This window comes from Streptomyces flaveus (assembly GCF_014647675.1).
Lineage (GTDB): Bacteria > Actinomycetota > Actinomycetes > Streptomycetales > Streptomycetaceae > Streptomyces > Streptomyces flaveus.
Map to the genome: position 1 here is coordinate 1 of NZ_BMPQ01000022.1, position 113,031 is coordinate 113,031.

Annotated in this window: 96 protein-coding genes, 1 tRNA gene and 9 pseudogenes (1 of these 106 only partly in view); 53 read left to right on the forward strand and 53 right to left on the reverse strand. The window is 70.7% G+C overall.

All coding sequences use genetic code 11. From position 1 onward, the window contains the following. The 4 genes and pseudogenes from IEZ21_RS32410 to IEZ21_RS32425 form a co-directional block, all read left to right on the forward strand. Positions 1-263, forward strand: a pseudogene (locus IEZ21_RS32410) (sodium-independent anion transporter); the annotation flags it as partial. Beyond that, positions 260-667, forward strand: coding sequence for a pyridoxamine 5'-phosphate oxidase family protein (locus tag IEZ21_RS32415; protein ID WP_189325393.1), 408 nt, complete (start codon positions 260-262; stop codon positions 665-667). The pseudogene IEZ21_RS32410 and the gene IEZ21_RS32415, both read left to right, overlap by 4 nt. Next, positions 667-1,098, forward strand: a complete 432-nt coding sequence (locus IEZ21_RS32420) for an ATP-binding protein (RefSeq protein ID WP_189325394.1) — start codon at positions 667-669, stop codon at positions 1,096-1,098. The genes IEZ21_RS32415 and IEZ21_RS32420 overlap by 1 nt, the downstream gene beginning before the upstream one ends. Positions 1,099-1,133: 35 nt before the next feature. Next, the gene (locus IEZ21_RS32425) at positions 1,134-1,550 is read left to right on the forward strand and encodes an anti-sigma factor antagonist (protein WP_189325395.1); all 417 of its coding nucleotides are present in this window, start codon (positions 1,134-1,136) and stop codon (positions 1,548-1,550) included. Positions 1,551-1,561: 11 nt separating this feature from the next. On the opposite strand, the gene IEZ21_RS32430 is transcribed toward IEZ21_RS32425, so the two are convergent. Then, positions 1,562-1,714 carry a hypothetical protein gene (locus IEZ21_RS32430; protein ID WP_189325522.1) on the reverse strand — a complete coding sequence of 51 codons (153 nt, stop codon included), beginning with the start codon at positions 1,712-1,714 and terminating at the stop codon, positions 1,562-1,564. A gap of 254 nt (positions 1,715-1,968) precedes the next feature. On the opposite strand from IEZ21_RS32430, the gene IEZ21_RS32435 reads away from it, so the two are divergent. The 7 genes from IEZ21_RS32435 to IEZ21_RS32465 all read left to right on the forward strand — a co-directional run bounded on the left by IEZ21_RS32435 (position 1,969) and on the right by IEZ21_RS32465 (position 9,836). Continuing rightward, the gene (locus IEZ21_RS32435) at positions 1,969-2,319 is read left to right on the forward strand and encodes an ArsR/SmtB family transcription factor (protein WP_189325396.1); all 351 of its coding nucleotides are present in this window, start codon (positions 1,969-1,971) and stop codon (positions 2,317-2,319) included. A gap of 150 nt (positions 2,320-2,469) precedes the next feature. Beyond that, entirely contained in the window at positions 2,470-2,952 is a 483-nt protein-coding gene (locus IEZ21_RS32440; RefSeq protein WP_165337606.1) for an NADH-quinone oxidoreductase subunit B family protein, read from the forward strand. Further along, entirely contained in the window at positions 2,949-4,994 is a 2,046-nt protein-coding gene (locus IEZ21_RS32445; protein ID WP_189325397.1) for a proton-conducting transporter transmembrane domain-containing protein, read from the forward strand. The genes IEZ21_RS32440 and IEZ21_RS32445 overlap by 4 nt, the downstream gene beginning before the upstream one ends. Next, the gene (locus IEZ21_RS32450) at positions 4,991-5,956 is read left to right on the forward strand and encodes a respiratory chain complex I subunit 1 family protein (protein WP_189325398.1); all 966 of its coding nucleotides are present in this window, start codon (positions 4,991-4,993) and stop codon (positions 5,954-5,956) included. The genes IEZ21_RS32445 and IEZ21_RS32450 overlap by 4 nt, the downstream gene beginning before the upstream one ends. Continuing rightward, positions 5,956-6,651 (forward strand): hypothetical protein, encoded by a 696-nt coding sequence (locus tag IEZ21_RS32455; RefSeq protein ID WP_189325399.1) that lies wholly within the window; start codon positions 5,956-5,958, stop codon positions 6,649-6,651. Before IEZ21_RS32450 ends, IEZ21_RS32455 begins: the two co-directional genes overlap by 1 nt. 26 nt (positions 6,652-6,677) lie before the next feature. Next, the gene (locus IEZ21_RS32460) at positions 6,678-8,354 is read left to right on the forward strand and encodes a proton-conducting transporter transmembrane domain-containing protein (RefSeq protein WP_246568353.1); all 1,677 of its coding nucleotides are present in this window, start codon (positions 6,678-6,680) and stop codon (positions 8,352-8,354) included. 3 nt (positions 8,355-8,357) lie between these two features. Continuing rightward, complete coding sequence (locus IEZ21_RS32465) at positions 8,358-9,836, forward strand: hydrogenase large subunit (protein ID WP_189325400.1); 1,479 nt, start codon at positions 8,358-8,360, stop codon at positions 9,834-9,836. Positions 9,837-9,925: 89 nt separating this feature from the next. Here IEZ21_RS32465 and IEZ21_RS32470 read toward each other — a convergent pair whose 3' ends face one another. From IEZ21_RS32470 to IEZ21_RS32505, 9 genes and pseudogenes are all read right to left on the reverse strand, one after another. After that, on the reverse strand, positions 9,926-11,344 hold the full coding sequence (locus IEZ21_RS32470) for an NAD(P)(+) transhydrogenase (Re/Si-specific) subunit beta (protein WP_189325401.1): 1,419 nt from the start codon (positions 11,342-11,344) through the stop codon (positions 9,926-9,928). Positions 11,345-11,349: 5 nt separating this feature from the next. Beyond that, positions 11,350-11,682: an NAD(P) transhydrogenase subunit alpha part 2 gene (locus IEZ21_RS32475; protein ID WP_189325402.1), complete on the reverse strand. Its 333-nt coding sequence runs from the start codon at positions 11,680-11,682 to the stop codon at positions 11,350-11,352. Continuing rightward, complete coding sequence (locus IEZ21_RS32480; RefSeq protein WP_189325403.1) at positions 11,679-12,794, reverse strand: NAD(P) transhydrogenase subunit alpha; 1,116 nt, start codon at positions 12,792-12,794, stop codon at positions 11,679-11,681. Before IEZ21_RS32480 ends, IEZ21_RS32475 begins: the two co-directional genes overlap by 4 nt. A 49-nt stretch (positions 12,795-12,843) precedes the next feature. Further along, a complete protein-coding gene (locus IEZ21_RS32485; protein ID WP_213089385.1) occupies positions 12,844-13,857 on the reverse strand; it encodes a zinc-dependent alcohol dehydrogenase in 1,014 nt (337 codons plus the stop codon). 66 nt (positions 13,858-13,923) lie between these two features. Continuing rightward, positions 13,924-14,253: pseudogene (locus tag IEZ21_RS48500) on the reverse strand (DUF779 domain-containing protein); the annotation flags it as partial. A 50-nt stretch (positions 14,254-14,303) separates the two neighbouring features. Continuing rightward, a complete protein-coding gene (locus IEZ21_RS32490) occupies positions 14,304-15,824 on the reverse strand; it encodes an aldehyde dehydrogenase family protein (RefSeq protein WP_189325405.1) in 1,521 nt (506 codons plus the stop codon). 41 nt (positions 15,825-15,865) lie between these two features. Continuing rightward, positions 15,866-17,224, reverse strand: coding sequence for a sigma-54-dependent transcriptional regulator family protein (locus IEZ21_RS32495; RefSeq protein WP_189325406.1), 1,359 nt, complete (start codon positions 17,222-17,224; stop codon positions 15,866-15,868). A 232-nt stretch (positions 17,225-17,456) separates the two neighbouring features. Then, positions 17,457-18,485, reverse strand: coding sequence for a type I glyceraldehyde-3-phosphate dehydrogenase (gene gap / locus IEZ21_RS32500; protein ID WP_189325407.1), 1,029 nt, complete (start codon positions 18,483-18,485; stop codon positions 17,457-17,459). 133 nt (positions 18,486-18,618) lie between these two features. Then, complete coding sequence (locus tag IEZ21_RS32505; protein ID WP_189325408.1) at positions 18,619-19,311, reverse strand: response regulator; 693 nt, start codon at positions 19,309-19,311, stop codon at positions 18,619-18,621. A 306-nt stretch (positions 19,312-19,617) separates the two neighbouring features. On the opposite strand from IEZ21_RS32505, the gene IEZ21_RS32510 reads away from it, so the two are divergent. The 5 genes from IEZ21_RS32510 to adhE all read left to right on the forward strand — a co-directional run bounded on the left by IEZ21_RS32510 (position 19,618) and on the right by adhE (position 28,069). Beyond that, the gene (locus IEZ21_RS32510; protein WP_189325409.1) at positions 19,618-20,490 is read left to right on the forward strand and encodes a universal stress protein; all 873 of its coding nucleotides are present in this window, start codon (positions 19,618-19,620) and stop codon (positions 20,488-20,490) included. 235 nt (positions 20,491-20,725) lie between these two features. Next, the gene (gene ppdK, locus IEZ21_RS32515; RefSeq protein ID WP_189325410.1) at positions 20,726-23,410 is read left to right on the forward strand and encodes a pyruvate, phosphate dikinase; all 2,685 of its coding nucleotides are present in this window, start codon (positions 20,726-20,728) and stop codon (positions 23,408-23,410) included. Positions 23,411-23,625: 215 nt separating this feature from the next. Continuing rightward, entirely contained in the window at positions 23,626-24,054 is a 429-nt protein-coding gene (locus IEZ21_RS32520) for a hypothetical protein (protein WP_189325411.1), read from the forward strand. A 391-nt stretch (positions 24,055-24,445) separates the two neighbouring features. Further along, the gene (locus IEZ21_RS32525) at positions 24,446-25,171 is read left to right on the forward strand and encodes a CBS domain-containing protein (protein WP_189325412.1); all 726 of its coding nucleotides are present in this window, start codon (positions 24,446-24,448) and stop codon (positions 25,169-25,171) included. Between the two features lie 222 nt (positions 25,172-25,393). After that, on the forward strand, positions 25,394-28,069 hold the full coding sequence (gene adhE / locus IEZ21_RS32530; RefSeq protein ID WP_246568355.1) for a bifunctional acetaldehyde-CoA/alcohol dehydrogenase: 2,676 nt from the start codon (positions 25,394-25,396) through the stop codon (positions 28,067-28,069). A gap of 80 nt (positions 28,070-28,149) precedes the next feature. Here the strand turns inward: adhE and IEZ21_RS32535 are convergent. The 5 genes and pseudogenes from IEZ21_RS32535 to IEZ21_RS32555 form a co-directional block, all read right to left on the reverse strand. Next, positions 28,150-28,338, reverse strand: a pseudogene (locus tag IEZ21_RS32535) (alcohol dehydrogenase); the annotation flags it as partial. 85 nt (positions 28,339-28,423) lie between these two features. After that, entirely contained in the window at positions 28,424-30,022 is a 1,599-nt protein-coding gene (locus IEZ21_RS32540) for an FAD-dependent monooxygenase (RefSeq protein WP_189325413.1), read from the reverse strand. After that, a complete protein-coding gene (locus tag IEZ21_RS32545; protein WP_246568359.1) occupies positions 29,995-30,516 on the reverse strand; it encodes a hypothetical protein in 522 nt (173 codons plus the stop codon). The genes IEZ21_RS32540 and IEZ21_RS32545 overlap by 28 nt, the downstream gene beginning before the upstream one ends. A 226-nt stretch (positions 30,517-30,742) precedes the next feature. Continuing rightward, positions 30,743-32,275: a bifunctional aminoglycoside phosphotransferase/ATP-binding protein gene (locus IEZ21_RS32550; protein ID WP_373302340.1), complete on the reverse strand. Its 1,533-nt coding sequence runs from the start codon at positions 32,273-32,275 to the stop codon at positions 30,743-30,745. Positions 32,276-32,297: 22 nt separating this feature from the next. Beyond that, positions 32,298-33,174 (reverse strand): annotated as a pseudogene (locus IEZ21_RS32555) (universal stress protein). A 259-nt stretch (positions 33,175-33,433) separates the two neighbouring features. Between IEZ21_RS32555 and IEZ21_RS32560 the strand changes: the two are divergent. The 5 genes and pseudogenes from IEZ21_RS32560 (at position 33,434) to IEZ21_RS47930 (ending at position 37,037) form a co-directional block, all read left to right on the forward strand. Next, positions 33,434-34,251 (forward strand): annotated as a pseudogene (locus IEZ21_RS32560) (universal stress protein). 139 nt (positions 34,252-34,390) lie between these two features. Then, positions 34,391-35,008, forward strand: a complete 618-nt coding sequence (locus tag IEZ21_RS32565; RefSeq protein WP_189325416.1) for an Rv1733c family protein — start codon at positions 34,391-34,393, stop codon at positions 35,006-35,008. A gap of 39 nt (positions 35,009-35,047) precedes the next feature. Further along, entirely contained in the window at positions 35,048-36,439 is a 1,392-nt protein-coding gene (locus tag IEZ21_RS32570; protein ID WP_189325417.1) for a nicotinate phosphoribosyltransferase, read from the forward strand. Between the two features lie 11 nt (positions 36,440-36,450). Continuing rightward, the gene (locus IEZ21_RS32575) at positions 36,451-36,756 is read left to right on the forward strand and encodes a DUF1876 domain-containing protein (RefSeq protein ID WP_189325418.1); all 306 of its coding nucleotides are present in this window, start codon (positions 36,451-36,453) and stop codon (positions 36,754-36,756) included. 164 nt (positions 36,757-36,920) lie between these two features. After that, entirely contained in the window at positions 36,921-37,037 is a 117-nt protein-coding gene (locus IEZ21_RS47930) for an Hsp20/alpha crystallin family protein (protein ID WP_246568380.1), read from the forward strand. 50 nt (positions 37,038-37,087) lie between these two features. On the opposite strand, the gene IEZ21_RS32585 is transcribed toward IEZ21_RS47930, so the two are convergent. Further along, positions 37,088-37,762, reverse strand: a complete 675-nt coding sequence (locus IEZ21_RS32585; RefSeq protein ID WP_189325419.1) for a CBS domain-containing protein — start codon at positions 37,760-37,762, stop codon at positions 37,088-37,090. Between the two features lie 163 nt (positions 37,763-37,925). Here IEZ21_RS32585 and IEZ21_RS32590 point away from each other — a divergent pair, with 163 nt between their 5' ends. Continuing rightward, positions 37,926-38,855 carry a pyridoxamine 5'-phosphate oxidase family protein gene (locus tag IEZ21_RS32590; protein WP_189325420.1) on the forward strand — a complete coding sequence of 310 codons (930 nt, stop codon included), beginning with the start codon at positions 37,926-37,928 and terminating at the stop codon, positions 38,853-38,855. Between the two features lie 54 nt (positions 38,856-38,909). Here the strand turns inward: IEZ21_RS32590 and IEZ21_RS32595 are convergent, their stop codons facing one another. Then, positions 38,910-39,587, reverse strand: coding sequence for a CBS domain-containing protein (locus IEZ21_RS32595; RefSeq protein WP_189325421.1), 678 nt, complete (start codon positions 39,585-39,587; stop codon positions 38,910-38,912). Between the two features lie 24 nt (positions 39,588-39,611). Beyond that, a complete protein-coding gene (locus tag IEZ21_RS32600; RefSeq protein WP_165344188.1) occupies positions 39,612-40,013 on the reverse strand; it encodes a Crp/Fnr family transcriptional regulator in 402 nt (133 codons plus the stop codon). Positions 40,014-40,362: 349 nt separating this feature from the next. Here IEZ21_RS32600 and IEZ21_RS32605 point away from each other — a divergent pair. The 9 genes and pseudogenes from IEZ21_RS32605 to IEZ21_RS32635 all read left to right on the forward strand — a co-directional run. Further along, positions 40,363-40,626: pseudogene (locus IEZ21_RS32605) on the forward strand (universal stress protein); the annotation flags it as partial. A gap of 136 nt (positions 40,627-40,762) precedes the next feature. After that, on the forward strand, positions 40,763-41,641 hold the full coding sequence (locus IEZ21_RS32610) for a potassium channel family protein (RefSeq protein ID WP_189325422.1): 879 nt from the start codon (positions 40,763-40,765) through the stop codon (positions 41,639-41,641). Positions 41,642-41,760: 119 nt separating this feature from the next. Further along, positions 41,761-41,967, forward strand: a pseudogene (locus IEZ21_RS49230) (cation-transporting P-type ATPase); the annotation flags it as partial. A 57-nt stretch (positions 41,968-42,024) separates the two neighbouring features. Further along, positions 42,025-43,943: pseudogene (locus tag IEZ21_RS49235) on the forward strand (cation-translocating P-type ATPase). Continuing rightward, the gene (locus tag IEZ21_RS47945; protein ID WP_246568363.1) at positions 43,828-44,397 is read left to right on the forward strand and encodes a cation transporting ATPase C-terminal domain-containing protein; all 570 of its coding nucleotides are present in this window, start codon (positions 43,828-43,830) and stop codon (positions 44,395-44,397) included. Before IEZ21_RS49235 ends, IEZ21_RS47945 begins: the two are co-directional and overlap by 116 nt. A gap of 129 nt (positions 44,398-44,526) precedes the next feature. Beyond that, entirely contained in the window at positions 44,527-44,946 is a 420-nt protein-coding gene (locus IEZ21_RS32620; protein WP_189325423.1) for a CBS domain-containing protein, read from the forward strand. A gap of 123 nt (positions 44,947-45,069) precedes the next feature. Continuing rightward, positions 45,070-45,819: a glucose 1-dehydrogenase gene (locus IEZ21_RS32625; RefSeq protein WP_189325516.1), complete on the forward strand. Its 750-nt coding sequence runs from the start codon at positions 45,070-45,072 to the stop codon at positions 45,817-45,819. 28 nt (positions 45,820-45,847) lie between these two features. After that, a complete protein-coding gene (locus IEZ21_RS32630; RefSeq protein WP_189325424.1) occupies positions 45,848-46,513 on the forward strand; it encodes a hypothetical protein in 666 nt (221 codons plus the stop codon). 23 nt (positions 46,514-46,536) lie between these two features. Further along, entirely contained in the window at positions 46,537-47,211 is a 675-nt protein-coding gene (locus IEZ21_RS32635; protein WP_189325425.1) for a hypothetical protein, read from the forward strand. Between the two features lie 95 nt (positions 47,212-47,306). Here the strand turns inward: IEZ21_RS32635 and IEZ21_RS32640 are convergent, their stop codons facing one another. Beyond that, the gene (locus IEZ21_RS32640) at positions 47,307-48,734 is read right to left on the reverse strand and encodes a wax ester/triacylglycerol synthase family O-acyltransferase (protein ID WP_189325426.1); all 1,428 of its coding nucleotides are present in this window, start codon (positions 48,732-48,734) and stop codon (positions 47,307-47,309) included. A gap of 333 nt (positions 48,735-49,067) precedes the next feature. Between IEZ21_RS32640 and IEZ21_RS32645 the strand changes: the two genes are divergently transcribed. Beyond that, positions 49,068-49,349: a hypothetical protein gene (locus IEZ21_RS32645; RefSeq protein ID WP_246568365.1), complete on the forward strand. Its 282-nt coding sequence runs from the start codon at positions 49,068-49,070 to the stop codon at positions 49,347-49,349. A gap of 584 nt (positions 49,350-49,933) precedes the next feature. On the opposite strand, the gene IEZ21_RS32650 is transcribed toward IEZ21_RS32645, so the two are convergent. The 3 genes from IEZ21_RS32650 to IEZ21_RS32660 all read right to left on the reverse strand — a co-directional run bounded on the left by IEZ21_RS32650 (position 49,934) and on the right by IEZ21_RS32660 (position 54,046). Further along, complete coding sequence (locus IEZ21_RS32650; protein WP_189325427.1) at positions 49,934-50,560, reverse strand: DoxX family membrane protein; 627 nt, start codon at positions 50,558-50,560, stop codon at positions 49,934-49,936. Between the two features lie 144 nt (positions 50,561-50,704). Beyond that, positions 50,705-53,089, reverse strand: coding sequence for a phosphoketolase family protein (locus IEZ21_RS32655; RefSeq protein WP_189325428.1), 2,385 nt, complete (start codon positions 53,087-53,089; stop codon positions 50,705-50,707). A gap of 126 nt (positions 53,090-53,215) precedes the next feature. Then, a complete protein-coding gene (locus IEZ21_RS32660) occupies positions 53,216-54,046 on the reverse strand; it encodes a universal stress protein (RefSeq protein ID WP_189325429.1) in 831 nt (276 codons plus the stop codon). Between the two features lie 493 nt (positions 54,047-54,539). On the opposite strand from IEZ21_RS32660, the gene IEZ21_RS32665 reads away from it, so the two are divergent. From IEZ21_RS32665 to cydD, 3 genes are all read left to right on the forward strand, one after another. Then, complete coding sequence (locus IEZ21_RS32665; RefSeq protein WP_189325430.1) at positions 54,540-56,081, forward strand: cytochrome ubiquinol oxidase subunit I; 1,542 nt, start codon at positions 54,540-54,542, stop codon at positions 56,079-56,081. Positions 56,082-56,153: 72 nt separating this feature from the next. Next, positions 56,154-57,152 carry a cytochrome d ubiquinol oxidase subunit II gene (gene cydB / locus IEZ21_RS32670; protein ID WP_189325431.1) on the forward strand — a complete coding sequence of 333 codons (999 nt, stop codon included), beginning with the start codon at positions 56,154-56,156 and terminating at the stop codon, positions 57,150-57,152. Between the two features lie 55 nt (positions 57,153-57,207). Then, positions 57,208-60,702, forward strand: a complete 3,495-nt coding sequence (gene cydD, locus IEZ21_RS32675) for a thiol reductant ABC exporter subunit CydD (RefSeq protein ID WP_189325432.1) — start codon at positions 57,208-57,210, stop codon at positions 60,700-60,702. A gap of 162 nt (positions 60,703-60,864) precedes the next feature. Here cydD and IEZ21_RS32680 read toward each other — a convergent pair whose 3' ends face one another. Together IEZ21_RS32680 and IEZ21_RS32685 are read right to left on the reverse strand one after the other, a co-directional pair. After that, positions 60,865-61,788, reverse strand: coding sequence for a carbamate kinase (locus tag IEZ21_RS32680; protein WP_189325433.1), 924 nt, complete (start codon positions 61,786-61,788; stop codon positions 60,865-60,867). Between the two features lie 117 nt (positions 61,789-61,905). After that, positions 61,906-62,814, reverse strand: a complete 909-nt coding sequence (locus tag IEZ21_RS32685) for a universal stress protein (protein ID WP_189325434.1) — start codon at positions 62,812-62,814, stop codon at positions 61,906-61,908. A gap of 367 nt (positions 62,815-63,181) precedes the next feature. Between IEZ21_RS32685 and IEZ21_RS32690 the strand changes: the two genes are divergently transcribed. After that, entirely contained in the window at positions 63,182-64,174 is a 993-nt protein-coding gene (locus IEZ21_RS32690) for an Acg family FMN-binding oxidoreductase (RefSeq protein ID WP_189325435.1), read from the forward strand. A 283-nt stretch (positions 64,175-64,457) separates the two neighbouring features. Here the strand turns inward: IEZ21_RS32690 and IEZ21_RS32695 are convergent, their stop codons facing one another. From IEZ21_RS32695 to IEZ21_RS32705, 3 genes are all read right to left on the reverse strand, one after another. Next, positions 64,458-65,363, reverse strand: a complete 906-nt coding sequence (locus tag IEZ21_RS32695; RefSeq protein ID WP_189325436.1) for a universal stress protein — start codon at positions 65,361-65,363, stop codon at positions 64,458-64,460. Between the two features lie 277 nt (positions 65,364-65,640). Further along, complete coding sequence (locus tag IEZ21_RS32700) at positions 65,641-66,639, reverse strand: Acg family FMN-binding oxidoreductase (protein WP_189325437.1); 999 nt, start codon at positions 66,637-66,639, stop codon at positions 65,641-65,643. Positions 66,640-67,227: 588 nt separating this feature from the next. Next, positions 67,228-68,253, reverse strand: a complete 1,026-nt coding sequence (locus tag IEZ21_RS32705; protein WP_189325438.1) for a 2-hydroxyacid dehydrogenase — start codon at positions 68,251-68,253, stop codon at positions 67,228-67,230. 196 nt (positions 68,254-68,449) lie between these two features. Between IEZ21_RS32705 and IEZ21_RS32710 the strand changes: the two genes are divergently transcribed. Then, positions 68,450-70,021, forward strand: a complete 1,572-nt coding sequence (locus tag IEZ21_RS32710) for an oleate hydratase (protein WP_189325439.1) — start codon at positions 68,450-68,452, stop codon at positions 70,019-70,021. Positions 70,022-70,228: 207 nt separating this feature from the next. Continuing rightward, the gene (locus tag IEZ21_RS32715; RefSeq protein ID WP_189325440.1) at positions 70,229-70,426 is read left to right on the forward strand and encodes a hypothetical protein; all 198 of its coding nucleotides are present in this window, start codon (positions 70,229-70,231) and stop codon (positions 70,424-70,426) included. A gap of 112 nt (positions 70,427-70,538) precedes the next feature. Here IEZ21_RS32715 and IEZ21_RS32720 read toward each other — a convergent pair. The 4 genes and pseudogenes from IEZ21_RS32720 to IEZ21_RS32735 form a co-directional block, all read right to left on the reverse strand. Continuing rightward, positions 70,539-71,831, reverse strand: a pseudogene (locus IEZ21_RS32720) (IS3 family transposase). A 47-nt stretch (positions 71,832-71,878) separates the two neighbouring features. After that, positions 71,879-72,316, reverse strand: coding sequence for a hypothetical protein (locus IEZ21_RS32725; RefSeq protein ID WP_213089383.1), 438 nt, complete (start codon positions 72,314-72,316; stop codon positions 71,879-71,881). Then, a complete protein-coding gene (locus tag IEZ21_RS32730; protein ID WP_189325441.1) occupies positions 72,309-73,268 on the reverse strand; it encodes a tyrosine-type recombinase/integrase in 960 nt (319 codons plus the stop codon). Before IEZ21_RS32730 ends, IEZ21_RS32725 begins: the two co-directional genes overlap by 8 nt. A gap of 117 nt (positions 73,269-73,385) precedes the next feature. Beyond that, positions 73,386-73,459: transfer RNA gene (locus tag IEZ21_RS32735), tRNA-Pro, on the reverse strand. A gap of 99 nt (positions 73,460-73,558) precedes the next feature. Between IEZ21_RS32735 and IEZ21_RS32740 the strand changes: the two genes are divergently transcribed. Next, positions 73,559-74,071 carry a DUF309 domain-containing protein gene (locus IEZ21_RS32740; protein ID WP_189325442.1) on the forward strand — a complete coding sequence of 171 codons (513 nt, stop codon included), beginning with the start codon at positions 73,559-73,561 and terminating at the stop codon, positions 74,069-74,071. Positions 74,072-74,151: 80 nt separating this feature from the next. Then, positions 74,152-74,922: a precorrin-6A synthase (deacetylating) gene (gene cobF / locus IEZ21_RS32745; protein WP_189325443.1), complete on the forward strand. Its 771-nt coding sequence runs from the start codon at positions 74,152-74,154 to the stop codon at positions 74,920-74,922. Between the two features lie 190 nt (positions 74,923-75,112). On the opposite strand, the gene IEZ21_RS32750 is transcribed toward cobF, so the two are convergent. Together IEZ21_RS32750 and IEZ21_RS32755 are read right to left on the reverse strand one after the other, a co-directional pair. Further along, a complete protein-coding gene (locus tag IEZ21_RS32750; RefSeq protein ID WP_189325444.1) occupies positions 75,113-75,889 on the reverse strand; it encodes a cobalt-precorrin-6A reductase in 777 nt (258 codons plus the stop codon). A gap of 84 nt (positions 75,890-75,973) precedes the next feature. Then, entirely contained in the window at positions 75,974-76,747 is a 774-nt protein-coding gene (locus IEZ21_RS32755; protein WP_033318364.1) for a sulfite exporter TauE/SafE family protein, read from the reverse strand. Positions 76,748-76,925: 178 nt separating this feature from the next. Between IEZ21_RS32755 and IEZ21_RS32760 the strand changes: the two genes are divergently transcribed. The 7 genes from IEZ21_RS32760 (at position 76,926) to IEZ21_RS32790 (ending at position 82,015) form a co-directional block, all read left to right on the forward strand. Beyond that, positions 76,926-77,735, forward strand: coding sequence for an alpha/beta hydrolase (locus IEZ21_RS32760; protein WP_189325445.1), 810 nt, complete (start codon positions 76,926-76,928; stop codon positions 77,733-77,735). 130 nt (positions 77,736-77,865) lie between these two features. After that, positions 77,866-78,177 carry a WhiB family transcriptional regulator gene (locus tag IEZ21_RS32765; protein WP_189325446.1) on the forward strand — a complete coding sequence of 104 codons (312 nt, stop codon included), beginning with the start codon at positions 77,866-77,868 and terminating at the stop codon, positions 78,175-78,177. Further along, the gene (locus IEZ21_RS32770; protein WP_189325447.1) at positions 78,174-78,653 is read left to right on the forward strand and encodes a Dps family protein; all 480 of its coding nucleotides are present in this window, start codon (positions 78,174-78,176) and stop codon (positions 78,651-78,653) included. Before IEZ21_RS32765 ends, IEZ21_RS32770 begins: the two co-directional genes overlap by 4 nt. A gap of 48 nt (positions 78,654-78,701) precedes the next feature. Then, positions 78,702-79,049 carry a DUF3140 domain-containing protein gene (locus IEZ21_RS32775; protein WP_189325448.1) on the forward strand — a complete coding sequence of 116 codons (348 nt, stop codon included), beginning with the start codon at positions 78,702-78,704 and terminating at the stop codon, positions 79,047-79,049. 2 nt (positions 79,050-79,051) lie between these two features. Next, positions 79,052-79,741 carry an HhH-GDP family DNA glycosylase gene (locus IEZ21_RS32780; protein WP_189325449.1) on the forward strand — a complete coding sequence of 230 codons (690 nt, stop codon included), beginning with the start codon at positions 79,052-79,054 and terminating at the stop codon, positions 79,739-79,741. Positions 79,742-79,875: 134 nt separating this feature from the next. Beyond that, entirely contained in the window at positions 79,876-81,066 is a 1,191-nt protein-coding gene (locus IEZ21_RS32785; protein WP_189325450.1) for an NAD(P)/FAD-dependent oxidoreductase, read from the forward strand. A 10-nt stretch (positions 81,067-81,076) separates the two neighbouring features. Further along, positions 81,077-82,015 carry a sigma-70 family RNA polymerase sigma factor gene (locus tag IEZ21_RS32790; protein ID WP_189325451.1) on the forward strand — a complete coding sequence of 313 codons (939 nt, stop codon included), beginning with the start codon at positions 81,077-81,079 and terminating at the stop codon, positions 82,013-82,015. Between the two features lie 76 nt (positions 82,016-82,091). On the opposite strand, the gene IEZ21_RS32795 is transcribed toward IEZ21_RS32790, so the two are convergent. The 8 genes from IEZ21_RS32795 to IEZ21_RS32830 all read right to left on the reverse strand — a co-directional run bounded on the left by IEZ21_RS32795 (position 82,092) and on the right by IEZ21_RS32830 (position 91,307). Beyond that, positions 82,092-82,775 carry an SDR family oxidoreductase gene (locus tag IEZ21_RS32795; RefSeq protein WP_189325452.1) on the reverse strand — a complete coding sequence of 228 codons (684 nt, stop codon included), beginning with the start codon at positions 82,773-82,775 and terminating at the stop codon, positions 82,092-82,094. Next, on the reverse strand, positions 82,772-83,668 hold the full coding sequence (locus tag IEZ21_RS32800) for a cupin domain-containing protein (protein ID WP_189325453.1): 897 nt from the start codon (positions 83,666-83,668) through the stop codon (positions 82,772-82,774). Before IEZ21_RS32800 ends, IEZ21_RS32795 begins: the two co-directional genes overlap by 4 nt. 37 nt (positions 83,669-83,705) lie before the next feature. After that, on the reverse strand, positions 83,706-85,070 hold the full coding sequence (locus IEZ21_RS32805; RefSeq protein WP_189325454.1) for an amidohydrolase family protein: 1,365 nt from the start codon (positions 85,068-85,070) through the stop codon (positions 83,706-83,708). Positions 85,071-85,092: 22 nt separating this feature from the next. Further along, positions 85,093-86,073: an alpha-ketoacid dehydrogenase subunit beta gene (locus IEZ21_RS32810; protein WP_189325455.1), complete on the reverse strand. Its 981-nt coding sequence runs from the start codon at positions 86,071-86,073 to the stop codon at positions 85,093-85,095. Further along, positions 86,061-87,056 carry a thiamine pyrophosphate-dependent dehydrogenase E1 component subunit alpha gene (locus IEZ21_RS32815; RefSeq protein ID WP_189325456.1) on the reverse strand — a complete coding sequence of 332 codons (996 nt, stop codon included), beginning with the start codon at positions 87,054-87,056 and terminating at the stop codon, positions 86,061-86,063. Before IEZ21_RS32815 ends, IEZ21_RS32810 begins: the two co-directional genes overlap by 13 nt. Continuing rightward, on the reverse strand, positions 87,053-88,390 hold the full coding sequence (locus tag IEZ21_RS32820) for a M24 family metallopeptidase (RefSeq protein WP_189325457.1): 1,338 nt from the start codon (positions 88,388-88,390) through the stop codon (positions 87,053-87,055). Before IEZ21_RS32820 ends, IEZ21_RS32815 begins: the two co-directional genes overlap by 4 nt. Before the next feature lie 54 nt (positions 88,391-88,444). Continuing rightward, positions 88,445-89,113, reverse strand: a complete 669-nt coding sequence (locus IEZ21_RS32825) for a helix-turn-helix domain-containing protein (protein ID WP_189325458.1) — start codon at positions 89,111-89,113, stop codon at positions 88,445-88,447. 112 nt (positions 89,114-89,225) lie between these two features. Then, complete coding sequence (locus IEZ21_RS32830; protein ID WP_189325459.1) at positions 89,226-91,307, reverse strand: pectinesterase family protein; 2,082 nt, start codon at positions 91,305-91,307, stop codon at positions 89,226-89,228. A gap of 194 nt (positions 91,308-91,501) precedes the next feature. Between IEZ21_RS32830 and IEZ21_RS32835 the strand changes: the two genes are divergently transcribed. Next, positions 91,502-92,209, forward strand: a complete 708-nt coding sequence (locus IEZ21_RS32835) for an AAA family ATPase (RefSeq protein ID WP_189325460.1) — start codon at positions 91,502-91,504, stop codon at positions 92,207-92,209. Here IEZ21_RS32835 and IEZ21_RS32840 read toward each other — a convergent pair. Further along, on the reverse strand, positions 92,189-92,965 hold the full coding sequence (locus IEZ21_RS32840; protein ID WP_189325461.1) for an alpha/beta fold hydrolase: 777 nt from the start codon (positions 92,963-92,965) through the stop codon (positions 92,189-92,191). The genes IEZ21_RS32835 and IEZ21_RS32840 overlap by 21 nt on opposite strands. A 190-nt stretch (positions 92,966-93,155) precedes the next feature. On the opposite strand from IEZ21_RS32840, the gene IEZ21_RS32845 reads away from it, so the two are divergent. Genes IEZ21_RS32845 through IEZ21_RS32855 form a run of 3 tightly spaced genes read left to right on the forward strand, consistent with a single transcriptional unit; the run spans position 93,156 to position 95,437 of the window. After that, entirely contained in the window at positions 93,156-93,884 is a 729-nt protein-coding gene (locus IEZ21_RS32845) for a helix-turn-helix transcriptional regulator (RefSeq protein ID WP_189325462.1), read from the forward strand. Next, the gene (locus IEZ21_RS32850) at positions 93,881-94,855 is read left to right on the forward strand and encodes a threo-3-hydroxy-L-aspartate ammonia-lyase (protein WP_189325463.1); all 975 of its coding nucleotides are present in this window, start codon (positions 93,881-93,883) and stop codon (positions 94,853-94,855) included. Before IEZ21_RS32845 ends, IEZ21_RS32850 begins: the two co-directional genes overlap by 4 nt. 54 nt (positions 94,856-94,909) lie before the next feature. Further along, positions 94,910-95,437 carry an NUDIX hydrolase family protein gene (locus IEZ21_RS32855; protein ID WP_189325517.1) on the forward strand — a complete coding sequence of 176 codons (528 nt, stop codon included), beginning with the start codon at positions 94,910-94,912 and terminating at the stop codon, positions 95,435-95,437. 52 nt (positions 95,438-95,489) lie between these two features. Here IEZ21_RS32855 and IEZ21_RS32860 read toward each other — a convergent pair whose 3' ends face one another. Beyond that, the gene (locus IEZ21_RS32860) at positions 95,490-96,239 is read right to left on the reverse strand and encodes an ABC transporter ATP-binding protein (protein ID WP_189325464.1); all 750 of its coding nucleotides are present in this window, start codon (positions 96,237-96,239) and stop codon (positions 95,490-95,492) included. 49 nt (positions 96,240-96,288) lie between these two features. Continuing rightward, entirely contained in the window at positions 96,289-97,533 is a 1,245-nt protein-coding gene (locus IEZ21_RS32865) for an ABC transporter substrate-binding protein (RefSeq protein WP_189325465.1), read from the reverse strand. A 174-nt stretch (positions 97,534-97,707) separates the two neighbouring features. On the opposite strand from IEZ21_RS32865, the gene IEZ21_RS32870 reads away from it, so the two are divergent. Next, entirely contained in the window at positions 97,708-100,476 is a 2,769-nt protein-coding gene (locus tag IEZ21_RS32870; protein ID WP_189325466.1) for an ABC transporter permease subunit, read from the forward strand. Between the two features lie 115 nt (positions 100,477-100,591). Here the strand turns inward: IEZ21_RS32870 and paaZ are convergent, their stop codons facing one another. Continuing rightward, a complete protein-coding gene (paaZ, locus tag IEZ21_RS32875; protein WP_189325467.1) occupies positions 100,592-102,184 on the reverse strand; it encodes a phenylacetic acid degradation bifunctional protein PaaZ in 1,593 nt (530 codons plus the stop codon). Between the two features lie 312 nt (positions 102,185-102,496). Between paaZ and IEZ21_RS32880 the strand changes: the two genes are divergently transcribed. Then, the gene (locus IEZ21_RS32880; RefSeq protein ID WP_246568367.1) at positions 102,497-103,330 is read left to right on the forward strand and encodes a PaaX family transcriptional regulator; all 834 of its coding nucleotides are present in this window, start codon (positions 102,497-102,499) and stop codon (positions 103,328-103,330) included. 59 nt (positions 103,331-103,389) lie between these two features. On the opposite strand, the gene IEZ21_RS32885 is transcribed toward IEZ21_RS32880, so the two are convergent. The 8 genes from IEZ21_RS32885 to IEZ21_RS32920 form a co-directional block, all read right to left on the reverse strand. After that, positions 103,390-104,247, reverse strand: a complete 858-nt coding sequence (locus tag IEZ21_RS32885) for an amidohydrolase family protein (RefSeq protein ID WP_189325469.1) — start codon at positions 104,245-104,247, stop codon at positions 103,390-103,392. A 21-nt stretch (positions 104,248-104,268) separates the two neighbouring features. Continuing rightward, positions 104,269-104,610 (reverse strand): ferredoxin, encoded by a 342-nt coding sequence (gene fdxA / locus IEZ21_RS32890; RefSeq protein WP_189325470.1) that lies wholly within the window; start codon positions 104,608-104,610, stop codon positions 104,269-104,271. A 24-nt stretch (positions 104,611-104,634) separates the two neighbouring features. After that, positions 104,635-105,651, reverse strand: coding sequence for an NAD(P)/FAD-dependent oxidoreductase (locus tag IEZ21_RS32895; protein ID WP_189325471.1), 1,017 nt, complete (start codon positions 105,649-105,651; stop codon positions 104,635-104,637). Positions 105,652-105,708: 57 nt separating this feature from the next. Next, positions 105,709-107,307 (reverse strand): benzoate-CoA ligase family protein, encoded by a 1,599-nt coding sequence (locus IEZ21_RS32900; protein WP_189325472.1) that lies wholly within the window; start codon positions 107,305-107,307, stop codon positions 105,709-105,711. Between the two features lie 10 nt (positions 107,308-107,317). Further along, the gene (gene boxB / locus IEZ21_RS32905) at positions 107,318-108,739 is read right to left on the reverse strand and encodes a benzoyl-CoA 2,3-epoxidase subunit BoxB (protein ID WP_189325473.1); all 1,422 of its coding nucleotides are present in this window, start codon (positions 108,737-108,739) and stop codon (positions 107,318-107,320) included. Positions 108,740-108,743: 4 nt separating this feature from the next. Then, positions 108,744-110,474, reverse strand: a complete 1,731-nt coding sequence (boxC, locus tag IEZ21_RS32910) for a 2,3-epoxybenzoyl-CoA dihydrolase (protein WP_189325474.1) — start codon at positions 110,472-110,474, stop codon at positions 108,744-108,746. A 224-nt stretch (positions 110,475-110,698) separates the two neighbouring features. Beyond that, positions 110,699-112,162 carry a benzaldehyde dehydrogenase gene (locus IEZ21_RS32915; protein WP_189325475.1) on the reverse strand — a complete coding sequence of 488 codons (1,464 nt, stop codon included), beginning with the start codon at positions 112,160-112,162 and terminating at the stop codon, positions 110,699-110,701. A gap of 37 nt (positions 112,163-112,199) precedes the next feature. Further along, a protein-coding gene (locus IEZ21_RS32920) for a GMC family oxidoreductase (protein ID WP_189325476.1) crosses the window boundary here: on the reverse strand, positions 112,200-113,031 show its 3' portion. Its footprint extends 689 nt past the window's final position; the window shows 832 of its 1,521 coding nt (coding positions 690-1,521); its start codon lies beyond the right edge, outside the window; it ends in the stop codon at positions 112,200-112,202.

Consider the following 113,031-nt stretch of genomic DNA (forward strand, 5'->3'; position numbering starts at 1 on the left):
CCCTCGTCCTGAAGGACACGATTCAAAGGCTCAACCGGCGCGGCATCGTCGTCATGGCCTCGGGGATCCGTCCGGGCCAGCGTCAAGTCCTGGAATCCATGGGCGTGTTGGAGCTGCTGCGGCTGAAGGAAAGCGAGTACTACAGCACGCCGGAGGCGATCCGGGGAGCGCGCACCCACCTGGAGTGCACCGGTGTCCTGCCGCTTCTCCCCGCCCAGAAATCCCGGACCATCAGTGAGGAAGCAGAGGAAACCGTCGGATGAGCACTCCGCCCGCATCGCTGCGCATGGTCGAGGTATCCGGTGCCGAGGCCCTGTGGCTGCTGGAGGGCAGTTCGCTGGGGCGGCTGGTGTACACACAGCGGGACCTGACCGTCGTACGGCCCGGTCGGCACACGTGGGAGTTCGGGCGGCTGGTGGTGCGCACACCCGCGCCGGCCGCCGCGGTCCCGGCGACAGTGACGTATCACGTGGACGAGATCCGAGTGGTGGGTGGCACCGGCTGGACGGTCACCGTCTCCGGCCCGGTCGATGTGATCACCGATCCCGACGAGGCCGCCCACTACCAACGCACTCTCGCCGGCTGGACACACGGCCCGCATGACACGCTGCTGCGCCTGCACCCCAAGACGGTGAGCGGATTCCGCCTCGCCCGCGCGGAGGCGTGATGAGTACCCGGCTCGAAGCCCTGCCTCACCGGCATGTGCTCACGCTGCCCGCGATGCCGTCCGCGGTCCGCACGGCCCGGGAGACCGCCGAGCGGGCCCTGGACGAGTGGGGCATAAGCCTGCGCCACCCGACGGTCGGCCCGGCTCTGCTGATACTCAGCGAGCTGGTCACCAACAGCGTCCGGCACGCCGCGGCGCTCTCCCCGCAGGTGACCGTCATCTACGCGGCGGGCGCGGACTGTCTGGCCTTCGCCGTGCACGACCGCCACCCCCACCAGCCCTCGCTGAACGCGTCGGTCACCGACACCGGCACGGGGGCGGGCGGTCTGGCCACCGTCATGGAGCTCACCCTCGGCCTGGGCGGCACCGCGGTCGTCCGGGCCGACGTCGACGGCAAGGGCAAGAGCATCTGGATCACCCTTCCACTCTGACCAAACAGGCCGACTGCGCAAGGAAGTTGACGACCATGACCATCGAGTGGCGCTACACCGTCGAACAGGACCTCGGCATCCTGTCTGTCTCCGGATACCTGGGACCGGACGCCGTTCGCCGCTTCGCCGGCGCCGTCGGCTGGGTCGTGGGACGCGGGACCGGCCCGGTCATCGTCGACCTGACCGAACTGCGCGGCTGGTCGGCCGAGGGACAGCTGGCGATCACCGACGCCGCACGCCGCCTCGCCGCAGCCGACCGCAGCCTGGAACTGGCCGCGATCCCCGCCGACGGCTCCCACGTCCCCGACGGAGACTGCTCGCCCATCCCCGTGCATGCCGACCTGGTCGGCGCGCTCGCCTCACACAGCACACGGCACGGCGAGGCGCCGGAGGGACGCCACGAGTGGAGGACGACAGAGTGGCCGAGGACTGGAGACGACGCCGGCGAGTGAGCCCGGCTGGTTCAGCCAGGGGCGAAGGCGCCGTCGTCGTCCCGTACGGGGACGACGGTGCAGGTGTCCTCGCCCTCCGCGGCGATGGCCACGTCCTCGGCGAAGCCCGTCGCGGACAGCTCCCGGCCGGAGACACCCGCGCCACGCAGCGGAATAACTCTCACGCAAGCCTTCCTCACATCACGTATGGAGTTGCTAAACTTAGCAATTGTCGAGGTCGTCACTGCTGATTCCGGGCGGTTCGGTTCTCGTGCGCGGATTCGGCGCGGCCGCCGCCGCAGGCGAGGATGGGCCGCATGTGTGTGACGAGCGAAGCGAGATGGGGGTCCCCCCGCCCGAAGGGTGGGGGAGGGTGGATGCGATGCGCCGAGGACCGGCCAATACGGCCGTACTGTTCCGCCGGGGAGGGGACGGCACGATGAGCACGCCGCTGTACCAACTGAAGGCCGAGTTCTTCAAGACGATCGGCCATCCCGCGCGCATCCGGGTCCTGGAGCTGCTGAGCGAGCGCGAGCATGCGGTGGCGGAGATGCTGCCCGAGGTGGGGATCGAGCCGGCCCACCTGTCGCAGCAGCTCGCGGTGCTGCGCCGGGCGAACCTGGTGGTGACCCGCAAGGAGGGCTCGACCGTGTACTACTCGCTGACCAGCCCGCACATCGCCGAGCTGCTCAGGGTCGCCCGCACCATCCTGTCCGGCGTGCTCGCCGGCCAGGCCGAACTGCTCGCCGACCTTCAGGCCGCCCAGACGCAGGCGAAACCGCCGTCGTAACGCCGGCCCTCAATCGGTGGCCGTCTCCCGGGAGTTGACAGCGCTCCGTGGTGCGGGAGGCGGCCGCCTTCACCCCCGAGTGCCGTAACTCCGGTCGCAGGTGCCTGTTGGACACCTGTAGACAAGTCCTCACCGTGTCAGGGAGGGTTCATGGGCCTGTTGCGCAAGATCCGGGACACCGGTCAGGTGGCCGAGCCCGCTCCACCGCGCCCGGAGGGTGGCGTCCCCCCGCAGGCGCGGGAGTTCGGCGGCTCGGTGCAGGTGCGGTGCGTGGACGCCGGGTCCTGCAACGGTTGCGAGATCGAGATCGCCGCGGCCTTCAATCCGGTGTACGACGCCGAGCGGTACGGCGCCCGGCTGGTGGCCTCGCCCCGGCACGCGGACGTGGCCCTGGTGACGGGGCCGGTGACGCGGAACATGGCCGAGCCGTTGCGCCGCACGGTCGCCGCGATGCCCGAGCCGCGGCTGGTCGTCGCGGTCGGGGACTGTGCGATCAACTGCGGGGAGTTCGCGGGCGGGTACGGCGTCGAGGGCGCCGTCTCCGATGTCGTACCGGTGGATCTGGCGGTACCCGGCTGCCCGCCGCGGCCGGACGAGATCGTGGCGGCACTGCGGAGGGTGACCGGACGGTGAGCCTGATTCCGGCCGCCCTCGCGACGGCCACCGTGTTGGGCGTGGCGGGCGCGCCGGCCGGACTGGTCCTGCCGCCGCGGGTGCGCGGCTGGGTGGTGGGTGTGTTGACGGCGGGCGTGGGGGTGGCCGGTGGTACGGCGGGTGTGGCTGCACTGGGCGGAAGCCGCTGGTCGGCCGAGGTACCCGGGCTGCTGCCGCTGGCCGGGACGCATCTGGCGGTGGACGCGCTGTCGGGCTTGTTCATGGCGGTGGCCGGGGCCGTGGTGGCGGCGGTCGCGGTCTACGGCATCGGCTATGTGACCGGGCACGGATCGCATGGGTCGTACGGCCTCGGCTCGCGGGGCGCCCAAGCGGTGCTGCCGCTGTTCGCGCTGAGCCTGCTGCTGGTGCCGGCGGCGGCCTCGGTGTCGACGTTCCTGCTGCTGTGGGAGCTGATGGCGCTCACCTCGCTGCTGCTTGTCCTGGCCGAGCACCGGGCCCGGCCCGCCGTGCTGCAGGCGGGCGTCTGGTACGCGGTGATGACCCACCTGGGGCTCGTCCTGCTGCTCGCGGGCCTGTCCGTGTACGCCGCACAGGCCGGGGGCGAGACCTTCGCCGCCCTGCGTGCCGGTACGGCGGGGATCTCGCCGACCTTGCGCGGGCTCGTCTTCGTGCTGACGGCGGTGGCGTTCACCTCCAAGGCGGGACTCGTGCCGCTGCACGCCTGGCTGCCGCGGGCGCATCCCGAAGCACCCAGCGCCGTCTCGGCGTTGATGAGCGCGGCCATGGTCAACCTCGGCGTCTACGGCCTCGTCCGCGTCGGATTCGACCTGCTCGGCGGGGGACCCGCCTGGTGGTGGCTGCTCGTGATGGCCATGGGCGGGCTGTCGGCGGTCTACGGGATCCTGCAGGCCGCGATGGCCTCGGATCTCAAGCGGCTGCTGGCGTACTCGACGTCCGAGAACATGGGGCTGGTCGTGCTCGGTGTGGGTGCGGCCGGGTTGTTCGCCCACGCCGGGAACGACGCGCCGGCGGGGCTGGCGCTGGCGGCCGCGCTGCTGCACGTGGTCAACCACTCGGCTTTCAAGGCCCTGCTGTTCGGCGCGGCGGGTTCGGTGCTGCGGGCCACAGGAGAACGGAACCTGGATCTGCTGGGCGGGCTGCGGGCCCGGATGCCGGTCACGGCGGGGCTGTTCGCGGTCGGCGCGCTGGGCGCGGTGGCGCTGCCGCCGGGCAACGGGTTCATCAGCGAGTGGCTGCTCCTGCAGTCGATGATCCACGGTCTGGAAGTGCCCGGGGTGACCACGGCGATCGTGCTGCCGCTCGCGGTGGCGGTGATCGCCCTGTCGGCGGGTCTTGCGGCGGCGGTGTTCGTCAAGGCGCTCGGCGTGGGCTTCTTCGCCCGCCCGCGCGGCGAACCGGCCACCGCGGCCAAGGAGTCGCCGCCGCTCATGCTGGCCGGGATGGGGCTGCTCGCGGCGCTGTGCGCGGCGCTCGCCCTGGTGCCGGGGCTGCTGGGCGGCGGCCTGGACCGCGCGGTGGAGGCGGCCGGACTCACCGGGACGCGGCCGGTCGCGGGCGGCGGGCTGCGGGTGCGCCTGGAAGAGGTGTCCGCCACGCTGTCCCCGCTGTGGGTGATCGCGGCGCTGGTGGTCGCACTGGGCTCGGTCATGGCGACGGTGAATTGGGCGACGCGGCGCCGGCAGCGGCGTACGCAGGCGAGGCTGTGGGACTGCGGTGGCGGGGCGCCGACGCCGCGTATGGCCTATACGGCCACCTCGTTCGCCGAGCCGTTGCAGCGGGTCTTCGACGACGTGCTGGCGCCGGAGCAGGACGTGGACGTCACGCCGGTGCGCGAGTCGGCGTATCTCGTGGAGCGGGTGGAGTTCCGCAACCGGGTGCCCGACCGGATCGAGCACCGCCTTTACCAACCGGTCCTCGACCTGCTGGCCGCCGCCGGGCAGTCGGCGCGCAGGCTGGCGGGCGGCAGCGTGCACACGTATCTCGGCTACGGCTTCGTCGGGCTGATCACGCTGCTTGTCGTGCTGGTGGTGGGCTGGTGAACACGGTCGGATACGCGGCGATCGTCCTCCAGGTGGGCGCGGTGGTGGCCGGAGCGCCCCTGTTGACCGGTCTGATGCGGCAGACCCGGGCGCGTCTGGAGGGGCGGGCCGGGGCCGGGGTGCTCCAGCCGTGGCGGGACGTGCGCAAGCTGCTGCGCAAGGAGCCGATCACGCCGGTCGGGACGGGCCCGGCGTTCCGGTGGGCGCCGCCGGTACTGGTGGCCACCTCGCTGGTGCTGGCCGTGCTGGTGCCGCTGGTCTCCACGGAGTCGCCCGTGCGGGGGCGGGCGGATCTGATCGTCGTGGTGGCGCTGCTGGCGCTGGGCACGGTGGCGTTGGCGCTCGCGGGGCTGGATACGGGCACGGCGTTCGGCGGGATGGGCGCCTCGCGGGAGATGACCATCGCCGCGCTGGTGGAGCCGACCATCCTGATGGCGGTGTTCGCGCTGTCGATTCCGGCCGGGTCGACGAACCTGCCCGTCATCGTCGCCGGAGCGGCCGACGAGCCCGCACGCCTCACCTCTCCGGCCGGGCTGCTGGCGATCGCCGCGCTCTCGGTGGCGGTGCTGGCCGAGACGGGGCGGCTGCCGGTGGACAATCCCTCGACCCACCTGGAGCTGACCATGGTCCACGAGGCCATGGTCCTCGAATACGCGGGCCCGGACCTGGCGCTGGTCGAGTTCGGGGCGCAGCTGCGGCTGACCGTGCTGCTGGGGCTGCTGGCCTCGCTGTTCGCGCCGTGGGGGATCGCCACCAGTGCCTCCTCGCTCGCGGCCGTGCTGCTGGCCCTGGTGCTGGTGGTGCTCAAGGTGGCGGTGCTGGGGACGGTGCTGGCGGCGGCTGAGGTGTTCTGGGCCAAACTGCGGCTGTTCCGCGTGCCCGAACTCCTCGCTGGCTCTTTCCTGTTGGCGCTGCTGGCGGTGACCGCCTCGTACTTCATGGGCGGAGAGGGGGGACAGTGATGAGCGAGAGTCTGTTCAGCCAGCTGCTCAATCTGGCCTGCGGGGCGTTCCTGCTGGCCGCCGTGGTGGTGCTGTGGCGGCGCGAACTCGCCGCGATCGTCCGGCTCTTCGCCCTGCAGGGCCTCGCGCTCGCGGCGATCGCCCTGCTGCTGGGGCTGCACGAGGACCGCTGGGACCTGCTCGTGGTCGCGGCGGGCATCGGGGCCCTGCGGGCCGGGCTGCTGCCGTATCTGATCCGGCGGGCCCTGGCCGTGCTCGTCGCCGGACAGGACGGCGGGCATGGCGGCGGGCACGGCGAGGCCCGTGAGACGCAGCCGCTGGTGAATGTGGCGGCCTCGCTGCTGACCGCCGCCGCGCTCACCCTCCTCGCCTACGCCGTCGCCCGCCCCTTGGTCGAACTGGATCCGACCCCGGCGACCCGCGCGCTGCCGGTGGGCCTGGCCGTGGTGCTGATCGGCTTCTTCGTGCTGGTGACCCGGCGCCGGGCGCTTGCCCAGGTGGTCGGGTTCCTGCTGCTGGACAACGGCATCACCGCGACCGCCTTCCTGGCCACCTCCGGCGTGCCGCTCATCGTCGAACTCGGCGTCTCCTTCGACGTGTTGCTCGCCGTGCTGGTACTGCAGCTGCTCACCGTGCGGGTGCGGGAGGCGTTCGGCACCACCGACATCGACGACCTGCGGGAGTTGCACGACTGATGCTGCATCTTTCTCAAGAGCCCGCGATGACCGCACTCCTGCTCACAGCACCCGCCGCCGCACCTCTGGCCGTCGCGGGCGCCTACACGCTCGGCGGCCTACGCGCGGGGCGGCAGGCTGCCGAAGTGCCCACCGTCCAGCGACCGTTGGAGCCCGTGGCCGCGGGAGGCGGTCGGGCGGCCGCACCCATGCCGGCCGTCGCGCCGACGATCAGTCCAGCGCGGCGACATCCCCGCGACTGGGCCGGCCTGGCCTCCCCCCTGGTGATCCTGGCCTGCGGCGCGCTGCTGGCCGCGGACGTCATCGACGACGGGCCTGTGTCCGCGTACTCCGGCCTGCTGCGGGCCGACGCGCTGACCGCATGGATGCTGCTGGTCGTCGGTGCCGTCGCGTTCATCGCGTGCGCCTCGGGCCCGGCGTACCTGGCCGGCGAGCGGGCCGCCGACCGGGCGACGGGCCGGACCGTGATGGGGGTCCCCCCTGGTCATGGGGGTCCCCCCGCTCGAGCGAAGTCGAGAGTGGGGGGGCAGTCGAGAGCTTGGGGGAACTACCACGTCCTCGTCCAGGCGTTCCTGGGCGCGATGTGCCTGGCCGTGGTGACCGCGAACCTCGGCGTGCTGTGGGTGGCGATCGAGGCCACCACCATCGTCACGGCGTTCCTGGTCGGGCACCGCCGCACCCGTACGTCCGTGGAGGCCGCCTGGAAGTACGTGGTGATCTGCTCGGCCGGGATCGCGCTCGCCTTCCTCGGCACCGTCCTGCTCTACTACGCGGCCCGGCAGGCCGGCATCGCCGAGGCGTGGGCGCTGGACTGGCCCACCCTGGTTGCCCGTGCCGATCGCCTCGACCCGGCGGTCACCCGGCTCGGCATCACCCTGGTCGTCCTCGGCTACGGCGCCAAGGCGGGCCTGGTGCCACTGCACGCCTGGCTGCCCGACGCACACAGCCAGGCCCCCGCCCCGGTCTCCGCGCTGATGTCGGGCGTCCTGCTGTCCGTCGCCTTCGCCGCCATCCTGCGCTACCGGGTCATCGCGGACGCCGCCCTCGGCCCGGACTTCACCCGCGTCCTGCTGGCCGGCATCGCGCTGCTGACCCTCGCGCTCGCCGCCGCCCTGCTGCTGGCCCAGCGCGACTACAAGCGGATGCTGGCCTATTCGAGCATGGAGCACATGAGCCTGATCGCTCTCGCCGCGGCCGTGGGCAGCCCGCTCGCCCTGGCCGCCGGGCTGCTGCACATCGCCGGGCACGGGCTGGCCAAGGCCACCGCGTTCTGCGCGTCGGGCCGGATTCTGCAGCTGCGCGGTACGTCGGAGATCGGGCGAGTGAGCGGTCTGCTCGCTCAATCACCGTGGCTGGGGGCGGTGTTCGGGCTCGCAGTCGTCGCACTGCTGGGCTTTCCGCCGTTCAGCCTGTTCGCTTCCGAACTGGGCATCGCCCGCTCCGGATTCGCCGCGGGAGCGGGACTGGGCTGGGCCATGGCCGCCGCCCTCCTGCTGGTCCTGATCGCCTTCGCCGCCCTGGCCACCCGCACCGCGCGCATGCTGCTGGGACCCTCCCCCGCCGGGGATACGGCCGTCCAGGACAGTCCGTCCGCCCTGTGGCCCCTCACTGTGGGCCTGGCGGCCTGCACCGCACTCGGCATCGCTGCCGGCCCGCTGGGCGACCTGCTGTCCCAGGCCGCCGCCGTCCTCGAAAGGCCCTGACCGATGCGCACCGTGCACGACGTCCACGCCGCCGAACTGCCCCAGCGGGCCGAGGCGCTGCTGCGCGACGGGCACCGCCTGGCCCTGATCGCCGCACACCACGACGCCGACGCCGTCCGCCTGGTCCACCTCTTCGTCTCCGGCCCACCAGACACCCGCATCGAACTCCATGTCCGCCTCGACCCCACCCGGCCCGAGGTGCCCAGCCTGGCCCATCTCTCGTTTCCCGCCGGCCGGTTCGAGCGCGAGATGCGCGACCTGCACGGCATCGTCCCCCTCGACCACCCGCAGCCCCGCCGCCTGGTACGCCACTTCCACTGGCCCAGGGGCTGGTACCCGATGCACCCCGATGCCGGGGACCCGCCCGCCTTCGGCGAACAGGAAGGTCCGTACCCCTTCCTGGCAGTCACCGGCGACGGCGTCTACGAAATCCCCGTCGGCCCCGTCCACGCCGGGCTCATCGAACCCGGCCACTTCCGCTTCTCCGTCGTCGGCGAGACCATCCTCAAGCTCAAGGCCCGCCTCTGGTTCGTCCACAAAGGCATCGAGAAACTCTTCCAGGGCCGCAGCGTCGCCGCCGGACTCCCGCTCGCCGAACGCATCAGTGGCGACACCGCCGTCGGCCACGCCCTCGCGTACTGCCTGGCCGTCGAGGAGGCCACGGGCGCGGCCGTACCCGAACAGGCCCAGTGCGCCCGCGCCCTGCTCCTCGAACTCGAACGCCTCCACAACCACGTCGCCGACCTGGGCATGCTCTGCAACGACGTCGGATACGGCATCCTCAACGCCCACGCCCAGCGCGTCCGCGAACAACTCCTGCGCCTCAACAGCACGGTGACCGGACACCGCCTGCTGCGCGGCGGCGTCGTCCCCGGCGGCAGCGCCCTGCGCACCCTGCCCGGCCCCGCCCAACTGGACGCCGTCGGCGACGACATCCGCGACATCGTCCGGCTGGCGCTGGGCCACTCCACCGTCCACGACCGCTTCACCGGCACCGCGATCCTGCGCACCGAGGCCGCCCGTGACATCGGCTGCCTCGGCTACGTCGCCCGCGCCAGCGGCCTGGCCCAGGACGCCCGGATCGCCCACCCCTTCACCCCGCACGGGCAACCCGGTCACGTCCCCGTGCACGCCGGTGGCGACGTCCTGGCCCGCTTCCTGGTCCGGGCCGAAGAGATCGACGCTTCTCTCACTCTGATCCGGGAACTCACCGACCGCGTCTCGACCGGCGCGGTTCTGGGCCCTACCGCGGTGCCCGGGGAAGGCCCCCTCAGCGGCGTCGGCCTCGTCGAAGGCTGGCGCGGCACCATCGCCACCCGCGTCGAGCTCGCCGCCGACGGCACCCTCAAGCGGGTCAAGCCGGTCGACCCGTCGTTCTTCAACTGGCCCGCGCTGCCGGTCGCCCTGAACGACACGATCGTCCCGGACTTCCCGCTGACCAACAAGAGCTTCAATCTCTCCTACGCCGGCAATGATCTCTGACCGGTCAGGAACCCGACTGAACCGGACATCACTCGAGCCCTCGCGCCTTCCGCGAGGGCTCAAGCAGCCGTGTGGCCAGTAGGTGTGCGTCAGCCGACGAACTCCCCCACTGCGGCCTTCAGTTCGGACAGTCCCTTCTTGGCGTCGGTGAAGAACATCCCGGTCTTCGGGTCGGTGTAGAGCTCGTTGTCTATGCCCGCGTAGCCGTGGCCCATCGAGCGCTTGATGACGACGATGCTCTTGGCCTTGTCGACGTCGAGGATCGGCATGCCGGAGATCGCGTTGCCGGGGCGGCGGGCGATCGGGTTGGTCACGTCGTTGGCACCGATGACGAGGGCGACGTCGGCCTGCGGGAACTCGGGGTTGACGTCGTCCATCTCCTTCAGTTGCGTGTAGGGGACGTTGGCTTCCGCCAGGAGCACGTTCATGTGTCCGGGCATGCGGCCGGCGACCGGGTGGACGGCGTAGCTGACGTCGATGCCGTGGTCGGTGAGCAGCTGGGCCAGGGCGCCGAGTTCGTGCTGGGCCTGGGCGGCGGCCAGGCCGTACCCCGGCACGAAGATGACCTTGCGCGCGTACGCCAGCTGGATCGCCACGTCGTCCGCGGAGACCGGGCGGACCTGGGCGGGTGCCCCGCCCGCGCCGGCCGTCGCCGGAGCGCTGTCGCCGGTGCCGAAGCCGCCGATGACGACGTTGGCGATGGACCGGTTCATGGCGTCGGCCATCAGCTTGGTGAGGATGCCGCCCGAGGCGCTGACGAGCATGCCCGCGATGATGAGCGCGGTCTCGTCGAGCACGAAGCCGGCCATCGCGACCGCGGACCCGGTGAAGGCGTTCAGCAGGGCGATGACCACCGGCATGTCCGCGCCGCCGATCGGCAGCACCATCGTCACGCCGAAGAGCAGTGCCACGGCGACGAGTCCGTACAGCGCGACCTGGCTGTCGGGTGCCAGCACCAGCCAGACCGTGCCGGCGACGAAGGAGGCCGGCAGCAGCACGTTGAGCAGCCGTGCACCCGGGAAGACCACTGGTGCGCCGGACACGACGCCCTGCAGCTTGCCCGCCGCGACCAGCGAGCCGGAGAGGGTGACCGCGCCGATGACGATGTCCAGGGCGCCGGGGAGGGAGACCCGTGTGCCCAGGGCGGCCGGGTGGTCGGCCTGGAGCAGGTCGCCGACCGCGATGAGCGCGGCCGCGCCGCCGCCGACGGCGTTGAAGAGACTGACCAGTTGCGGCATGGAGGTCATCTGGACCTCGCGCGCGGCCCACAGGCCGAGCGCCGCACCCAGGACGCCTCCGGAGATCAGTACGAGCCAGCCGGTGCTACTGATCACGTTCTCGTCCGTGACCAGCCAGACGGTGGCGGCGATCGCGAGGGCCATGGCCCCGGCGGAGAGGGTGTTGCCGCGGCGGGCCGTGCGCGGGTGGTTCATCAGGTGCAGGCCCATCACGAAGCAGGCGGCCGCGGCCAGGAAGATGTACTGAACGGCGTTGGAGACGGTGTCCATGACGGTCACACCTCCGCCTTCTCTTGCGATTGCGTGACGGACTTCTCGGCGGTCGGCTTGGCCCGGAACATCTCCAGCATCCGGTCCGTGACCACGTATCCGCCGACGACGTTCATGGCGCCGAACACCATGGCCACGAAGGCGAGGGCATAGCCGAGCCAGGTGTGCGACTCGGCCGCGATCAGCATCGCGCCGATGACGACGATGCCGTGCACGGCATTGGAGCCGGACATCAGCGGCGTGTGCAGGGTCGCCGGGACCTTGCTGATGACCTCGATGCCGACCAGGACGCTCAGCACGAAGACGGTGATCGCGGTGAGGAGATCGAGGTTGTTCATGATGACGCTCCTCCCATGAGTGCGGCCGTGATCTCGTCGGCCGTGTCGAGGACGAGTTCGCCGTCGCGCACCAAGTGGCGCAGCAGCGCGACGAGGTTGCGGGCGTACGCCGTGGACGCGGCGGTCGCCATCGCGGAGGGCAGGCGTCCGGCGCCGATGAGGGTGACTCCGTTGTCGAGGACGGTGGTCTTGTCGGGCTCGGTGCCCTCGACGTTGCCGCCGAGTTCGCTCGCCGCCAGGTCGACGACGACCGAGCCGGGCTTCATCTGCTCCACAGCGGTGGCGGTGACCAGCAACGGTGGCTTGCGGCCCGGTACTTGGGCCGTGGTGATGAGGATGTCGGAGCGGGCGATGTGCGCGTCGAGCGCCTCCCGCTGGGCCCGCTGTTCCTGTTCGGTCAACTCCCGTGCGTAGCCGCCCTGTCCGGCCCCCGGTTCCCCGTTCGGCGGGCTCTGGATGTCGAGGAACCGGGCGCCGAGCGACTCCACCTCCCCACGCGATGCGGGGCGTACGTCGTACGCCGAGACGACGGCACCAAGGCGGCGGGCGGTGGCGATCGCCTGCAGCCCGGCCACTCCGGCACCGAGGACGAGGACCTGCGCCGGACGCATGGTGCCCGCCGCGGTGGTCAGCATCGGGAAGAACCGGTCGTACGAGTCGGCCGCCACCAGTGCCGCCTTGTAGCCGGCGACACTGGCCTGGGACGTCAGCGCGTCCATCGACTGGGCGCGGCTGAGGGTGCGCGGCAGCAGGTCGAGACTCACCGTGCGCACACCGCGTCCGGTCAGTTCCTCGGCCAGGGCGGGGTTGCGCAGTGGTTCGAGCAGGCCGATCAGTGTCTGCCCGGCGCGCAGGGCCTGAGCCGTCTCCACGTCCGGCGGGCCGACACACAGCACGACGTCGGCACGCGCGTACAACTCGTCCGGCGGTACGACGGTCGCGCCGACGTCGGTGTACTCGGCGTCGGTGAACCAGGCACCGGAGCCGGCGCCGGTCTCGATCAGGACGTCAAGTCCGGCTCGGCGCAGGAGGGTTACGGCCTCGGGGACGAGGGCGACACGGCGTTCGCCGGGCGCCCGCTCCCGTACGGCACCGATGATGAGGGTTGCCATGATCTGCTGCCTCTCCCTGTGGCCCGGTGGGTGCCGGGCCACGGAACTCTCAGAACTCGAAGACGAGCCGCGCTTCGGCTCGTCCGTCGAGGACCTCGTCGAAGGATTCGTTGACCTGGTCCAGGCGCCGCGGTTCGGCGATGACCTGGGTGCGTCCGGCGGCGTGCAGCGCGAACACCTCGGCGAGGTCCTGGCGGGTGCCGACGATGGAGCCGATGACGGAGATCCCGCTGAGCACGGTCTCGAAGATCGGCACATTGATCGACGCGTTGTCGGCGGGCAGGCCGACCATGACCAGGCGCCCGCCCCGGTTGAGGGACCGGTAGGCCTGCTCGAACGCCTTGGGCGAGGCGGCCAGTACGATGGCCACGTCCGCACCGCCGGCCTTCTTGATCTCCTCGACCGGGTCGTGCGTACGGGCGTTGACGATCTGGTCGGCGCCGAGCTTGTGGGCCAGGCCCAGCTTGTCCGGTTCGAGGTCGACGGCGGTGACGAAGCCGCCGACGAGGCGTGCGTACTGGACGGCCAGGTGGCCGAGGCCGCCGACGCCGAAGACGGCGACCCGCTCGGCCGGGACCACGTGCGCGACCTTGATCGCCTTGTACGTGGTGACGCCGGCGCAGGTCAGCGGCGCCGCGTCGAACGACGACACGCCCTCGGGCACCGGGACGACGGCGCCCGCGTCGGCCACGGCGTACTCGGCGTAGCAACCGTCCACGGAGTAGCCGGAGTTGACCTGGCTCTCGCAGAGGGTCTCCCAGCCGGAGACGCAGTGGCGGCAGGTGCCGCAGGACGAGCCGAGCCACGGGATGGCGACCCGCTTGCCGACCAGGTCGGCGGAGACGCCCTCACCGACGGCCTGGACCGGGCCGACGCCCTCGTGTCCGGGGATGAACGGCGGCTGCGGCTTGACCGGCCAGTCGCCGTGGGCCGCGTGGATGTCGGTGTGGCAGAGGCCGGAAGCCTCCATACGGACGAGTACCTGGCCGGGGCCGGGTTCGGGGACGGGGAGTTCCTGGATCTCCAGGGGCTTCCCGAGGTGAGTGACGACTGCTGCCTTCATGATCAGCTCCTCTACTGGGCTGTATGCCGGAAGCCGGCTCTCTGCCGGTTCCTCGATCCGTGTGACGAAACGCAGCCCGTCCCCTGCTGCGAGGGAGAAGCCGCCCGGTGTGCCCTCCTCGACGTCCAGGACGAGGCGTGGGCGGCCGAGCGCCTCGTACAGGTCGGCGTCGATGTGGAAGGTGCCGCCGTCCAGGACGCCGAGCATCATGTCGCCGTCGCCGAGGGCGAATTCGCCGCCGGGGAAGCACATCGGGTCGCTGCCGTCGCAGCAGCCGCCGGACTGGACGAACATCACCGGCCGGCCGTGGGCGGCGCGCAGGGCCTTGATGGCCCGGTGCGCCGCCCGGGTGGCGGTGACGCGCCCGGCGTTGCCGTTCTTGAGCGTCGCGGGCATGTCGGTGCCCCCCTTCGGATCCGCTGTGATCGCTGGAATCAGCGGCTCGGCTAGAACAGCCCGAGCGGCTTGGTGCCGTAGCTGACCAGGAGGTTCTTGGTCTGGCTGTAGTGATCGAGCATCATCTTGTGCGTCTCGCGGCCGATGCCGGAGACCTTGTAGCCACCGAACGCGGCACCCGCCGGGTACTGGTGGTAGCAGTTCGTCCAGACTCGGCCGGCCTTGATGGCGCGGCCCATCCGGTAGTTGCGGTTGGTGTCGCGGCCCCACACGCCGGCCCCGAGGCCGTACAGCGTGTCGTTGGCGATCTCCAGTGCCTCGGCCTCGTCCTTGAAGGTGGTGACCGCGAGGACGGGTCCGAAGATCTCCTCCTGGAAGACCCGCATCTTGTTGTGGCCCTTGAGGACGGTCGGCTCGTAGAAGTAGCCGTCCGCGAACTCCCCGCCGAGGGCGGGACGGTGGCCGCCGACGAGCAGTTCGGCGCCCTCCTTCAGACCGATCTCGACGTACGAGGCGATCTTCTCGACCTGCTGCCGGGACACCTGGGGGCCGATCATGGTGGCGGGGTCGAGCGGGTCGCCCTGCTTGATGGCGCGGATGCGCTCCAGGCAGCGGGCCATGAACTCCTCGTAGATGTCCTCCTGGATGAGGGCGCGCGAGGGGGCGGTGCAGACCTCGCCCTTGTTGAACGCGTACAGCACGAGTCCCTCGACGGCCTTGTTCAGGAAGTCGTCGTCCTCGACGGCCACGTCGTTGAAGAAGATGTTCGGCGACTTGCCGCCCAGCTCCAGCGTGACCGGGATGATGTTCTGCGCCGCGTACTGCATGATCAGGCGGCCGGTGGTGGTCTCGCCGGTGAAGGCGACCTTGGCGATGCGCTTGTTGGTGGCGAGCGCCTTGCCGATCTCGGCGCCGGGGCCGTTGACGACGTTGAGGACGCCCGGCGGCAGGTGGTCGCCGATGACCTCCATCAGCTTCAGGATCGACCACGGGGTCGGCGACGCCGGCTTGATCACCGTGGCGTTGCCGGCGGCGAGCGCCGGGGCCAGCTTCCACGCGGCCATCAGCAGCGGGAAGTTGAACGGGATGATCTGCCCGACCACGCCCAGCGGCTCGTGGAAGTGGTAGGCGATGGTCTCCTTGTCGATCTCGGTGATCGAGCTCTCCTCGGCGCGGATCGCGGCCGCGAAGTAGCGGAAGTGGTCGGCGGCGAGCGGGATGTCGGCGGCGAGGGTCTCGCGGACCGGCTTGCCGTTGTCCCAGCTCTCGGCGATGGCGAGTTCCTCGCGGTGCGCGTCGATGGCGTCGGCGACCGCGTTCAGGACCGCGGCCCGCTGCGTGGTGGAGGCCTCGCCCCACTTGTCCTTCGCGGAGTGGGCGGCGTCCAGGGCGAGTTCGATGTCCTCGGGTCCCGACTTCGGGACCTCGCAGATCGGCTTGGCGGTGGCGGGGCACAGGTTGGTGGAGTACTCACCCGTGGTGGGCGCCTCCCACTTGCCGCCGATGAAGTTCTCGTACCGGGGCGCGACGTCGACGGGACTGCCCGTCCTGCCCGGAGCCTCGTACCTCATGATCGTCACCTTTCGCGAGGGTTGTGGTGATGTTCAGCACGCTAGGACCCGGAACGCTGCAGCAACGCTGCATGCCGTCGGACCTGCGGCAGTCGGGGAAGGAGAGTCGACTCGGTGTCCAGTGCGCGGGCCCGGGCCGCCACTGCGGCACGCTGCGGCGAACCAGCCGGCAGCGCGCGGGCGAGCGCCTGCCACGCGGGAGCGTCGTCGGCTCCCCAGGCCGCGTCCACCCAGCGGCGCAGCAGCCGGGCGTCGCCGCTGCCGAGGACGGCACCGCGCAACTGCTGCTCCAGGGCCCGCCGTTGCTCCACGACGACCGGCGCGTCGGAGCGCGGCAGCAGCGGACCGGGGTAGCCGGCCAGCGCCTCGCTCACCCGTCCTTCGGCGAGCAGCGAGGTCACGTCGGCGAAGTCGGTCCGCACCGGGCTCAGCAGTGCGTACGGCCGTGACCCGAGCAGGGCGGGACCGAGCACCGTGCGCAGCCGGGTCAGCTCGGCCCGCAGCGTCGAAGGGGACAACTCCCGCTCCGACAGGTCCACCGCGAGCCGGTCACCGGCCACGCCACGGCCCTCCAGGGCGAGCGCGACCACGATCTCGCTGTGCCGCGGGCTCAGTCGGTGGACTCTCCCGTCACACTCCAGCAGTGCGCTGTCCCGGCCCAGCGCCATCAGATGTACGGCACCGTCCCGTCCCGGGCGGGACGCGTCCTGCGTACGCACCACGCGCCCGCCGGGATCGAGCAGTACCGCCGACGCGGTCAGCTTGCGGGCGAGTTCTGCCTCGGCCGCAAGCGCGGCACCCCGTACCGCGGCCAGAGCGGGGGGCGCGGCGATGGTGCCGCCGCCGGAGAGGTCGACGACACCGAGCACCCGGCCGGTGCCCGGATCACGTATCGGGGCGGCGGCACACGACCAGCCGTGCGCGGCGGCGCTGTAGTGCTCGCCGGCCACGATCTGGACGGGTCGGCCCAACTCCAGTGCCAGTCCGGGGGCGTTGGTCCCGGCCTGTGCCTCGGACCACACGGCGCCCTCGGCGAAGTGCATCCGCTCGGCACGCTCCACAGCCGCGGTGTCGCCCTCGACCCACAGCAGAGTGCCGTCGGTGTCACCGACCGCGAAGACGTGACCGTCGTCCGCGGCACCGGCTCCCAGCAACTCCCGGAACAAGGGGAGCACCGCGACCAGCGGGTGGGTACGCCGGTAGGCCGCCAGCTGTTCGGCCGTCCCGCGCAGCGGCGGCAGACGGCCGCCGTCGGGCTGTACGCCGCCCGCCGCGCAGCGCTGCCACGAGTCGGCCACCAGGCGCCGCACACCCTCCGGCGTTCCGAGCGAGGTCAGGAACCGCTCGTGCGCGGTGCGCAGCGCGGATGCCGAGGTGGCGGTGGCGGTGGCAGCATCCATACGACAAGCACCTCCCACGTGCCTTCCTCAAGTCCGGTCGCACCAGCCTCACCCGCATACCGGGGAAGGACGTAGGGGCCGAACGGCCCCTGTGCCAGGGACGCTTGGGCCTTCGGCCATGGCGCACGGCCGCCCCACCGAGTGCGGGGTCGGGTACGGACGGGCACAGAGCCGCCGACCGGCTTCGGTGTCCGGTCCGGCGGCCCCATGGCGCCTGTCGGTTGTCGGTCTGTCAGCTCTGCGGGAGGCGGGCGACGACGTACTCGGTGAGGTCGAGGAGCCGGTTGGTGTAGCCCCACTCGTTGTCGTACCAGCCGAAGACCTTGACCAGGTTCCCATGGGCCTGGGTGAGCGGGGCGTCGAAGACGCAGGAGGCGGGGTCGCCGACGACGTCGCGGGAGACGATCGGGGCGTCGGACACCCGCAGGATGCCCTTCAGCGGCCCGTCGGCGGCCTCCCGGAAGGCGGCGTTGATCTCGTCGACGGTCACCTCCCGGTCCAGTACGAGGGTCAGGTCGGTGAGGGAGCCGTCCTCGACGGGGACGCGGACCGCGAGGCCGTCGAGGGTGCCGGCCAGCTCCGGCAGGACCAGGCCCACGGCACGGGCGGCTCCGGTGCTGGTCGGGATGATGTTCACGGCGGCGGTGCGGCCGCGCCGGAGGTCCTTGTGCGGGCCGTCCAGGACGACCTGGTCGTTGGTGTAGCCGTGGATGGTGGTCATCAGGCCCTTGTCGATGCCGAAGGCGTCGTCGAGGACCTTGACCATCGGTGCCACGCAGTTGGTGGTGCAGGAGGCGTTGGAGACGACGTGGTCGTTGTCCGGGTCGTACGTGCCCTCGTTGACGCCCATGACGACGGTGGCGTCAACTGCCTTGCCCGGTACGGACAGCAGCACCTTGCGGGCGCCGCCCTTCAGGTGCAGTCCGGCGTCCTCGCGGCTGCGGAAGCGTCCGGTGGACTCGATGACGACGTCCACGCCCAGGCCGGCCCAGTCCAGGGCGGCGGGGTCGCGTTCGGCGGTCACGGCGATGCGGTGGCCGTCGACCGTGATCGAGGTGTCGTCGTGCTCGACCGTGCGGTGCAGCCTGCCGTACGTCGAGTCGTACGCCAGCAGGTGGGCGAGTGCCGCCGGGGAGGTGAGGTCGTTGACCGCCACCACCTCGACCGGGGTGCCGGCCGCTGTCTCCGCGCGCTCCAGCACGAGCCGCAGGTAGTTGCGTCCGATGCGGCCGAAGCCGTTGATTCCCACGCGCACGGTCATGTCCGTCGTCCTCCCGATCGATCCGTTTCTGTGTCGCTGCCAGCCTGCTGGCAGTGGATCGGTTCGGGCTTGGGCCGGAGGGGGGCCAGGTGAGGGACGTTCGGCCCGGCGGACCTCGGTGCCGTACGGACTGTCAGGCCCCGTCGTGCTTGAGCCGCTCCTGAACCTGGGTGGCGATGACCGCGGCCTGGATGCGACGCTCCACGCCGAGCTTGGCCAGCAGCCGGGAGATGTGGTTCTTGACTGTCTTCTCCGCGAGGTAGAGCCGCTGGCCGATCTGGCGGTTGGTCAGCCCCTCGCCGATCAGCGCCAGGATCTCCCGCTCCCGGCTGGTCAGGCCGGGCAGCGCGTCAGGTTCCTCTTCCTTCTGTTGGTCATTGCGCAGGCGGGCCATCAGCCGGGTGGTGGCGCTCGGGTCGAGCAGGGACTGGCCCGCGGCGACCGTGCGGACGGCGGCGACCAGGTCGGAGCCCTGGATCTGCTTGAGCACGTAGCCGGAGGCTCCGGCCATGATCGAGTCGAGCAGGGCCTCTTCGTCGTCGAACGAGGTCAGCATCAGGCAGGCCAGTTCCGGCATCTGCGAGCGTAGTTCGCGGCACACGGTCACACCGTCTCCGTCGGGCAGGCGTACGTCGAGCACGGCGACGTCCGGGCGCAGGGCGGGCACGCGCACCAGGGCCTGCTCCACATTTGCGGCCTCGCCGACCACGGTGATGTCCGGCTGGTCGTCCAGCAGGTCGTGCACCCCGCGCCGTACGACCTCGTGGTCGTCCAGCAGGAAGACCCGGATCGCGGTCTTCGGGGTGGGCTGCTCGCTGTCCGTCATCGACGGCTCCTGTCCTGCGTCGTCTGTCTCCCGCACCGGAATCCGCCTGGTGGGCGTAACCGGTCCTTGCCTATCGCAGATCCTGCGCGATTCCGGGCCGAACGGCCAGGGCCGATCAGCCCTTTCCCTTGTGGCGGTGCCGAACGCCGTGTGGGCCGGGCGGACCCCGGCCGACAGGGCCAAGCAGTCCGAATCGGGACCATCGGCCCCTGGAGTCGCGGCCGCCCTGTCGTGAGGCTCAGGGTGAGGGCCGGCGCAATCGTCCGCGGCCCGCTGGTCCCGTATCGGACACGGAGGTCTCTTCCCATGATTCGCCCCATCACCGTCGGCCTGGACGGTTCCCCCGAGAGCCTGGCCGCCGCCGACTGGGCAGCCCGCGAGGCACAGCGCCGCGGTCTGCCACTGCATCTGGTGCACGCCTGGATCTGGCAGCCGCACGACGTGCCCGTCGCGCAGGACCTGGACACGCAGAAGCACTGGGCCCTGCGTATGCTGCGGGAGGCCGAGGAGGAGCTGCGCGGGCGGCATCCGGAACTGACGGTCAGCACCGAGCAGTTGTCCGACACCGCGGCCGAAGTGCTGCTGGGCCAGGCGGAGAAGGCGGAGCTGCTGGTACTGGGTTCCAGCGGTCACGGCACCGTCGCCGGGTTCCTGCTCGGCTCCGTCGGCCAGCGCGTACTCGCCCGGGCGAACAGCCCGGTGATCATGGTGCGGGCGAACGCCCGCTCGGCCGCCAAGCACGACGGCGGGGAGGTCGTGGTCGGACTCCAGGACCTGGGCGACCCGGCCGGGCCGCTGCTGGAGTTCGCCTTCGACGCGGCCGCCGCCCGCAGGACCGCGCTGCGCGTCGTGCACGCGCCGAACCTGCCGCCGCTGTACGGATACGGCCCCGCGGTCGGGCAGCAGGCCGGCCGAGAGGACGGGATCACGGGGCAGGCGGAGAAGGCGCTGTCCGACGCGCTCAAGCCGTGGCGCGACAAGTATCCGCAGGTCCCGGTCGCCCACACGGTCGAGCTCGCCCGCGCGTCCGGCGTCGTTCTGCAGGCCGCCGCCCAGGCCGGCCTCGTGGTGGTCGGCCGCAGGGTGCACCGGCCCGCGCTCGGTATGCGCATCGGACCGGTCGCCCATGCCGTCCTGCACCACGCCGCCGCCCCGGTCGCCGTCGTCCCGCACGACTGAGGGCCGGATTCCGCGCCGCCGGACGCACCAAGGTGATCTACGAGACCCGCCCGTTGGACACCGTCAACGACTCCATCGCCGAGATCCTGAGCGGTCAGATCAAGGCACGCATCGTCTTCGAAATGTGAAACACCCGCGCCTGTCCGCCGCACGTCGCAGCCCGATGGGGACCGCGGGCGGGCCGCGTACGGCAAGTCCCCCCGGGACACCGGATACCGGAAGGAGAGCACACGTCATGGTCCACTACGTGTACGAGTTCACCGAGGGCGGCCGTGACATGGCCGGCCTGCTCGGCGGCAAGGGCGCCAACCTGGCCGAGATGACCCGCATGGGCCTGCCCGTGCCGCCCGGCTTCACCGTTTCGACGGAAGCCTGCCGCGCCTTCCTCGCCACGGGCGCCGAGCCGGACGGCCTGACCCGCGAGGTCTCCGACCATCTGACGGCCCTGGAAGAGGCCGCCGGACGGCGGCTGGGGCAGCCGGACGACCCGCTGCTGCTGTCCGTCCGCTCCGGGGCCCGCTTCTCCATGCCCGGCATGATGGAGACGATCCTCGACATCGGCCTGGGCGACGAATCCGTGCTCGGGCTGGCGAAGACCTCCGGGAACGAGCGCTTCGCCTGGGACTCCTACCGGCGCCTTGTGCAGATGTTCGGCAGCACCGTCATGGGCGTCGACAGCGCAGTGTTCGAGCAGGCCATGACGCAGCTCAAGGACCTGCGCGGCGCCCCGGACGATCTGCACCTGGACGCCGCCGACCTCGCCCAGCTCGTGGAGACGTACAAGAACCTGATCAAGCACGAGACCGGGGAGGACTTCCCCCAGCTCCCGGCGGAGCAGCTGCGCCGGGCGATCCTGGCGGTCTTCGAGTCCTGGAACGGCGAGCGCGCCCGGCTCTACCGCCGCCGCGAGCACATTCCCGACGACCTGGGCACCGCCGTCAACGTACAGACCATGGTCTTCGGCAACCTCGGCCCCGACTCCGGCAGCGGCGTCGCCTTCACCCGTGACCCGGCCACCGGCGCCCGAGGCGTGTACGGCGACTACCTGTCCAACGCGCAGGGCGAGGACGTCGTCGCCGGGATCCGCAACACCGTGCCGCTGGACGAACTGGGCCGCCTGAACCCACAGGCGTTCGCCCAACTCCGCGACCACATGCGGACGTTGGAGTCGCACTACCGGGACCTGTGCGACATCGAGTTCACCGTCGAGCGCGGCAGGCTGTGGATGCTGCAGACCCGCGTCGGCAAGCGCACCGCCGAGGCCGCGTTCGCCATCGCCGCCGAGCTGGTCGACGAGGAGCTCATCAGCGCGGACGAGGGGCTGGCGCGCGTCAGTGGGGATGGGCTGGCCCGGCTGATGTTCCCCCGGTTCGACACCTCGGCCGTCGGAGACCCGCTCGCGCACGGCATCCCGGCCTCGCCGGGCGCCGCCGTCGGCGCCGCCGTGTTCGACTCCGCCGAGGCGGTCCGGCGGGCCGCCGCCGGGGAGAAGGTCGTCCTCGTACGGCAGGAGACCACACCCGACGACCTGCCCGGCATGATCGCCGCCCAGGCCGTGCTGACCAGCCGCGGCGGCAAGACTAGCCACGCGGCCGTCGTCGCCCGCGGCATGGGCAAGGTCTGCGTGTGCGGGGCCGAAGAGATCACCGTGGACCCGCAGGGCCGCCGCTTCACTGTGGGCGACACCACCGTCGAGGAGGGCACGGTCATCTCCGTCGACGGTTCGGAAGGCGCCGTCCATCCCGGCGCGGCTCCGCTGGTGGACTCGGCCGTGATGCGGTACTTCGAGACCGGCGAAGCCTCGGCCGGGCTGGTCGACGCCGTGGCCCGCGCCATGCAACAAGCAGACGGCGTACGGCGGTTGGGCGTGCGGGCGAACGCCGACACACCCGAGGACGCCGCCCGCGCCCGCCGGTTCGGCGCCGAGGGCATCGGACTGTGCCGCACCGAGCACATGTTCCTCGGCGACCGCCGGCAGCTGGTCGAGGCGATGATCCTGGCCCGCACCGACGCCGAACGCGAACGGGCGCTGGCCGCGCTGCTGCCGCTCCAGCGGCAGGACTTCATCGGCATCCTGGAGGCGATGGACGGCCTGCCGGTCACCATCCGCCTCCTCGACCCGCCCCTGCACGAGTTCCTGCCCGACCGCACCGAACTCGCCGTACGGCTCGCCGCCGCCGAGGCGCACGGCAGCCCGCCCAGCGCGCACGACGCCGAGCTGCTGGAGGCGGTGAACCGCATGCACGAGGAGAACCCGATGCTCGGCCTGCGCGGCGTACGCCTGGGCCTGGTGGCACCGGGACTGGTCGCCATGCAGGTACGGGCCATCGCCGAGGCGGTCGTGGAGCGCAAGCGGGCGGGCGGCGACCCGCAGGCGGAGATCATGGTGCCGCTGATCGACACGGTCGAGGAACTGCGGCTCGTCCGCGAGGAGGTGGAACAGGTACTGGCCGAGGTCAGCACAGAGTCCGGCGTCACTGTCGAGTGCCCGGTCGGCACGATGATCGAGCTGCCGAGGGCCGCCCTGACGGCGGGCCGGATCGCCCAGGAGGCGCAGTTCTTCTCCTTCGGCACCAACGACCTGACCCAGACCACCTGGGGCTTCTCCCGCGACGACGTGGAGGCGGCGTTCTTCTCCGCCTACCTCGACAAGGGCATCTTCAAGGTCTCCCCGTTCGAGACGATCGACCGCGAAGGCGTGGGCCGCCTGGTCGAGATCGCGGTCGCCGAGGGCCGCGCCGCCCGGCCGGGCCTGAAGATCGGCGTCTGCGGCGAGCACGGCGGGGACCCCGAATCGGTGCACTTCTTCCACGGCGCGGGCCTCGACTACGTCTCCTGCTCACCGTTCCGGGTCCCGGTCGCCCGCCTGGAAGCGGGTCGGGCCGCGCTGACCGAGACGGAGGTCAGCGACAGCAGGTGACACTCCCCGGAGGGCCGGAGCTGTAAGCCCGGCTTCGACCCTCCCGGCGGGCTGCTTTGCCCGGATCCGGCCGGCCCCGCCCCATCAGCGGGGTCGGCCGTGATCACAACGGGACCCACGGCCCGTCCGCCGGGGCCGATCGGCCCCGGGGCCACGGCCGGTCTCGGCGAAAGGCTGGAGCCGGCAGAGAACGAGAACAAGAAGGAGTGGTCGGCATGACTGGCAGGGACGCTGGAGCCCGCGATACCGCCGCTGTTGTCCAGGTACGGGCCGAAGGCAAGGTCGGTGAGGAGGCCCTCGCGTACGCCCGTTCCAAGATCGACGCTGTCGTGAGCCGGCCGGGGCTGCCGGCGGTCACCGGCGAGGTGAGGATCGCCAAGGCGACGGCCCATCACGCCGATCACCCGTGGTCGGCCGTGGCCGACCTCCGGGTGGGCCGCACCGTCGTGGTCGTTCACGCGCAGGAGGCCACCAGCCAGGAAGTCACCGACCGGCTGCAGGACCGGCTGCGCCGTCAGGTGGAGCGAGCGGCCCACGGGGGCAACGCCGCCCACAAGCCGGTCACCCCGCCCTGGCGCGGCGGGCAACCGGACGAAGCCCTCGCGGGCCGCGACGCGGGACAGCAGGACACCCGCTCGGCGTGACCCGCCCGGGCAACGATCCGTGCAGGGCTAGGGCCGCGGCGCCGTTCCAGGAGTACCCACCGCGGGCCGGCCTTCCTGGCCTTCTGTGTGGCAGTTCCGTGCCCGGACCGAGTGCGGCCGAGGAGAGGGCGGTTCGGCCCGGGGACTCGGGACCAGGTGGCCCCTGCGCCATCAAGCCGGTGCGCGGGAGGCTGAAGAGGCATCGGGGGGCCGGCTACCCGGGACAGTCCAACGGGACAGCAGCGGCCGGACCGGCCGCCATCACCCGCGAGTTCCGGCCCCCGATGCCCACCGCAGGAGCACGACCCCCTGCAAGGATCCGTCGGCCCGCAGGGCCGTGCGCAAGGGATACCGGTCGCGCTCCGCACGCACCAGTGTGAAGGGAACCGCCATGAAGACCTCCAAGGTCGGCGAAGTGATGACCTCCGAGGTCATCGGGGCCCGCCAGGAGACACCGTTCAAGGACGTGGCACAGCTGCTGGCCCGGCACCACATCAGCGGGCTGCCGGTTGTGGACGCCGACGACAAGGTCCTCGGCGTGATCTCCGAGACCGACCTGATACGCCGACAGGCGGCGAAGGCCGAACGGGACCGGGGAGGCCGCTTCCGGCTGCCGGCGCTGCGCCGGAAGGTGCGTATCGCGGCCGCCAAGGCCCGTGCCATGACCGCCGGGCAGCTGATGTCGACACCCGCGATCACCGTGCACCCGGAACAGGCCGTCGCGGACGCCGCACGGGTCATGGAGCGCCACCACATCGAACGGCTGCCCGTGGTGGACGAGGAGGACCGCCTGATCGGCATCGCCACCCGTCGCGACCTGCTGAGGGTCTTCCTGCGCACCGACGAGGAGATCCGCCAGGAGATCATCGACGAGGTCCTGACCCGCGCCATGTGCCTGCCGCCCCACACCGTCATCGTCTCCGTCCACGACGGCACGGCCACGCTGGAGGGACGCCTGGAACGCCGCAGCGACATTCCGCTGGTGGTCCAGCTGACCTGGCGGGTGGACGGCGTGGTGGGCGTGATGAACAGCCTCACCTTCCGCATCGACGACACCCGGCCGCCCGAGAAGCACCCCTCGCACCGGGTCGCCCACCACTGGCTACCCGAGCGGTAACCCCGGCGCCGCTCGGTGAACCACCGGTGCACGCTCAGTCCGACCGGCCCCGGCGATCCGGGGCCGGTCGGGCCCCGGCCGGGACCTTCGGCGCCTGGGTGGCGGCTCCCGCCTGCGGGACGGTGGTACTGGGAGCGGTACCGATCCCTCGCAATGCCGCTCCTCACACGGCAAGTTGCCGGTCTTCCGGCCCATGACCTCGACGACGGAGGCGCAATCCCCATGACCCGACAGGACGCCCGAACCCGAGCCGCCGCCCCGGACGGCGCGCCGTCCGAGACCGCCATCGCGGTGGATCGACTGGTCACGAACGGGCTCAAGGCGCTCGCCGACTACGAGGCGCTGACGCAGGAGCAGGTCGACCACATCGTGAAGAAGGCGTCGGTCGCCGCCCTGGACCAGCACACCGCGCTGGCCCTGCTCGCGGTGGAGGAGACCGGCCGTGGCCTCTTCGAGGACAAGGCCGCCAAGAACATGTTCGCGTGCGAGCACGTCACGCACAGCATGGGGAAGATGAAGACCGTCGGCGTCATCGCCCGCGACGACATCGACGACATGCTCGAGATCGCCGAACCGGTCGGCGTCGTGTGCGCGGTCACCCCCGTCACCAACCCGACCTCCACCACGATCTTCAAGGCGCTCATCGCGCTGAAGACCCGCAACCCGGTCGTCTTCGCCTTCCACCCCTCCGCCCAGCGGTGCAGCGCCGAGGCGGCCCGCATCGTGCGCGACGCGGCCGTCGCCGCGGGAGCGCCGAAGCACTGCGTGCAGTGGATCGAGACGCCGTCCATCGAGGCGACCGGCGCGCTGATGCACCACCCAGGGGTGTCGCTGATCCTGGCGACCGGCGGCAACGCGATGGTGAAGGCCGCGTACTCGGCCGGCAAGCCCGCCCTCGGTGTCGGCGCCGGCAACGTCCCGGCGTACGTACACAAGAGCGCCAAGCTGCGCCGGGCCGTCAACGACCTGGTGCTGTCCAAGTCGTTCGACAACGGCATGATCTGCGCCTCCGAGCAGGCCGTCATCCTGGACACCGAGATCTACGACGCCGCCCTGGCCGAGTTCCGCACCCTGCACGCCCACCTGGCCACGGCCGAGGAGAAGGCGAAGCTGGAGGCGTTCCTCTTCCCGACCGACAAGGCCGCGGGCGGTGGCTGCGAACCCAAGGTCAACGCGGCGGCCGTCGGGCAGAGCCCGGCATGGATCGCCGAGCAGGCCGGCTTCAGCGTGCCCGAGGACACCTCGGTCATCCTGGTCGAGGCCGAACGGGTCGGCCCGGACGAGCCGTTGACCCGCGAGAAGCTCTGCCCGGTACTCGCCGTGCTGCGCGCCGGCTCCGAACAGCGGGGCTTCGACCTGGCCGCCGACATGGTCGCCTTCCACGGCCAGGGCCACACCGCCGTCATCCACACCGAGGACAAGGCACTGGCCGAGGCGTACGGCACCCGCATGAAGACGGTACGGGTCATCGTCAACGCGCCCTCCTCGCAGGGCGCCATCGGCGGCATCTACAACAGCCTGCTGCCGTCGCTGACGCTCGGCTGCGGCTCCTGGGGCAGCACGTCGGTGTCCAACAACGTCTCCGCCGCGCAGCTGCTGAACGTCAAGCGAGTCACCACCCGCCACAACAACCTGCAGTGGTTCAAGGTCCCGCCGAAGATCTACTTCGAGCCGGGGTCCATCCGCTACCTGGCCTCGATGCCCGACGTCCACCGCGTCACCGTCGTCACCGACGCGACCATGACCCGCCTCGGCTTCGTCGACCGCATCGGCCGCGTCCTGCAACGCCGCCACGAGCCCGTGACCCTGCAGATCATCGACAACGTCGAGCCGGAGCCCAGCATCGACTCCGTCCAGCGCGGCGCCCGGCTCATGCGCGACTTCCGCCCGGACACCATCATCGCGCTGGGCGGCGGCTCGCCCATGGACGCGGCGAAGGTGATGTGGCTGCTGTACGAGCAGCAGGCGGCCGGCAAGGACCTGGACTTCGCGGACATGCGGCAGAAGTTCTCCGACATCCGCAAGCGGGCCTTCCGCTTCCCGGTCCTCGGTGAGTTTGCCCGCCTGGTGTGCATCCCCACCACCTCCGGCACGGGTGCGGAGGTCACTCCGTTCGCCGTCATCTCCGACCCCGCCACCGGCAAGAAGTACCCCCTCGCGGACTACGCGCTCACCCCCAGCGTGGCCATCGTCGACCCGCTGCTCACCGCCGATCTGCCCCCGGCCCTCGCGGCCGACAGCGGCTTCGACGCCCTCACCCACGCCATCGAGGCGTACGTGTCGGTGTACGCCAACGACTTCACCGACGGCCCGGCCCTGCACGCCATCCGGCTCATCTTCGACCACCTCGACGCCGCGGTGAACAACCGTGCGGGCAGCGCCGAGGCGCGGGAGAAGATGCACAACGCCGGCACCATCGCCGGCATGGCCTTCGGCAACGCCTTCCTCGGCATCGTCCACGCCATGTCCCACACCCTCGGCGCCACCTTCCACATCGCCCACGGCCGCACCAACGCCGTCCTGCTGCCGCACGTCATCCGCTACAACGGCACCGTCCCGAGCAAGCTCACCGGCTGGCCGAAGTACGAGAACTACCGTGCCCCCGAACGCTTCCAGGACATCGCCCGCACCCTGGGCCTGCCCGCCACCACCCCCGCCGAGGGCGTCGAATCCCTCGCCACCGCGGTGGAACGGCTGCGTACCGCCGTCGGCATCGAGCCGTCCTTCCAGGCCCTCGGCATCGACGAGCGCGCCTTCCTCGACGCCCTGCCCCGACAGGCCATGAACGCCTACGAGGACCAGTGCGCGCCGGCCAACCCGCGCATGCCGATGCTCGACGACATGCAGCAGCTCATGAAGGCGGCCTACTACGGACCGGTCGACTTGCCTGGCAAGTAGGACCGGTCGGGCGGCGGGGCCGTGGGCAAGGGCCCCAGCAAGGCGAGATCGAGCCGATGCTTGATCGCCCCTCTGGGGCCCTCGCCCACGGCCCCGCCGCCCTTTCCTGGTTTCACCTCGGGCAGATCGCCGCGCAGGATGTGCAGATCAGTGCCGCAGATGGTGGTGGCGTCGACGCGCACGATGGCGTCGGTGGGGTCCTCGATTACGGGATCCGTGACCGTGTCCCAGGAGGTCTGTTCGGGGCCGTGGTAGACGAGTGCTCGCATGGTCACCCACTCCCTGGCTACCTCGGCTGCCTCCCCTCCACGGTCGCTCTCGCAGCATGTCCGGGCAACTGGGACTGTGGAGTCCTCAGGACCGTTGGACAGCGCAGATCAGTGAAAGCCAGCCGCTCAGCCCGGCCGCGTCGGCGCTCCCGCACCGGAAGCCGACATGCCCGTCCGGGCGGACCGCCACCAGCCCGCGGCCTGGGCTGTTCGTCAGCCGGAGGACGGTGACGTGGGGACCGAGCACCGCGTCCGGCGGCGGGTCGGCGTCGCGCTGCAGCAACAGGTACACACCCGGACGGGCCAGCAGCCCGTGCAACCGTTGTGGAGGCCCCCCGACGCTGACGGTCGCGTCCGGTAGGCGGTCTCCAGGGCGGGGAGCGCCACGGAGGTGCGGTGTTCCCTCCACCGAAAGGGGGCTGCGCCGGTAGCTCACCCGTAGCTGGGAGATGAGACGGATGCCCTCGGCGACCAGCCGTCGCCGATTCAGGAGGACCGGCACGGCGGGGGCTGCGCGCGCAGCAGCCCCCGCGCGCAGCCACGAGGGGATCCGGCCCGTCGACGCCTCCGCCCAGAACGCCGTATGTGTGAGGACGAGCCGTCGGTGGGCAGCCGGCCTGCGCTCCCTGTCGTAGGAGTCGAGCAGCACTTCGGCATCCCGCCTGCCCGTGGACTGGCCGGAGCAGTTCGCCGCGAAACCGAGCTTCCAGCCGAGATTCACCGCGTCCTGGATGCCCGCGTTCATGCCCTGGCCGGTGGCCGGTGAGTAGTTGTGCGCCGCGTCCCCCGCGAGGAAGAGCCGTCCCTGGCGGAATCGTGTGGCGAGGCTGCACTGCAGCGGCACCCGCGCGGACCACGCGAGCCGCTCGATCCGTACGTCCAGCCCGGCGTCGCTCAGGAGCCGCTGGAGCTCGGCCCACGGAACAACGGGTCCGGGCTGGCCGAAGCCCAGCCCGGACCCGCCGTGGGACGCCCGCGTGGCCAGCAGCCGCCAGGTGGCCTGCTCTCCGAGTGGGAAGAGGAACAGCAGTCCTTGACGCCCGGCGGACAACTGGGCCCCGGAACCGCCGGAATTGCCGCTGAGGTCCAGGTCGGCGAGGACCACCTCTTCGGCATAGGGCCTGCCGTGCCACCCGATGCCGGCGCAGGCCCGCACGGTACTGGCTGGGCCGTCGCAGCCGGCGACGAAGGGGCAGCGGATCTCCTCCGTACGCTCCTTCTGTGAGCGCAGCACGGCACGCGCGCTGTGCTTGTCATCGCGGGTGGTGACCAGTTCGGTGCCCCGTTCCACTGCCACCCCGCGGTCGGTAAGCGCCTGGGTCAGCACCCTCTCGACATCCGTCTGGCGCACCAGCGACAGATGCGGGAACGCCGTGTCGGGCAGCGCGAGGTCCGCGAGGCCGACTTCGACGACGCGGGAGCCGAGATGAAGAGCGGCCGTCGGGGCGGTGTCCGCCAGCTCCAGCAGGGCGTCTATGACGCCGAGGGGGCGCAGGACCTCCAGGGTGCGTGGGTGCAGGATGAGCGCGCGGGAGGGCCGGAACGCCTCGGGACGCCGCTCGACGACCCGGATCCGTGCTCCGTGGTCATGGGCCTGCAGGGCCAGGGTGAGGCCGGTCGGACCGGCCCCGACCACGAGGACGTCCACTTCTGTCTTCATGCCGTGCCCTGTATGCGCCACCATGCAGCGTCGTTGTCCGGGGCCAGGTCGTCGGCCAGCCCCGGGTCGGCGAGGATGTCGTCGCGCCGCAGCCCGGGCAGGATGGCGTAGCGGATCGAACCTGGCACGCTGACCAGTGCCAGGACCCGCCACAGGGATCGCGCGTAGTGCTCGGCGCGCTCCGTGCCGTCCCACTCGTACACGCCGCGGTAGCGATCGTGCTCGTCGTGGGCCAGCCACAGCTTCGAGGTGAAACCGGGAAAGCCGACGAACAGCGGGGTGTTCAGCAGGCTCTCCGCGCGGAACAGGGCGTGTGCGGGCCCGCGGACCAGGCGCAGCCGGAAGGTGACCACCAGCGTGCACGGGTCCTTCGCCAAGCCGCTGCCGAGGCGGGTCTCCCGGTACACCCGGGCCGAGGTGCCGTCGGCGAAGCGCAGCCGCATCTCCTGCCGTTCCTTCGGCAGACGGACCCGGTGCCGCGCGAGCAGCGCGAAGGTGGAGAGGAAGCATGTGGCCACGGACCTCCACGCCTCGCCAGGGACGAGGGGTTTCTGTTCACCCATGGTGGCCGCCTCACGAAGTGCCGTAACGGGCGTACGGGCTCCCGGCCCTGCCACGCCTCCTGCCGGACCGGAGTGCCCCCGTACAACCACCATGAGCGAATGCGCCGTGCCGCGCGAAACCTGGTGGCGCGGGCCGGCAATTGGCCGTTGTCCCCAGCCATGTGCGGGCGTCCCAACTCGTCTAGTCCGGCTCCATGTAGGGGCGACGGAAGACCGGTGTCTGGCTGTCGGCGTGCGGGCGGATCGCTGCCAGTGCCTGGACGACCGCGGCCTCCAGGGAGCCGCTCGTATCGACCCTGACGGCCTCAGGCCAGGGCGGTTCCGTGGCAGCCATGGCGGTGGCCACGTCGACGCCGGCGTCGGACGCCCCGGGCGCGCGGGTGGCGAGGCGGGTTGTGGTCACCTCGTCCGGAACGTGGCAGTGTAGGGCGACGAGGTCGGCGTAGGTGCGTTCGGCCATGCTCAGGGCGGCTTCGCGCTGTGCGGCGTCGTGCCAGGTGGCGTCCAGGACGACGGACTCACCCTGGGACAGCAGGGTCGATGCGCGGTCGAGGAGGGCCGCGTACGTCTTGTTGGTCCATTCGGGGGAGTACAGGCCCTCTCCGTAGGCGGCGGCAGCCGGTTGTTCCGCCGGGATGCCCGCCAGTTCCTTGCGGAGGCGGTCGCTGCTGAGCAGGGTGACGCCGAGGCGGTCGGCGAGCGCGCCGGAGAGCGTGGACTTGCCGCTGCCCGGGAGTCCGCCGACGAGGGTCAGGCCGACGGCGGAGGCGCGCAGGTGGCGCAGGGCGGTCGTGATCAGTCGGTGTGCTGCCGCCTCCGCGCCGGGCGTGCCCTGGCGTGCCTGGATCAGGGAGACCTTGGCCCGGACGAACGCGCGGTACGCGACGTAGTGGTGGCGCAGGGAGGGAGGCGCCGGGTCGCCGGAGTATTCGCCGTACTCGGAGAGGAAAAACGTCGCCGCCTCCAGGGCGCCGAGTTGTTCCAGGTCCATGGCGAGGAAGGCGGCGTCGTCGAGGCCGTCGACGTAACGAAGGTGGTCGTCGAACTCCAGGCAGTCCAGGACGCGCGGGCCGTCGTCGAGGCAGAAGATGTCCTCGGCGAGCAGGTCTCCGTGGCCGTCGACCACCCGTCCCTGCTCGATGCGCCTGTCGAACAAGGGCTCGCGGCCGGCAAGGTAGCGGCGCACCAAGCGCTCGATCTCCTCCACCCCGTCGGGCACGGTGCCGTCGTCGGACAGGGCGCGGACCTGGGCGAAGCTCGCTTCCCAGCGCGAGGACAGTGCGTCGCGCGTCCCCTGCTCGGTCACCTCCCGGCCGCGAGGTGCGCTCGCGTGGTGGGCGGCGAGCAGCCTGGCGACGGCCCTAAGGGCGTCGTCGACGGCCGCTCCTTCCCGTACCAGCCGGGAGAGGCGGCGCTCGGTGGCCATGCGCCGCATCACCACGACGGGTTCCGGTACGTCGGTGTCCGGGCTGCGGAATTCGCCGACGCCGAGGTAGACGTCGGGGGCGAAACGGCGGTTGAGGACGACCTCTCTCTCGCACGCGGCCTTCCGGGCGGCCACCGTGGTGTAGTCCAGGAATGTCAGGTCGACTGGTTTCTTCACCTTGTAGGCGCGGTCCCCGATGAAGAGGACCACGGCGGTGTGTGTCTCGCGCACCTCGGCGCGCGAGAGCCACGGGGTCCTGGGGGCGTCGTCCCGCCGCGCCGACGCCATCGGCTCGCCGGGGTGGTTCGGCTCAGTCATGGGGGACGACGGCGACAGGGCAGCGCGCGTGGTGGGCGGCTGCTTGGGTCACGGGGCCCAGGCGTGGTGCCAGGGGAGGGTGGTGCTTGCGTCGGCCGACGACCAGCAACTCGGCGCCTGCGGCGGCTGCTATGACAGCCCTGGCGGGGCTGTCGAGGCGGATGGCCTCAGCTACGACCACGCCCGGGAACTTCTCGCGCCAGGGGCGGAGGGCCTGGCTCAGGCCTCTCTGGGCCTCCTGCCTGACCTCGTGGGTCACGGTGTGATCCACGAGGTCAGGGGGCGTACGCGTGGAGCGGCACGCCGCGGCCATGGACGACGCGGAGCGGCATGCCCCGCACCGCGGCGGTGGTGAAGGCGAATTCGAGCAGGTCGTCGCACGGTCCGTGCAGTTTCAGTGCCACCACCACGCCGCCTGCCGAACCTGATTCGGGCGCGCGACCTTCTTCCCCCCGCTCGGCACGCACCAGGACCACGGGCCGCTCGGCGCGTGCCACCACGGACATGCTGATGTCGCCGAGGAAGTAGCTTTCCACGGGAGTCAGCCCCCGCGAGCCGAGCACGAGCATCTCGGATTCCGACGATGCCTGGAGCAGTGCGTTCTGCGCGTCGTCGGCGACCAGGTTGCCGACGACGGTGAGGCCCGGGTGGCGCGCCTGGAGTTCCGCCTGGGCGTTGTGCATGAGCCGCTTCGCCCAGTAGTTCTGATCGATTTCCGCGGGGATGCGGGTCGGCTCCGGGGCCAGCAGCGGCCACGCGTGCAGCAGGCGCAGGGTGAGATTGCGTCGCTCGGCTTCGTCGGCGGCCCAGCGGGCGGCGGCGAGGCTCTCGGGGGAGCCGTCGAGGCCGACGGTGAGGGCTTGTCCCATGGCGACTGCCTCCGTCTCGTACGAAGCTGGAAGGACGGTGAGTGCGGTCACCGCCCGGACGGCTGCCGCCCCCGTGCGTCGGTGGCCGTGCAGGCCGGCCGTGGGGCGTGCTCGACGCGACGCACGAGCGTTGGCGCCGACCGACGGAGCACGGTGCTTCTACATCGAGGACTACCCCAGATCTCCTCGCGGCGCATGTGGTCCCCGGCGAGGCGGCGCTCGCACGGGCGTGAAGTCCGGAGCAAGGGAGGTGGGAGCGGTGGTGGTTCCCCTGGTGGTCGGCATCGACGGGTCCGAGGCGAGCCTTGAGGCGGTGGAGTGGGCCGCGGACGAGGCGGTCCGGCACGAGGTGCCGCTCCATCTCGTGCACGCGGCCGCAACAGACCACGAGACGCCCGGCCTGGTCGCTGTCGCCTCGGAGCGAGCCGGCAAGAGCGCGCCGACGGTACGGCTGTCCAGTGAGGTAGTGCACGAGGACGCGGCGTCCGCCCTGGTCGGCAAAGGGCGCAACGCCTTCGCTCTGGTACTCGGATCCCGAGGGCTCGGAGATCTCGCCGGGCTGCTCCTGGGCTCGGTCAGCTTGGCCGTGGCCGCTCATGCCGACTGCCCGGTCGTCGTCGTGCGCGGTGGGCTGGAGCACCGGAACGGCCGGTTCGGGAGCGTCGTCGTCGGTGTCGAGGACGGGCAGGGCAGCGGTACGGCTGTGGACTTCGCGTTCCGGGAGTCCCATGTGCGGCGCTGCCGGCTGGTGGCGGTGCACGCCTGGAGCGTCCCGGTCGGGAACCCTGGGCCGCCGGGCTTTTCCGGATACGCCCTCCAGGCCATGGGGCGCCCGCCGGCCCAGGTGCTCGCTGACGCACTGCGCAGCCCTGCGGAGCGGTATCAGGACGTGCCGGTGAGTGGCGACGTCGTCGAGGGCCCGGCCCGGCGGGTGCTCTTGGAGGCTGCGTCCGGTGCTGATCTGCTCGTCGTCGGGGCCCGCAGGCGACATGGGCACGTGGGTCTGCAGTTGGGCCTGGTCAACCACGCGGTGCTGCATCACGCGCCGTGTCCGACGCGGTCGTACCGCAGGTATGACCCCGTGACGAGCAGGGTGGGTCGAGTGGCCGTTCAGCAGGGACCTTCGGCCCCGTGATCGGACTCCGCCGCCGTTGGAGGGTGGTGAGGGAGTCAGACGTGGCGGGGGGACGCACCAGCAACAGCTGGAGGACAGACCATGAGCGCACAGGATCCGCCGCACGCATCCGGTCCTCACCGACCGCACAAGGAGCAGCCCCCGCCGGGGGGCGCGAACCCACTGAGGCGTACGTCCGATCGGGCCGAAGCCTGGTGCTCTGGTTTCCTGCTGGCGGTGCTTGTCCTCGGACTGCCCGTGGCTTCGGTGAGCGCGGGGCTGGCGGTCCACGAGTCGACGATGCGCACCGTTCAAGCCCAGTCCGCGGAGCGGTTCCAGGTCACCGCTCGGGTGACCTCGGCCCCGGAGGCAGCATCGGGCGGTGCTGCGGACGAGAAGCAGAAGGTTCAGGTCAGGTGGACCGATAAGGAGGGGCGGCAGCAGACGGGAAGCGCCCCTGTACCGCTGGACAAGACCGCAGGCTCCACCGTGCGGATCTGGGTGGACCGGGAAGGAACCGTCAAGAACCCACCGATGTCCGCGACCAACGCGAAGGCCGGCGGCTGGCTTATGGGCGGCATGACGGCGGTCGGCGTGTACGCCGGCTTCGTTGCTGCGCGCAAAGGCATGCGCCTGGCGTTGGACCGCAGAAGGTACGCACAGTGGGACGCCGAATGGGACCGGGTGGAACCCCTCTGGTCCGCGCGGTTCCACAGGTGACAGGCCGGGGCCCCGAGCGTGGTCCAGGAGGTGACGCAGATGTCCGATGCGACGACCACTGACCTCTACGAGGTCACGATGGCGATGTCGTACCTGCGGGAGGGGATGACCGGCCCGGCAACGTTCAGCCTGTTCGTCCGCGACATGCCGCCCGGCCGGGGCTTCCTGGTGGCCTCCGGCCTGGAGTCGTCGCTGGACTTCCTGTCCGGGTTCCGGGTCGACGCCGAGGATGTCGATGCCTTCGCCTCAGCACTGCACCGGCCTCCGCGTGATCTGGCCCCGCTGCTGGGCATGGAGTTCACCGGCCAGGTGCGGGCGGTGCAGGAGGGGCGGATCGTCCTGGCGGGAGAGCCGCTGCTGGAGGTGACCGCTCCGCTCCCGCAGGCCCAGCTGGTCGAGACGTACATCCTCAACCAGGTCAACCACCAGACGACGATCGCCTCGAAAGCCGCACGGTGCGTCCTGGCCGCTGCCGGCCATCCGGTCGTGGACTTCTCCCTGCGCCGCACGCACGGCCCTCAAGCCGGTCTCCAGGCCGCCCGGCTGAGCGCCATGGTTGGGTTCGCCGGAACGAGCAACGTCGCCGCGGCCACCGCCGAAGGACTCTCGGCCGTCGGCACGATGGCCCACTCGTACATCGAGGCGTTCGGAACGGAGGAGGAGGCCTTCCGGGCCTTCGCCCGGTCCCACCCCGGTCCGGTGACGCTCCTGGTGGATACCTACGACACCGAAGAGGGGGTACGCGTCGCGGCCCGCGTCCTGCGGGACCTGGACCGTGGGCCCGGCTCGGCCGTACGGCTGGACAGCGGAGACCTGGGAGCCCTGGCGCTGACGGCACGCGCCATCCTCGACGCGGCGGGACTGCCGGACGTACGGATCATCGTCAGCGGCGGTCTCGACGAGTACGCCGTGGACGAACTGGTCCGCTCCGGGGCGCCGATCGACGTCTACGCCGTCGGCACCCGCGTCGGGGTCTCGGCCGACGCCCCGTTCCTGGACTCGGCCTACAAGATGGTCGAGTACGACGGCCGACCGGTGATGAAGCTCTCCTCGGCCAAGGTGACCGCCCCTGGACAGAAGCAGGTGTTCCGCCGTCCCGGATTCGCGGACGTGATCGGGCTCCATGATGAGCAGCCGCCGGGGGCGGGCGTACCGCTGCTGGAGACGGTCATGCAGAACGGGAGTCGCACCGTCGAGCGCCCCACTCTGGACGAGAGCGGGGAGAAGTTCGCCGCCGACCTGGCCGGGCTCCCGCCCGCGGCACGCCGCATTCAGGCCCCCCTCGCGCCACGCGCGACCATCTCCGGACAGCTGACTGTCCTCGCCGACCAGGTCCGGCACCGTATCGAAGACGAGGTCCTGGCCTCATTCGCCAACCTGCGCAACCACGAGCGGAGCGCAACCGGATCACAGCACTCCGTACCGAGATGAGGAGGACAGCGATGCCGCATACCGTGGAATGGAAGGTTCGCCTCTACCTCTTCGAGGAAGAGAGAACGACCAAGGCACGTGTGGTGCTGGACACCGGGACCACGGAGCTCGCCGGGCACGGGGCCGCGCACAGGAACCCAGCGGACATGGACGTGCCGGAGATCGGTGACAAGCTGGCGGCGGGCAGGGCCCTGCACGACCTCGGCCGGCAGCTGGTGAACGTTGCCGAGCGTGACATCGAGGGCATGGGCGCGGCCAGGCGGAGGGACCACCCGGAGACCGGCTGGCCGTTGCCGGATCAGATGCAAGGAGGATGACCGATGACGCTGCCCGCGCACCATCACCATGGGAAGGGCGCTCTCCCCGCGTGGGATCCCATCCGCGAACTTGAGGACCTGCACACTCGCATGGACCGTCTCATGCAGTCCGCCTTTCCCGGCGGCGCGCCCGCCACGTCGGGGAGTTCGACTACCGCACGAGTCTGCCGCCGAACTCGGACACCGAACACATCAGCGCCGAGCTGACCAACGGGGTTCTCACCGTCCGCGTCCCGAAAGCCGAGAAAGCCAAGGCGCATCGCATCGAGATCGCCGGCTGAGCCAAGGGCGGGAGCAGCCCTCGTTGCTCCGAGCCAGTTCCTGCGATGCCTTAGCCGTCCTTTGCCGAATTCTGGGAGTCGTCCGGGCGGTGCGCGATGTGCTGGGCGACAGAGACCACGCCGTCAACGCTCCGGCACAGCCGCTCGATCACCGGGATCAGGCTCCTGACCTTGACGGATCCACCGAGGCTCACGTGCCCTTCGCGAACCTCGACCGTCACGTCCGAGGCGACAGGTCCCAGGGTCCCCCGCAGCAGGTCCCCCGTGATCTCGTCGCGGATGGCATCGTCACGGCGCAGGAAGATCCTCAGCAGGTCGCTGCGGCTGACGATGCCCTGCAGCCGGTCCGTCTCGTCCACCACGGGCAGTCGCTTGACGTTCTGGACCGCCATGAGGCGAGCCGCCTCGACCACGGTCCACTCCGGACGCGCGCACACGGCGGGAGCCGACATCAGCTCCTCGGCCCTGGCACCTTCGGCTTTGGCACGCTCCCACGCCTCCAGATGCGGAACCGGTGTCAGGCCGGACGGGTCGGCCTGGGCGGAGGACTTGCGCAGCAGGTCGGCCTCGGACACCACGCCGACAGGGCGGTCCAGTTCGTCGACCACGGGTACGGCGGTGACGTCGTTGTCCGCGAGCAGTTTCACGATCTCCTTGAACGGCATGTCGCGCCGTGCTCGCACGACGTCTCGGGTCATGAGCTCTTCGACCGTACGGTGGTGCATGTCGCCTCTCCCTTCCGGGCGGAGACAGCCAGTGGCCAGGGGATGGGGCGGCGCCGGACCGGCCGTCCAGCTACCCGGATCACGGAGGTTCTCGTCCCGTGCGGCGGCACGCCGCGCGGGGGACGTTGGGTTACAGCAGCATTCTGCGGAAACGGCGGCGATCATGCGAGCTCAACTCGGCGATCAACTCGTGGTAAAGAGCCCTGCCACCGGCGCCACCAGGCGCGAAGGCGAGATTGTCGGACTCCACCACGAGGATGGAACGCCTCCCTACGATGTGCGCTGGTCGGACACGGACGAGGTGACCCTCGTCTTTCCCGGGCCCGACGCACACATCCGTCACATCGAGCACGGGCCCGGGAGCGCACACGAGCCTTCCCGGCCACGTACGGACCAGGCAGGCGGGCAGAGAAGTGCCGAGCCCCGCGGAACCCCGCCGGGCAGGCCGCCCAATCCCGGTGACATCGGCCGCCGCGTTGCCACCGAACGCACACGCCAAGGACTGACCCGGGAAGAGACAGCCCGCCGCGCCAGAATGGCACCGGAATACCTGGCATACCTCGAAGAACAGCCTGCCGACCCGACCGTTGCCACTCTTATCGGCCTGGCCGATGCGCTGGGCACCACCACCGCCGCTCTGCGCGGAGGCGGCATCGATCTGCCGCCCGGCCTGGGCCAGGCACTCCTGCACCCTCGGCTGCTCGACCTCCACCCCGACGAATGCCGCACCCTGATGTCCACACACGGCGTGGGGCGCGTCGCGGTGTCGACAGCGCACGGCCCGGCGGTGGTTCCGGTGAACTACGAGGTCGTCGACGACGCGATCGCGTTCCGGACCGCGCCGGACTCGGTCCCGGCCGCGGCCGTGGGATCGGAAGTCGCCTTCGAGGTCGACCACGTCGACGAAGCCATGAGCCAGGGCTGGAGCGTGCTCGTCGTCGGACCCGCGCGTGAGGTTACCGACCCTGACGCCGTGCGCAAGCTGGTCGATCGCGCCCACACCACGCCGTGGCCAGGCGGTGAACGCGAGATGTGGGTGTCGATCCAGCCCACGCGCATCACGGGGCGCCGTATTACTTCGGCCGAGCAATGAGGGAGGAGCGCCGGCCACTCCTCACCGCCCGGTACGTATGACTGGTTCGACCTTTTACCGCTCGCCCCCCGGTCCGGCCGGAGTGGTGGACTCACCGGTGAGGTGGGGCTCGACGTCCACGACGCCCTCCACTGCGCGCACGAGGCGCACGGCAACCGAGATCAGCGAGGTGTCCTGGATGTGTCCGCGGAGGGTGACGACTCCCTCGTGCACGTTCACGTGGATGGCGTGGCTGAAGGCCGGGAAGAGGTAGGACACCACGGTGCGGCGGACCTCCTCCTCGATTTCCTCGTCGGACCGCAGGAAGACCTTCAGCAGGTCGGCGCGGCTGACGATTCCCTGGAGCATGCCGATGTCGTCGATCACGGGCAGCCGTTTGACGTGCCTGACGGCCATGATCCTGGCCGCCTGGGCCAAGGTGGCGTCGGGGTGGACCGTGATGGCGGAGGTGCTCATGAGCTCCTCCGCCGTCACTGCCCCGGCCTTGGCGACGTCGGACAGGCGCCGACGTTGCTCGAAGAGGCTCGGGTCGCTGTCGCGGAACTCCTCCTTGGGCAGCAGGTCGGCCTCGGAGACGACGCCGATGACGCGCCCTTCTCCCTCCAGCACCGGCATGGCACTGACCTTCCACTGCTCCATGGTCCGGACGATCTCCTTGAAGGGGGCGTCGCGTCCGACGGCCACGACCGTATGCGTCATCACATCGCTCACGATGTGCGGGGTCTCAGGCACTTCGGGCCTCCTCGTCTCGCCTCGTCAGGGCACCTCGCCTGCGCCGTAGGGCGCGTACAGGTCGAGCAGTCGTACCCGGGCGGACCTGAGCCGGGCTGCGATCACTCCGGCGACATAGGTGCACATTTCGTGCTGCAGTTCCGGGTTCTTGCCGCACAGCTCACGGACCGCGGCCGCGTCGAACTCGTAGGCGCGCACCGGGCTGCTGGCCTGGGCACCCAGGTGCCAGTGGTGGGGAGGGACGAACCATGACCAGCCCAGCAGTTCCCCGGCCCCGAGGGTGTCGACGACCGCTGCGCGGCGGCCGGGCACATGCAGGTCGAGAGCGACGGTGCCCGTGTGGATGATCCAGAAGCGGTCGGCCTTGCCGCCCTCGTTGTAGACGCGCTCGTCGATCTCGAACGACACCTCGCGAGCGAGGGACATGAGCTGCTCGCGATGCTCCTTTGTCAGGGCGCCGAAGACGCCGGTCCTCGCAACCACAATGGTCTTCCCTTCTCCATGACCTCGAAGTGGAGGCGGGCTCGTATCCGGTCACGGACGTCTCACCAGGCACGGACCCAGGCCAACGCGAAGGCAGTGGCGGCGATGCCGAGTGGCACCCAGCGCTGTGTTCCCGGCCACATGACTCCACGATCGTCGCAAATCGGCATGGTGCAACCCGGGCCGAGACCTCCCTGCGAGAGTCCGGCCACGTGTCGCGACGGACCCGGGGCGGTGCGACGGTATTCACGGGGGGCCTTCGCGGTGGCCGGGCAGGAAGGCGGTAGGGACCATGGAGCTCCCGCTGGTCGTAGGTGTCGACGGATCGGAGTCCAGCCTGCAAGCCGTGGACTGGGCGATGGACGAGGCTGCGCGCCTCGGGCTGCCCTTGCGCCTCGTCTACGCCTCTCTGTGGGAGCGGTACGAGGGAAGCCGCCCGTCCTTCAGCACCGACCGCCCAGCCGAAGAGGTCATGGCCGAGCACATCATCGCGTCCTGCGCGGAACGCGCCCGGCTGCGCAACCCAGAGGTGAAGGTGTCGAGCGACGTGCTGCCGGTGAGCTGATCCGCGTGGCGGACCGGAAAAGACGTGACGGCTGGTCAGGAACTCCGGGAGCGCGGCGATTCGGAGCCTCGCGGCGGCGCCGTCAGCCTAGGGTCCGCTGCAGGCGACATGGTCGTGGGAGACGTGGATGAAGTGGCTGGTCTCGCTGGTCGGCGCGGGGCTGGTCATGGTCACCCTGCGGGACCTGTTCCACACCCTCTGGCACCCCACCCGCCACGGCGGCCTGAGCCGCCTGGTCATGACGGCGCTGTGGCGACTGGCCCGGCGCTTTCGTGCGCGCAGGCGTGTGGTCGGGCTCGTCGGGCCGCTCGCCATGGTGACGGTGGTGGGCATGTGGGCCGCCACCGTCGTCCTCGGCTGGGCCATCGTCTACTGGCCCCACATGCCCGGGGCGTTCACCTTCTCGCCCGGTTCCAAGGCGGCGCAGGAGCCGGCGCTACTCGACTCCCTGTACCTGTCGCTCGTCACGGTGGCCACCTTGGGGCTGGGTGACATCGCACCCGGCGAGGCCTGGCTCCGCCTGGTCTCACCGTTGGAGGCCCTCGTCGGCTTCGCGCTGCTCACGGCCACGGTCTCCTGGGTACTGGAGATCTACCCGGCGCTGACCCGCCGGAGGGTCCTGGCCATCCGGCTGGCGCTGCTGCGCGACTCGGACCCGGCGACCCAGCAGATCGACTGCACTGCGGGGGCGTTGCTGCTGGACAGCCTGGCCACCGAGGTCGTACGTGTCCGTATCGACTTCACCCAGTATGCCGAGGCGTACTACTTCCACGACGGGGAGGATCACGCGTCGCTGGCGGCCATGGTCGGCTACGCCGACGCCCTTGCCCAGCGCGGACAGGCAGGGCGGAGGCCGGAGGTGCGACTGGCCGGTGACCTGCTCGCCGGTGCGCTGAAAGACCTGGCCGCCATCCTCGACCAGCGTTTCCTCCATACGGGCGGAACACCGACGGAAGTGCTCGCCGCGTACGCCGCCGACCACGGCCGCAGCAGCGCGCAGCCCTGAGCAAGGGGGCACTCTGAGAGGGCAGAAGGCCGTCTCTCGGGGCGGTGGCCGGGTACACGACGGGAGCGGTTGATGGCACCCAACGCACGGAGCTGGCCGGACACGGCTCCGCCACGGGCGTGAACCGGCGCAGCGGCAACCGGAGGTCCGCTCCGGAGGAAAACCGGCTCAGGGGCGCGACTCCCGCCGGAGGGCTGTCGTCGGACGAGGCCGCGCGGCGGCTGGCACTGCACGGGCCCAATGAGATCCCCTCGGAGCCGCGTACCCCGGTGTGGCGGCGGGTGCTGCAGCAGCTGCGCGATCCGCTGATCCTCGTCCTGCTCGTCGCTGCCGCCCTGACGATCGCCACCGGCGATCTCTCCGACGCCGCCGTGATCCTGCTCGTGATCACCGTGAACACGGTGGTCGGCGTCGTGCAGGAGGTACGGGCGGAAGAGGCGGTGATGGCCCTGTCCGCGATGAGTGCCCCGGCCGCCAGGGTGGTGCGGGGCGGTGAGGAACGTTCCATCCCGTCGGCCGAGGTGGTGCCGGGCGACCTGGTCCTGGTGGCCGAGGGAGACATCGTCCCCGCGGACGCGGACGTGCTGGACGGGGCGTTGCTGCTGGCGGACGAGTCCTCGCTGACGGGTGAGTCCGTTCCGGTGGAGAAGGCCCCCGACAGTGACGAGGCGCGAGGGGCGGTGTCGGCGGGCACGGTCATCGTCCGCGGCCACGGCCGTGTCGTGGTCACCGCCACCGGGGCCGACAGTGCGCTCGGCCGGATCACTTCCCTGATGGGTGCCGCGCCCGGTCTGACCCCGCTGCAGCGCCGGCTGGCGAGGTTCGGCCGGGTTCTGGCGGCGGCCATTGTGGCGCTGTGCGCGGTGGTCCTCGCTATCGGGCTGGTGCGCGGACAGCCCGTGGAGCTGATGGTCGTGGCGGCGATCAGCCTCGCCGTCGCGGCCGTACCGGAGTCCCTGCCCGCCGTCGTGACGCTCGCCCTCGCACTGGGAGCCAGGCGGATGGCGGACCGGCACGCCATCGTCCGCAGGCTGCCCGCCGTCGAGACCCTGGGCTCCGTCACGGTGATCGCCACCGACAAGACCGGCACCCTGACCGAGGGCCGGATGGCCGCTGAGCAACTGTGGACGCCACTCGGCGAGGGAGCGGTCGTGGGGACCGGCTACGACCTCGAGGGCCAGGTCGTCCGCGACGGCGAGAGGGTGACCCCGGGCAACGGACCCGACCTGGCGGCGCTCCTGCGGGCCGCGATGCTGTGCAACGACGCGGCGCTGGAGCCCCCGTCGGATCATTCCCCGGACTGGAGCGCTCTCGGAGATCCCACCGAGGCCGCCCTGCTGGTGGCCGGAGCCCGCCTCGGGCTGGACCGGGCGGCGCTGGACCGTGAACTGCCGCGCCTGGAGGAGATTTCGTTCGACAGCGACCGCAAGCGCATGACACCGTGCACCGCCGCCCGAAGGGCGGAGTGCGGGTCGCGTGCAAAGGAGCGCCGGAATCCATGCTCGGACCGGCGGCCCTGTCCGACGACCCTGAGCTACTCGTCCGAGCAGCCGCACAGGCGGAGGCGTGGGCACGCCGTGGGTACCGGGTGCTCGCCGTTGCCTCGGCCGACCACGAGGACACGGCGCAACGGCCCTCGACTTGGGAGTCGGGCCTGTCGCTACTCGGCCTCGTCGGCATCCTGGACCCGCCCCGCAGCGCGTCCGAGCCGACGATCACCGCCTGCAAACGGGCCGGTATCGTCCCCGTACTCATCACTGGCGACCACCCGCTGACCGCACGGGCCGTGGCCGACCGCCTCGGCATCGCCTCCAGCGACGAGGAGGTCACCACCGGCGATCGGATCAGGGAAGGCACAGCCGGTGATCTGACGGGCGTACGGGTCTACGCCCGGACCACCCCGGAGCAGAAGCTGGACATCGTCCAGGCGTGGCGTGGGGCCGGGCACGTGGTGGCGATGACGGGGGACGGCGTCGACGACGGCCCGGCCCTGCGTCAGGCCGACATCGGCGTCGCCATGGGCCGGCGCGGCACGGAGGTCGCGCGCCAGGCGGCCGATCTGGTACTAGCCGACGACAACCCGGCCACGATCGTGTCCGCCGTCGAGGAGGGGCGCCGGGTCTACGCGAACATACGCCGGTTCCTGCTCTACGGGCTCGCGGGGGGGCACTGCGGAGATTCTGGTCATGCTCCTCGGCCCTTTCCTGGGGATGCCGCTGCCGCTTCTGCCCGCGCAGATCCTGTGGATCAACCTGCTCACGCACGGCCTGCCAGGCGTCGCTCTCGGCGCGGAACCCGTTGACCCGCACACGATGCGCAACTCGCCCCGGCCTCCCGAGGAGAGCGTGCTGGGGGCCGGCCTGTGGCCGCGGATCCTGTTCATGGGGGCCTTCGTCGCCACCGTGACCCTCGTGGTCGGCGTCTGGGCCCGGGAGACCGGGCGCCCCTGGCAGTCCATGATCTTCCTGGTGCTCGGGGCGACCCAGCTCGGCGTGGCCCTCGGCTCCCGGGCCCGCCCGGGCAGCCTAGCCAACCCATTCCTGCTGGTCGCCGTGGGAGTGGCACTGAGCCTTCAGGCCGCCGGTGTCTATCTGCCACCCTTGCGGGACCTGTTGGGTACGGAGCCGCTTCGGCCCACCGATCTGGCGATCGCCGCTGTGCTGTCCGGCCTCGGGCATGTCGTCATGCGTCTCCAGGCGCGGCTGAGACCGGAACGCCTGCAGAAGGCGGGTCTACCGGCAGCCCAGGGACGTTGAGTGACGTGCGCACCTGTTCCCGGCATGCGCACGGGAGGTTAGGGATCCACACTGGTCTGGAGGAGTGCCGGCCTGGGTGGGCCAGGTTCCGTCGGCCCGCGTGGACAGCGACGCTCGATGGAGACGACTATGACCACTGCCCGGGAGGTCATGCACGCTGGCGCCACCTGCATCCAGGAGAACGAGACACTTCAAGACGCGGCGCGCAGGATGAAGGAACTGGACGTCGGAGCCCTCCCGATCTGCGGCGAGGACGACCGGCTCCACGGGATCATCACGGACCGTGACATCGTGGTGAAGTGTCTCGCCAAGGGCAAGGACCCCAGGACCGTGACCGCGGGCCAGCTGGAGCAGGGCAAGCCGATCACGATCGACGCCGGGGCCGATGCCAACCAGGTCCTTCAGGCCATGGAAGAGCACAAGATTCGCCGACTGCCGGTCATCGACAATCACCGCCTTGTCGGCATGATCAGCGAGGCGGACCTCGCCCGTCACCTGCCCGAGGACCAGGTGGGCCATTTCGTCGAGGTCGTCTGCGCGGCCCCCTGACCGACCCATCGGTCGTCGTCCTGCGGCCCTTGAAACCGGACGTGTCATGCCGTCATGCCGAGTCGGTCGCGGCCGATGCCGCTCCTACGGATCTTCGTCGAGGCACTGGTTCAGGAGGTCATGATGGGACGTCTCACCGAGCGGGTGGCGATCGTCACCGGTGGAGCCAGGGGGATCGGCGCCGCTGTGGCACGTCTGTTCGCGGCCGAGGGTGCGGCCGTGGTGGTCGCCGACGTCCTCGATGCCGAGGGGGAGAAGCTGGCGGCGGAACTCGGTGGCCCGGCCCGCTACGCGCACCTGGACGTCAGCACCGAGGACGGCTGGCAGACGGTGGTGGCAGAGACGGAGCGGGAGCTGGGCCCTGTCTCGGTGCTGGTCAACAACGCCGGCATCCTTGCGTGGGGAACCATCGAGGAACAGACCCTCGAATCCTTCCGGCGGGTCATCGACGTCAACCTCCAAGGCGCCTGGCTGGGTACGCGTACGGCGGCACCGTCTCTTCGCCGGGCCGGCGGAGGCGTGATCGTGAACATCTCCTCCATCGCCGGCATCACCGGCTATGCCGGCATCGGATCGTATGTGGCCAGCAAGTGGGGACTGCGCGGGCTGACCAAGGCCGCGGCCCTGGAATTGGCCCCGGACGGGATCCGCGTCTGTTCGGTCCACCCCGGTGCGGTGCGCACCGCGATGACGGCCGACTTCGACGACTCGTTCACAGCCGGACAGCCACTCCCACGATTCGGGGAGTCCGACGAGGTCGCCCGTATGGTGCTCTTCATCGTCGCCGACGCCACCTTCTCGACCGGCGTGGAGTTCGTCCTGGACGGCGGTGTCACCGTCGGCCCACCGACCGTCCTGACTCCGGCCCGATGACCGGGCACCTGGCGAGGTGTGCCTCCCCATGACCCCCGCGTCCAAGGCCCGGGCCGTCGCTTCCGCAGCGGTCACCTTGGTGCTGCACGGCCAGGTCATGCGGCCGATGATGCTGACCTGGGGCGCGACTCGCGAAGAGGCTGCGCGTGCCTATCCCGGGGATGAGCTCATCCCTGATGCCGACAGTAGCTCGACCATGGCCACGACCCTGCCCGCGCCGCCTTCGGAGGTCTGGCCGTGGCTGGCGCAGATGGGCTGTGACCGCGGCGGCTGGTACAGCTGGGACCGGCTGGACAACGGTGGGCGGCCGAGCGCTGATCGCATCGTCCCCCAGTGGCAGGGCCTGGAGCCGGGACAGCGGCTTGCCTCTGTGCCCAGCGGCCGCGCCTGGTTCACCGTCGCGGTACTCGTACCGGAACGGACCCTGGTACTGCGGGCCGACACTCGACTGCCGTCCGGCAGCCCGTTCGACGCGTTCCATGGCCCGCCGCCTGTCGCGTTCGTCAGTTCGGTCTGGGGCTTCCACCTCGAACCGGCCGGCGCGGACACCCGCCTTGTCGTCCGCACGCACGGTCGAAGCCGCCCGCGCGTGCTCACGAGGCCGATTGACTTGTTGTTCTGGGAACCCGCCCACTTCATCATGCAGACCCGCCAGTTCCACAACCTGCGCGCGCGGCTCGCCCGGGCCGCGTGACCACGTGCTCCCGGGAGGCTCCGATGTGCGCCGACTCGACCGCCGATCCCACCGGTGAACCGCTGCTGCTGGACGGTGCGCTGCCCGAGTTCGGGTTCTCCCGCCTCGAATGCGTGGCGCTCGCCGCGACACCGCCCGTCGCTTACGAGGCCGCGCGCGGGCTGGACCTGCTCACCATCCGCTCCTCGCTTCTCAACGCGGCCGTGTGGGCACGCGGACTGCCTGAACGGCTCCGCGGCCGGTCCATGCCGACCCCGCCGTCCCTGCGGGTGGCCGACCTGTTCGACACCGCCGGTGAAGCATGGGAAGGTCAGCCCTGGGTGGCGCTGGGCGAGAATCCAGGCCGCGAGCTCGTCTTCGGTGCGGTCGGGAAGCCGTGGCGGGCCTCCATCGAGTGGCGGCGGGTCGAACCGCAGCACTTCACGTCGTACGACGAGGCCGGCTGGGCGAAGATGGCGGCCGCCTTCGTGGTCCATCCGTACGGCACCCAGCGGTCCCTGCTCACCTACGAGGCGCGCACCACCTGCACCGACCCGGCATCGACCGCCCGCTTCGGCCGCTACTGGACGCTCGTCTCCCCCGGCATCGGCGTCGTTCTGCGCGGGGCGCTCCACGCGGTCAGGGCAACAGCGGAGCAAGTGTCCAGGCGGCCCGGCCAAGGCGCGTCGCGGGGACGGTACTCGCCTTCTGGTCCCTGAGCAGCCGGGCGCGGCACATCGCGTGTGGGACCACCTCACCAACAAGGCGCTCCAGCCCGGTCGCTGACACCGTTAAGGGGTCCTTGCCCGTCAATTCACGCAAGGAGGTGTTGTGATGAGCTCAGCGCCTGCAGGGAATCCCGCACGCCCTGGGCGAAGACGTCGACGTCGGGACAGGCGTTCGCGTCGGCTACGACGGTGATGTTCAACTGCTCGGCATAGGAGAGCGCAGCGACCGCAAGAGTGAAGTTCCCGATGAGCGGCACGACTGGGAAGATCTCGGTGATCCGCGCCCCGGCGAGGTAGAGCGGCATCGGAGGGCCGAAGATGTTGGCGACGTACACGTTCGCCCAGCGCTGACGGGCGAGGCCGCGTGTCATGGCCCGCTGGAGGACCCGGTTGCGGCCGAGGATTCCTTCGGGAGCGCCAACGACGTACTTCTTCTGTCGGGCGCTCGCCTCGGCGATCAGCCGCAGCCTCCGGATCGGATCGGGCTCACCGATCGGGAGCGGCACGAACATCAAACCGCCCTGGTTGCCGCGTGCCCTGCCGGGTTCCTCCTGGTGGAGCGAGACGGGCACGAAGGCCCGCAGGACCAGATCCTCGACGAGTTCCCCACGGCTGCGCAGCAGCTCTCGAAGGCCGCCTGCGGTGGCTGACATCAGGACGTCGTTCAGTTTCGCGTCGTGGTGGTGAGCGATCTGCTTGGCGGCGTCGAGGTTGCTGCGGATGACCGCCAGTCTGCGGTGCTGGCCGATCGGGATGTTGAAGCTGGTCCGCGGTGCTCGCCCCTTGAGATAGTTCTCGCGTACCTCGGGCCACCTCTCCCGGGCCTGATGCAGCGTGGTGGCGGGCCGACGGAGCTTCGACAGCGCGCCTTCGGCCGCCTGGACGCGCCGACGAAGGTTGTCCTCGAACAGGTTGCGGCTGGATGGCATTGGCACCGGGGTCCAAGGACGGGCGGGCGTCGTGGGTGCATCGGCGCTCAGATCGCAGAACGTGCCGAGCAGGGTCACCCCCGCCGGGCCGTCGGCGATGGTGTGGTGCACCTTGATGAACATGGCCACCCGGTCGTCGGCCAGGCCGGGCAGGAACCACACCTCCCACAGCGGCCGTGACCGGCTCAGGGGGAGAGCGCGCACGTCCTCAACCGTGCGAAGAAGGCGCTCCTCATCAGGGGGAGCAGCGAAGGGGCGGACACGGACGTGTTCGGTGAGATCGAAGAATCGAGCATCGACCCACAGCGGCCAGCCGAGCCCCCACCGAGGCGTGTAGAGCAGCTGACGGAATCGCGGGACCTGAGGCAGGCGGCTTCCGATCACTTCCCGAACCGCCTCCACCCGAAAGCGACCATCCCGATCGAGTAGCCCGGTGCCATCGAGGATGGCGAGGGCGCCGATCACCTCGGGCCAGCCGAGATCATCCGGCCACAGCATCATGAGATCCTGCGGGCCCAACCGTTCCGTGATCGGGAGCCGGGGGCCGGGCTGGGCAGATCTTGGCGCAATGCTTGACTTGTTCATGATCCCACCGCCGCCCAGGACGAAGATCAGAAACCTTGCACACTTCAATAGTCTCGCTCACCCGACTCGCGGTGAAAGGCACTGAGCTCCGCGGACCTGATGGCGGGGACAGATGTCCGCTGCACCAGGCCTGCGACGAACTGGCCTCCGAGCGGGGACGCCACCCGCGCCACCGTACGTGACGATCCGCATGCGCGACGCCCTGGACCGCGGTGTGCGCGTCCGGGCCGCCGCGGGGTGGAACGCGGAGTGAGCCCGCGGGCCGGTCGGGCTGGATGATCGGCCCCGTGGGACAGGTGTCGCATCGGCCGCAAGCACCTGATCACCGCGGGCATGCTGCTCCAAGCCGCCGCCATCGGACTCGTCGCCGCCGCAACCACCTTCTCCGCCTGGGCCGTCGCGCAGATTCTGCTCGGCATCGGCACGGCACTCGTCTACCCGACTCTGCTCGCCGTCATCGGCGCAGTCGCCCACCCCGCCTGGCGCGCCCGCGCCGTCGGCGTCTACCGCCTGTGGCGCGACGGAGGCTTCGCCGTCGGGCTCTCCTCGCCGACGCCTACGGCCTCACCACAGCCATCTGGTCCGTCGCCGCCCTCACCGCCGCCTCCGGCCTGATGGTCGCGGTCCGCATGTACGAAACACACCCCCGCTCATGACGGGCTGTACCCCACGTTCTTCCTGTGACAGCAAGGCGAAGAAATGGACAACGGACAGGCGCCAGCCCTGTCCGTAACCGCGACGATAAGTACCTCTCCCGGCCCTTGGTCACGAAGCGCTGGGCGTACCTCGCCGGGTGTCATACCGCGATCATTCGCCGACCGGAGCCTGGCCCCGATCGTCTCTTCTCCGGCTTTGCGAGGTCGAGTGATGCGTCGTCATCCGTGACATGGGCCACCTGCTCCGTGGGAAATGATCTTGATAAGCGCGGGATGACTCCTTCACAAGACCGTCCATATCCCCTGACCAGTCCATTCCGTCGGTTCCCCGATGCGGGAGGCAGCCCCAATGAGCGGCACCGTCCACGCGATCCTCCTGAGGCCCTCGAGGTGACTCCACTCTCGTGGCGCGCGGCGGGCGGCAGGGGGCCCACTGTCCGTGTGTGCAGGCGATCGACCCCGGTGATGGCGGTGGGCGGCACAAACGACCGGGGCACCGCCGCTGTCCTGCGGCGGTGCCCCGGTCCGACGAGCCCGCGGCCCTCAGAGCAGCCAGCGATTGCGGCTGACGAACGGCAGCCGCGCCCACGCCTTGCCCAGGCCCCAGGTGGCGCCGGCGCCCGCGACCGCCAGGGCGATCAGGACGACGGCGTAGACGAGGTGGTAGTCGACGAAGGGATTGGTCGACATGCTCGCCGAACCGTCGGACAGGTGCCTGGCCGGCGGCCACTCGGCGATCCACATGAAGGCCATCATCGCGGTGCCGGCGACCGCGGCGAGCCGCAGGCCGATGCCCGCGATCAGGGCGAGACCGATGCCGAGCAGGCCGAGCATGAACAGCCAGTTGGCCCAGGCGGCCCCGGCCCAGTCGTGGAAGGTGGACTCCATCGGGCCGACGGCCACCCCGCCGAGGAAGCCCATGGTGGGCGAGCCGCCGTCGATCCAGCCCTTGCCGGACGGGGTCGCGTAGCCGAAGCCGAAGGTCTTGTCCAGGAACGCCCACAGGAAGACGAACCCGGTCAGGACGCGTAGTCCGGCGAAGACGTGTGCGCGGGTCGCCGTCGCCGCCGCGGTGGTCGTGTCGGCGGACTCCGGTGCCGCCGTCCGGGTCCTGCGCAGGGACGGGAAGTGGAATCCCGGGTGCCGTTGCGGGTGGTTGTGGACTGCCATGATGCTCATCCCTTTCGAGGGGTGCGACGCGCAGGTTGTCGGACGACTCTCGTTGCGTCTCCAATGTCCCGCTCCGCCAAGGGAGTTCGGAGGGGCTGTGAGGCCCGGAGAACTGGGCCGACCGTCCCGTCTCCGCCGGTCCGTTCAGCCGTCCCAGGTCCAGTCGGCGACCTCGGGGAGATCGGTGCCGTGTTCACGGATCCAGTCGTGGTGACGCAGCCGGGTGTCCTCCATCAACTGCCGTACGGGGGCGGCGCGTACGGCCAGGCCCGGGACGCGGTCGATGACGTCCATGACCAGCCGGTAGCGGTCGAGGTCGTTGCGGACCACCATGTCGAACGGCGTGGTCGTGGTGCCGATCTCCTTGTAGCCGCGCACGTGGAGATTCGCGTGGCCGACCCGGCGGTACGCGAGGCGGTGGATCAGCCACGGATACCCGTGGTAGGCGAAGATCACCGGCTTGTCGCGGGTGAACAGCGCGTCGTACTCGGCGTCGGGCATGCCGTGCGGATGCTCCTCGGCGGGCAGCAGCCGGGCCAGGTCGACGACGTTGACGACCCGGACGGCCAGCTGGGGCAGATGGGTGCGCAGCAGTTGCGCGGCGGCCAGCACCTCCTGGGTGGGCACGTCACCGGCGGCGGCCAGCACCACGTCCGGCTCCCGCTCGCCGCTCTCCGTACCGGCCCACTCCCAGATCCCGGCGCCCCGAGCGCAGTGAGCGTGGGCCTGGTCCATGGTGAGCCAGTCGAAGCAGGGCTGCTTGCCGGCGACCACGACGTTGACGTAGTCGCGGCTGCGCAGCACATGGTCGGCGACCGACAGCAGGGTGTTGGCGTCCGGCGGCAGATAGACCCGTACGACCTCCGGGCTCTTGTTGAGGACGTGGTCGATGAACCCGGGGTCCTGGTGCGAGAAGCCGTTGTGGTCCTGGCGCCAGACGTGCGAGGTCAGCAGGTAGTTGAGGGAGGCGATGGGGGCGCGCCAGGGCAGCTTCCGGGTGACGCGCAGCCACTTGATGTGCTGGTTGACCATCGAGTCGACGATGTGCACGAACGCCTCGTAGCAGGAGAACAGCCCGTGCCGGCCGGTCAACAGATAGCCCTCCAGCCAGCCCTGGCAGGTGTGTTCGGACAGGATCTCCATCACCCGGCCGTGCCGCTCCAGGTGCTCGTCGACCGGGAGCATCTGGGCCTGCCAGGCCTTGCCGCTCGCGTCGAAAACGGCCTGGAGCCGATTGGACGCGGTCTCGTCCGGGCCGACCAGACGGAAGTCCCGGCGGCCGCTGGTGTGATGCATGACATGCTCCAGCAGATCGCCGAGGACCCGGGTGGGCTCGTGCAGCGTCACACCGGGCTTGTCGACCGGAACGGCGTACCGGTCCAGCTCCGGCAGGGGCAGCTCGCGCAGCAGCAGCCCGCCGTTGGCGTGCGGGGTGGCGCCCAGACGCCGGGCGCCCTCGGGCACGCAGGCCAGCACCTGCTCGCGGGGGCGGCCGTGCTCGTCGAAGAGCTCTTCCGGCTTGTACGAACGCAGCCACGCCTCCAACTGACGCAGGTGATCCGGGTTGTCGCGGACGGCGGACAAGGGCACCTGGTGGGAACGCCACGTGCCCTCCACCGGGAGGCCGTCGACCTCGGCGGGCCCGGTCCAGCCCTTCGGGGTGCGCAGCACGATCACCGGCCAGTGAGCCCGTTCGGCGACGCCGTCCTCGCGCGCGGTGCGCTGGATGAGCGCGATGCGCTCCAAGGCGTCGTCCATGGCGGTGGCCATGGCACGGTGCACGGTCATCGGGTCGTCGCCGGTGACGTGGATCGGGGCGTGGCCGTACCCCCGCAGCAACGCGTCGAGTTCGGACTCGGGCAGCCGGGCCAGCACCGTCGGGTTGGCGATCTTGTAGCCGTTCAGGTGCAGGATCGGCAGGACAGCCCCGTCGTGGACTGGGTCGAGGAACTTGTTGGAGTGCCAGGAGGCGGCCAGCGGCCCGGTCTCCGCCTCCCCGTCGCCGATCACGCAGGCGACCAGCAGGTCCGGGTTGTCCAGGGCAGCCCCGTATGCGTGCGAGAGCGAGTAGCCCAGCTCGCCGCCCTCATGGATGGAGCCCGGCGTCTCCGGCGCCACGTGGCTGGGGATCCCGCCGGGGAACGAGAACTGCTTAAAGAGGCGGGCCATCCCCGCCGCGTCCCGGGTGATGTCCGGATACGTCTGGGAGTACGAGCCCTCCAGCCAGGAGTTGGCCACCACGGCGGGACCGCCGTGTCCGGGGCCCCAGATGCACAGGGCGTCCTGGCCGCGGGCCCTGATGACACGGTTGAGGTGGGTGTACACGAGATTGAGCCCGGGCGAGGTACCCCAGTGGCCGAGCAGCCGCGGCTTGACGTGCTCCGGGCGCAGCGGCTCGGTCAGCAACGGGTTGGCCATGAGGTAGATCTGGCCCACGGACAGGTAGTTCGCGGCGCGCCAGTGGGCGTCCAGCGTCCTCAGCTCGTCGTCCGTGAGCCGGGCGGGCGCCTGCTGCGTGTCGACGGACATAGGGGATTCCCTTCCGGGTCGGGGTGTGGGCCGGCGTACATGCCGGGCCGCACCTCCCCACTCTCCGCCCGCCCACGGGTACCCGACAGGGCCGACCGGGCCATCCCTCGGAGCGCGTGGTGCCGTTCACCCGGTCGGCACGACGACCACCGGGCAGTGGGAGCGGTGCACCAGGGTGTGCGCGACCGGCCCCAGCTGCGGGCCGAGCCGGCTGGTGCGGCGGTGGGCGCCGATGACGACGACGTCAGCCTGGCGGGTGGCCTCCAGCAGTGCCTGCGCCGGGTCGGTGCGCACCGTGCGGGTCTCGACTCCGACCTCGGGGTGCTGCTCCCGCAGCCGGGCCATGGCGAAACGCGGCACGGCCTCCTCGGTCCGGTCCTGCTGGGCGAGTTCCCGCTGTCCCGGGCTCGTCGCGGGCACGAGCGAGGGCAGTTCGGGGGTGATGTGCCGGTGGGTCCAGGAGTGCAGGACGCGCAGTCGGGCACCGCGCCGCTCCGCCTCCTGGAAGGCGTAGGCAGCCACGTCCGCGTCTGTGTCGTCGGCCAGGCCGAGCAGCACCTCGCCGCCGTCCCAGCACAGGTGATCACCGCGTACGACCAGCAGCGGACTGTGCACGTGCGCCGCCAGACGCCGGCTCACCGAACCGAGCAGCAGACCGGTGAGCCCGCCCAGCCCGCGGGTGCCGACGACGGTGAGCGCGGCGCCCTCGCTCTCGCGCGCCAGCGCCCCCACGGCACCGCCCTCCGCGGCCGACGCCACCACCGGCAGGCCGGGGTGACGCTCCCGGACCCGGGAAGCGGCCGACGCCAGGATCGGTCCGGCCTCGTCGCGGTCGGGCACGGCGTACACGACGTGGAGCGCGGCACCACGCCGCGCCGCCTCGTCCGCGGCCCGGTCCAACGCCCGTACGGCGACGAGCGAGCCGTCCACTCCGACGGCCACGTAGTGGAGCGTCATGGTGCTGTTCCCTTCTGTTCCGTGCTCGGATGCTCGGGTGCTCGGGGTGTTCGGCGGGAAGGGGCCGAGGACGGTGGCGAGTTGGCCATCGGTCGGCTCGACTGGTTCCCACGGTGGGTCCGTTGACGATGCTCGTCGGCGGCGGACTCACGGGGCAGGGGCCGCAGGTGCCCGCCGACGCGCCGTACGGCCCCTTGTCGCAGGGCCGAACGGCCTCGGGCGCGGCAGGGAGCAGAGAGCCGGGAAGAAGCGGCGAAGGCGGGGTGCCGGCCCGGGAGTCGCGAGCCCCGCAGTGCCATTGGGCCCAGAGAAAGGCCGGGACTGTGGGCCGTTCGGCCCCGGTGTCAGGACCGTACGGCGCCTGTCCTGGCGATACGCCCGCCCGCGAGGGTGTCGTCCACGGGTCGGCGCCCTCCGTGGCCGGTCCGGCCATTTCCCGCTGCCTGCCCCCGAACCCGGGGTGCGCGCGACCCCGTACACGAGGAGGCCCGCCGTGGAACTGGCGCTGGCTCAGGAGACCGTCGCCCGATGGCAGTTCGGCATCACGACCGTCTACCACTTCCTGTTCGTCCCGCTCACCATCAGCCTGGCCTTCCTCGTCGCGGGCCTGCAGACGGCCTGGGTGCGCACGGGCAAGGACAAGTACTTCAAGGCCACCCGGTTCTGGGGCAAGCTCTTCCTGATCAACGTCGCGATGGGCGTGGCCACCGGCATCGTGCAGGAGTTCCAGTTCGGCATGAACTGGTCCGCCTACTCGAAGTTCGTCGGTGACGTCTTCGGCGCCCCGCTCGCCATGGAGGCGCTGCTCGCGTTCTTCTTCGAGTCCACCTTCATCGGCCTGTGGATCTTCGGCTGGGACAAGCTGCCCCGGAAGATCCACCTGGCCTGCATCTGGCTGGTGGCGATCGGCACGTTCCTGTCGGCGTACTTCATCCTGGCCGCCAACTCCTGGATGCAGCACCCCGTCGGATACGAGGTCAACGAAGTCACCGGCCGCGCCGAGCTCAACGACATCGCGGCCGTGCTGTTCCAGAAGACCACCCTGGTCGTCGTCTTCCACACCCTCACCGCGACCTTCCTCACGGGCGGCGCCTTCATGATCGGCATCGCCGCGTACCAGCTGCGCCGCGCGTCGAAGGCCGCGAAGCCGGACACTCCCGGCCGGATCGCCGCCATGCGCACCTCGCTGCGCCTCGGCCTGGTCACGGTCGTCATCGCCGGTCTCGGCACGGCGGTCAGCGGCGACGCGCTCGCCAAGGTGATGTACGAGCAGCAGCCCATGAAGATGGCCGCCGCCGAAGCCCTCTGGGAGACGGAGGAGTCGGCGCCCTTCTCCCTCTTCGCGTACGGCGATGTCGACGAGGGCCGCAACACCGTCGAGGTCGAGATACCCGGGGTGCTGTCCTATCTCGCCAAGGGCGACTTCACCTCAGCAGTGCCCGGCATCAGCACCGTCGAGGCCTTGGAGAAGGCGAAGTACGGTGATCTCGCCGACGACTACAAGCCCAACATCCCCACCGCCTACTGGTCGTTCCGCTGGATGATCGGCTTCGGCATGGCCTCCTTCGCGATCGGACTCGCCGGGCTGTGGCTGACCCGGCAGAAGCGGTGGCTGGCCGCCGGCAAACGGCGCGGCGAGGACGAGGTCCCGCTGCTGACGCTCACCCCGAACCGCGAACTCGGCCCGACCCTCAACACCTGGGCCTGGAGGCTCGCCGTCCTCACCATGGGCTTCCCGCTGGTCGCCAACTCCTTCGGCTGGATCTTCACGGAGATGGGCCGCCAGCCCTGGAGCGTGTACGGGCTGATGACCACCGCCGACGCGGTCTCGCCCGGCGTCTCCGTCGCCGAGCAGATCACCTCGCTGAGCGTCTTCACCGCCCTGTACGCCGTACTGGCCGTCGTCGAGGTGCGGCTGCTCGTCAAGTACGCCAAGGCCGGCCCCGTCGACGAACTGCCGCCGCCGGAGGTCCCCTCACTGCGCGGCCCGTCCGCCGACGAGGACACCGACCGCCCGATGACCTTCGCCTACTGAGACCCACTGAGATCTTCCGAGACCTTCTGACGACCGTCCGAGACTTCCGGAGAGACGGAGAGAGACACGGCCATGGAGCTGCACGACGTCTGGTTCGCCCTGATCGCGGTCCTGTGGATCGGCTACTTCTTCCTGGAGGGCTTCGACTTCGGGATCGGTATCCTCACCAAGCTGCTCGCCCGCGGCGAGGCCGAGCGCCGGGTGCTCATCAACACCGTCGGCCCGGTCTGGGACGGCAACGAGGTGTGGCTGCTCACCGCAGGCGGCGCCACCTTCGCCGCGTTCCCGGTCTGGTACGCCACCCTGTTCAGCGGCTTCTACCTGCCGCTGCTGGCCATCCTGGTCTGCCTGATCGTGAGGGTCGTCGCCTTCGAGTACCGCGGCAAGCGCGACGACGCCCAGTGGAAGCGCAACTGGGAGCACGCCCTGTTCTGGACCTCCCTGCTGCCCGCGTTCCTGTGGGGCGTGGCCTTCGCGAACATCGTCCACGGCGTGAAGATCGACACCGAGGGCGAGTACGCCGGTACGGTCCTGGACCTGCTCAACCCGTACGCCCTCCTCGGCGGCCTCGTCACGCTCACCCTGTTCACCTTCCACGGCGCGGTGTTCGCGGCGCTCAAGACGCGCGGCGACATCCGCGACCGGGCCCGCACACTGGCCGGCCGGGCGGGCCTCGCCACCGCCGGGCTCGCGCTGGTCTTCCTGCTGTGGACCCAGACCAGCGGCGGCAACGTCCGCAGCCTCGTCGCGCTCGTCCTCACGGTCGCCGCACTGCTCGGAGCGCTCGCCGCGAACCAACGGGCCCGCGAGGGCTGGGCGTTCGCCCTCTCCGGCGTCACCGTCGCCGGGGCCGTCGCGATGCTCTTCCTCGCGCTCTACCCGGACGTGATGCCGTCCAGCCTGAACACGGCATGGAGTCTGACGGTCAGCAACGCCTCCTCGTCCACGTACACGCTGACGGTCATGACCTGGGTGGCGGCGATCATGACGCCGGTCGTGCTGCTCTACCAGGGCTGGACGTACTGGGTGTTCCGCAAGCGCATCGGTGTCGAGCACATCCCGGCCGCCTGACGATCCCCGAGCCTCAGAGCACCAGCGTCCTCAGAGCCCGAAAGGCACACACGCGATGAAACCCGTCGACCCGCGGCTGCTGCGCCACGCGCGTGCCACCCGGCTCTTTCTCGCCGCCTCCGTGGCCCTGGGCACGATCGGCGCGGGGCTGCTCGTGGTCCAGGCCGCGGCCATCGCCGAGGTGGTGGTGGGGGCCTTCGAAGACGGCCGGGACCTGGGTTCCTTGCAAGGCCCTCTGCTCCTACTGGCCGCCGTGTCGTTCGGTCGGGCCGCGGTCGCCTGGCTCACCGAGTCCGCCGCGCACCGTGCCTCGGCGGCCGTGAAGTCGCAGCTGCGCGGGCGGCTGCTGGAGCACGCGACCGCGCTCGGCCCGGACTTCGTGGCCGGGCAGCGCAGCGGTGAGCTCACCACCCTCGCCACGCGTGGGGTGGACGCGCTCGACGACTACTTCGGGCGGTACGTGCCGCAGTTGGCGTTGTCGGTCGTGGTCCCGGTCGTCGTGCTGGCGAGGATCGTGACCGCGGACTGGCTCTCGGCGGCGATCATCGCGGCGACGCTGCCGCTGATCCCGCTGTTCATGGTGCTGATCGGACTGGCCACGCAGGCGCACACGGACCGTCAGTGGCGGACCCTGTCCCGGCTCTCGCACCACTTCCTGGACGTGGTGGCGGGCCTGCCGACGCTGAAGGTCTTCGGGCGGGCCAGGGCGCAGGCGGCAGCGATCCGGCGGATCACCGACGAGTACCGCCGGGCGACCCTGCGCACCCTGCGGATCGCGTTCGTCTCCTCCTTCGCCCTGGAACTGCTGTCCACGCTGTCCGTCGCACTCGTCGCGGTGAGCATCGGACTGCGGATGGTCGGGGGCGGCCTCGACCTGTACACCGGTCTGCTGGTGCTGGTCCTGGCACCGGAGGCGTACGCCCCGATCCGGGCGGTGGGTGTCCACTACCACGCCAGTGTCGAAGGACTCACCGCCGCCGGGAAGATCTTCGACGTCCTGGAGACCCCGCTCCCTGGGCGCGGCAATGCCGACACACCCGACCTTTCCACCTCCCCCATCACCGTCGACAACCTCACCGTGACCCGCCCCGGCCGCCCCGCGCCTGCCGTCGAGAACCTGTCCTTCACGGTCCGCCCCGGCGAGACGGTCGCCCTGACCGGCCCCTCCGGAGCCGGCAAGACCAGCGTCCTGTCCGTCCTGCTCGGCTTCACCGCCCCAGCGGCCGGAACCCTGACCGTCGGCGACCGGGACCTGGCCGACATCGCCCCCGAGCTGTGGCACCGCAGGATCGCCTGGGTCCCGCAGCACCCGCATCTCGTCGCCGGGACCATCGCCGACAACGTCCGGCTCGCCCGGCCCGAGGCCACCGACGCGGACGTACGCCGGGCCCTGCGCGACGCGAACGCCCTCGACCTCCCCGACGACCTCGCCCTCGGCGAGAACGGCACCGGCCTCTCCGCCGGCCAGCGCCAACGCGTCGCCCTCGCACGCGCCTTCCTCGCCGACCGCCCGCTCGTCCTCCTCGACGAACCGACCGCCCACCTCGACGCCGAGAACGAGTCCGCGATCGCCGACTCCGTCCGCCGCCTGGCCGCCACCCGCACGGTGATCCTGACCTCCCACCGCCCGGCCCTGACGGCCCTCGCGGACCGGTGCGTGGAACTCCGGGCCCCGGCCGCCGGCAGCAAGAGCACGGGTGAGTCAGCCGGGCCGGTGTCCGTGGGTCTCCCTGCCGAGACGCCGGAACAGCGGACGGAACCCAGCGCCCCGGGCCTCGTTCCCAGCGGCTCAACGGGCTCCCCGCTGCGCCGACTTGTACGGATGACCGTGACCGGGCGCACACGCACTCGTCTCGCCCTGGCTGTCGTGCTCGGCGCACTCGCCCTCGGGTGTGCCGTCGCGCTCATGGGCACGTCGGGCTGGCTGATCTCGCGCGCCTCGCAGCAGCCGCCGGTGCTGCACCTGATGGTCGCGGTGACCTGCGTACGGGCCTTCGGCGTCGGACGCAGCGTCCTGCGCTACGCCGAGCGGCTGGTGGCCCACGACGCCGTACTGCGCGGTCTCGGCACCCTGCGAACCGCCGTGTACGGACGACTGGAGCGGCTGGCTCCGTCCGGACTGCGCCTGTACCGGAAGGGGGATCTGCTCTCCCGGTTCGTCACCGACGTCGACTCCGTGCAGGACCATCTGCTGCGCTTCCGCCTCCCGGCCGCGGCGGCGGCCCTGGTGGGAACGGCGGCCGCGGCGCTGCTGGGCGCGGTGCTGCCCGCCGCCGGAATCGTGCTCGCCACCGGACTGCTGCTCGCGGGCGTGGGCGTGCCCCTGCTGACCGCGACCATCTCCCGCCGTACCGAACGCCGCCAGGCACCGGCCCGCGGCGAACTGGCGGCCACCGTCCTGGACGCGTTGTCCGGTACCGCCGAGCTCACGGTGACCGGGGCATTGTCCCGCCAACTGGCCGCCGTACGCTCCGCGGACCGCCGCCTGACCCGGATCGCCGCCCGCTCGGCCGCCACCGCGGGGCTCGGATCCGGGCTCGTGGCGCTGCTCGCCGGGCTCACGACCACCGCCTGCGCGGCCGTGGGCGTCCAGGCGGTGGCCGCCGGCCGACTGGACGGGGTTCTGCTCGCGGTACTGATCCTCACCCCGCTCGCCGCGTTCGAGGCGGTCGCGGGACTCCCGGCCGCCGCCCAGGTACGGCAGCGCAGCCGCCGAGCCGCGGAACGGGTCGTCGATGTCATCGACGCTCCCGTCCCGGTCCGCGAACCCGAGCACCCGGCCCCGCTCCCCCAGCCGTCTCTGCCCCTTCGACTGCACGGGCTGACTGCCGTCTGGCCCGGCCGCCTCGAACCGGCCCTCAGCGGCATCGACCTGGACCTCTCCCCCGGGCGCCGGATCGCGGTCGTCGGGCCGAGCGGCTCCGGCAAGACCACCCTCGCCCACGTCCTGCTCCGCTTCCTCGACCCCGCCGCGGGCACCTACACGCTCGCCGGGACCGACGCGATCCGCCTGGCCGGAGACGACGTACGACGTGTCGTGGGCCTGTGCGCCCAGGACGCACACCTGTTCGACAGCACCCTCCGTGAGAACCTCCGTCTGGCCCGCCCCGAGTGCACCGACGCCGATCTGTGGACGGCGCTCGCCGCGGCCCGCCTCGACGCCTGGGTACGGGACCTGCCCGCCGACCTCGACACCCCGGTCGGCGAACACGGCGCCCGCCTCTCCGGAGGCCAGCGCCAACGCCTCGCCCTGGCCCGCGCGTTGCTCGCCGACTTCCCCGTCCTCGTACTCGACGAACCCGCCGAACACCTTGACCTGCCCACCGCCGACGCACTGACGACCGACCTCCTCGCGGCCACACGGGGACGCGCCACCGTACTGATCACCCACCGGCTGGCGGGACTTGAGGACGTCGACGAGATCGTCGTCCTCGACCACGGCCGCGTGGTCCAGCGCGGCACCTGGGCCGAACTCATGGCCGTACCGGGCCCGTTGCGGCGAACGGCCGAGCAGGAGCAGTCAGCCGAACCGGCGCGAGCTGCCGCCTGAGTGCTCCATCGAACACGACAACGGCCCGGCCGACTGATTTCCGTCGGCCGGGCCGTGCACATCGAGGCCGGCGCCGGAAGTCCTCCACATCGGCGAAGAACACCGGGGGGCGTAGCAGGGGCCATGGGGCCGTTCGGCCTGCCGGCCCCGCCCTGACGGACTTCAGCCGACTGTCAGATCGGGGCGCACAAGGGTCCCCGACCTCCCGTGAATGATCTCGTACGCCGCGTCGAGGGCGCCGATCGCGGCCAGGCCGCCGGTGCGTTCGACGAACCGGGCGGCGGCCTCGGTCTTGGGCCCCATCGAGCCGTCGGGGTAGCCTCCGCGGCGCAGGTCGCCCGGGGTGGCGTCCAGGACGGGCTGCTGGTCGTGGGTGCCGTAGTCGGCGTAGACGTTCGGCACGTCGGTGAGGATGAGCAGGAAGTCGGCCTTGAGTTCCTCGGCGAGCAGGGCCGCGGTGAGGTCCTTGTCGACGACCGCCTCGACGCCGGTCAGGGCGCCGGTGTCGTGATCGGCGGTGACGGGGACGCCTCCGCCGCCGGCGCAGATGACCAGCACGCCGCAGGTGAGCAGGTCGTGGATGGTCTCGGTCTCGACGATCCCCTCGGGCGCGGGTGAGGCGACGACCTGGTGCCAGCCGGTGGCGTCCTTGGCGATGTGCCAGCCGCGCCTTCGCGCGAGGGAGTGGGCGACGTCCCGGGGGTACACGGGGCCGACGCGCTTCGTGGGCAGCGCGAAGGCCGGATCGTCGGGCCGTACCAGGGTGTGGGTGACGAGTGCGGCGATCTTGCGGCCGGGCAGCGTGTCGTGCAGGGCGCGGACCAGCAGCGAGCCGATCAGGCCCTCGGTCTGGGCGCCCAGCAGGTCCAGCGGATACGGGGCGGTCAGGACCGGGTCGGCCGCGCTCTCCATGGCGAGCAGGCCGATCTGCGGCTCGTTGCCATGGGTGATGACGACCTCGTGTTCGAGGGCGAGGCCGGCGACGGCGGTGGCCACCCGGTCGATGTTCGCCTGCTGCACGGCCGCGTCGGGGCGATCACCCCGGCGCAGCAGGGCGTTGCCGCCGAGGGCGATGACGATGCGCACGGTTCAGTCCTCCAGGGTGGCGAGAGCGTACGGCCTTGATGGTGTGCAACCGGTTTCTCCGCCTGTCGTGAGCGCCGACAGGTGGCGGGAGCCGACGGGAGCACCTTGGGAGCCGGTTCAGGCGTGCGGTACCACGGCGACGGGGCAGCCGACATGGTGCAGTGCCGCGTGCGTCACGGGTCCGATGTGCGTGCCGAGGTGACCGTCCCGTGTACGGCGCCCCACCACGACGAGGGAGGCTCCGGACGATGCGCGCACCAGTGCGATGGCCGCCCTGCCTTCGGAGACGGTCTCGGTCACGGAGACCCCGGGGAACTTCTCGCACCACGGACGCAGCGTCGCGATGACGGCGCGTTCCTGTGCCGCGAGGAACTCCGGCCCGGCCCCGGTGACCGCGTGCAGGTCGGCGCCGTCGGCCGACGGAACGCTGAAGGCGTGGATCACGTGCAGTGCGGCGCCGTTGCGGCGGGCGGCCTCGAAGGCGAACTCGATCAGTTCGTCGCAGGGGCGTCGGGTGTCCAGCCCGAGAACGACCTCGCGGTACGGGGTCTCGGGGATCTCCTCCGGCGAGACCCCGTCGGGTGCCGGAAGATGCTCGTCGGCGGCGGTCTCACCCGCGCGGACGAGCACGACGGGGCGCTCGGACCTGGCGACGACCCGCTGGGACACCGATCCGACCAGGAACCCTGCGACACCGCTGAGCCCGCGGGAGCCGAGCACCAGCAGCTCCGCCTCCTCGGCCGCCGCGAGCAGGGCGTCGACCGCGGAGCCGGACACCAGCTGGTCGACGATCTGCAGCCCGGGGTGCGCGGCACGGACGCTGCCGACCGCTCGGTCCAGGGTTTGCTGGGCCCACTCGTGCTCGCTCGTGCCTGCCGGTACGGAGGAGGCCGGGCGGGGATGCCATGTCCACGCGTGCACCAGATTCAACGAGGCTCCGCGACGCAGGGCTTCCCGGGCCGCCCAGTGCGCGGCCGCGAGACTCTCGGTGGAACCGTCAACTCCTGCGGTGACCTGCCGAAGCATGCTGCCTGCCTCCTCCGTCCGAGCCTGTTGTGCATTTCTGATTCGAGCGTCGTGCAGGAACGGCCCTGTGCGCAGGGGCCGTACAGGCCCTTCACGGGGCCCGTACGGCCCCACTCCTTCTGTGGCTCAGTGCCGGACCAGGGTCCGAACGGGTCGACGGGACACCTCAGTCGTCCGCGTGGCCGCCGTCCTCGCCGCCCACCGCGAACGGCCCGGATCAGGTGATCCCGCGCAATGAAGTCGGGCCGTTCGGAACCGGACAGGGCCGTACGGCCCCTCCTGCGGCCACTGGCGTGGGCGCCACGCTGGCATCTGCTCACGACAAGCCCCGCCGCCCCCTCGGTGGTAGGGCGGGGAGGAGTTCCCGATGCGATCTGCGGTTCTCGTTGTCCCGACCCTGGAGGACCTGGTCTCCGCGGCCGTGGCCGCCCCCTCGATCCACAACACACAGCCCTGGCGGTTCCGGCTGGACCCGGACACCGGCACGCTGGAGATCCGTGCCGCGGCGGACCGCGGGCTGCGCCACATCGATCCGACCGGGCGCGCCCTGCACTTCTCCGTGGGCTGCGCGGTGCTCAATCTCCGGGTAGCGGTGGCTCACTTCGGCAGGGAGCCGGTGACCCGGCTGCTGCCCCGGCCCACCGAGCCGGACCTGCTCGCGACCGTGCGGCTCGGCGGCACCACCGCCTCCTCCACACCGCACCTCTACGACGCGCTGTGGCATCGGCGCAGCAGCCGCTTCCCCTACTCCGAGCGGCCGCTGCCCACCGCCGTCCTGGCCGAGCTCGCCGAGGCCGCCCACGCCGAAGGCGCCCTGTTGAGTCGTCCCGGTCCGGCCGAGACCGACCGCCTGCTGCAACTCACCCGCGAGGCCGAGCATCGCAACACGGCCGATCCCGACCGGGCTGCGGAGAGCCGCCGCTGGGTGCACGAACCGAATGACGCGGCTTTCGGTATGCCGCCCGCGACGCTGGGACCGCAGGACTTCCTGGACCGGATCCCCATGCGGGACTTCGGCGCCCACCGGCACCCGGCCGTGCTGGCCGCCCGCCCCTTCGAGACGCGGCCGACCCTCATGGTGCTCTCCACGGGGCACGACCGGCGGGCCGACTGGCTGCGCGCCGGCCAGGCGCTCGAACGCGTCCTGCTGGTGGCCACCGCGCATGGCGTACGGGCATCCCTGCTGCACCAGGCACTGGAGTGGCCCGACCTGCGCGACCAACTCGGACAGGCTCCTGGCGACCGGCCCGCTCACGCCCAGATGGTGCTCCGCCTCGGATACGGGCCGGAAGGACCGCCTTCCCCGCGCAGGACAGCGGAACAGACACTGGCCGAGGTACCACTGTCAGCCGCCCGCTGAGCACGTCGGCACACACCGCACCCCAGCCGACGCAACCGGCAGTCCCGCCCGCGCCCACCGCGACCACAGTCGAACGGTCTCGGTGACTCGGCGCGCTCTGCGTGCCGGCTGCGGCCCGTCCAGCAAGGCGGCGCGCCGCCAGCAAGGCAGCGCGCCGCTTCGTCGGCCGCCCAGTCCACGCCACGCAGGCTCGGCTCGGAACCGTCGACGCCCACCACCAGGCGCTCGTCGAAGACTTGCGCGGTGGCCGCCTTCATGGTTGCTGCTCCTTCAGGGCGTTGCGTCAGTCGTGCGCGACGACGGCGACGGGGGCGGTGGCGTGGTGCAACACGGCGTGCGTGACCGGGCCGATGTGCGCGCCGAGCGAGCCACGGCGGATCCGCCGGCCCACGACAACCAGGGATGCCTCCCGGGAGGCCTCGACCAGCTGGATGGCGGGATTGCCGGCGCGGGACTCCTCGGCGACCTTGACGGCCGGGTACTTCTCCTTCCAGCGGTGCAGCACCTCGGCCAGTGCGACAGCGTCCTGCTTGCCCAGCACGGCGTTGAGCTCGGGGTCGGCAGGCAGGCCGTACGCGAAGTACGGCGGCAGATTCCAGGCGTGGACGACCCGCAGGGGTGTGACACGGCGGGCGGCCGCCTCGAAGGCGAAGGCGAGGAGCGTGTCGTCGGGGTGGTCGGTGTCGAGCCCGAGGACGACGGGCCCGGACGGGTCCCCGGCGAACAGGGTTGCGGACGGATCCATCGCATGCCCGTCCGCGGCCTGCTCCCCCGCCCGCACGAGAACCACCGGCTGCTCGGCGTGCGCCACGACGCCCTGGCCCACGGAGCCGACGAGGAATCCGCCGATGCCGCTCATCCCTCGGGAGCCGAGGACCAGCAGCTCGGCGTCCTTCGCCGCCTGAGTCAGCACCTCGGCGGGCCGGCCGGGGACCTGGTCCGCGGTCACGTCCAGCCCGGGGTGACGCAGACGGAGCTCTTCGGCCGCCTCGCGCGGAATCTCCCCCCAGCCTTCGGACTGTGTCTCGGCACCGAGGAGCGACGCCAGAGCTATGGGCTCGGGGACCGCCTCCCAGACGTGGACCAGCTTGAGCGGAAGGAAGCGCCGCTTCGCCTCGCGGGCCGCCCACTCGGCGGCGGCACGGCTCTCGGCCGAGCCATCGAGACCTACGACAACACTGTGAACCATGGCTTCTGCCTCCTCAACGGGGATGTGATTCCAGCGTGGCGGTGCGGGGGCCGGTGGTGCAGGGGCCACAGGTCCCCGACCGGGGCCGGTGGGCCCTGTGGGCCGGCAGGCGCAGAGTGGAGTGGGGCAACGGCCCCCTTCTCAAGGCCCGTTGGACAGCCGGGACTCGATCAGTAGCCCCCGACCGGCCGACGGTGCCCCTTGTGCCCTGCCTCGCCGTTGGGGTGCGGGCCGCTGAGGCGGAGTCGGTCCACCTGCTCGGTCCCCACGCTGAAGGTCACCGGTCGCAGCCCGGGGCGGGACGAGTCACGGGATACGCGGACGCACGCGGCGTGCGGTGACCGTCCGGGCCGTACCCGAACCGGATCAGCAGCTGCGGGCAGCACCGACGCCCCGGTCCGCCCGTCGCCGCCCGCAGGTCCGGCCACTCCATCGCCTGGTGCAGCATCGACGTGCGCACCCCGTGCACGGTCGCCGTAAGCAGCACGTGCTCCAGGGCCTGGCCCGCCCGCAGCCAGTCCTCCCTCCTGTCGCGCAAGGTCCACAGCAGGGCCACCTGGGCGTGGCGTTCGAACCGCAGGGCGGGCAGGTGCGGCGCGGGCAACGAGCCGGTGAAGCCCCGCATCGGCATCCGCCCGGACGCATCCCGGGGGCCCAGGGCGGTCAGGGGAATGCCGTAGGAGGTGTCCGCTCGCGGGAGAGTGATCCAGGTGCGCGCCTCGGCGGTGCGGGCCGGATGGGAGGCGTTGCGGGCCTCGGCCGCCTGGGTCAGGCGCAGCAGGCGCCTGGTCCCCAGGATGTCGGGGACATCCAGGTGCGCGCCCTCGACCCGGGCCGAGCTGATCATCTCCGTCACGACCGGGTCAGGCACCGGGCGGCCGGTGAAGGGCATCCGGCTCGTGTGACGCCGCTCGACCGCCTCATACAGGTCGCGGAAGGACGGCGGCCCGTCGGCGGCGGGCACAGCCGTCAGTTGCACGGTGGCCAGCAGGTCGGGGTCGTCCGGGGCGGGCAGCAGTCGTACGACGGGATTCCAGCCCAGATGCGCCGCCGTCACGCGGAGGTTGAAGACGGCCGCGCCCACCGACAGGTGCTGGGCACGCAGGTCCGGGTCGGCCATCGGCAGTGGCCGCCTGCGGTCGGAACGGACCTCGATCGACCGGCTGTCCGGGTCCAGGCCGAACCGCCAGGGCTGCGTGTTGTGGATCGACGGCGCGGCCACCGCCGCGGACATCAGGGCCCGAACGGCCGTGGCGTCGATTTCCCGGGTCTGCATGACGGCTCCTCCGCACGGTTCGTCCCCCGTACCGTCAACCCTCGGCCACCGTCCCGCTCCGGAGGAGGGTTGACCGGCCCGTCATCGCGGGCCATGTGGCCTCATGTGGCCCGCGGGACGACACCGATCGAGCCCACGACGAGAGATACGTCCGCCAGGAGCCGAGGGCAGCCCTGGCACGCATCCGCACATGCGCCGGCTTCGCGTCCGTACGGCCTGGTGTGCCGCGCCGTACGGGCATCCCGGATGGTGCCGTTCGGCCTCACGACTGGGGCCGGTCGCCTCGCGCCAGAGCCTTTCTCCGCCCGTCACCGTAGATGCGAAAGCTCGAACCTGTTCCGGCTGAGCATTCCGAGGCGTGCCGGGACCTACGCATGGGATGGCGTGAGGATCCCAGCGGTGGGAGACGGCCGGCCGCCCCATCCCCGGCCGCCGGACCGAGGAATGGACCGCCGTCACCCGTCGGCATCCCTGGCCAGAGCGCTGCCTGTGCGGTGCGGGCGCCTGCCCTCAGCGCCCTTGGACGAACGGCCGGCCAGCAGGCTGCGCATTGTCAGCCGTCCCGTCCCGGTGTGGGAAGGTGTCCGGTCACCGCCCGATGCCGGTCTCGCGCCGGGGGACGAGGGTGTTGTCACTGGTGCGGCCGGCGAAGTAGTCCACGACGTTGCCCACAGTCGTCTCGGCGATCTGGCCGACGGCGTCCCGGGTGAAGTACGCCTGGTGCGAGGTGACCAGGACGTTGTTGAAGGTCATCAGGCGGGCGAGGCGTTCGTCGGTCATCACCTCCAGCGACTTGTCGAGGAAGAACACCCCGGCCTCCTCCTCGTACACGTCCAGACCCACACCGCTCAGCCGTCCCGCGCGCAGCGTCTCCAGCAGCGCGTCGGTGTCCACCAGGCCGCCGCGGCTGGAGTTGACCAGGAGCGCGTCGTCCTTCATCAGGGCCAGGGCTCGGGCGTCGACGAGGTGGTGGGTGCCCGGCAGCAGAGGTACGTGCAGGCTGACCAGGTCCGCCTCGGCGAACAACCGCTCCCGCTCGACGTACTGCATGCCCAGGGCCAGGCAGTCGGGGTTCTCGGCGACGTCCCAGCCCAGCAGCCGCATCCCGAAGCCGTGTGCGATCCGGGCGAACGCGGCCCCGATCTTCCCGGTGCCCACCACCCCCGCGGTCCGCCCGTGCAGGTCGCGGCCCATCAGCCCGTCGAGCCGGAAGTCGAACTCCCGCGTGCGGTGCGCGGCCCGCACGATCCGCCGGTCGACGGCGAGCGCCAGCGCCCAGGCGAACTCGGCCACCGAGTACGGCGAGTAGAACGACACCCGCGCCACCGTCAGGCCCAGTTCCTCGGCAACGGCCAGGTCGATGTTGTTGTAGCCGGTGGCCCGCTGGGCGATCATCCTCGTGCCGCCCTTGGCCAGCGCGCGCAGCACCTCGGCGTCCAGGGTGTCGTTGACGCTGCTGAGCACCACCTCATGCCCGGCGGCGGTGGGGGCGGTGTCCCGGTTCAAGAACAGCCCCAGACAGCGCAGTTCATGCGCGGCGCCGAACTCCCGGTCGAACGCGTCCCGCAGCAGCGGCTGTTCGTCCGCGAGGACGCCGTACGCGACGATCTCCACGTGGTTCTCCTCCCACAGGGACGGCTGATCACCTCTCCACCGTATGGCCGCGGCGATACGGCGAAAGGGCCGAAGGACCTCCAGGGTCCGGTCGGACCGTAAGGCGGTGACCATCGGCCCAGTGACGGCGGTCGCGGCGTAGGAAACCGTGGGTGACGTGATTCCCGATCGGCGGGCGAGCACGAGGAGTTGTGTGATGGCGAAGGCGTATCTGGTGGGCAGCGGCATCGCGGCGCTGTCCGCGGCCACGTTCCTGATCCGCGACGGCGGTTTCCAGGGTTCGGACATCCACCTCTTCGAGGAACAGCGGAACATCGGCGGCAGCCTGGACGCGGGCGGCACGGCGAACACCGGCTACACCATGCGTGGCGGGCGGATGTTCGAGGCCGAGTACCGCTGCACGTACGACCTGCTGTCCGGCATCCCCACCCTCGACGACCCGTCGGTGTCGGTGACGCAGGAGATCCTGGCCGGGCACGAGGAGTTTCCCTGGGACGACATCGCCCGCCTCGTCGACGGCGACGGGAAGATCGTCGACACCGGCTCGATGGGGTTCACCGAACACGACCGCCTGGACCTGGTGCGCTGCCTGGCCGCCCCCGAGGGACACCTGGACGGCAGGCGCATCACGGACTGCTTCGGCGAGCACTTCTTCACCACGAACTTCTGGTTCCTGTGGTGCACCACGTTCGCCTTCCAGCCCTGGCACAGTGCGATCGAGTTCCGCCGCTATCTGAGGCGCTTCATCCACCTCCTCCCCGAGTTCGCCTCCCTGTCGGGCATCCACCGCACCCGCTACAACCAGTACGACTCCATCGTGCGGCCCCTGACCGCCTGGCTGCGCGAACGGGGCGTCACCGTCCACACCGGCTGCCATGTCACCGATCTCGGCCTCGCGCCGGGGCGCCGGCACACCACGGTCACCACCATCTACCTCTCCCGGGCCGGCCACGACGAGAAGATCACCGTGTCCCCCGAGGACCTGGTCCTGGTCACCAACGGATCCATGACGGACGCCTCCAGCCTCGGCTCGCACACCGCCGCACCGCCACCGGCTCCCCACCGCTCGGACGCCTGGCTGCTGTGGCACCGCCTGGCCAGGGGACGCGACGACTTCGGCAATCCGGACGCCTTCGACAAGCACGTCAAGGAGTCCCGCTTCGAGTCGTTCACCGTCACCACCAAGGATCCCGCCTTCCTCGACGCCCTGGAGAAGTTCAGCGGCCGCGAGACCGGCCGGGGCGGCCTGATGACCTTCACCGACGCCAACTGGCTGCTCACCATCGTCGCCAACCGCCAGCCCGTCTACCGCGATCAGCCCGAGGGCGTCTCCGTCTGGTGGGGCTACGGCCTGCATCCCGGCCGAGCCGGCAACCAGACGCCCAAGCCGATGACGATGTGCTCCGGCCGGGAGATCCTCGAAGAGGTCCTGCACCACCTGCCGTTCGACGAGCCGACAACAGCCCGGGTCCTGGAGACCTCCACCGTCGTGCCCTGCCTGATGCCGTACGTCACCAGCCAGTTCCTGTCCCGCCGCCGCGACGACCGGCCCAAGGTCGTACCCGAGGGATCGGTCAACCTCGCCTTCATCGGACAGTTCGCGGAAGTGCCGGACGACGTCGTCTTCACCGTCGAGTACTCCGTACGCACCGCCTGGACAGCCGTGGCCCAACTCCTCGGCCTCGACAAGCACCCGCCCGCGGTCTACAAGGGCCACCACGACCCCCACGTCCTGGCCGCCGCCCTGGAAACCATGCACCGCCGGTAACCGCGTGGGGCGATCGACTTACGCATTCGGGTGGCGTCGGGCCCATACCGCCGCGTGTGCGAGCGCCGCGACCGCCTCCGCCGGACGGTCCGGCGGCAACTCGTTACGCGGGTGCGGGAGCCGGTGCCAGGGGCGGGCGTGTCGTCTGCCACGCCGCCTCACCGTGCCCGCAGAGTGGCTTGGTAACCGAGGGCGGGAGTCGACGCCATGCCGCAGGCGGCTCTGGATGCGTCGGCCAAGCAACGGAACACCGCCCAGCGGATCTTCGGTCGGCTGACCTTCAGCAGCACGATCATCCTGCCCGGCACCGACTCCTATCCGCTGGCCCGTATCGAGGTTTCGGGCCGATCAAGCCGCCGCCTGCTGACCTGGGGGGCCCGGCAGACGGAAGGCTCCGGGACTTGATCGAGGGCCGTGACAGCCCAGAGCTCCCGCCACTGGTCGCCTCCCGGCGGACGTGCAGTCCCAGACCCGACACCCGCGCGGGGCCTGAACCGCCCCGGGTTCGGTGGAGATCTCAGATGGTGGTTGTGACCTGGGGTTTCGTGGATTCCATGTAGTGATTGGCCTCGTACTCGACGGGCGGAACGTGGCCTATCTCACCGTGGAGTCTGCGGTGGTTGTACCAGTCGACCCACTCGGCGGTGGCCAACTCGACCTGGGAGAGCGACTTCCAGGGCCGCTGCGGTTTGATCAACTCGGTTTTGTACAGGCCGATCATCGATTCCATCAGGGCGTTGTCGTACGCGTCTCCGACTGATCCAATACTCGCCGCGATGCCGTCCGCGTCGAGGTGTTCGGCGAGCCTGAACGAGGTGTACTGCTCAGGTTCAAGGAGTCGTCGCAACACTTCCGCTTTGTGCTGATAGTAGGTGACTGTCGAGAGTCTCGGCGGGCGCCCTCCAGCCAAGGGTCTTGCGGTCGCGCTGCCACAGGGCCATCTCCAGTGCATCCAGGACGAGTTGGGTCTCCTTCGAGGTGGAGGCGGACCAGCCGACGATGCGCCGAGAGAAGGTGTCCACGACGAAGGCGACGTAGACGACCCCGCTCCAGGCGGCGACATGCGTGAAGTCGGCAACCCAGCAGCGGTTCGGGGCACTGGCGACGAAGTCACGGTCGAGAAGGTCCGGGGCTCGCTCGGCGGCCGGATCCGGAAGCGTGGTGATCACCTTCTTGCCGCGGACGGCGCCGGTGATGCCGAGTTCGCGCATGAGGCGCTCGACGGTGCAGCGGGCCACGGCATGCCCCTGCCGGTTCAGCTCGCGCCAGATCTTCCGGGCCCCGTAGACACGGTAGTTGGACGTGTAGACCTCCTGGATCCGCTCTTTGAGTCCCTCATCGCGCACGGAACGGGCGGAGGGAGTTTCGAGGCGTTTCTTGTGGGCGTAGTACGTGGAAGGGGCGATCTTGCAGTCGTGCCCGGTGAGGGTTCTGCAGATCGGCTCGACGCCGCCGAAGCGGTCCCGGTGCTCGTCGATGAACGCTACGAGCGTGTGTGTGGCCGGTCGAGCTCGGCCGCGAAGAAACTTGCCGCGGCCTTCAGGATCTCGTTGGCCCGCTTGAGTTCGGTGTTCTCTTTCTTCAACGCCCTGAGCTGGGCGGACTCCTCCGTCGTCGTCCCCGGACGCGTCCCCGCGTCAATCTCGTGCTGCTTCACCCAGTTCCGCAGCGTCTCGCGAGAGCCGATGTCGAGCTTCTCTGCCACCGCCTGCAAGGCGGCCGTCTCGGTCGGATAGTCGTCGCGCACCTCGGCGACCATGCGCACCGCACGACGGCGGAGCTCAAGCGGGTAACGGGAAGGTCGTGCCATGACTCGATCCTTTCATGAAATCGAGTCTCCATTCGATCCGGGGCGGTTCACCCTCTGATGGCCTGCAGCAGGCAGGGACCGACTTCGGCCCAGCCGATCAGGAGCAGGGGACCCACCGCGTCGAATGCCGCCCGCCCGTACGCGCCGACCACCAGCGGCTCGGTGACGTTGAGGGCGAGGGTCAGGAAGCTGGTCAGGAGCAGCAGTCTGCGGGCGGGACGTAGTACCGCCGCGGGGGCTCCGCACAGGGCGAGGTAGCGGATCGCCAAGAGCAGCGCGAGAACCGACAAGTCCACTGCGGGCGCGACGAGTGGCGCCACCCAGCCGGACACTCCCAGCCGCAGGGCCAACGTCCACACATTGCCGAAGCCGAAGAAGAAGGCCAGGCCAACCACCACCCCTGCGATCATGGTCACCGCGCGGAAGACCATTTGCTGCTCACGCACGGCCTCCCACCGCGCAGGCATGACATCGAGCTCAGACATGATCGCCGACCCCGATCCGCTGGTGGGTTTCCTGGGCGCGCTCGGCAGCGGCACTGGCTCCGTAGCGGCGGGGCATCTCCTCCGACGTCCAACCGAGCAACAGCATCAAATCGCCGGTGTCACCGCCGGCACACTTCCACTCATGCGCGAAGGTGTGCCGCCACCGGTGCGCGTGCAGCTTGACCAGCCCGGCAGCAAGCCCCCGCCGCTCGAGCATGATCTTGATGCCGTTGGGCGCCAGCCCTCGTACACCTCGCTCGGCCAGCCACAGATCCGGCAGATGAGCCGCCTTGTGCTTGGCCCGGGCCCGCAGGTAGCGGCTGACCGCCCGCGCGGTCCTCGGCCCGAAACGCACACGCCGGTCCCTGCTGCCCTTGCCGTGGAAGTGCACCGATTCGGTGGTCAGGTCGATGTCGTCGAGCATGAGGTTGCCGACCTCGGACAGTCGCGCCCCCGTGTTGCAGTACAGGCGGATGATCGCCTCATCCCGCAGCTGGACAAAGTCTCTTCCCTTGCAGGTTCCGAGGATCTTCGTGGTCTCGTCGTCACGGATGACCGGGACCAGCTTCTGCGGCAGCTTCGGCTGCCGGACCCGCTCCATCGGCGACCGGTCGATCTCCCCCTCGTCGAGCAGCAGCCACTTGAAGAACTGCTGTAGCCCCTTGTGCTTGTTCAGCGCCGTCGAAGCCGACCGCGTTTCGATCATCCACGCCTGGAACGCTTCGACATGCGCCCGGCTGACCTCGACCGGATCCTCAGCCGCCGCGTCGGCGTCCGGGTCCGGTGAGTACTCCCCCAGGTACCGCGCCAGCTGCGCGGCCGCCAGCAGATAGTTGTAGCGGGTGGTCTCCGGGTAGTTCCCCGACCGCAACGCGCGGTCCCAGTCCCGCAGGAACCCCGACCAGGTCTTCGACAGACCCTCAGTGATCTTGTTCAGGTCCAAGAGCGGCATCTTCGCCGGCCTCCGAGTAAAGGTGCCGATGAGCGGCATGCTCAACCTCGAAGCCCGAATGCGACCCATACGAAAAGGGCCCCCACAGGCTCTCGCCTGCGAAGACCCTTCGCACCGTCGGGACGACAGGATTTGAACCTGCGACCCCTTGACCCCCAGTCAAGTGCGCTACCAAGCTGCGCCACGTCCCGATGCGACCGTCGCGGTGAACCGCGTGATCGCGCGAAGAGCACTTTACCTCACGCTGCGGTGTGCTCCGAAGAGGGCGTGGGGCGGGGGACAATCGGCGTATGGGTAGTACTTCTGACGACGGGCGGGACCGGGACGCCGAGGGACGGGCTCGCAGCGCTCGGCCGCGGGACGGGCTCGGGCGGCCGCTTCCGTACGGGGCCGACGGGGTGGAGCGGCAGCCCGAAGGGGTCGTACGCACACCTGAGGAGACCGTCGACGAGGCGCAGACGCTGTTGGAGGCGGGGAAGCCGTTCCATGCGCACGAGGTCTTCGAGGACGCCTGGAAGTCGGGGCCGGAGGAGGAACGGGCCCTGTGGCGCGGACTGGCCCAGCTCGCGGTGGGGCTCACGCATGCGGCTCGCGGGAATCTCACGGGCGGGGCGCGGCTGTTGCGGCGGGGGGCCGGGGCGGTCGAGGAGTGGGGGGCGGAGGCCGGGTCGGCGCGGCCGTACGGGATGGATCTTCCGGAACTCGTCGCCTGGGCACGGGAGTTGGCCGGGGTCGTGGAGCGGGACGAGGTTGCGGTGGACGCGGAGGCGTGGGCTCCTCGGCTGCGTGGGAGCAAGGCGTAGGGCGTGAGGTTGAGGGTCTGCCGACTGTTGTGATCAGGTGCGGTGATCCGAATGTCAGTGGCGTGGGGCAGACTCGGGGTGTGCGAAAGATTCATGTCATCGGCATTGGGGCGGGCGACCCCGACCAGTTGACCCTTCAGGCGGTCAGGGCGCTGAGGAGCACGGACGTGTTCTTCATCCTGGACAAGGGCGAGGTGAAGTCGGACCTCGTCCAACTGCGCCGTGACATTCTCGACGCGCACATACCGGGCGGGACGTACCGGCTGGTGGAGGCCCGCGATCCGGAGCGGGACCGGGCCGCCGGTGGTGCGGGCTACTCCCCCGCTGTCGGGGACTGGCGCAGGGCCCGCGCCGACATCTACGAGCGGTTGATCGCCGAGGAGTTGGGCGAGGAGGAGAGCGGGGCGTTCCTGGTGTGGGGTGATCCCGCGTTGTACGACAGCACGCTCGGGATCCTGGAGGAGATTCTCGAGCGGGGCGCGGTGACCTTCGACTACGACGTCGTGCCCGGCATCAGCAGCGTCTCCGCCCTTGTCGCCCGCCATCGCACGGGCCTCAACCGTGTCGCCGGACCGGTGCAGATCACGACGGGCCGACGCCTTGCCGAAGGTTTCCCCGAGGGCGTCGACGACGTCGTCGTCATGCTCGACGCCCACCAGGCCTTCCAGCGGTATGCCGACCAGGACATCGACATCTACTGGGGTGCCTACATAGGCACCCCGGACGAGATCCTCGCTTCGGGCCCGCTCGCGGACACGGCACCTCGCATCGCGGAACTCCGGGCAGAGGCTCGCGAGCGCAAGGGCTGGATCATGGACACGTACTTGCTGCGCAGGCGGCCGCGGGGGTAGGGCGGGGCCGTTGCACCAAGCTCCGCCACGTGGCCCGCATCCCGCGGGGACAAGCGCGCTCCGCGGGAAAGGCGGTTCGTAGCTGCGGGTGCGTCGTGGCTGGTCGCGCGGTTCCCCGCGCCCCCAAAGGGCCGCGATGCTGCCCCGCAATGGGGCAGCGCCTGCGAGAGGATCTCGCCCCCGCCCTCGATCAGGGCCCCGTCCCCGAAAGGCCGCCATCCAGCCAAGCCAGCGCCTCGGCGACGTCGGCCACCGACACCACTCCCTCCGGCAGCGGAGGGCGGCGTACCACCACGACCGGGACGGCGAGGGCGCGGGCGGCCGTCAGTTTGGCTGACGTCGAGGCGCCGCCGCTGTCCTTCGTCACCAGGACGTCGATGGCGTGCTCGTGCAGGAGGGCCGTCTCGTCCTCCAGCGTGAACGGGCCGCGGGCCAGCAGAACTTCCGTATGGGGCGGCAGCGGCGGCTCGGGGGGCTCCACCGAGCGTACGAGGAAGTGGAGTTCGGAGAGCTGGGCAAAGGCTGTCAGGCCCAGTCGGCCCGTCGTCAGGAAGACGCGGCGGCCCAGCGACGGGAGCAGCTCGGCGGCTTCGGCGAGTGAGGTCGTCGAGTGCCAGCGGTCGCCGGGCCCTGCCTGCCAGCCGGGGCGGCGCAGGACCACGGCCGGGACGCCCACGGCCGTCGCGGCCCGCACCGCGTTCGTCGTGATGCCCGAGGCGAAGGGATGCGTGGCGTCGACGAGTGCGTCCACTCGCTCCGTATGCAGCCACCGGGCGAGCCCTTCCGCCCCGCCGAATCCCCCGACGCGTACGTCCCCTTCGAGCGCCCCGGGCCGGGACACCCGGCCCGCGAGCGAGGTGGTCACGCGCACGCCGGGCCGGGCGGCGAGGGCCGCGGCGAGTTCGCGAGCCTCGGCCGTGCCGCCCAGGACCAGGACATGGGCATGGACATGGGCGTGCGGGGACATGGCGTCGAGCGTACGGGCCACACGAATCAACCGCGCGTACGGGCCGCAGGAATCAACGCCTCAGGGAGAGGCAAAGCGCCCGGCTCAGCGGAGCAGAAGCTGTGCCCCGCCCACCACCGTCGCCGCGATCACCAACCGCTCGAAGAGCCGCTGGTTGATGCGGTCCACGGCGAGCTTGCCGATCACGGCACCCGGGACGACGAAGGCGGCGAGGGCGGCGTCCAGCAGCAGTGAGCGTCCGTCGATCAGGCCGAGACCCACGCTGAAGGGCACCTTGGACACGTTGACGATCAGGAAGAAGAAGGCCGAGGTCCCCAGGAAGCCGAGCTTGCGGAAGCCCGCGGAGAGGAGATACATCGACATCACCGGACCGCCCGCATTGGCGACCATCGTCGTGAAGCCGCCGAGCACACCGTACGAACGCGCCTTGATCCGGCCCGCTCGCGAGGTCACCTCCTCCGGCTCCTCCTCCGCCGTGGCCTTCCGGCGGCGCCACACCGTGACCCCGGCCATCAGCAGCAGAATCGCGCCGATCGACATCCGTACGATCTGGTCGTCCGCCCACATCAGGAACACCGTGCCGACGACCACGCCGCCCGCCACCGCCGGGAAGAGCCGCCACAGGGTGGGCCAGTGGGCGTGCCTGCGATAGGTGAGCACGGCGAGTATGTCCCCGACGATGAGTATGGGCAGCAGGACGCCGGTCGAGGCGCGGGCGGGCAGGACGGCGGCGAAGATCGCGAGGCTGACCGTGTTGGCTCCGCTCACGGCGGTCTTCGAGAAGCCGACGAGCATGGCCGCGGCGGCGAGTGCGGCGAACTCCCAGACGGAGATGTGCCAGAGCGTCATCGTGTTCATGCGGGAACCGATGCTATGCGCAGCCATCTCACCATGTCAGGACCGTCTCGCCAGTTGGCCCCTTGCCCGTACGGGACCCAACGCGAGAGAACGCCGCTGGTATCGCACTGTGGACCGCCGCCCCGCTGCCTGGGAAGATCCTCCGGAACCTTCGCCGACGTCGATGGAGGAGCGAGTCATGGCCGACTCCCGCGAGCACACCCTCACCGGCACCAGGGGCGGCATCACCGCACGCGAGTGGCCACGGGAACGGCCGCGGTACGTCGCGCTCCTGGTCCATGGCTACGGAGAGCACATCGGCCGGTACGAGTACGTGGCGGACGTACTGAACGGGCATGGCGCCGCGGTCTTCGGGCCCGACCACATGGGGCACGGGAAGTCGGCGGGCGAGCAGGTGCTGATCGAGGACTTCGAGGACGTGGTGACCGACGTCCACGCGGTGGAGCGGCTGGCCCGCGCCGAGCATCCCGGGGTGCCCATCGTGCTGATCGGCCACTCCATGGGCGGGTTGATCGCGGCGCGGTACGCACAGCGGTACGGCGACGCTCTGGCCGCGCTGGTGCTGTCCGGGCCGGTGATCGGTGACTGGAACGTTGCCCGGCAGCTGCTGGCGCACGACCCGATCCCCGAGGTCCCCATCGACCCGGCGACGCTCTCGCGCGACCCGTCGGTGGGCGAGGCGTACGCGGCGGATCCCCTCGTCTGGCACGGCCCGTTCAAGCGCCCGACGCTGGAGGCGTTCGTCCGCACGCTGGAGACCGTCTCCAAGAGCGGCGGCGTAGACCCACTCCCGCTGCTGTGGCTGCACGGCGACGACGACCGGATCGTGCCGCTGCCCGCCAGCCGCGCGGGCGTCGAGGAACTGCGCGGAGCCGACTGGACCGAGCGCGTCTACCCGGGCGCACAGCACGAGGTGTTCAACGAGACGGACAAGGCCGCGGTCCTCGCGGACGTGACCGGCTTCGTGGACCGCGTACTCGGGAACTGAGCAGATCCCGTGCCCGGGAACTGACCGGACCGCGTACTCGGGAAACGGGGAACCGACCGGACCGCATGCCCTGGAACGGGGACTGAAAGGCACGTGTTTCCGCTGATCCGCCCTGGGCACTCGCGCCCGCATGGAGTGGTTACGCAGAGCGGCCTGCGCGGATGAGGATCCGGAACTGTTCTTCCCCGTGGGCACGACCGGCCCGGCCCTGCAGGACGTCGCGGCCGCCAAGCGTGTCTGTGATCGCTGCCCGGTGTCCTACCAGTGCCTGACCTGGGCGCTCGAAACCGGACAGACTTCGGGCGTGTGGGGCGGAACCTGCGAGGAGGAACGCGCGGCGCTGCTTCGTCTTGTCCGACGTCAGACCAGTCAGACCATAAGTCCCGAAACCACGAGCCCCGAAGCCACAAGCCGCGAAACCACGAGGAGAGGCGCGTCATGACTGTGGTGAAGAGCACCCTTCCTGACCCCGCACGTCAGGTGGTCGCGGACGCCCTGCAGGGCACCCTGGTGGACCTGCTGGGGCTGTCACTCATCGGCAAACAGGTCCACTGGAACATCGTGGGCCCACGGTTCCGCACGATTCACTTCCAGCTCGACGAGGTCGTCGCCACGGCACGTTCGTACGCCGACACCGTGGCCGAACGCGCCGCGGCACTCGGTATCCCGCCCGACGGCCGGCCCGAGACCATCGCCACGACCTGCGCCCACCAGAGCCCGAAGGAGGGCTGGGTGCAGGACACCGAGGTCGTCGGCCTGCTCATCGAGTCCCTAGACACGACCATCGGGCAGCTTCGGGAGCGGATCAACGCGACGGACGAAGCCGATCGCGTCACCCAGGACCTGCTGATCTCGCTCACGGCCGAACTCGAGAAGCACCGCTGGATGTTCCAGGCCGAGAACTGGCCCCGCGACTGACAACCGCAAGGCGCCAGAGCGGAGGGCGCCGGAACGGAGGGAGCAATCATGGCCGACGCCCTCGAACTCGAGGCGCTGTGGGACGAGTTCCACCGCGTGGTGAACATGACCTCGCAGGAACTGGCCGCCTGGCTGAAGGTCAGTGACGCCGACGAGGAGACCGAACCGCTGCCGGAGCACGCGGGTTCGCCCACCGGTCAGCATGTCCTGGCGATCCTCCAGAAGCGTCGTACGGACCTCACCGAGGACGACATCGGCGTGATGTACGAGGTCGTGGACACGGTCGAGGCCCAGACGGAGCCTGCGCAGGAGCCCACGGCCCAGGAACCCACTGCCCAGCAGACCGAGCGCCGTCACCGGCTGATGTCGCTCGGCCACGACCCGCTCAGGCCGTAGTCATGGCCGGCCGGGACAACCGGGCCGGCCGGGACAGCCGGGTCATCGAGACGCTGGTCGCCGAACACGGCCGTACGTTCGCCGAGGAGGCCGGCATCAAGCTGCGGAACACTCCGCAGCCGCTGTACCGCACCCTGGTCATGGCCTGTCTCCTCAGCGCGCGGATCCGCGGTTCCGTCGCCGTCGCGACCACGCGTGCCCTGTACGAGGCGGGGATGCGCGATCCGCGCCGGATGGCCGACGCGAGCTGGCAGGAGCGGGTCGACGCGCTGGGCGAGGGCGGCTACCGGCGCTACGACGAGCGCACGGCGACGATGCTCGGTGAGGGCGCCGAGCTGCTGCTGGAGCGCTGGGGCGGCGATCTGCGGCGTATGCGCGACGAGGCGGACGGCGATCTCGACCAACTCCGTTCTCTGCTGCGGGAGATACCGGGTCTCGGCCCGGCGGGCGTGGACATCTTCCTGCGGGAGGTGCAGCTGGTCTGGCCCGAGGCCGCCCCGTGGCTCGACGCGAAGGCGCTCCAGGGTGCGGAGCGGCTCGGGCTGCCCAAGGAGCCGGACCATCTGGTGAAGCTCGCCGGTCACACCGAACCGGCCGTGCTGGCAGCCGCGTTGGTGCGGGCCGCACTCGACAAGAAGGTCGTGGAGGACGTTCTGCGGCGCGCGGAGGAACGCGCGGAGGACGAGGACTGAAGGCCTCGAAGGCCGGGTGGGCAACGGGCTCAGCCGCTCGTCCTGGTTCGGTGACCCGCGTCACACCCAGCTCCTGTCAGCAATCGGGGCGCCGTCTCGTTCAAGGGGCACGCCAACGAGACAGGAGCCACGCCATGAAGCACCGCATCGTCGTCCTCGGCGCCGGATACGCCGGGGCCTTCGCCGCCGGAAACCTGGCCCGCCGGCTCTCCCCCGCCGACACCGAGATCACCGTCGTCAACGCCGCGCCCGACTTCGTGGAGCGGATGCGGCTTCACCAGCTCGCGATCGGCCAGGACCTCGCGTTCCGCAAGCTCGCCGACGTCTTCGCGGGCACCGGGGTACGGCTGCGCCTGGCGCGCGTCACCGGCGTAGACCCCGAGCGCAGGACCGTCGCCGTGACCGGCGAGGACGGCGACGGCGAACTCGCGTACGACACGCTTCTCTACGCGCTCGGCAGCTCCGTGGCCCACCATGGCGTCCCCGGCGTGGCCGAGTACGCCTTCGATGTGACCGGCCGGTCCTCTGCGCTGCGTCTGCGCGAGCGCCTGGCCGGCCTGGGCGAGGGCGGCACCGTGCTGGTCGTCGGTGAGGGGCTGACCGGCATCGAGACCGCCACCGAGTTCGCCGAGTCCCGGCCCGACCTCTCGGTCGCACTCGCCGCCCGCGGCGAGCTGGGCGCCTGGCTCTCCCCGAAGGCCCGCCGTCACCTGCGCCAGGCCTTCGACCGGCTCGGCGTCACCGTCCACGAGCACACCGCCATCGAAGCCGTCGAGCCGACCCGGGCCATCGCCGCCGACGGCAGGTCCATCCCGGCCGACGTGACCGTGTGGTCGGCCGGGTTCGCCGTGCACCCCATCGCGGCCGCCAGCGGCCTGGAGGTCGCCGAGACCGGCCAGATCGTCGTCGACCGCACCATGCGCTCGGTCTCGCACCCGGACGTCTACGCCGCCGGTGACGCCGTCTACGCGATCGGCGACAACGGCCGTCCGCTGCCGATGTCCTGCGCCTCGGCCGGCTACACCAACATGCAGGCGTTCGGCGCGATCATCGCGCGGCTGACCGGCGGCGAGGTCCCGACCGTCGGGATGAAGTACGTCGGCAACCACATCAGCCTCGGCCGACGGGACGCGATCTTCCAGGCGGTGGACGGGGAGGCCCGGTCGAAGTCCTGGTACCTGGGCGGCTGGGCCGCCACGCGCTTCAAGGCGGGCATCCTCAAGGGTTCCGCCCTGAGCATCGCCCACCCGACCTTCGGCATGCCGAAGCGCAAGCGCCGCCTGGCCACCGCACCGGACCGGGCCGGTGTGAGGGTCGCCGCATAGGCTGTTCCGCATGGACAGCGCAGCCATCGATCGGTTCGAGGCCAGCCGTGGCCGGCTGGCCTCGCTCGCGTACCGGCTGCTCGGCTCGGCCGCCGACGCCGAGGACGCCGTGCAGGACGCGTTCCTGCGCTGGCAGGCCGCAGACCGGGAACGTATCGAGGTGCCGGAAGCGTGGCTGACCAAGGTCGTCACCAATCTCTGCCTCGACCGGCTCCGCTCGGCGCAGGCGCGCCACGAGCGAGCTGTCGGAGACTGGCTGCCCGAGCCACTCCTCGAGGGCGACCCGATGCTCGGCCCCGCCGACACCTTCGAGCAGCGCGAATCGGTGTCCTTGGCCGTACTGACCCTCATGGAGCGCCTCTCGCCGGTCGAGCGGGCCGCTTACGTCCTGCGCGAGGCCTTCTCGTACCCCCACGCCGAGATCGCCGGGATCCTCGACATCACCGAGTCCGCGAGCCAGCAGCATGTCCACCGGGCCCGACGCCGGGTCGCCGCCGAGCGCCGCGGTGGCGACGAGGTGGACCCCGCGTCCGCGCGCCGGGTCGTCGAGGAGTTCCTCGCCGCCGCCACGTCGGGGCGCACCGAACGGCTGGTGGCGCTGCTCACCGACGACGTGACGATGGTCTCGGACGGCGCCGGACTGGCCAGGCGGCTGTTGCGGTACAAGACGCGCGAGCGCGTCGCCTCCTACGTGCGGGCCGGCTTCAAGCCCACTCCGGCGAAGCGGCGACTGGCCGGCGGCTCGCCCGCGATGCATATCGCGCTGGTCAACGGCTCCCCGGCCGTCATCGCCGTGGTCGAGGACCGGGTCGTGGGCGCCGTGGCGTTCGAGGTCAGCGACGGCAAGGTCGCGTCCCTGCGCGGCATCGCCGCCGCGGACCGGCTCACGCGCCTCAACGAGGCCTGGCGGCAGCACGAACCCGACGCGCCGGTCATCAACGCATGGTGACCAGGGCGGATCCGAGCGTCCCTGGCCTCGCAGGAATTCGCTGAGCTCAGCCCTTCCTGACGACCGCCGCGCGCCGTCAACGCAGCAGCCACCCGCCGTCGACGCTCAGGTCGACCCCGTTGACCGACCGGTTGCCGAGGAGAAAGTCCACGGCGTCCACCACGTCCCGCATGGTGGCCAGACGGCCCGTCGGCGTCCTCTCGACCAGGGCGTCGAGCGGCTTGCCCGACCAGAAGGGGCTGTCGCCGACGACGCCCGGGTGCACGGCGTTGACGCGGATCGGGGCGAGCTCGGTGGCGAGGGTGCGCACGAGGCCGGTGACGCCCGCGTTGACGGTGGCCACCGTGGTCGCGCCCGGGTAGGGCCGCTCCTTGGCCTGTCCGCCGAACAGCACGATGGCGCTGTCGTCGTGGAGCCTCGGCCGCAGCGTGTGCACGACCTCCGTGTAGCCGACGAGCTTGAGCGTGACCAGGTGGACGGCCGCGTCGATGTCGTACTCGGTGACGCTGTTGTTGTCACGGGAGATCCCGACGAGGACCAGGTGGTCGACCCACCCGACATCGGCCAGCGCCCCGGCGATCTCGTGCGGCCGGGACAGGTCGAGGGCGAGCCCGCGGGCCGCGCCGGTCTCCTTGGCGGCAGTGGCGGCCCGGCCGGCGTCGCGCCCTGTGAGTACGACCTCGTCGCCGCTCTCCGCGCGGTGCCGGGCGAACTCCCGGCCGATCCCGGACGTACCGCCGATGACGACCACGCTGCTCATGGTTTCTCTCCCAACGTCTCCCGCAGGTAGTCCCAGTCCCTGGTGAACCGGTAGGAGTGCCGCGACGGAGGCTGCGGCGCCTGCGTCTCCAGCCAACGCACCGGCCCCGTACCGGCGTTGGCGAAGCTGTGCACGCAACCGGCGCCCGCCCAGGCCGCGTCGCCCACGCCGAGCCGGTGGCGCTCGCCGTCGAAGGTGGCGTCCACGGTGCCCTCGACGATCAGATACGTCTCCTCGAAGGGGTGATCGTGGCTGCCGGCGACGCCATCAGGCGCGTACTGCACCATGAACATCGTCGAGGCCACCGCGCCCAGATCGCTGTCCACCATCATTTTCACGGTGATGCCGCTGTAGACGAGCAGCGCGGTCCGCATGCTGGCCGACACGGCCAGGAGGTCCTGGGACTGCTTGCCGGGGTCCATCTGGGCGGCCTCGAAGTGGCCGAACGAGCGGGTACGCGGGTCGCGTACGTCGATACGGGCTGGCTCGCGGGCCGGCAGCGCGGGCACCGCCTGGGTGTCGTAGCCGTAGCGGGCTCGCGGGACCGGTGCGAGCATGTCCGCCCAGCGCGCGACGGTGTCCCCGGCGCCGCGCCAGGCGTGCGGCACGCCCGTCGGCAGCAGTCCGTAGTCGCCTTCCTCGAGCAGGTACGAGCTCTCGGGCACATCGAGGATCACCGTGCCCGACAGCATGTGGAAGGACTCCTCGTACGCGTTGACGTGGGCGCCGGTCGCTCCGTCCGGCGCCAGTTCGCAGATGCCGAAGCCGCTGTGCACGGCGCCGTCGCCCTCGTCGACGACCGTCCGTCGTCTGAACCCGTCGCTGCTGTACGGCAGTTGGGTCGGGGCGGCGAACGTGGCGTCCGCCGCCCGCCGTACGGCGAAGTGGGTCATGCCCGCCCCTTCCTCCGTGCCCTCCGTCCGGACTCCCTCACACCTGCTGCTTCTTCCGGGCCTCGACCGCCGCCACCAGTCGGTCGCGGGACTCCTCGACAAGGCGGCGGGCCCGTGCAGTGTCGGCGAGCAGCTTGCCGTCGCGCTTGCGGACCGTGCCGTCGACGATGACCGTGTCGACGTTGGACACGTCCGCGCACAGGGTCACCGCGGCGACCGGGTCGATGAGGGGCGCGATGTTGAGGGCTGTGGCGTCGATGGCGACGATGTCGGCGCGTTTGCCGGGGGTCAGTGAGCCGGTGCGGTGCTCGAGTCCCGCGACATGTGCGCCGTTGACGGTGGCGATCTCCAGCATCTGACGTGCGGTCAGCATCGTTTCGGGGACGGGTGTGTCGGCCTGCCAGCACTCGGCGTTCACCCGGGCACGCTCGCCGCCGAAGGCCGCGCGGATCTGGGTGAACATGTCGCCGGGCACGGTGGTGACCACGTCGATGCTCAGGCTCGGCCGCAGCCCGTACTCGATCGCCTTCATCACGGGCGGCCAGCCGTGCCCCATCTGCTGCTCCACCTGGGGCGCGATGGAGACCGTGCCGCCGCTGTCGGCGACCATCCGCCACTCCTCCTCGCTGAAGTAGCAGCAGTGGATGTAGGTGGTGTCGGAGCCGAGCAGCCCGAGGTCGTGCAGCTGCTTGACCATCCCGAAGCGGCCGGCCAGCCGGCCCATGCCGACGTGCACGGTGATCGGGATGTCCAGTTCGCGCGCGAGGCGCCACTCGGCCTCGACGACGTCGTTGATGCAGAATCCCGGGCCGCGGGTGGCGAGCGCCATGGTCAACAGGCCGTCGTCCGAGGCGAAGTGACGCTCCCGCATCCGTCGTACGTCGTCGGCCGGTATGGCGATCTTGCTGTCGAACCAGTAGTCGGCGAGCGAGGTGTTGGCGCTGCCGTACGCGTACTGGGCGCGGATCCCGGTCTCGCTCAGTGCCCGCACCGCGGCGTCGGGATGCTCGGGTGTGTTGTTGATGTGCGACCAGTCGACGAGCGTGGTGATCCCGGCGTTCAGGCACTCCAGGGAGCCCGCGAGGTTGCCCGCGTACACGTCCTCGGGGCCGTAGACGGGTGCGAAGGTGTCGAGGACTTCGACGAAGTAGTCGTCGAGCGTGGCATTGGGCGCGCAGCCGCGGATGGGCGCCTCCCAGGTGTGGCGGTGGGTGTCGACGAAGCCCGGCACGACGATGCGGCCGGTCATGTCGAGGACTTCGGCGTCGACTTCGGCGTCTATCCGCGGCTCGACCGCCGTGATCTTCCCGTCCTCGATCAGTACATCGCCCTCGGGCAGGTCCCCGATGCCGGGGTCCATCGAGATCACGTGGCCCGAGCGCAGAAGCATCCGACTGGTCATCGGCCTTCCTCCCTTGGTGTGTTCAGTACGCGGCGAGCCGCCGGACCGCCGTCACGACCTTGTCGACGGTGGGGATGACCTGCTCTTCGAGCGCGTCCGCGAAGGGCAGCGGCACGCACTCGGCCGCGACCCGGCGTACGGGCGCGTCGAGGAGGCCGAATCCCTCGTCGGCGACGACCGATACGAGGGTGCCGCCCCATCCGCCCTGGTAGGGGTTCTCCTCGACGGTCACGAGCCGCGAGGTCTTCGCGAGGGAACCGAGCACCGTGCGCGTGTCCAGCGGTACCAGGCAGCGCAGGTCGATCACCTCGGCGTCGATGTCCTCCTCGGCCAGCCGTTCGGCGGCCGTCAGCGCCACGGGCACCATCGAGGCTAGGGCGACGAGCGTGACGTCGGCGCCTTCGCGGACGACGGCGGCCTGTCCCAGCTCGACGAGGTGGTCCGGTGGCGCGGGCGGCCCCTTGGTCGCGAACAGTCCCTTGTGCTCGAAGAAGACCACCGGGTCGTCGCTGCGGATCGCGGCGGCCATCATGCCGATCACGTCGGCGGGCGTGGCGGGTGCCGCGATCTTCAGTCCGGGGACGGTGAACGCCCAGTTCTCGGTGGCCTGGGAGTGCTGGGCGCCGAAGCCGAGACCGCCGCCGTTGGCCGTGCGGACGACGAGCGGCACGGTGACCTGACCGCCCGTCATGTACCGGACCTTGGGTATCTCGTTGGCGAGGTAGTCCCAGCAACAGGCCAGGAAGTCGGAGAACATGATCTCCGCGACGGGCCGCATCCCGGTCATCGCGGCGCCCATCGCCGCCCCGACGATGGCCTGTTCGGAGATCGGCGTGTCCCACACCCGCTCGGATCCGAACTCCTTGTGCAGCCCGACGGTCGTCTTGAACACCCCGCCCGCCGCACCGATGTCCTCCCCCAGGCAGACGACCGCGGGATCGCGCCGCATCTCGCGTGCGATGCCCTCGGCGACCGCCTCACGGTAGGTGATCACGTCCGCCACGCCGCACCTCCGTCGGCCCATACGTCGGTCAGCGCCTCCCGCGGATCGGCCGCGGGCGCCTGCTTCGCGGCATCGACTGCCTGCTGTACGAGGCCGGTTGCGCGAGCGTCGGCTTCGGTGACCGCTTCCTCGGGCACACCCAGTTCGGCGAGCCGCCCGCGGGCGAGGTCCAGCGGGTCGTGCTTCAGCCAGCGCTCGACCTCCTCGGCCGGCCGGTAGGTGGCCGGGTCGGTGCGGCTGTGGCCGAAGTGCCGGTAGGTCTGTGCCTCCAGCAGGCTGGGCCCGTCTCCCGCACGGGCCCGGTCCGCCAGCCGTCCCACCGCCTCCTGGACGAGGACCACGTCGTTGCCGTCGACGATCTCGCCGGGGATGCCGTACGCGGGCGCACGGTCCGCCGCGGGGTTCGCCACCGCGGTGACGTCGGCGATCGGCGTGTACTCCATGTAGAGGTTGTTCTCGCAGATGAAGAGCACGGGCAGTTTCCATACGGCGGCCAGGTTCAGCGCCTCGTGGAAGGCGCCGATGTTGGTCGCGCCGTCGCCGAAGAAGGCCACGGCGATCTGTCCGGTGCCGCGCAGCCGGGCCGACCAGGCGGCGCCGACCGCCATGGGCAGATGGGCGCCGACGATGGCGTACGAGCCGAGCATGTTGTGCGACGCCTTGGTGAGGTGCATCGAGCCGCCCTTGGCCTTGCACAGGCCGGTGGCGCGGCTCATCAGTTCGGCGAGGCATTCCTCGGGGGTGGCGCCGCGGGCCAGTGCGTGGTGGTGGCCGCGGTAGGTCGCGAACACGTAGTCGTCGTCGCGGAGGGCCGCGCTCGCGCCGACCGCGATCGCCTCGTGGCCGGAGGCGAGGTGGGTGGTGCCCTTGACGAGGCCGGCCAGGAACAGGTCGTGGGCGGCCTTCTCGGTACGCCGGATCACGGCCATCTGTTCGTAGAGCGCGAGGAGTTGACCCGCATTCGTCGAGACCGCGCCGGTCATGACTCACCCCTGCCCTCGGGGGTGTTGAGGTGCGACTGGGCCTCACGCCGGGTGTTGAGCGCGCCGCCGACCGTCCAGTACTTGCGGCCCGCCACGAGCAGTTCCTCCGCAGGGAACTTGGTGATCACCTCGCAGCCGTCGGCGGTGACGACGACCTCCTCCTCGATCCGCGCCGCCGACCAGCCGTCGGCGGCGGGCCAGTACGTCTCCAGCGCGAACACCATGCCCTCTTCGAGGACTTCGGGATGGTCGAGGGAGACGAGGCGGCTGAAGATGGGCTTCTCCCAGATGGACAGGCCCACTCCGTGCCCGTACTGGAGCGCGAATGCGGCCGTCTCGTCGGGGAAGCCGAACTCCTCGGCGCGCGGCCAGACCTGGACGATGTCGGCGGTGGTGGCGCCCGGCCGGACCAGGGCGATGGCCTCGTCCATGTAGGCGCGGCAGCGGACGTACGCGTCGCGCTGTGCGGCGGAGGCGCTGCCGACGGCGAACGTGCGGTAGTAGCAGGTGCGGTAGCCGAGGTGGCTGTGCAGGATGTCGAAGAAGGCGGGGTCGCCGGGGCGGATCAGGCGGTCGCTGTAGACGTGCGGGTGGGGTGAACAGCGCTCTCCCGAGATGGCGTTGACGCCTTCGACGTACTCGCTGCCGAGGTCGTAGAGGACCTTGCTGACGAGTCCGACGCATTCGTTCTCGCGCACGCCGGGGCGCAGATAGCCGTACAGCTCCTCGTACGCCGCGTCGACCATCGAGCAGGCCTGGGTGAGCAGGGAGATCTCGTCGCCGGTCTTGATGCGGCGGGCCTCCAGGAAGACCTGCTGGCCGTCGACGACGTCGATGCCCTCCTCCTTGAGGGCGTGCAGTACGGGCATCTCGGCCAGGTCGACGCCCAACGGCTCGCCCGCCAGGCCGTGTTCGCGCAGGATCTGGGCGATCTTGGCGGCGACGTCCTCGGCGATCCCGGCGTCCGGGTGGAAGGCGCCCCTGAGGGTGGAGATGCCGGCGCGGGCGCCGGTGGGCGGGCCGCCCTTGCCGTCGCTGTAGTCCAGCCAGGGGTTGTAGAGCTGGTGGTGGCGGGCGGCGGAGCCGAAGTCCCAGACGACCGGTTCGCCGCCGCGGACGAGCAGCGCGAAACGGATCAGCTTGTCCATCGCCCAGGTGCCGATGTGAGTGGACGACATGTAGCGGATGTTGGAGAAGTCGAAGCTGAGTAGTGCGCCCAGCTCGGAACGGTTCAGCGCGGCGTTCAGCCGGGCGAGCCGCTCCTTGCGCAGCCTGTCCAGGTCGACGCGCTCTTCCCAGTCGACGGCGTTGGGGCCGAAAGTGCGGATCGCCATGGCGAACCTCCCCTTCGAGTGAACGACCGTCCGACGAGGGTGTCAAGGCAAGTGTCAAGGCATACTGAACACGAACCAGACGCCGATGGCCGGCTCGTCCCCGTCGTTGCGATAGCGGTGGGGTGTCGTCGACTCGAAGGACACCGCGTCGCCCGGGCGGAGCGTGTACTCCTCGAAGCCGAGGGTGAGCACCAGCTCGCCGGAGGTCAGGTAGCCGTACTCCGTGCCCGGGTGCCGCATCAGTCCGCCCGTACTGGAGGAGGCACCGCCGGGGCAGTAGGTCACCAGCAGGAAGTCGACGTCCGCGCCCGGAACATGACCGAGACGCTCCCATACGACGCCCGAGTCGAGCTCAAGCACCTCCCGCTCCTCGGCCCTGACCAGCGGCCCGATCCGGTGGCCCGGGTCGGCGGCGAAGGCGGCGAGCGCGTGCAGGACGGTGCCGGGCGGACCGGCGACGGGCGAGGCGGGAGCCGGCACCGGCGCGGTCTCCTCCCCGTCGAAGCCGTCATAGCCGTCGAAGAGCGACTCGACGGGGACGGAGAGCGCGGTGGTGATCGCGTACAGCGTGCTGACCGACGGCTGGCTCTTCCCGGTCTCGATCTGCGAGATCAGGCTCGCGGACACGCCGATCTCCCGCGCCAGACCGCGCAGACTCATGCCCCGCGCGGTGCGCGCCTGCCGGATGCGCGCACCGACTGGCGGCACGACCACTGGGGACACGGACGGCTCCTCTCACGGGCATCGTTCGTTCCCACTGAACAGTTCCTGAGTTCCTATTGAACAGCGGGATCGAGCCGAGCGGAGGGCCTGGCCGGAAACTGTCGGACCTGTCCTACGAGGCGCTCGGCTTCCAGTCGCCCAGCCAGTCACCGATCTCCTGGTCGGCGGCCTGGGCATCGGTCAGCTGGGGCCGGTCGCCACTCGCGGAACCGGCGCCGGGGCCGGTGTTCTTGTACTCGGCGAACCGGTCGTCCTTCCACGAGAAGCCGCTCATGTCGGTCCACGGAGCGGACTTGATCGCACTGCTCAGGGACGTGTTACGGACCGTGGTCTGCGGGTCGAGAGCGGCGTCACCGCCCGCGTGCCAGGGGCGGCCCAGGTGGAAGCTGGAGGCGGACACATCGCCGTTGACGGTGCTGTTGGCGATCAGGATGCCCTTGCGGCCCGCGGCCGTGCTGGGCGCCGTGACGTACCCCGCCGAGTCGCCGTTCCACCGCTTCTTCAGCGTGATCACCGACTTGTTGATCACCGCGCTGGCCCGGCCGAAGATGAAGTCGACGTTCCCGACGATGTAGGAGTTGTTGACGTAGACCCGGCCGAGCTTGTCCTTGGACTGCGTGTCCAGCAGCAGCGTGTCCTGGTCGCCGGTGACGATGATGCTGTCGAGTACGACCTTGTCGGCGGCGGTGCGCAGGGCGACGGCCTGGTGTCCGTTCAGGCTCTGGTTCTTCGCCTCGTCGAAGTCGTTGTCGATGGTGAGGTTACGGGCCTGGAAGTCATCGGCCTCGACGGCGACGGTCGCGCTGCCGCTGGTGCCGTAGTTTCCCGAACCGTCAGGCTTCGGCGTTCCCGAGGCGTTGTTGAAGACGATCACGGTGTCCTTGCGGCTGGCTCCCGTGCCCTGGAAGGTCACATGCGGCTTGTCGCGTGGGACCTTGACCAGCTCGCGGTAGGTGCCGGGCTTGATGGAGATGACGGCCCGTGAAGTGTTGTTCGCCGGTACGGCGTTGACGGCGGCCTGGACACTCGTGAACTGCCCGCTGCCGTCCTTGGCGACGGTGAGCGTGGTGTCGGCGGCGCTCGCCTTCGTACTCGTACCCGCACTCGCCGTCGTACCGATCGAAGTCCGCGGCCCCGCACCGGACTTGAGCAGCGCCGGGACGTCGGCCGCCTTGTCGAGGGTGTACTTGTAGAAATTCTTCGGGTCGAAGGCCGTGCCACCGCTCTCGTTACGGCCGCTGGTGCCGTTGAAGACGTTGCCGCGCTGGACCACCGCCGCGGTGCTGTCCTTGGTGACGGGGTTCTTGAGCCCCTCGAAGACGCTGTTCTCCAGCACCATCTTCGTCTTGCCGCGCGCGTAGTTGCCGTAGGACGTGGTGATGTCCGTGTTCGGCATGTCCTGCAGGTAGTTGTTGTAGAGGTGCGCGTGGGCCACGTTGTCGGTGGACGGGTTGCGCTGCTCGGTCTCGCGGAACCAGTTGTGGTGGATCGTGAGGTCGGCCGTGGTGTTCTCGGTCCAGCCGATGCCGAAGGTCTTGTTGTTGTCGCTCAGCTTGTTCCAGGACACCGTCACGTTGGTGGTGTCCTTGCGGCTGTCGATCAGGCCGTCGGCCATGTGCCGCAGGTCGTTGTGGTCGATCCAGACGTGGTGCGCGCCGTCCATCTGGATGGCGTCGAAGTCGTGGTCCTTGTCGTTCCACTCACCGGCGTACGAGTCCCGGATCGTCAGGTTGCGGATGATGACGTTGTGCACGCCCTGACCCAGGAAGAAGCCGCCGCCGACGATCTGCCCGGAGGTGCCCGAGCCGACGATCGTCTTGTCCGAGGCGACCTTGATCTCCTTGCCCTTGGGGTCCATGTTGATCGTGCCGGCCACGACAATGACGTACGGCTCCGGGGCCGTCGCGTACTTCTCCAGATCGGCCAGGGTTTTCACGGTGACGGTCTTGCCGTCACGGCCGCCATAAGTGCCGTTCTGCCCCTGCGAGTTGACCGACGCGAAGCCGTCGGCGACGTCATCGGCCCACGCCGGGGGCGCGGTCGCCGCCGAGGCGCTGCGCTGCGCGTCCTCGCCGAACACACCCAGATCCGTGCCGTACGCCATGCCCGCCGCCGCGGCCACCGCCACCGGGATGCCGATCGACAGACCGGCCTTGCGCCTGCGGTGCCGCGCCCTCTGCTGCTTCGCTTCCATATTTCCTCAACCGCCCTGGTGACATGAAGTAGTGCATTGCCGCAAGGCAGTTGCCGCTCCGAGCCAAAGGGTTGCCGCGTTTCCTGCCGCGAAATTTTCGACGCATCCGACGGCTACCTGACGGGCTGACCCTGGCCGTGGCCGGCCCCCTCGTCGTCCCACGCGGCGTCGGCGCCCCATGAGAAACTCGGCCTGTGATCGTCGAACGCGCGTACGCACACGTGTCCACGTACGAGGAAGACAAATGGCCCTGGTCCGTGCCCTGCGTTCGTCGGCTTCTGGCGGACGGGCTGCGGTTCACCGCTCCGGTGACTTTCCTGGTCGGGGAGAACGGTTCGGGCAAGTCGACACTGGTCGAGGCCCTCGCTGAGGGCTTCGGGCTGGACTCCTGGGGCGGCTCGCACGACTGGAAGTATGCGAGCCCTCGCAGCAAGTCGGTGCTGGGTGAACGGATCCGCTTCGACTCGGCGCCGGGCGGGCGGCGCATGCTGGGCAGCTGGTCCGCCCGCAAGGGGTTCTTCCTGCGCGCCGAGACGGCGATGGACGCACTGCACCGGGAAGGGTTCGCCCCGGATTCCGTCAGTCACGGCGAGGGCTTTCTGGCGGCGTTCCGGGGGAAGTTCCTCCAGCCCGGACTGTATGTGATGGACGAGCCGGAGGCGGCGCTGTCGTTCTCGTCCTGCCTCGAACTGCTCGGCCATATCGACCAGTTGACGCAGAAGGGCGGCCAGGTCGTCTGCGCCACCCACTCTCCGCTGCTGACGGCGCTGCCCGGTGCGGACATCGTCGAGGTCGGCGAGCACGGCATGCAGCGGGTGGAGTGGCGCGAACTCGCCCTGGTCGACCACTGGCGCCGCTATCTCGCCGACCCGCAGGCCTATCTACGGCATGTCCTCGACTGACCGGCCGTCAGCCGCCTCCACCCAGAACCGTTCCAACACGGCAGCCGCGGTGCCGGGATCCTCCAACATCCACCAATGTCCCACTCCTTCGAGCCGCTCGGTGCGGGCGCCGAGGCGGGCGGCCATCTCATCGGAGGCCGCAGCGTCGTCGAAGGGGTCGAGCAGTGCCTGGAGCACCAGCCCCGGTGCGGAGGCAGGCCCGGCGAGCTGCGCAGCCGCGTGGGCGTACGGGTTGGGCGTCGCCGAGCGGTAGAGGGCCAGGATGCACGCGGCCATGGTCGCGTCGAACCTTCCGCCCAACGCCTCGGCGTCCTCGACGGGCACACCGGCCCCCGTGAGCTGCGCCGCGGGGCTCTCAGGGCTTCCCGGAGCGGCCTCGACCGAGGCCTTCGCCCACTGCTCCCCCGCTCCCGGCGTCTGCCAGAGCTGCGCGAACTCGTGCCAGACGTAGTCCGGGTGCAGGATGCCGGCCACGTCCGTGGCCCAACTTCGCACCGGTACGGAGGAGTTCGTGGCCACCCGCGCCACAAGCAGCGCGCCCCAGTCATGCCCGACCAGATCGAGCGGTCCGTCGACCTCCCGGAGCGCCCGCTCCAGCCACTGGGTGTACTCGTCCATGGTCGCGCCGAATCCGTCAGGGGTCGGCACGCCAAACCCGGGCAGGTCCAAGGCGATCGAGTCGGTCGAGAGGCAAGCACGGAGCCGGTCCCACAACTGACCGGTCTCGGGCACACCATGAACGAACACTGCGGTCATTTCGCCACCTTCCCCCGGCCCACCGTCCCGTACGGGGACCTCGACGAAACACCGTACGTCCCTGCATGCGGTCGCCACCGGCATACGTGGGGACGGCCGGATGAGCACCGTACAGAACTCCATCCTAGACGTGTAGTCTAAGAACTGGACCAATAATCCAGACCCAATCATCCAAACCCCGGAGCATGCGATGCCGACCGACACCGACGAGCAGGATGCGATCATCGCCGCGCTCACCCCCGTCATCGACGGCATCGCAGCGACATTCGGCTCGTTCTGCGAGGTGGTCGTGCACGACTTCCGGCGGCCGGAGAAGTCCGTGGTCGCCATCGCGGGCTCGGTCACCGGGCGCGGGGTCGGTGGGTCGATGAGTGAGATCGGGATGGGCATCCTCGCCCGCGGTGACGAGGCGAGCGACGAGCTGAACTACCTCACCCGCACCCGGACGGGGAAGATCGTCAAGTCGTCGACGATGGTCCTGCGCGACTCCACCGGCACGGTGTTCGGCGCCCTGTGCGTCAATCTCGACATCACCGCCGTCAACCAGGCCCACGCCCTGATCGGCGAGATCGCGGGAGTCGCCACCGGACCGGCCGACGTGCCGACCACGACGTTCGGCAACGACATCGGTTCCGTGGTGGACGCCATCGTCGACAGCCATCAGCTGCGGCAGAACAAGACCTGGTCCGAGCTCGACCGCGCCCAGCGTCTCGAGTTGTTCCGCAGCCTGGACGAACGCGGTGTCTTCGCCGTACGCCGCGCGGTCGAGCAGGTCGCCGCCCGGCTCGGCATCTCCCGCGCCTCCGCCTACAACTACCTGTCCGACGCCAGGGCGACATCCCGCACACCACCGAGCGACGCGTCCACGACGGACGGCACCGAGCCCGGCGCCACACCCCCCGAAGGAGCCCAGCCATGACGCACACTCCCCCGGTCACCCTCGACGACGTCCGCGACGCCGCCGCACAGATCAAGGGCGTGGCCCACCGCACCCCCGTACTGCGTTCCCGCACCCTGGACACCCTCGTCGGCGCACAGGTCTTCCTGAAGTGCGAGAACTTCCAGCGCATCGGCGCGTTCAAGTTCCGCGGCGCCTACAACACCGCCTCCCGCCTGTCGCCGGAGCAACTGGCCAAGGGCATCGCCGCCTACTCCTCCGGCAACCACGCCCAGGCCGTCGCCCTCGCCGCACGGGAGCTGGGCACCACCGCGGTGATCCTCATGCCCGAGGACACGCCGCAGTCGAAGATGGACGCCACCGCGGGTTACGGCGCGGAGATCGTCACGTACGACCGCTACACCGGTAACCGTGAGGCCATCGGCGAGGCCCTCGCCGCCGATCGCGGGCTTGCGCTCATCCCGCCGTACGAGCATCCGCAGGTGATCGCCGGACAGGGCACCGCGGCCCTCGAACTGATCGAGGAGACCGGGGAGTTGGACGCCCTGGTCACACCGGTGGGCGGGGGCGGGCTGATGGCGGGCAGTGCCACCGCGGCCAAGGGCCTGCACAGCGGGATCCGGATGATCGGCATCGAGCCGGAGGCCGGGGACGACACCAAGCGTTCCCTCGAGGCCGGCCGGCGCGTCTCCATCCCGGTGCCGCGCACGATCGCCGACGGGCAGGCGGCGGACATCCCCGGCGAGCTGACGTTCTCCGTCAACCAGCGCCTGGTCGACGACATCTTCCTGGTCACCGACGACGAGATCCGCGACGCGATGCGGTTCGCCTTCGAGCGGCTGAAGATCATCGTGGAGCCCAGCGGCGCCACCGGCCTGGCCGCCCTGCTGGCCGGTCGCGTCGAGCGGCTCCCGTCCCGCGTCGGCGTGATCATCTCCGGCGGCAACATCGACGTGAGGCGCTTCGCCGAGCTGTGCGGGAGCGGAAGCTGAGGCGTGCGGGAGCGCAAGCCGAGTGGCGGAAAGTATGATCAGCGAATGTCTGACATGACCGAAACCACGCCCGGCTGGCTGAGTCCCGACGAGCTCGAGTACGCGCGCGCCCACATGCCGATCCTGTACGTCGAGGCCGTACCCGTGAGAGTCGACGACAGCGGCGAGGTCACCAGCATCGGGCTCCTGCTGCGCATCGGGCCGGACGGAACGGTCAGCCGTACCCTCGTCTCCGGCCGCGTACTGCACCACGAACGCGTCCGGGACGCCCTCCTGCGCCACCTGGAGAAGGACCTCGGCCCGATGGCACTGCCCCAGGTGCCGGCCTCCCTCCAGCCCTTCACCGTCGCCGAGTACTTCCCGACGCAGGGGTTCACACCGTTCCACGACCCCCGCCAGCACGCGGTCGCCCTCGCCTACATCGTCCCGGTGACCGGCGACTGCCGCCCTCGCCAGGACGCTCTGGACCTGGTCTGGTTCAGCCCGCAGGAAGCCTCGGAGGCACTGGTCCTGAGCGAGATGCCGGGCGGGCAGGGAGTCCTCCTCAGGCAGGCCCTCGCACACGTCGGCTGCCTGTCCTGAAGGAGACGGCCTGTCCTGAAGGAGATGGAACGCCTGAAGGATCCCGTGACGCTCACATGGACGCCGCGGTCCCCGGCCGGGCGAGGTACGAGGACTCGACGGCGTCCAGGTTCTCGCGCAGCTCTCGCGGGGTGCCGGTCATCTCGATGCGGCCCCGGCGCAGCACGTACACCCGGTCCGCGATGTCCAGCACCTTGCGTACGTGCTGCTCGACCAGCAGCGCCCCAAGGCCCCGGTCGGCGGCTTCGCGCACCGCGCGCAGCAGCCGCTCAACCACCAACGGGGCGAGCCCGAGCGACAGTTCGTCGGCGAGGAGCAGCCGGGGCGACCGGCACAGGGCGCGCGCCAGCGAGAGCATCTGCTGCTCGCCGCCGGAGAGCATGCCCGCGCCGGTCCTGAGCCGTTTCTCGAGTTCGGGGAACAGCTCCAGGGCGCGGGCCGTCTCCACCCGGCCGACCCGCAGGTTCTCGGCCACGTCGAGCCGGGTGAAGACCGCGCGCTCACCGACGTACGCGAGGCCCTGCCGGGCCCGGCGGTGCAGCGGCGCCCGGCCCGCACCGCCCAGCCAGCGCACCTCGCCGCTCATCGGCGCCAGATCGCCCGCCAGCACCCGCAGCGTCGTCGTCTTGCCCGCACCGTTGGGGCCGAGCAGCGCGACGACCTCGCCGGGGCGCACCTCGATGTCGAGGTCGCGTACGACGGGCTGGGTGCCGTACCCGGCGGACAGTCCGCGGGTCGCGATCAAGGGCTCCGCGGACGCTTCGGCTGCGGAGCCGGGGCGGTCGGGTGCGCTGGTGGACACAGGACTTCTCCTTCCGTAGTTGCCGCTTCTGCGGACTGACCGACCTTGTTCAGCCGGCCGACGCGGTCAGCGCCTTCCGTACGTCGACGAAGTCAGAGCCGGACTCGGCCCACTCGATCTTGCCGTCTTTCAGCACCAGTTCGGTCGCGGTGGTGTTGTGGATGCGGTTCATGCCCTTCATGGGCAGAGCGGTCGCGGACGTCCAGGTCAGCGGCGGGGTCAGGCCACCGGTGTCGATGCCCTTCGCGGTGTTGAGCTCGTTCACCAGGGCCTTGGAGGTGATCTCCGGCAGCTTCCCGGCGGCCTCGCTGAAGACCTTGAACGCCACCCAGGTCGTCGCGTTGGCCCCGTTGGAGAGGTCGACGTCCTTGCCGTCGAGGGCCGCCACGGCGTCCTTCCAGGCGGGGTCGGAGACCGGCGGGTAGTAGCCGGTGACGGCGGAGCCGTCCAGCGGGCTGCCGCTGCCGCCGGTGGTCTCGGCCAGCTCGGGGGTGAGGTTGCCGACGACGCTGCCGAGCTCGGTCTTGGCGCCGGACTGCAGATACGCCTTCACGAACAGGTCCGAGTGCGTGCCCAGGATGACGCTCACGCAGTCGCTGCCCCTGGTCGCCTCGGCCACCTGCGGGGCGAGGTCGGTGGCGGTGACCGGCACCTTCAGGTCCTTGGGCGGCTTCCCTCCGGCGGAGACCACGCCGAGGCCGAGGAACTGCGTGACGATCGCGGCGGCGGCGACGTCGTAGCGCACACCGGAGATCTTCTTGCAGCCCGCCTCCACCAGCTGACGGCCGTGCGCGGCGAAGACCACGGGGGTGCCGCCGTTGACCGGGAAGGACAGCGGGTTGGAGAACTCCGCGGCCGACACTCCGGTCCCGCCGATGTAGGGGATGCCGGCCTTCTCCAGGATCGGCATGTAGCGATCCCCGGCGAGGCTGTACGAGCCGACCACCGCGACCACCTTTTCGCTGACCGCCTGCTGGGCGCAGTTCTCGGCCTCGTCGGGGTCGTTCTTCTCGTTGCAGGTGATGACCTTGAGCGGGCCGCCCTTGATGCCGCCGTTCGCGTTGATCCACTTCTCGTACGCCTGGGCCGTGACCCGGACGCCGGGCTGCGCGCTGCCCTGGGTGTTCTCCGGTGCCCAGACCATCACCTTGACCGGTGTGCCGGTCAGCGAGGACGCGGCCGCGCTGCCCGCGGGCTCCTCCTCCTCGCCGCCCCCGCAGCCCGCGATGAGCAGGGCTCCGGTCATCGCGAGACAGCTCGCTGCGGTACTTCTGCGCCGGCGTGAGTCGTTCATGGTTCCTCCGCGAAAGCTCGCGCCCCGGACGGGCGACGGTGAAGAGGGGACCAGCATGGGGCGCGGCCTTTCGTTAGAGAAGTACTCTTGCCAGAATTATTTAAATAAATGTGCTGTACGGTCTTGCCGCGCCCCCCGGCGTTCGCTACTCATGAAGCCCTGGAGGTTCATCTGGTGGACGACATCCTGCGCTTCGCGCTCCTGGGCCTCGGGCTCGGTGCGCTCTACGCGCTCACCGCCCAAGGCATCGTGCTGATCTACCGAGGCTCCGGCGTCCTGAACTTCGCGCACGGCGCGATCGGGATGGCCGGCGCCTATGTGCAATGGGAACTCGCCGTGCAGCACGGCGTGTCCTACTGGACCGCCGTCGGCTGCGGCGTCCTGGTGGCCGGGCTGCTGGGGGTGCTCACCCATCTGCTGGTGATGCGCCCGCTGCGCCGGGCATCCTCACTGGCCCGGCTGGTGGGCACCCTGGCCGTGTTCATCGTGCTCACCGCCGCGGCCGTCAAACGGTACGGCGACAGCGTGCAGCTCGTGCCCGGCAAACTGCCGTCCGACCTGCTGGAAGTGGCCGGGGCGACGGTGTCCGAGGACCGGGTCTGGCTGCTCGGGATCGCGATCGCCATCACCGTCGCGCTCCATCTCCTCTACAAGCACAGCATGTTCGGGCTCGGCACCACGGCGGTCGCGGAGAACCAGAGCGCCGCCTCCTCTCTCGGCTGGTCCGCGGATCTGATCGCCGCCGCCAACTGGGGGCTCGGCTCGGCACTCGCGGGTCTCACCGGCATCCTGATCGTGCCGGTCATCGGCCTGTCCGTGAACGGCCTGACCACGCTCCTGCTCAGCGCGCTGGCCGCCGCCCTGGTCGGCAGGTTCTCCTCGTTCCCCGTCACCCTGGCGGGCGGCCTCGTCATCGGCATCGTGCAGTCCGAACTGACCCGCTTCGGCACGGACATCACGGGCCTCGCGGCGTCGGTGCCGTTCCTCGTCATCGCCCTGGTCCTGGTGGCACGCGGCCGGGCACTACCGCTGCGCGGCACGTTCCTGGACCGGTTGCCGGCGCTCGGCACCGGACGCGTACGGCCGGTGGCACTGGCCGTCACCGTCGCGGTCGCCCTGCTGCTGGTGGCACTGTCCACGCCGCAGTGGGCCGACGCGATCACCAACACCCTGGTGCTCTCCCTGATCATCCTGTCGATCGTGGTGGTCACCGGTTACGCGGGACAGGTCTCCCTCGCGGCGTACGCACTCGCCGGAACCGGCGCCTTCATCGCGGGGCACGCGGTCGCCGACTGGGGCTGGCCCTTCGAACTCGCCCTGCTGGCAGGCGTGTTGGGGACGGTACCGATCGGCCTGCTGTTCGCCCTGCCCGCGGTCCGCACCCGTGGAGTCAACCTCGCGATCATCACCCTCGGCCTCGGCACCACGCTGGAGGTGATGGTCTTCCAGAACACCGACCTGGCCACCACCCCCGGCAGCGACGGCATCGCGGTGGGCAGGCAGACGCTGTTCGGCATCGACATCTCCGGCGTCGACCATCCGCAGCGGTACGCGGCCCTGGTGCTGCTCCTCTTCATCGGAGCCGCGCTGGTGGTGGCCAACATCCGGCGCAGCCGGACCGGCCGCCGGCTGATCGCGGTCCGCGCCAACGAGCGGGCCGCCGCCGCACTCGGCATCGGCGTACGCGCCACGAAGCTGTACGCGTTCGGGGTGTCCGCGGCGATCGCCGCACTCGCGGGCGTGCTCACCGGCTTCCGCTCGACCTCGGTGGTCTTCACCGACTTCGCGGCCTTCGACTCCATCACCGCGCTCGGGCTTGCGGTCATCGGCGGGGTCGGCTTCCTCGTCGGCCCGCTGTTCGGCGCCACGTTCGCCGCGGGCACGGTCGGCGCCCGCTTCGGGGATCTGGTGGTGCCGGGGCTGAGCGAGTGGATGCCGTTGATCGGCGGGATCATTCTGTTGCTCACCCTGGTGGGCAACCAGGACGGGATCGGTCAGGGGCTCGGCAAGCAGGCGGCGGCAGTTGAGCGCCGGCTGCCCCGGCGACGCTCCCTCGACCGGGCGCGTTCCATCGAGGGGGCACCTGCCCCCGCCTCCACTCCCACTCCCGAGGCCGCGCCGGACGCACACCGTGCGGCACCCCTCCCCCTCCACGTCGCCAACCTGACCGTGCGCTACGGCGGTGTCGTCGCCGTCGACGATCTCTCCTTCGCCATCGAGCCCGGCCGGGTCACCGGCCTCATCGGCCCGAACGGCGCGGGCAAGACCTCCGCCATCGACGCGGTCACCGGCTTCACCCGGCCCGCCTCCGGCAGCGTCCGCCTCGGCGACCGGGACCTGACCGGCACCGCCGTGCACCTGCGCGCCCGCGCGGGCCTGAGCCGGTCCTTCCAGTCACTGGAACTCTTCGAGGACATGACTGTCCTCGACAACCTGTACGCCGCCTGCGACCGCCCCGGCCCGTGGACGTACCTCAAGGACCTGATACGTCCAGGAAGCCGCCCCCTGCCCGCCCAAGTACTCATCGCGGTACGGGAGTTCGGCCTTGAGAGCAGCCTGGACCGCTCGGTGGGCGACCTCTCGTACGGGGAGCGACGGCTACTGGCCATCGCCCGCGCCGTGGCGACCTCCCCGTCCGTCCTCCTGCTCGACGAGCCGGCGGCCGGTCTCTCGGACGACGAGACCCGCGAACTGGCCCGTCTGGTACGGCGACTCGCCGAGGACTGGGGCATGGGGGTGCTGCTCGTCGAGCACGACGTCGACATGGTCATGAGCGTCTGCGACCAGGTCGTCGTCCTCGACTTCGGCCGCCGGATCAGCGTCGGCACACCGGACGAGGTACGCGCCGATCCGGCGGTGCGGGCGGCCTACTTGGGTGACCTTTCACCGGAGGAGGCAGAGGAGTCGGTGCCCGGGGCGGAAGGTGATCCGGTGAGCGCTTAGGCGCGCGTACAGGCGGTGGGCACCGGGGCCACCGCCTGCGAGGCCGATCGCGGGCAACTGACCGCGGTGGCCCGGTTCACCACCGTGCCGTCCGTCCACGAGATCGGCCATGGTGTTACTCCTCACCCTGTGGCTCAGCGGTCGTGGCCGGGTCGGGCCCGGTGAGTGTCGAGAGGATGGCGGGCGGCCCCTGGACGGCGGTGCGCTGCATGTGGTGCAGCACGCTGCGGATGCCGCCCAGTTCCTCGCCGCCGCCCGCCCGGCCGGGGCCGCCGTGCACGGTGTGCGGGAGCGGCGAGCCGTGACCGGTGGACTCCCCGGCGTCGGTGCGGTCGAGGAGCAGCAGGCGACCGTGCCAGGGGGCGGCCCCGAGCACGGTCTCGCGGGCGAAGCCGGGGTCGTGGGTGACGACCGAGCCGACGAGGCTGCCCTCGCCGCGCGCGGCCAGCGCGATCGCATGGGCGGCGGTCCCGTCGTACGGCAGAAGGGTGCTGACAGGGCCGAACGCCTCGACCTCGTGCGGCTCGGCCCGGTCGGGGTCGTCGCAGCGCAGCAGCAGTGGCGGAAGGAAGGCGCCGCGTTCCCGGTCGCCGTCCAGGACTTCGAACCGGTCCGGGTCGCCGTGGACGAGGCGGGCCGCCGCCGTGAGCGCCTTGAGCGCGCGCAGCACCTCCTCCCGCTGCCCGAGGCCGGCCAGGGGGCCCATGGTGACCGTGGGATCGGCGGGGTTGCCGACACACAGGTCGGCCAGCTCGGCGCAGACCGCTTCCTGTACGGCGTCGATGAGTCCGGCGGGCACCAGGGCACGGCGGATCGCGGTGCACTTCTGCCCGGCCTTGACGGTCATCTCGGTGACCAGGGTCTGCGTGAACAGGTCGAACTCGGGGGTGCCGGGCCCGGCGTCCGGGCCGAGAACCGCGCAGTTCAGCGAGTCGGCCTCGGCGTTGAAGCGGACAGCGCGGCCTGCGACGGCCGGGTGGCTGCGCAGTGTGCGGGCGGTCGCGGCGGACCCGGTGACGCTGAGCACATCCTGTCCCGTGAGCGCGTCGAGGATGCCGTCCGGCGGGGCGCAGATCAGCTGGACGGCGCCTTCGGGGAGGATGCCGGACTCGATGATGCGGCGGAACACCAGCTCCGTCAGGTAGGCCGTCTGACCCGCGGGTTTCACCACGGACGGCAGGCCCGCCAGCAGAGCCGGCGCGAGCTTTTCCAGCATGCCCCACACGGGGAAGTTGAACGCGTTGATCTGCACGGCCGCGCCCTGCCGCGGCACATGGACGTGGCGTACGGCGAAGGTGCCCTGTTTGCCGATCGGTTCCATGTCGCCGTCGGGCAGGACATGCCCGTCGGGCAGCTCTTTGGTGCCCTTGCCGCCGTAGACGAAGAGCACCGCGATGCCGCCGTCTACGTCGAGCACGGAGTCGCGGCGGGTCGCTCCGGTGCGGGTGGACAGTGCGTGGAACTCGTCCGTGTGCGCGGCCAGGTGCTTGCCCAGCGACTTGAGCAGACCGGCGCGCTGGTGGAAGGTCAGCTCGCGCAGGGCGGGGCCGCCCACCTCCCGCGCGTGGCGCAGCGCGGCGGCGGCGTCGACGGGGCGCTGCGAGAGCCGGGCCACCTCGGCGCCGGTCGCCGCGTCCAGCAGGGGACGACCCTCGTCGGGTGCTTCATACCAGTCACCGGCGAGGTAGCTGTGCAGTTTCGCGGCCACGGCGGGTCCACCCACCTTTCGTGCGTCGCTCGTTCTGGTCGGCGGCCCGCCGACGCGACTGACACTCTACTGATAATTTCCGTAACGACAAGATATTGTGTAAGGAGGAGCGGGCTCCCCTGTGGAGGGACTTGGCCCCGGCCGTCGTGCCGGAGCGCCCTGGATACGCTGATGACGTCGATGCCACGCGACGGCGTGATACATCGGATCGGCGAGCAACAAGGGAAGTGAAGGACCATGGTGGATCGTGCGTCGCGCGGACCGGGCCGGAGGGAGCGTGCCGACCGGGCCGCAGCAGGGAGCGCACGGCCGGTGGTCAGCCGGCGCCGGGAGGTCGGTGACGTCAGCGCGCGGTCGCTGCTGATGACCATGCTCGGCGAGTACGTACTGCCCAAGGGCACGCCGGTGTGGACCTCCGCGCTGGTGGACGCGCTGGCGATGTTCGGTGTCGAGGAGAAGTCGGCCCGCCAGTCGCTCGCGCGGACCGCGGCCGAGGGCTGGCTGGCCTCCGAGCGGATGGGACGCCGCGTCCGCTGGGCGCTCACCCCGCCGGGGCGGCGGATGCTGACCGAAGGCGCGCAGCGCATCTACGACTTCGGCAGCGGGGAGCACACCTGGGACGGCACCTGGCTGGTGGTCCTCGTCTCGGTGCCGGAGGCCAAGCGGGATCTGCGGCACCGGGTGCGTACCCGGCTCACCTGGGCCGGCTTCGGCTCCCCGGAGCCCGGGGTGTGGATCACGCCCCACGCCGACCGTGAGGCGGAGGCGCTGGGCGTCCTGAAGGAACTCGGGCTCGCCGACGACGCGATGTCCTTCGCCGCCACGTACGGCGCTGTGGGAAACGAGGCGGCCATGGTGGCCCGAGCCTGGGACCTCAGCGAGGTGGAGGACCGCTACGAAGCGTTCATCGACGAGTTCACCGGGCTGCGCCCCGCCGACGGCGCCGCCGTCCTGCATGCGCAGACCATGCTGGTGCACGAGTGGCGCCGCTTCCCCTTCCTCGATCCGCGGCTTCCGTCGAAGCTGCTGCCTCCGGGCTGGAGCGGGGCCAGGGCGGCCGAACTCTTCCACAGCAGGCACGCCGAGTGGAATCCGGTGGCGCTGCGGCGCTGGGAGGAGCTGGCCGAGGGGCACGGCGAGAAGTGAGATCGCGCGGGCGCACCGTACCGAACCGCCCGGCTCACCGCTGACCCATCGTCATGTCCTTACACTCCGAGGCCCGGGAAGACCTTGGCCGCGTTGCCGGACAGCACGGCACGCACGGTGTCGCCGGGCAGGTCCAGCGCACGCAGGGCGGCGATGTTGCGGGAGGCGCCGGGCACCCCCGGCCAGTCGGTGCCGAAGATGCACCGGGTGGCGAGCCTCGCCAGGCCGAACCGGGCGTAGTACTCGGGCAGTTTGCGCGGGGGCAGTCCGGCGAGGTCCAGCCAGACGTTGGGCCTGGCCAGGGCGAGAAACGCCGCGGTGTCGTACCACCAGCCCCGCCCGCCGTGGGCGAAGACGAACTGCACGTCCGGGAAGTCCTCCACGGCGTCGAGCAGGAGCTGCGGGTCACCGTACCGGGCACGGGCGCCCGGGAAGCTGGAGGTGCCCGAGTGCACGACGACCGGGACGCCGCGCTCGGCGCAGAGCGCGTACAGCGAGTAGAACTCCTTGTCGGCCGGGTCGAATCCGCCATGCACAGGGTGCAGTTTGAGCGCGACCGCGCCCAGGTCCAGCTGGCGTTCGGCCTCTGCCACCAGCGGGTGGTGCAGGTGTGGGTTGACGTTTGCCACCAGGCGGAAGCGGACCGGGTTGTACGCGACGATCGGCAGGAGGTCCTCGATCGGCTGGATCCCGGTGGCGCGCGGGCTGTACTCGCAGAACAGCAGCGCACGGTCCACGCCCTCGGACTCCAGCAGGGCGTCCAGCCGCTCGGGAACGGGGTCGCCCCGCTCGTCGTAGGCGTCACGCCACGGGTGGTCGCCGGAGAACGTGTCCGCCCACTCGAACCAGGCCGGTTTGAGTGTGGACAGCCTCGGGGCGTGGACGTGCGCGTCGACCACGGTCTCGCCGTCGATCACGGCGCCTCCCTCACAGAGTGTTCAACCGCGCGGGTCGTACCCGGCGACGAGTTCGGTGTCCGCGCCGACCGGACCGTGGCCTGCGGCGCCGCCCGGCAGGCCGATCGGCTCGTCGCGGCCCGGCAGGGACTCGGTGAAGAACCGCTTGTTGTCGGCGACGAAGTCCTTCAGCTCCGGCGGCACCCGGCGGTCCTGGGAGATCGCCTCGACCGGGCAGACGGGCTCACAGTTGCCACAGTCGATGCATTCCATCGGGTTGATGTAGAGCTTGCGGTCGCCTTCGTAGATGCAGTCGACGGGGCACTCCTCCATACAGGAGCGGTCCATGATGTCGATGCACGGCTCGGCTATCACGTAGGGCATGGGCTGTCTCGGTCCTCTTCGGTGCTACGCGACGGCGGGGGCCGCCGTGGATACGTCGGTGGAGTGGCCGGGGAACACCGGCTGTTCGGGGTCGATGTGGTGCGCGGCGTTGTTGACGGCGGTCGCCGCCTCCCCGAAGCCGACCGCGATCAGCCGCACCTTGCCGGGGTAGTCGTTGATGTCCCCGGCCGCGTAGATCCCCGGGAGAGAGGTCCGCATGGCCGAGTCGACCGGGATGTGGCGCCGGTGGGCGATGTCGATCCCCCAGCCGAGCAGCGGGCCGAGGTTGGCGGTGAAGCCGAGGGCGGCGATGATCCCCCGGCAGGGCAGGCGGTGCGTCTGCCTGTCGCGCCGGGTGATCTCCACGGCCTCGATGTCCCCTCCGTCGCCGACGACCTTCGACAGCTCGGCTTCGGTGAGGATCTCCACGCCCGCGGCCCGTACGGCGGCCACGGTGGCCGGATGCGCGCGGAAGGTGTCGCGGCGGTGGACCAGGGTCACGGAGGCGGCCAGCGGGTGCAGGGTGAGGGCCCAGTCGAAGGCGCTGTCACCGCCCCCGACGATCACCACGTCCCGGCCCGCGTAGTCGTCCGGCCTGCGCACGAAGTACGCCAGTCCGGCTCCCTCGTACGCGGCGGCGGCCGGCAGCGGGCGGGGCGTGAAGGTGCCGATGCCGCCGGTGATGAGCACGGCCCTGGCCCGCACCCGCACCCCTTGGTGCGTGGTCACGACGAAGGCGCCCTCCGTAGTCCGCTCCATCGTCTCGGCCCGGTGGCCGAGCAGATGGCACGGGTCGTACGGTGCGGCCTGCTCCAGGAGCCGGTCCACGAGCTCACGTCCCCGCACCGCCGGGAATCCGGCGATGTCGAAGATCTGCTTCTCCGGGTACATGGCGTTGATCTGGCCACCGGGCTCGGGCAGCGAGTCCAGCACGGTCACCGACAGACCGCGGAAGCCGGCGTAGTAGGCGGCGAACAGGCCCGTGGGGCCGGCTCCCACGATGAGCAGATCCGTGCTGTGATCCGCGGGGCACGGGGACATGCACGTCCTCCTTGGTGCAGGGGGAAGAGAGTGGCTTGCCGAGTGGCAGGGAGGACGTCAGCTTGATGTCGTCCCGGAAGGGGGCGCCTCCGCCCAAGAACCGTCGCGGACCATGGCGCGCAGCACGTTGCGGCGGATCTTGCCGGTGGGTGTACGGGGCAGCTCGGGCAGCCCGATCACCCCGCGCGGGCGTTTGAAGGCGGCCAGGCCCTCCCGGCACCAGGCGACGAGGGCGTCCGGGTCGACCTCACGTCCGGGCTTGGGCACCACGCAGGCGACCGGTTTGTCCAGGCCGTCCGCGTCCGGTACGCCGACCACGGCGACCTCGGCCACGTCCGGATGGGCGAGGAGGCGTTCCTCGACCTCGGCGGGCGCGACCCAGATACCGCCCGCCTTGAGCAGGTCGTTGGTGCGGCCCATGCACGTGTAGGTGTCGTCGGCGTTGCGGATGTAGGTGTCGCCGGTGCGCACCCAGTCGCCGAGGAAGACCTGGCGCGTGGTCTCGGCCCGGCACCAGTAGCCGGTGGCCGCGGACTCACCGCGGACGTGGAGCTCGCCCGGTGCGCCGTCGCCCTCCACCACCCGGCCCTCGATGTCGCGCAGCTCCACCTTGTACCCGGGAACGGGTTCGCCGGAGGAGCCCGGGTGGACCCGGCCCGAACGGTTGGAGATGAAGATGTGCAGCATCTCGGTGGACCCGATGCCGTCGAGCACCTCCACACCGAACTGTTGCAGCATCCCCTCGTACATCCGCGCGGGCAGCGCTTCTCCGGCCGAGACCCCGATCCGTACCGTCGCGAAGGCGTCGTCCGGGATGTCGGCGCTCGCGAGCAGCGGCCCGAAGAAGCTGGGGGTGCCGAACAGGACCGTGGCCCGGTCTCCGGCCGCCCGCTTCGCGAACAGCGCGGGAGACGGCCTGGAAGGTTCCAGCAGTGCCGTTCCGCCCGCCGCCAGCGGGAAGAACAGCGAGTTGCCGATGCCGTACGCGAAGAAGAGCTTCGCGACGGACAGGCAGCGGTCCTGCGGGCCGATGCCCAGCACCCGCTGCCCGTAGTTCTCCGATACGAACTTGATGTCGATGTGGCGGTGCATGGCCGCCTTGGGCGTGCCCGTGGTGCCCGATGTGTACAGCCACAGGGCGGGCGAGTCCGGCCAGGTCGGATACGGCCCGTCGTCCGTGCCGGCACCGTAGTCCAGCAGTTGCTGCCAGGTGTGGCCCTCGACATGGCCGGGCAGTCCTGTGCGGTCATGCCCGGTCAGGACGGCGTGCTCGACCTCCGGCGCCTGCTGGAGCGCCGCGCGTACGACCGGCGCGAACTCGGCGGAGCCCAGCACCACCCGGCAACGCGCGTCGGCCACCAGCTTGCCCAGCTCCGGACCGGTGAGCATGGTCGACGCGGGGACGGCCACGGCGCCGATGTGGAAGGCGGCGAGGATGCCGGTGAAGAGCTCGATGTCGTCCACCATGCACAGCAGGACGCGCTCCTCCGGGCGTACGCCGAGGGCGCGCAGCCCGGCCGCCACGCGGCGGACCTCCGCCGACAGCTGCTCGTAGGTCAGCGTGCGTGTGGGAGTGACGAGCGCCGTGCGGGCGCCGTTGCCCTCCCGCACGTGCCGGTCGACCAGATAGTCCGCCGTGTTGAACGCCTCAGGCATCCGGTTCACCTCACACCAGTCGGACGTACTCGTAGTCGAACGGCTGGCCATTGATGCCGTTGACCGGCGGCGCGACCCAGCTCGCGATCTTGCCGCGTTCGTACACAGGCTGCATCAGCGACCGTACGAACGCCAGGTCCTCGGCGGTGGGCAGCCAGTGGTGGCGGCTCGCCTCCCAGGTCTGCTCGTCGACGATCGTGCCGTCGGGGGTGACGTGGTGGCCGGCGGCGAGGCCGACGTTCCGGTTGAAGCCGGGGTGCGGCAGCTTCAGCCGGAAGGCGATCCCGTGCTCCTCAAGGATCCGGTTCCAGCGCTTGAGGCCGTTCTCGCAGTCGGAGATGTACTCGTCGCGCAGGTCCAGGTTGAGGGCGAGCAGCGCGGGGACCTCGTCCTGCGACCAGGTGCCGTCTGTCAGTGGCTTGTCCAGGAAGGCGCTGTGGTCGGTGAGCCGGTGGTCGTCCTTGCGGCGCTCCTCCTGCCAGCGGCCCTTGAGCCCGGCGGTGTAGTAGTTCGCCGCGTTGGTGGAGGTCTCGCTGCCGAAGAGGTCCAGGGAGACCGTGTAGTGGAAGTTGATGTACTTCTGGATGATGTCCAGGGGGATGCCGCCGCAGGCAGCGATGTCCAACGTGTCGTGCTCGCGGACCAGTTGGGCGCTGCGGGTCACCACGCGGTCGACGCCGGTGGTGCCGACCATCATGTGGTGCGCCTCCTCCTTCAGCATGAAGGTGCAGGTCCGCGACAGCGGGTCGAAGGCGCTCTCCTTGAGCGAGCCGAGCTGGTACTTGCCGTCCCGGTCGGTGAAGTACGTGAACATGAAGAAGGCCAGCCAGTCGGCGGTCTCCTCGTTGAACGCGCCCAGGATGCGCGGCGCGTCGGGGCTGCCGGAGTTGCGGTGGAGCAGCGCCTCGGCCTCCTCGCGGCCCTCCCTGCCGAAGTAGGCGTGCAGCAGGTAGACCATCGCCCACAGGTGCCGGCCCTCCTCCACATTGACCTGGAAGAGGTTGCGCAGGTCGTACAGGCTCGGGGCGGTCAGGCCGAGGAGGCGCTGCTGCTCGACGGAGGCCGGCTCGGTGTCGCCCTGGATGACGATCAGCCGTTGCAGGTCGGCGCGGTACTCGCCGGGCACCTGCTGCCAGACAGGCTGCCCCTTGTGCTCGCCGAAGGCGACGCGGCGGTCGGGGTCGCGTTCGGCGAGGAAGATGCCCCAGCGGTAGTCGGGCACGTTGACGTGGTCGAAGTGGGCCCAGCCGTCGCGGCCGACCGACACGGCGGTGCGCAGGTAGACGCCTCGGTTCTCCAGCTCCGGGCCCATTTCGCCCCACCAGTTGAGGAACTTGGGCTGCCAGCCCTCCAGCGCCCGCTGCAGACGGCGGTCGTCGGCGAGAGCGACGTTGTTGGGGATCTTGGAGTCGTAGTCGATCTTCGTGGGCATCGGGTCACACTCGCTTCCGGTCGTAGACCGCTTTCTGGCCGGTGCCGTAGCGGCGCAGCGCGCCTTCGGGGCCGGCGGCGTTGGGGCGTATGAAGATCCAGTTCTGCCAGGCGGTGAGCCGTCCGAAGATCTTGGTCTCGATGGTCTCCGGGCCGACGAACCGGTGGTTGGCCTCCATGCCCGTCAGGGCGTCCGGGCTCAGCGCCGCCCGGCTCTCCAGGACGATGCGGATCTCGTCCTCCCAGTCGATGTCGTCGGGCGCGTCGGTGACGAGGCCGAGCTCGCGGGCCTGGGCGGCGCTCAGCGGCTGCCCGGCCTCGCGGCGCAGCCACTCGAGGTGGTCGTCCTCCTGGTAGAAGCGGGACTGGAGACGGGTCAGGCCGTTGCCCATGGGGAAGGTGCCGAAGTTGGCCTCGGAGAGGGTGAGCCCGGCGCGCTCGTCGCTGTCCGGGTCCTCGATGGGCGGGCCATCCAGCATGTACTGCAGATCGCAGGCCAGGGCCAGCTCCAGCAGCAGACCCGCGAAGCAACTGCCCGGCTCGATGAGCGCGATGAGGCTGCGGCTGGTGACGTCGAGCCGCTTCAGGGTGCGCTTGTAGTAGTGAAGGATCTCGTTGCTGAGCCAGTCGCCCTCGGCGGCGGCGCCCAACACCGCCTGCTCATGGGCCAGTACGAGCGCGGAATCACCCTCCGTGCGCAGCACCCAGGTGCCCAGCTCGGTCTCGTTCGCCCGCAGCCGCAGGATCAGGTCGTCGAGCTCGCGGGTGACGGCCAGCAGCCAACCGCCCACGCCCTCGTCGTGGATCGCGGCGGCGTCGGCGGGGGCGTCCTCGACGGGGCCCCGTACGGTGATGCGGACCAGGCCGAGCGGACGGTCGTACTCGGCGCGCACGTACTGGTACGTGATGCCGTCCTCGGTGACGTCCCGCTCCAGCGGTGTCAGTTCGACGCCCTCGGCGTCCGTCGGCCGGGTGCTGTGCCCGGCCGCTTCCACGGCTCGCTGTTCGACGACCGTACGGAAGTCCCGGCGCGGGACGACCTCGTCGACGAGCCGCCAGTCCACGGCCGTCTTGCCTCGTACGCCGTCGCTGCGGGTGGCGAAGAGATCGGCCAGATCCTTGCGTACGCGGCGCTTGTCGGTGACCCGGGTCAGGCCGCCGGTCCCGGGCAGCACGCCCAGGAGCGGGACCTCGGGCAGGGACACCGACGAGGAGTTGTCGTCGATCAGCAGGATCTTGTCGCAGGCCAGCGCGAGTTCGTAACCGCCGCCCGCGCAGGAGCCGTTGACCGCTGCGATGAAGGTCAGCCCGGAGTGCTCCGAGGCGTCCTCCATGCTGTTGCGGGTCTCGTTGGTGAACTTGCAGAAGTTCACCTTCCAGTGGTGCGGGGAGGCCGCCAGCATCCGGATGTTCGCTCCGGCGCAGAAGACTTTCTCCTTCGCGCTGGTCACCACCACCGACCGCACCTCGGGGTGCTCGAACCGCAGCCGCTGGAGGGCGTCGTACAGCTCGATGTCCACGCCGAGGTCGTAGGAGTTGAGCTTCAGCTCGTAGCCCGGGACCAGGCCGCCCTGTTCGTCGACGTCCATCTCCAGCCAGGCGACGGGCCCGTCGGTGCGCAGTTTCCAGTGCCGGTACGCGTCCGGGTTCCGGTCGAAGGTCACCACCACCGTGCCCGTGGACTCCGGCGCTCCGTTCGCGGCTTCGACCACGTCCGGCTTGCTTGCCACCACCATGACGAGCGCCTCCTCGCGCTAGCGCAGGTACCGATAGGGGAATCTTCTACAGAAGTACCGCAGTGCGTCAAGGTTCTGTAGAACATGGGTCTGGACGGGTTTCCCGTTCCGGCCCTGCTCTGGCGTCGTGAGTGTGCCGGGCGGTTCCCACCGCCCGGCACACTCACGACCGCATAACGGCCAGACGCCGAAGTACGTACGTTCGACAGCGGCTCCCCGGATGGCTAGAAGGGGAAGGCGTGCGCCTGGTCGCGGAAGGTGACCCACTGCCACTGGGTGAATTCGTCCCAGCTGCTCTGCGAGCCGAACCGGCTGCCGTTGCCGGAGGCGCCCGTACCGCCGAAGGGTGCGTACGCGTCGTTGTTCAGGGTCTGGTCGTTGATGTGGACGATGCCGGTCCGCAGCCGTCGCGCCAGATCGCGGCCACGCTCCGGGGATCCCGTCTGCACCGCGGCGACCAGCCCGTACTCGGTGTTGTTGGCGACCGCCACCGCCTCGGCCTCGTCGCGTACGACGACGACCGGCGCCACGGGTCCGAAGATCTCCTCGCGGAACGCGGGCATCGACGTGGTCACACCGGCCAGCACGGTGGGCTGGTAGAACAGCCCGTCGTACGAGCCGCCGGCCATGACCTCGGCCCCTGCCCCGACGGTCTCCTCCACGATCCGGTGCACATTGTCCCGCTGCCGCTCGTTGATCAGCGGCCCGAGGGCCACCTGCCCGGTGAACGGATCGCCCACCGGAAGCCCCTGCGCCCGCTTGGCCAGCCGGTCGAGGTATTCGTCGGCGACGGATTCGAGCACGATGTGCCGGCCCGCGGTCATACAGACCTGGCCCTGGTGCAGGAACGCGCCCCAGGCTCCCGCCGAACTGGCGATCTCCAGGTCGGCGTCGTCGAGCACGATCAGGGCGTTGTTGCCGCCGAGTTCGAGCGAGACCCGCTTCAGCGTGCGCCCGGCGGTGGCGCCGACCTCGCGGCCGACCGCCGTCGAGCCGGTGAAGGCGATCATGGCGACGTTCGGGTCCTCGGCCAGCGCCGCGCCGGGCCCGGCGTCCCCGGGCAGCACATGCAGCAAGCCGTCGGGCAGGCCGGCCGCCTCGAACAGCCGCGCGACCAGCGTGCCTCCTGACACCGCCGTCTGTACGTCCGGTTTCAGGACGACCGCGTTGCCCAGCGCCAGCGCCGGCGCGACGGCCCGGACGGAGAGGATCAGCGGGAAGTTCCACGGACTGATCACACCGACCACGCCGAGCGGCACCCGGCGGGCGACGCTCTCCCGGCCGGGCTCGCTGGACGGCAGCAGGTGCCCCCAGGGCTGAGTGGGCAGCGCCGCCGCCTCCCACAACTCCCCCAGCACCAGGTCGACTTCGAATGCCGCCTTGCCCGGCACCGCGCCGCCCTCGCGGACGAGCCAGCGCTCGAACTCCGCACGGTTGTCGGCGAGGACGGCGGCGGCCTTGCGGATCACTGCGGCCCGGGACGGGCCGGTCTGCGCGGCCCATTCGGCTTGTGCCTGGGCGGCTCGGGCGGTCGCGGCCGCCACGTCGTCGGCATCGGCCAGGCCGACCTGGGCCAGAACGGCACCCGTCGCCGGTTCGGTGCTGTCCAGCACACCGCCGTGGGCGGTGGTCCAGCCATTGCTGTAGATCTTGCCCTGCCAGGAAACGTCATCGAGAAGTTCGGTCATCGCGGGGTTCTCCTCAGCTTCGCGTGAGCTCGGGTGGTCAGGCGCCGGGCCGGCGGATGAGGTCCGCTGCCTTCTCGCCGATCATGATCGTGGCGGCGTTGGTGTTGACGCAGACGAGCCTCGGCATGACCGAGGCGTCGGCCACCCGCAGGCCCTCCAGGCCGTGCACCCGCAGGTCGGGCCCCACGACGGCCTCCGGCCCGACGCCCATCGCGCAGGTGCCGACCGGGTGGTAGTAGGTTCCGGTGCCCCGGGCGATGAACTCCCGCAGACCGGCCTCGTCCGTGACGTCGGGTCCGGGAAGCACCTCGCGGGCACGCCAGGGAGCGAACGGTTCGGAGGCGGCGATCTCGCGGGCGACCTCGATGCCGTGCAGCAGGCGGCGCACGTCGGACTCCGCGCCCAGATAGTTCGGATCGATCAGCGGCGGCGTCTGCGGATCGGGCCCCGCGATCCGGACCGAGCCGCGTGCCTCGGGCACCGTGGCGACGCCGAAGGTGAAGCTGTTCTCCGGGGCCTGAAGCGTCGGTGGGTGGAACGGCAGGTGGATGAACATCAGCTGCATGTCCGGGCCTGCGAGGGCCTGGTCGCTGCGCCACAGCATCGACACCTCGGCATGGTTGGCGAGCCCTGGCGGGATGGGCCGGCTCGCCTCGTACACGATCCCGCACAGCGGATGGTCGTGCAGGTTGCGGCCGACACCGGGCAGGTCGTGCACGACCGCGACACCCGCCTGCTCCAACTCGTCGGCCGCGCCCACACCGGAGAGAAGCAGCAGCCGGGGTGAGTCGACCGCGCCCGCGCTGACCACCACCTCCGCGTCGGCGTACGCGGTGACGAGCTCGCCGCGGCGTTCGTACTCGACACCG

What these genes read in the sequence shown, in the direction of transcription:
- IEZ21_RS32470 (WP_189325401.1), bottom strand. Translation starts at nt 11,344, where the DNA reads ATGGACACCGTCTCCAACGCCGTTCAGTACATCTTCCTGGCCGCGGCC.
- IEZ21_RS47945 (WP_246568363.1), top strand. Translation starts at nt 43,828, where the DNA reads ATGCTCCTCGGCCCTTTCCTGGGGATGCCGCTGCCGCTTCTGCCCGCG.
- IEZ21_RS32510 (WP_189325409.1), top strand. Translation starts at nt 19,618, where the DNA reads ATGATTCGCCCCATCACCGTCGGCCTGGACGGTTCCCCCGAGAGCCTG.
- IEZ21_RS32715 (WP_189325440.1), top strand. Translation starts at nt 70,229, where the DNA reads ATGCCGCAGGCGGCTCTGGATGCGTCGGCCAAGCAACGGAACACCGCC.
- IEZ21_RS32830 (WP_189325459.1), bottom strand. Translation starts at nt 91,307, where the DNA reads ATGGAAGCGAAGCAGCAGAGGGCGCGGCACCGCAGGCGCAAGGCCGGT.
- IEZ21_RS32795 (WP_189325452.1), bottom strand. Translation starts at nt 82,775, where the DNA reads ATGAGCAGCGTGGTCGTCATCGGCGGTACGTCCGGGATCGGCCGGGAG.
- IEZ21_RS32780 (WP_189325449.1), top strand. Translation starts at nt 79,052, where the DNA reads ATGGCCGGCCGGGACAACCGGGCCGGCCGGGACAGCCGGGTCATCGAG.
- IEZ21_RS32770 (WP_189325447.1), top strand. Translation starts at nt 78,174, where the DNA reads ATGACTGTGGTGAAGAGCACCCTTCCTGACCCCGCACGTCAGGTGGTC.
- IEZ21_RS32425 (WP_189325395.1), top strand. Translation starts at nt 1,134, where the DNA reads ATGACCATCGAGTGGCGCTACACCGTCGAACAGGACCTCGGCATCCTG.
- IEZ21_RS32760 (WP_189325445.1), top strand. Translation starts at nt 76,926, where the DNA reads ATGGCCGACTCCCGCGAGCACACCCTCACCGGCACCAGGGGCGGCATC.
- IEZ21_RS32485 (WP_213089385.1), bottom strand. Translation starts at nt 13,857, where the DNA reads ATGAAGGCAGCAGTCGTCACTCACCTCGGGAAGCCCCTGGAGATCCAG.
- IEZ21_RS32625 (WP_189325516.1), top strand. Translation starts at nt 45,070, where the DNA reads ATGGGACGTCTCACCGAGCGGGTGGCGATCGTCACCGGTGGAGCCAGG.
- IEZ21_RS32660 (WP_189325429.1), bottom strand. Translation starts at nt 54,046, where the DNA reads ATGACGCTCCACTACGTGGCCGTCGGAGTGGACGGCTCGCTCGTCGCC.
- IEZ21_RS32610 (WP_189325422.1), top strand. Translation starts at nt 40,763, where the DNA reads ATGAAGTGGCTGGTCTCGCTGGTCGGCGCGGGGCTGGTCATGGTCACC.
- IEZ21_RS32740 (WP_189325442.1), top strand. Translation starts at nt 73,559, where the DNA reads ATGGGTAGTACTTCTGACGACGGGCGGGACCGGGACGCCGAGGGACGG.
- adhE (WP_246568355.1), top strand. Translation starts at nt 25,394, where the DNA reads ATGACCCGACAGGACGCCCGAACCCGAGCCGCCGCCCCGGACGGCGCG.
- IEZ21_RS32495 (WP_189325406.1), bottom strand. Translation starts at nt 17,224, where the DNA reads ATGGATGCTGCCACCGCCACCGCCACCTCGGCATCCGCGCTGCGCACC.
- cydD (WP_189325432.1), top strand. Translation starts at nt 57,208, where the DNA reads ATGAAACCCGTCGACCCGCGGCTGCTGCGCCACGCGCGTGCCACCCGG.
- IEZ21_RS32655 (WP_189325428.1), bottom strand. Translation starts at nt 53,089, where the DNA reads ATGTCCGTCGACACGCAGCAGGCGCCCGCCCGGCTCACGGACGACGAG.
- IEZ21_RS32710 (WP_189325439.1), top strand. Translation starts at nt 68,450, where the DNA reads ATGGCGAAGGCGTATCTGGTGGGCAGCGGCATCGCGGCGCTGTCCGCG.
- IEZ21_RS32480 (WP_189325403.1), bottom strand. Translation starts at nt 12,794, where the DNA reads ATGGCAACCCTCATCATCGGTGCCGTACGGGAGCGGGCGCCCGGCGAA.
- IEZ21_RS32865 (WP_189325465.1), bottom strand. Translation starts at nt 97,533, where the DNA reads ATGAACGACTCACGCCGGCGCAGAAGTACCGCAGCGAGCTGTCTCGCG.
- IEZ21_RS32460 (WP_246568353.1), top strand. Translation starts at nt 6,678, where the DNA reads ATGACCGCACTCCTGCTCACAGCACCCGCCGCCGCACCTCTGGCCGTC.
- IEZ21_RS32540 (WP_189325413.1), bottom strand. Translation starts at nt 30,022, where the DNA reads ATGGTGGCGCATACAGGGCACGGCATGAAGACAGAAGTGGACGTCCTC.
- IEZ21_RS32420 (WP_189325394.1), top strand. Translation starts at nt 667, where the DNA reads ATGAGTACCCGGCTCGAAGCCCTGCCTCACCGGCATGTGCTCACGCTG.
- IEZ21_RS32755 (WP_033318364.1), bottom strand. Translation starts at nt 76,747, where the DNA reads ATGAACACGATGACGCTCTGGCACATCTCCGTCTGGGAGTTCGCCGCA.
- IEZ21_RS32685 (WP_189325434.1), bottom strand. Translation starts at nt 62,814, where the DNA reads ATGCTTCGGCAGGTCACCGCAGGAGTTGACGGTTCCACCGAGAGTCTC.
- IEZ21_RS32775 (WP_189325448.1), top strand. Translation starts at nt 78,702, where the DNA reads ATGGCCGACGCCCTCGAACTCGAGGCGCTGTGGGACGAGTTCCACCGC.
- IEZ21_RS32550 (WP_373302340.1), bottom strand. Translation starts at nt 32,275, where the DNA reads ATGGCGTCGGCGCGGCGGGACGACGCCCCCAGGACCCCGTGGCTCTCG.
- IEZ21_RS32475 (WP_189325402.1), bottom strand. Translation starts at nt 11,682, where the DNA reads ATGAACAACCTCGATCTCCTCACCGCGATCACCGTCTTCGTGCTGAGC.
- IEZ21_RS32635 (WP_189325425.1), top strand. Translation starts at nt 46,537, where the DNA reads ATGTGCGCCGACTCGACCGCCGATCCCACCGGTGAACCGCTGCTGCTG.
- IEZ21_RS32490 (WP_189325405.1), bottom strand. Translation starts at nt 15,824, where the DNA reads ATGAGGTACGAGGCTCCGGGCAGGACGGGCAGTCCCGTCGACGTCGCG.
- IEZ21_RS32805 (WP_189325454.1), bottom strand. Translation starts at nt 85,070, where the DNA reads ATGACCAGTCGGATGCTTCTGCGCTCGGGCCACGTGATCTCGATGGAC.
- IEZ21_RS32565 (WP_189325416.1), top strand. Translation starts at nt 34,391, where the DNA reads ATGAGCGCACAGGATCCGCCGCACGCATCCGGTCCTCACCGACCGCAC.
- IEZ21_RS32525 (WP_189325412.1), top strand. Translation starts at nt 24,446, where the DNA reads ATGAAGACCTCCAAGGTCGGCGAAGTGATGACCTCCGAGGTCATCGGG.
- IEZ21_RS32725 (WP_213089383.1), bottom strand. Translation starts at nt 72,316, where the DNA reads ATGTCTGAGCTCGATGTCATGCCTGCGCGGTGGGAGGCCGTGCGTGAG.
- IEZ21_RS32455 (WP_189325399.1), top strand. Translation starts at nt 5,956, where the DNA reads ATGAGCGAGAGTCTGTTCAGCCAGCTGCTCAATCTGGCCTGCGGGGCG.
- IEZ21_RS32700 (WP_189325437.1), bottom strand. Translation starts at nt 66,639, where the DNA reads ATGCAGACCCGGGAAATCGACGCCACGGCCGTTCGGGCCCTGATGTCC.
- IEZ21_RS32585 (WP_189325419.1), bottom strand. Translation starts at nt 37,762, where the DNA reads ATGCACCACCGTACGGTCGAAGAGCTCATGACCCGAGACGTCGTGCGA.
- IEZ21_RS32765 (WP_189325446.1), top strand. Translation starts at nt 77,866, where the DNA reads ATGGAGTGGTTACGCAGAGCGGCCTGCGCGGATGAGGATCCGGAACTG.
- fdxA (WP_189325470.1), bottom strand. Translation starts at nt 104,610, where the DNA reads ATGCCCTACGTGATAGCCGAGCCGTGCATCGACATCATGGACCGCTCC.
- IEZ21_RS32840 (WP_189325461.1), bottom strand. Translation starts at nt 92,965, where the DNA reads ATGACCGCAGTGTTCGTTCATGGTGTGCCCGAGACCGGTCAGTTGTGG.
- IEZ21_RS32520 (WP_189325411.1), top strand. Translation starts at nt 23,626, where the DNA reads ATGACTGGCAGGGACGCTGGAGCCCGCGATACCGCCGCTGTTGTCCAG.
- IEZ21_RS32630 (WP_189325424.1), top strand. Translation starts at nt 45,848, where the DNA reads ATGACCCCCGCGTCCAAGGCCCGGGCCGTCGCTTCCGCAGCGGTCACC.
- IEZ21_RS32845 (WP_189325462.1), top strand. Translation starts at nt 93,156, where the DNA reads ATGCCGACCGACACCGACGAGCAGGATGCGATCATCGCCGCGCTCACC.
- IEZ21_RS32730 (WP_189325441.1), bottom strand. Translation starts at nt 73,268, where the DNA reads ATGCCGCTCTTGGACCTGAACAAGATCACTGAGGGTCTGTCGAAGACC.
- IEZ21_RS32820 (WP_189325457.1), bottom strand. Translation starts at nt 88,390, where the DNA reads ATGGCGATCCGCACTTTCGGCCCCAACGCCGTCGACTGGGAAGAGCGC.
- IEZ21_RS32600 (WP_165344188.1), bottom strand. Translation starts at nt 40,013, where the DNA reads ATGTCCCTCGCTCGCGAGGTGTCGTTCGAGATCGACGAGCGCGTCTAC.
- IEZ21_RS32415 (WP_189325393.1), top strand. Translation starts at nt 260, where the DNA reads ATGAGCACTCCGCCCGCATCGCTGCGCATGGTCGAGGTATCCGGTGCC.
- IEZ21_RS32815 (WP_189325456.1), bottom strand. Translation starts at nt 87,056, where the DNA reads ATGACCGGCGCGGTCTCGACGAATGCGGGTCAACTCCTCGCGCTCTAC.
- IEZ21_RS32440 (WP_165337606.1), top strand. Translation starts at nt 2,470, where the DNA reads ATGGGCCTGTTGCGCAAGATCCGGGACACCGGTCAGGTGGCCGAGCCC.
- IEZ21_RS32575 (WP_189325418.1), top strand. Translation starts at nt 36,451, where the DNA reads ATGCCGCATACCGTGGAATGGAAGGTTCGCCTCTACCTCTTCGAGGAA.
- boxC (WP_189325474.1), bottom strand. Translation starts at nt 110,474, where the DNA reads ATGGTGGTGGCAAGCAAGCCGGACGTGGTCGAAGCCGCGAACGGAGCG.
- IEZ21_RS32570 (WP_189325417.1), top strand. Translation starts at nt 35,048, where the DNA reads ATGTCCGATGCGACGACCACTGACCTCTACGAGGTCACGATGGCGATG.
- IEZ21_RS32900 (WP_189325472.1), bottom strand. Translation starts at nt 107,307, where the DNA reads ATGCCTGAGGCGTTCAACACGGCGGACTATCTGGTCGACCGGCACGTG.
- IEZ21_RS32750 (WP_189325444.1), bottom strand. Translation starts at nt 75,889, where the DNA reads ATGTCCCCGCACGCCCATGTCCATGCCCATGTCCTGGTCCTGGGCGGC.
- IEZ21_RS32785 (WP_189325450.1), top strand. Translation starts at nt 79,876, where the DNA reads ATGAAGCACCGCATCGTCGTCCTCGGCGCCGGATACGCCGGGGCCTTC.
- IEZ21_RS32915 (WP_189325475.1), bottom strand. Translation starts at nt 112,162, where the DNA reads ATGACCGAACTTCTCGATGACGTTTCCTGGCAGGGCAAGATCTACAGC.
- boxB (WP_189325473.1), bottom strand. Translation starts at nt 108,739, where the DNA reads ATGCCCACGAAGATCGACTACGACTCCAAGATCCCCAACAACGTCGCT.
- IEZ21_RS32590 (WP_189325420.1), top strand. Translation starts at nt 37,926, where the DNA reads ATGCGAGCTCAACTCGGCGATCAACTCGTGGTAAAGAGCCCTGCCACC.
- IEZ21_RS32690 (WP_189325435.1), top strand. Translation starts at nt 63,182, where the DNA reads ATGCGATCTGCGGTTCTCGTTGTCCCGACCCTGGAGGACCTGGTCTCC.
- IEZ21_RS32855 (WP_189325517.1), top strand. Translation starts at nt 94,910, where the DNA reads ATGACCGAAACCACGCCCGGCTGGCTGAGTCCCGACGAGCTCGAGTAC.
- IEZ21_RS32505 (WP_189325408.1), bottom strand. Translation starts at nt 19,311, where the DNA reads ATGACGGACAGCGAGCAGCCCACCCCGAAGACCGCGATCCGGGTCTTC.
- IEZ21_RS32435 (WP_189325396.1), top strand. Translation starts at nt 1,969, where the DNA reads ATGAGCACGCCGCTGTACCAACTGAAGGCCGAGTTCTTCAAGACGATC.
- IEZ21_RS32800 (WP_189325453.1), bottom strand. Translation starts at nt 83,668, where the DNA reads ATGACCCACTTCGCCGTACGGCGGGCGGCGGACGCCACGTTCGCCGCC.
- gap (WP_189325407.1), bottom strand. Translation starts at nt 18,485, where the DNA reads ATGACCGTGCGCGTGGGAATCAACGGCTTCGGCCGCATCGGACGCAAC.
- cydB (WP_189325431.1), top strand. Translation starts at nt 56,154, where the DNA reads ATGGAGCTGCACGACGTCTGGTTCGCCCTGATCGCGGTCCTGTGGATC.
- IEZ21_RS32645 (WP_246568365.1), top strand. Translation starts at nt 49,068, where the DNA reads ATGCTGCTCCAAGCCGCCGCCATCGGACTCGTCGCCGCCGCAACCACC.
- IEZ21_RS32640 (WP_189325426.1), bottom strand. Translation starts at nt 48,734, where the DNA reads ATGAACAAGTCAAGCATTGCGCCAAGATCTGCCCAGCCCGGCCCCCGG.
- IEZ21_RS32650 (WP_189325427.1), bottom strand. Translation starts at nt 50,560, where the DNA reads ATGGCAGTCCACAACCACCCGCAACGGCACCCGGGATTCCACTTCCCG.
- IEZ21_RS32620 (WP_189325423.1), top strand. Translation starts at nt 44,527, where the DNA reads ATGACCACTGCCCGGGAGGTCATGCACGCTGGCGCCACCTGCATCCAG.
- IEZ21_RS32695 (WP_189325436.1), bottom strand. Translation starts at nt 65,363, where the DNA reads ATGGTTCACAGTGTTGTCGTAGGTCTCGATGGCTCGGCCGAGAGCCGT.
- IEZ21_RS32895 (WP_189325471.1), bottom strand. Translation starts at nt 105,651, where the DNA reads ATGTCCCCGTGCCCCGCGGATCACAGCACGGATCTGCTCATCGTGGGA.
- ppdK (WP_189325410.1), top strand. Translation starts at nt 20,726, where the DNA reads ATGGTCCACTACGTGTACGAGTTCACCGAGGGCGGCCGTGACATGGCC.
- IEZ21_RS32465 (WP_189325400.1), top strand. Translation starts at nt 8,358, where the DNA reads ATGCGCACCGTGCACGACGTCCACGCCGCCGAACTGCCCCAGCGGGCC.
- IEZ21_RS32790 (WP_189325451.1), top strand. Translation starts at nt 81,077, where the DNA reads ATGGACAGCGCAGCCATCGATCGGTTCGAGGCCAGCCGTGGCCGGCTG.
- IEZ21_RS32850 (WP_189325463.1), top strand. Translation starts at nt 93,881, where the DNA reads ATGACGCACACTCCCCCGGTCACCCTCGACGACGTCCGCGACGCCGCC.